Here is a 115343-nt window from a genome sequence, read left to right as displayed (position 1 = left end):
GTACATCGTCAAATATTCATCGCGTTCCCAGTCGTGGACGCATTAGGGGTTTTCTGTCCCTATTAAATATGGAAAATCCCCAAATGTATGCTAAAAATCCAATTTTTTTAAAATCTCAGGAAGTTTTAAATAATCATCAATTATTGCATCTGCTTCTATATCAGTCCATTGATTATCTCTTTTCCAAATCCCCTTCATTCCAACGTTTTGAGCAGCTTTCACATCATTTTCTGGATGGTCACCAATAAATACACTTTCTGAAGGTTCTACGTTTAATTTTTCTAATGCATTTATAAAGATTTGAGGATTAGGTTTCTTCATTCCTTCCCATTCAGATACTAATATTACGTCAAAATATTGATCAATGTTCAAAGCTTTAATATTTTCCATTTGGAACTGACCGAACCCATTTGTAATCATGCCTAAAGCGATTTTATTATTTTTCAGCTCCTCCAACATTTCATGAATATGAGGAAATCCTACACAATGATTTTTGAATTCTTTTAAATAATCTTGTAGAAATACTTCGCATGTTACTGAAGATATATTAAATTCATCAATCAGTTGTTGGTATACTTCATACTTCCAAATATATCCACTATTGTCTAATTCAATAAATCTTGAAATATACTGCTCTTTTGAAATATGAGATAGTAACTCAAATAATCTTTCATATTGCTGGTTTATAAAAAGCTCAATCGATTTATCACGATTCAATAAAGTTCCATCTAAATCAAATAATACAGCTTTAAACATTTTAGAATTCCTCCCACAGGACAATATTTACTCAACATTAATATTACCAAAATAATCCACTTTGTAATATAAACATTTCCCAAAGCAGGATTATAGGATATTTTTCTCTTAACATTATAAATTTCAAATGAACTACAAAAAATAATTGTTTTTTAGTTCTAAAAGGAGAGCTACTATTATTAAGTGACATGGAAACAATTTTTAGAAACTATAACAGCAAAACAAACCCATGTGGGCAAAAAAACAAAGAAGTGTCGGAGCCTTACAGCCCCAACACTTCTTTGTTAGTACATCGTCAAATATTCATCGCGTTCCCAGTCGTGGATGCGTGTGCGGTATTTGTTCCATTCAATTTCTTTCGCTGCAGTGAACTTTTCAAAAATATGAATGCCTAGTGCGTCACGAACGGTATGGTCCATTTCTAGTTCTATCAGTGCATATTCTAATGAAGATGGTAAACTATCGATGCCATTCATTTCACGTTCTACACGATTCATTTTATAAATATTTCGGTCCACAGCGTCTGGTGGTGTTAAGCCTTTGCGAATCCCATCGAGCCCAGAGGCTAAAATAACTGCCATTGCTAAGTATGGGTTGGCTGCTGGATCAACAGAACGCAATTCAATACGTGTGGAAAGTCCTCGCGCCGCAGGGATACGAATAAGCGGTGAGCGATTTTGTGCTGACCAAGCTACGTAACATGGCGCCTCATAGCCAGGCACTAAACGTTTGTAGGAATTGACTAATGGATTCGTTACTGCTGTAAAGCCGTGCACATGCTTCATAATCCCTGCCATAAAACTACGTGCCGTTTGACTTAATTGCAATTCTGCATGTTCATCATAGAAGGCATTATTTTCTCCTTCAAATAATGACAGATTAAAGTGCATTCCTGAACCATTCACTCCAAATAAAGGTTTCGGCATAAAAGTTGCATGCAAGCCGTGTTGAGCTGCTACCGTTTTAACAACTAGTTTAAACGTTTGAATGTTATCACATGCTTCAATGGCACTGGCATATTTAAAGTCAATTTCATGCTGACCCGGTGCCACTTCATGATGGGACGCTTCAATTTCAAAACCCATGCCCTCTAGCTCCAGCACAATATCCCGTCGACAGTTTTCACCTAAATCCGTCGGCGCTAAATCGAAATACCCACCGCTATCATTTAATTCCAGTGTTGGATGGCCTTTTTCATCTAGTTTAAATAAGAAAAATTCCGGTTCTGGTCCTAGGTTAAACGAAGTAAAGCCCAATTCTTCCATTTCTTTTAAGACGCGCTTCAAGTTAGAGCGTGGATCGCCCTCAAATGCTGTACCGTCTGGCCGTGCAATATCACATATAAAGCGTGCTACCTTGCCTCTTTCAGCCGTCCACGGGAAGATTACGAATGTATCAAGATCCGGGCGTAAATACATATCGGATTCCTCAATACGAACAAATCCTTCAATTGAGGAACCATCAAACATCACTTTATTGTCTAATGCCTTAGCTAACTGACTAACTGGTATTTCTACATTCTTGATTGAGCCCAATATATCAGTAAATTGTAGGCGAATAAATTTCACATTTTCCTCTTTCACCATGCGGATAATATCATCTCTAGTATGATGTTTCATTCTTCACCACTCCAATTTGTCATTTTTCTTAACATCCGTTTTTTAGAACTGCTTTTAAATTACACTAAAACAACTAGTGAGCGCAATGGGCATGTAAGGTTTTATTACATAGAATTTTTAGAATATTCTTATCTTCTTTTTAGATGTATAGAAGCCTACTTGTTGCCCTTTCATTGTCCACCCTAAATAAAAGGCTAGTGAAATAGTCTATAAGTATCAATGTTTGAGCAAAAAATAAAACTTAAATATTAATTAAAATATATTTTATATAGAACATTAGTCTTGCTTTTTTTATATTTTGCTGGTACATTAAAAGCGAATTTATTTTTATAGAGTTTATTGGATACTTTGAACTATTCAATAAATGGATATTTACCATTGTCTATTAAAGTAATTGTATAATTCGAAAGTACCTTTTATAATTATGACGTTGGTGGATAAAGACCTTTAATTCCATCTAGTTCTATACTCCCTTTAAACGGTCTTAAACTACCAAGTTAAAGCCCAACTTCGCAAGCTCCAAGTAAAAGATTAGTCATCGCCAAAATTTTCTTAACAATGCATGGTCACCAACTAAAATACATAGACTTCCTAGTATTTTTCACTGCTATAGGTGTGACATGTACTACGAGGGTGATAACAGCAATATTTAAAACTATACGTTGCGAGTAAACTCGTTCTCTACTTGTGAATACACACTACCGTTAAATAACGAACTTGTTAAACATTACGGATTGTGATTAAATCGTTAGCTACATAATCTAGCGTTTAGAAGGTTACACAGAGCCTAACAAGGTATATTTATGACGATAATGACAGCTTTTGTATGAAAAGAAACATTTTTTATGCGCTAAAAGCCTTTCCCTTAATGGATTCAGGCACTTCCATTTATTATTTTCTCACTATAATGGCGATGACCTATTTTATTTGCTTACATTTTTTACTGAAATGCTAGCGAAAATGTAATTGTTATTTCAAGTACAAGATAGGTGATTGGTATTGGAATTTACACTGCGAGTTCAAGCGAATATGCAAGCAGTTCATTTTATAGATAAGACAATGGAAAATTATACAACGCTTTATAATGTACCTTTTAGTAGAGAATTACGTTTTGTCTTACACGAATTAGTTATTAATGCAGTTGAAGCAACGGAAAAATCATTACATCCCCTCTCCCACAACACAATTCAAGTGCAAGTAACACACAACGACGAGGAAATTAAGTTAACCGTTATCGATGAAGCACAAGGAATTACCGAAAATAATTTGGAAAAGGCTTTGCAATTTGATCTTAACGAACATAATTATACAGATCGAGGTCGCGGGTTATTTTTTGTCAAACAAATGGTGGATTCTATTTGGTTCAAACATATATCGAAAACAAAATTTTTAGTCGGTGTTTCTAAGAAAATTCATGGATAGGTACATCTGAGATTAGGAGGGACTTTTTATGAAATGGACAATCCGCAAAAAAATCAACTTACTACTCATTACTTGCATTTTACTTATGATTACGGTAATAACGATTGTTGATTATACCGATGCTAAAAATAATCTTTTAGAGGCCTTCAATACGAAACTACTATCGGATATCCAATTAGGTTATGAATATTTAGATGCTAAAATCCCTGGGGATTGGAACATCCAAGACAATGAATTGTATAAAGGGGATGTTAAGATTGTTGGTAACTTTGATATTGTCGACAAACTAGGAGATCTCACAGATGGAAATGCCGTCACGATTTTCCAATTTGATACTCGAGTTAGTACAAATATAGTGGAGAATGGCAACAGACCAATCAATACAAAAGCTCCTAAGGAGATAATCGCTGCCGTGTTAGAGCAAAAAGAGCGCTATACTGGTTCAGCCGATGTGTTGGGAAGTATGTATGAAGTCTCCACCGACCCTATTTTAAACAAACAAGGGGAGGTTATTGGGATGTGGGCAACAGGCATACCGCTAGAGACCTATAACAATACCGCTATGGAAAGCGTTATTAAAAATGTTGTCGTTTTATTAATTGTTTCCATCTTAATGTTTGTCATCATCAGTTGGTTTCTACAACGCCAAATTATTGCGCCCATCAATCAATTAAGCGCCAATGCCAAAGAACTAGCAGATTTAAATTTAAATGTGAAAATATTAAATCCTAAAGGACAAGATGAAATTGCTAATTTAGCACAAGCTTTCAATGCGATGAAGACCCGTATAACCGAAACAATCAACGTTGTCGCCAATAGCGCCAATCAAATCGCTAGTTCTTCGCTAGTTTTAGCAGAATCTTCTCGCCAAACTAGCGAAGCCTCAAACCAAGTGGCATTAACAATGAATGATATTGCAAGCGGCACTAGCACGCAATCCGATCAGGCGGAGCATATTGTGAAAATGATGCAAAAAACGAATGATGAAGTAGCCAATAGCTTACAAAAGGCAGAAGCTACTTTAGAGAGAGCCATTCAATCAACCCACATCGCACGAAAAGGAGAGGATGCGATTAACGAAGCCATAAAACATTTAAACTCTGTCACGCAAACAGTTTCCTACGCTACCGATTCTATTCAAAAACTAGGCAAACGTTCCGAAGAAATCGGCGGTATTATAACTGTTATTACAGGGATTGCGGAACAAACAAATTTATTGGCATTAAACGCCGCTATTGAAGCAGCTCGAGCGGGTGAGCAAGGAAAAGGTTTCGCCGTAGTAGCTTCGGAAGTACGCCAGCTAGCCGAACAATCAAGTTTAGCTTCTGGGCAAATTACGAGTTTAATTAAAGATATACAAGCCGAAACCGCTGTAACCGTTCGGACAATGGAAAGTAATTTACTCGCTGTCGAAGAGCAGGTACACATCATTAGTAAAGGAGGCAATGCTTTACAAGAGATTGTCGAACAAGTTGTGGAAACAGAGCAAGGTGTGAAGGAAATGAAATCAGCATTCACCCATGTCAATGACAATTCATTAGATGTCCAACAAGCTATACATGATATCTCACGTATTATTGAAGATTCTGCAGCAGCGACCGAAGAAATTGCAGCAACTTCCGAAGAACAGCACGCAACCGTTGCGGAAATCTCACAAAACTCAGAGGAATTAGCCGAAATTTCGACTAACTTACAAAACGAAGTAAATAAATTTACAATCTAACTTTAAACATATAAGGAGGCGTAATTTATGAATCAGAAAAATATGATTAATATTGATACTAAGGCTGATTATATTTTAATCGCCTTTACTGGTAAATTAGAATATGGATTGATTGGGGATTTAAAAGAGGAGCTTCACGCGATTAGTTTTGACACAAAACACGGCTATATTATCGATATGCAAAAGGTGACGAATATTGATAGTACTGGTTTTGGTATGATTATCAATTTTGCAAAGAAAGTCACAACGCTTGATAAGAAAATAGCGATTATTGTGACAGATGATTTTATTCGTAAATTATTTGTCATCTCACAATGCGATAAAGTTTTCCCTATTGCCAAAAGTGAACTCCAAGCGAAGCAGTTCATTAAAGAAGAAAAATGGTTAGGCGAACTCGCACTAAGTGAATATTAAATGGTGACAGGCACGCAAACAATTCTGACAATAGTTTTAATAGCGGAGCAACATACATGATTAGAGGAGCAGACATATATTTGTCTGCTCTTTTTTGTCTAAGGCTATAGAGAAATGAGTTAAATGCACACACAGGCAAAAAAAGATAAATTAAATAAACTAGTAGAAAAATGTATTAGGAGGTACAGTCTTTGAATCGTTGTCCAAAAAATTGTTCATGCGAACGTTGCCAATCTAGTTTGCCTGTTATTAAAGCCATCGATATTTGTCACATCACTCCAAACACACAAACGCCAGCAGTATCACCTTCCACATACGGGAACTTTTTTCAAACAAATTTTATCACGCTTGCTAACAATCAAGCTATGCCTTGGAACGGTATGGGGGAAACAGCCGGTATCACTTTAGACCCCGATACAGTGACTATCAGAGTGTCCCAAGGAGGGGCGTACTATATTGATTATCATGTGAATGGAAACTTCTCCCCATTCGGGACAGGTAACGTTACAATCATTACAGCTCTCTTTGTTAATAATGCCGAAGTGAATCCAATCCAAACGAGATACGGAGCATTAAATACAGAAGTCGATAGATATGAATGCGTACCAATTACTGGAGGAACAATTGTATTTATCCCAGATAATGGAACAATTCAATTAAGAAATATCGGTCCAGACTTCCGTACTTGCGATGGTGGAATTGTACTCGCCGCTTCAATAAATTTGATAAAAGTTAGCTCATCTTAATGTCTTGAAGTGCCAAAAACATAGTACCTGTAGTTAAAACACTTGCAAAGAGTGCTTTAATGGCAGGTATTTTTTTCACTACCACTTGGTGCTTAATCGAAAAAAAGATGGTTCCTGTACAATACAAGAACCATCTCTAAGCTGCTTTACAATTATTTTTGTAGAAGCATATTTAATAAAACAACGATAATTACAATTGGGACGACCACTAACATAAGTAGCCGATACGTGTTATAAAACCCTTGCCCCACTTGACTTCCCATTAGCAATTCTTTTTTCACAAAGTCTTTATCTACTACATAGGCAATAAAAGTGGCGATTAACAAATTGCCCAATGGTAGCATTAAATTAGACACTAAATAATCAGTAGCATCAAAGATTGACTTGCCAAATATGGAAACATCCGCTAATAAACTTGACGATAATGCCGATGGAATTGCCGCAACAAAAACAATGACTCCAAGTAATAACGTTAAGATTGAACGCGAAATATGCCATTTTTCAATAAATGCTGCCACGATGATTTCATATAAACTAAACGACGAAGTTAATGTCGCAAATAAAAATAGTAATAAAAACAGGGCTAAAAACACTTCCCCAAAAGGCATTTGACTAAATGCTGTCGGCAGCACCATAAATAATAAGCCAGGCCTAGCTTGTGGTTCCAAATCAAAGGCAAATACAACTGGGAAAATAGCTAGTCCTGCTAATAACGACACAAGTACCGTCAAGATAACAACGGAACCTGCTGAGTTTGGTAAACTAACATCTTTTTTCAAATACGAACTATATGTAACCAAACAAGAGAACCCTACTGCCAAACCAAAGAATGACTGCCCTAGCGCCTCTAGTAACGCTTTACCTGTTATATTAGAAAAATCAGGCCATAAGAAGAATTTCACACCTTCCATTGCCCCATCTAAAGTTAATGCACGAATAACAAGAATGATAAACATCACAAATAATAATGGCATCATCCACTTATTTGCTTTTTCAATACCATTTTGTACACCTAGCGAAATAACAAGTACATTGGTTAGTGTAAATAACGCTAAACCTAGTAATGTAATCCACGGTGTGCTAATAATCTTTCCAAATAAATCGCCTGGATTAACTGAAGAATCAATAACTGCACCTGATACACCAAGGCCGTTGTAAATAAAAATCCATCCTCCTACAACACTGTAAAAGGTTAATAACAGAAAACATCCCAGTACACCCATACGTCCAATCCAAGCCCAAGCTGGTTTCGTTGGCACAATTTTTTTATAGGCAGTGACAGCTTCCGATTGCGTACCCCGCCCTAAAATATACTCGGATAATAACATCGGTAGGCCAATCAATAATGTAAAAAGCACAAAAATTAGGAAAAATGCGCCTCCACCACTTTGCCCTGTGACATAGGGTAACTTCCAAATAGCCCCTAGCCCAATTGCCGCACCCGCTGATGCTAAAATAAACCCTAATTTACTGGACCACTGTCCTTTATTCTCACTCATCTCTTCAATCTCCTCAAAACTAACTAATCTCTTATTAATTGTACATTAAAATAGTAAATTAGACTAGACAGTTCCTAAATTTCCCAGTATGCTATTGGCTCTATATAAAAAACCTCGAACATAAATATGTTCGAGGTGAAATGAATTATTTCGATAAATACATTGTGCGTTGTTGGTTGATCCATTTGCGCATCGTTGTGAATAACAATGCCATAATCGCCGTTAATAACACACCTTTCACGATATTAAATGGTAAAATGCCTGCAACAATCATTGTGTACAATGAATCGCAAACGACTGGCGCCATACCTAAGAAATAAGCTATATGAGGGAATTAGCGTAAAAAGTATAAGTATCAATAGTTTATAAGTAATGAACACTAATTTATTCAATGTTAATATCGATTGTAATGGAGTTATTACTGAATTACAAGTATGTTCTTAACTGCAAGATAATCTCACTACCGAAAAGTTAGGAGTGAAAAGTTAGGAACTTGAAATCCTATTGCTACACTCTGCTCTCAACCAGCTTAGGAAGCATCCATAGATACAATCAAAGAATGAATGAACTTTCACACTCACAGGAGGTTCACAGACGTTCCTACAACTCCATAGATAACTTTGTACTTTACATGATACAATTTAATACTGTTATAAATCTTATGCCGAGAATAATCTCAAATTAAAAAACGAGATAAACACTTAATTATCTCGCTTCTTTGCTTCCATTTGGCTTCATAGGAACGCTATCAAGCCATTCTGTAACCTTGAAATACCCCTCAGACATGCACATTTTGAACACTCTGTTTTGTAGAAGAAAATTTCCTAATAACTAGTCCTATTCGCCATTAAAGAATCTTTCAAGTTCTGCTCTCTTTTCTTCCTCCGTCATATCTTCTATTGGCTTGTATTCTCCATCTACATTATAATCAGCAGGATTGTCGCTAGGACCATTTTCAGGGACATATTCACCGTTTGAATTGTAATCATTCGGATTCGTGGACGGAGCTAAAGGGTCATTTATTAGTTCATCTTCCGTATAAGGTGAACTCGTGTTACCTGTGTCATTTGTATCTTCATATGAATCAATATCACTTGAATCAACATCGCTTGAATCACTGCAAGCCGATAAAACTAGTAATGCAAGCATGGAAAATAAGAGTACCAACCTTTTTCTTTTCAAAATTCACCAATCCTCCAATTTTGTAAATCATAGGGATTATATCATAAATGGTTCTTGTTATACTTACTATCTTTCAAGTATTTTCAGGACAACTGTACTTTCCATAAATTAAAAATATAATGGTTTATTAAAGGTGAGGAACCACATTTTATCAAAAGCAGACAAGTTTCTTAACATAGCATATCCCCCTTGAGTAGTAAGCTCTTTGGTTGACAGTGAAAAGTCTACATCAAATAATCCTGTCTTATTGGTCATAAAAAAATCCTCCATACAATTGAATTGGAAGATAATTTCGGTACAATATTTACGTAATTTTCAAGGTAATAAAAAAGGGATTCTGAATCAGTGACCGAAGACCTAGTTTCTCTCAAATCCAATTGTATCAATGGTTTGCTACTGTTTTTTTAGACGTCCCCAGGAGGGGAAGCCTCTGTTTAGCCAACTTTTTTGGGCTTTAATTATCTGGTCTGTGCTACCTCGTCAATCGAGTGGCAGATAGGGCTTAAAGATGAACTGGCATTTATCGTAAATTATGCTAATAAAAACTGGATGAATTTATTTAATTAACACGTGTGATATTTTTTGTGTAACGAAATGAAACCAAACATTTATGTCCATTACTCATGGTAAGCATTCTTTCTTTAGGAGAAAACTCTATCATGTAATCTATATTTATTAAATAACTATTATGACAACGTCGGAATCTGCTATCTAATTTTTCATAGTCTTTGAGTTTCCCATAAAATTCGTATGTTCCATCTTTGGTATGTAATCTCAGCTTATGAGCCACTGTTGCTGTTTCTAAGTAATAAATATTTGCGTATTTAATATTTTTAATGTTTTCTCCAACCTTTATCTGTAACATATTAACTCTATCACTTTGTTGACCAATAGAAACATATCGTTGGTATGCAGTATTTAAAGCAAGTGTTAGGTTTTCTTGAAAAATTTCTTTATCAGGATCTTTTACAATATAATCCATCGCAGCAATTTTATATTTAAAAGTTAACCTTAGCTTATCAGCAAACATTGTAACAAAAATAATATTTGCTAATGAATCCTTTTCTCTAATTAAGCTTGCCAATTCTAATCCACACATAATGCCTTCTAAATCAATATCTAAAAAGTAACAATCGGCTGGATATTGATTTATATAACTTAATACTTCGGCACCACTTGAAGCACATAAAACAACCTCAGTGCCGGGTAAATGAAAGTTAGCATATTGAACAATCTCATTTAAAATAAATTGCCGTTGTGAAATGTCGTCTTCACATATAATAACTCTCAAAATATCACTTCCTATAGTTTAATTCTAATTCTTGAATAAATATTTGATTCTCAATTCGAGTATTTAATAGAACATTTGGATATTTTTTAATAATTTCAGTAACATTTGCAAGACCATTTCCACGATTATTTCCTTTTTTCGTTGAATAGTTTTTATTGAAAATTTGATTAATGTCTAGAGTATCTTCAAATGAGTTTTCGATTACAAAGAGTATTGATTCATTCGCTGTTTTTAATATAGCAAGATTTATTACTCCGTTCTTAGATTCTTCATTTGCTTCAATTGCGTTATCGATTAATATCCCTAAAATTCTCGAAAAATCAATTATATCGATAGGAATACTACTGATTTTTTGCGGGAGTTCAATATGAAATTTTATATTTTTTTCTAGTATTAATAATAATTTTGTTAAAAGCAGACCCTTTAATTCAATAATAGCTAAGTTACTAATATTCTTCATAAATTGATTTTTTAATAAAGTATCGCTCTCTACTTTTAGGATTTTTTTGTTAAAGTAGGTTTTCAAACCTTCTATATCCCCTTGTGAAATATATCCATCCATAGTCAATAAAATATTCATATAATCATGCTGGAATTTTTGTATATCTTGATTAACAGCTTCTAAAGAAATTAAATATTGATTGTATTGAGACTGTTGCAGTTGCTTATATTTAAGAGCATTCTCTTTTTTTATAATTTTTATTAGAAACATAATTAATGTAGAGATTAGAACTAAATATACAAGCTGTATGGTTAAATTAATTTTAGTCAGCTGCATTTCTTCATATGTTGAAGGAATAAAAATATTTAAGTATAGTACAATGACAGTTACACTGAAAAGCAATACAAAGATTATTTTGGTTATTAAAGGAAAATCAATGATGCTAATATCTTTCTTCAATTTGTGTATAATGAGATTTAATAGGCTGAACAAAGATACATAAATTAAACTAAATAAAATGAGCTGAGAATTAGTCGATTTACTAGATCCTAACATAATTTGTGATAATGACTCAGACAGAATTCCAATAAAAATGATAGTAGTTAAATCAATACATATTTTTAAAAAATTGGATTTAAAGCTTAAAAAAATAAATATAGTTATAAAAAGAAAAGAGATCACTTTCCAAGACTCAACGTATAAAAATGCTGTTGCTGCTAATATCCAAATTAATACAGTTGAACTTATAGTAACCAAATTAAATTTTAAATTCTGTAAGTAATATATAGAACCCGTTATAATAAAAAATTCAATAATTACTAATATTAAGAAATTACTTTCTATTTGAGTATCCTCCAATACTTAATTAAAATTTACTTTCTTTTTTTAAACTTTCTGGTATTTTTACTTCGTGAAAAACTAAGTTACATGCATATGTAGTCGCAGAAGTTGCGAATAAAATAACCAAGTTCGATACCTTATTTAATAATTGTTTTCTAATTTTCATAATTACTTCCTCCAAATATTTTTTGAATTAATACTGATATTGCTAATAAATTTATTGCATACAAAATAAATAATTGATAATCGCCTTTTAAAACGAAAATAATAGTCCATAGAATTGATAATCTAATGAACAATTGTTTTCTTAAATAGTTTCGGTGATTTTGATTAAAAACGGGTCTTTTTGTAGTTCCAACAGGAGCTATTAATAGTAAAAAAAGAGTCGATAATATACCAATTAAAAATATAAAATGGTCAGCATTTATATGGTTGCTATCGATTATGTATAAACCGATTGGCAAAGAAACTATACTTGCAACTAAGCAAATAATGCTACTTTGAAAATGAAAACCAAAAGATACTTGTCGTAATACAATAAATGTAATATGTGTTATTAGTGTGGCCATAAAGCAATTCAAAATGAATGCCACTATATAAATAAACAGTATTTTCCAAATATCATTTACAATTAGTTGTATACCGAATCTAATTTTCTCCTTTTCTATCTCATTGTGGTTTTCCTGAATCAGAGCCTTCGTAATGATATTTTCAAGCTTTAATAAAGCCTCCATATACTCCCCCCTCCTCTTTTTATATTACTAAATTATTTAATAATTTAGTATTGTAAATCTTAAGTGTTACAAAAAGCTTCTTAAATGTATTAAATTGGGTATTAATCGCTGTAATGTTTCTTTTTTGTTTATAAAAAAATAATATTGTTAAAATATTCCACTTACCCTATATTAATTCTTAAATTTTCTTAATAGATTAGCTATAGAATCACTCCATTCATCAGATTTTAAAGGTGAAAATAAGTTAATCAACATATGTAATTATTCGTAAATATATTTGAGTATCAAAATTCCCAGTCATATAAGTGGTTATTCGTTTTTACACTTAGGTGTATACCCGAAATTTGTGATGGTATTCTACCTAAGGTGACTTCCTAAAATGTCACATTCGCTAACTGTTAGACAGATTTGTGACATGATTGCCTGAAATTCGATCGTAACGAGGGAATATGGCCTTCGATTATTGTAATCAATTGAATCGCTTAGAATGTCAATTTAAACATCTTTCACCAGTAAAACGTTGAAAAGTTCGTCAAAAATAATCGAAGCCCATTGTGGAGAAATTCTTGAAAGGGGTAAAGGACTTATCTTTTTTGGAAAAACGTGCTCGCAAAAGCAGCAGATTCAAATTAAATCGTGTACAAGGGTTAAAGGGCTTTTCTATTTGACGATTAGATTGAAATCGATAATCGTCCAGCCGAAAATGCAATTCGCCCAATCGTAATCGGTCGAAGAAAATTGGCTTTCTCTGTAAGTGAAGTTGGTGCGAAAGCCAATGCAATCTGTTTAAGATTACCAGAGACGGTCAAAGCAAATGGCATCAACTCGTCTTTGTCAAAAAACATCCCAGACACATGCACAAAATAGCCAGCTAGCCGAAAAAATTTCGGATAGCTGGCCATTCGTTGTGCCTGCCATAAAGGTGCGCTATTTTATATTTCTGACTTACTCTAGATAAATAAGTAAATTTAATTTAGAATAATAGCTAAATTATTTTTATCAATTTTTCCATTTATATTTATTGGTAATTTATCTAATACAACATAATAGGATGGTACCATAAAGTCTGGTAAAAATTTATATAAATATTCTTTCAAATCTGTAGCAGAAATAGTTTCATTTATTACTATATAAGCAGTTAAATATTTATTTTTATCTTTGTTTTCTCTAGCTATAACACACGCTTCTGTAACATTTGGATGCTCTAGAAGTTTTTCTTCCACTTCACCTGGTTCAGTTCTTCGTCCACAAATTTTTATTTGATTATCAATCCTACCTAAAAACTCAATATTCCCATCTGGTGACCACCTTGCTAAATCTCCAGAAATATACATTTTTTCATTCGGTATGAATGGATTTTTTACAAAGCGCTCACTTGTTAAATCAGGGCGATTCAAATATCCGCGGGAAACACCAACACCTGAAATACACACTTCTCCTGGAACTCCAATAGGAACTGGTTTTCGATTTTTATCTAAAATATATACTTTATAGTTAGCGATAGGTTTACCGGTTGGAATGCCACTTTGTATTCTCTCACTTGTTACTTCATAATACGAGATACAAACAGTTGTCTCTGACGGACCATAAGTATTATATATCTTAACTTTATCAATTAAATTGTTTATATATTCTTTTCTTAGTACGTCTCCACCACTAATCATTGTGTGAACCGATTCTACAGGAGGATATTTGTTTAATTCATTCAATAATAAAGGGAATCCGCTAATCATGGTAACTTTATTATTTCTCATTACAATTAAAAGCTTTTCTATAGAGGCTACTTCATCTTTACATGCTATAACCAAAGTTCCGCCAGTTAGTAAAATAGGAAAAATTTCTTCTACAGAAATATCAAATGATACTGTTGATTGCTGCAACATAATATCATTTTCAGTTAATTTAAATTCATCTATAAAACTATGATAGTATCCTACAACATTTCTATGCTCAACAGTAACTCCTTTTGGTTGCCCTGTTGAACCAGAAGTATATAACGTATAGATTAGATTTTCTGCATTATGTAATCTATCTAAATTGTCAGTTGGATATTGATTTAAAGGATAATTATCTAGATATATTTTTTCACAAGGAAATGACAAATCTATATTTAAATGACTATGTGTTAATAGTAAATCAATTTCCGCTTGTTCATACATATAATTAATACGTTGTAATGGGTAAGCTGGATCGACAGGAAGATAAGCTCCACCAGCTTTAAGAATCGCCAATATACCAATAATTAAATCTTCGGATCGATCTACTACTAATCCTACTAATTTTTCTGGTTTAACGCCTTTTTGACGTAGTAAAAAAGCTAATTGATTGGATTTCTTATTAAGTTCATCGTATGTAAAACTTTTATCCTTACAAATTAAAGCTACTTTATTGGGATTTTTTTTAACCTGCATTTCAAAAAAGTCATCGACAGTTTTAGTAATATCATAATTAATCGATTTATTATTAAATTCATACAATACTTGATTTTTTTCTTTTTTTGAAAGAATAGCAATATCCTCTAATTTAGTATGTGAATTTAAGGTAAGTTCAGATACTAAATTAAAAAAATGTTCTTTCAATTTCGATATTGCGTAATTATCAAATAAATTATCGTTGTAGGAAATACTACATTTTAACGAAAAATCTATTTCAAAACACATCTCAATCTCATTTTCTTCTAAATATTCTGACAAAACCACTTTTGATTCACCACTCGAAAATATTGAACCAAATAAACCACTTTTTAAACCCAGTTGATTATAAGAAAAAATTTCTTCTTCTGTTACATTTTTGTATAATTTTATCAATTCTAATTCATTCTCAATTTGTCTAATATATTTTATAGATGTAATATCAAAATCAGTTTTAACACAAAACGGTAGCACTTTACCTTCTGTTGTATTTGTACCAAATACAACATAATCTGTATCATTATAGTTGTGAAGTAATAATCCCCAGGCTGAATATAAAATAGAATTTACATTGACATTATAAGTATCAGCAAATTGTGAAAGTGATTGCATAATTTTTTTATCTAAAAAAAATGTATCGTTGACCAACTTAAATCCATTATTTTTAAAAGTACCTAAAGTTACTTTTGATTTAAGTTCAAAATCTTTTAAAGCAGCACTCCAATAACTTTCCTTTGTATCTAACTCTAATGTGTTCATTTATATCTCTCCTTTTAATCATGGGTTTTGTATCATCATCACTAAAAGATGATGGAGTTGCAGTCGCTTTTGATTTATATATGTTCGTTTTGAATTAGAGTCCGATTTATTGCTGGTTTTTTTATGCTCTTATTTTGAGAATAAACTAAAACGACTAAACTAATTAAAACGAACATTCCTCCAGTAAGTTGTGAAAATTGTAATCGTTCATTTAAAAAAACAAGAGCAAATAAAGTAGTAAATACAGGTTCTACCATGCTAATCATCGAAACGTTAGAAGAACTCAACAATTCCAGCGACTTAAAAAATGTAATTTCAGCAAAAATAGTTGAAAAAATCACAATACTAATAATGTGTATCCATGCTTGGTTATTAAAATTTAAAGAGATATCTTGCTTCACTACACCAATTATGAAAACGCCAAAAGTTGCAAATAGTGCTGTATAGGCACTTATTATTACTGGTGAATTATTAATAGTTACTCTTTTCCCCACAATCATATATATTGCAAAGATCAAAGCTGCAAGAAGGGATAAGACTATTCCATAGACATTCATTTTATCTAATGAAACTCCCAGTAAATAAATCATGCTAATGAAAGTTGCTACTAAAGCTAGTATTGATCCTATACTTAATTTTTCTTTATATAAAAAATAAGAGATGATACAAACTAGTAAAGGAAAACAATATAAGAGCAAGACTGCCATAGATGATGATATATATTTTAATGATTCAAAATGGAAAATAGATAAAAGTGTGAATAGTATACCACCTAGTATAAAAAGATTTTTCACCTCATGTTTACCGATTCTTATATTTGTACCTTTCACAAGGAAGAAAAGGAAAAAGATGATAGAACTTAATCCGAATCTTAAAAAAAGTAAAGTATACACTGTCACACCATATTCATAGGCTTTAACTGTAAAAATTGGCATAATCCCATATCCTATGCTCGAAAGAACTGCATAAATAGCTCCCTTGATAAAATTATTCATAAATCTCCTCCTTTCACTTCACTTACAATAAAATTTAATGACATTTTCACTATATAGTTATTCCCTTTTAAAACAATTACTACCACATTTCATTTAGAATTTATTATATCTAAATTTTGAAAACGGGTTCTTTAAATTTCGTAACAAATCGCATCTTAATTATTCTATTCAAGAATGTAAAAATTTGTATGAAATATCAGTACTGATAAAAAGATTATAGTATAAAAGTAAATTTAAATAGATACATTTCCTAACATATAACGTTTTAGTCTTTAGCGTCGAATTTAAGCGAATATTATAATTAAACAGAAGAAATGTAACACAAAGTTATGACATTAACTTCATATACAAGCGTTGATTTACTATGATGTCTAGAATCTTATGGCATCACACCTTCATACGCTCATTAACAGTTTTCTAGGAGTGTTTTTTGTTTTATTCTTAATTGAAGATTTATCCTTGAAAACCATTGTCCAGATGGAGTTTTTCGTATAAACTTAACCATAATTTTGGTCCTTTATTAGTGGATTTGGACAGGTTACCACCTGATTTTATCCATTATAAAGGACCTTTTTTATACATAATAAAATGATTGAATATTTTTTTTCTTTAAAGTATAGTTAATTTAATGTAACGCTAGTAATATCTTTTAATTTATTTGAGATATAACAAGAAAATTATTGGACGTGAATAAAATATGGAACTAAACATTCAATCACATAATAACGATTGTGAAAATAATTTAATGAATTATTCTCTTTATATACCTCGTTATAGTCAAAAGTTTTGTATGAATGACTGGCCAAAGGGATTACTTATTGAAGAAAGAAGTCATGACTATTGGAGCGATAGATGTTGTGGGTTGGCGTGTTTACGAATGGTTATATCTCATTATAAAATACCTATACCAACCCAATTAGAATTACTTAAAGAAGGTTTAAAAAGAAAGTATTATATTTCGAAGGGATGGTTACACCAAGGTTTAGCCGATTTAGGAGAAATGTATGGGGTGAAGGGTAACCCTATAGTTGTTAAAAGCGGTAAACAACTTGAAAACTTGCTTGTAACAAAGGGCCTAGTAATATGTTCTATAGCTCCAAAGTTCCCTAAAAACGGAAGCAGAGGGGGACATTTGGTAGTAGTATGTAGTCGAATTCATACCTCTAAAGGAAGACTAATTTGTTTTAGAGATCCATCTCTTTGGGGAGAAACAAATAGTATAGTATTTGAAGACAGGTTCTTTAGCAGTTTTAGTGGTAGAGCAATTGTTTTTTCTTTGGATTAATAGAAGATATGATATTTTCATTAGAACTGTACGCCTGTAATCGAATAAAGCATATAACTGACCTGGCACCTCCGAGATGCGAATAAAGTAGTATACTTATTTAAAAGAAATCTCCCACAAAAATCAAAGGTATTGTCGAAATTTGCGGGAGATTGAGCAAATTTATTATCTAAACTTGACTAATTTAAGTAGCAATTCGCTTCAAGTTATTGCGTTGACAATTATCCCAATAACAGCTTCAATACCTAAACCAATGGTAAATATCATACATTTTTTCATTCCCCTCATAATTTTTTTGTTATTTTAACCTAATGACCTCGGATAATAACTTTTACTTCCCTCATACTAAATTCACCTGTAAAAAGTCAATATGGTTTGCTGGTACTTTCTTTCGATATTCTTCCATGTGAGTCGATATTGCATAACCTTTTAATGTATTTCTACTTAAATTTTGTAGTTCTTTTTTGGAAAGTAAATCTGAAATTGCAAATTTAAGCAACAAAAAAACACCTCCTAGACATAACAGTCTAAAAAGGTGTCATTACTTGAACACTATCCTAAATCATACTTTTTTACGCTTATTTCGATAAATACATTGTGCGTTGTTGGTTGATCCATTTGCGCATCGTTGTGAATAACAATGCCATAATCGCCGTTAATAACACACCTTTCACGATATTAAATGGTAAAATGCCTGCAACAATCATTGTGTATAATGAATCGCCATCGACTGGCTCCATACCTAAGAAATAAGTGTACATCGGTAAAAATACTGCGATATTTAACAAGCTCATGCCAACCGCCATCACAATCGTTCCTGTTGCTAATCCTCCAACAAGACCTCCAATCGTTTTAAAACGGTTAAAAATAAATGATACTGGCAAAATAAATAATATGCCTGTTACAAAGTTTGCAATATGACCAACTGGCACTCCTGTTGGCGTACCAGAGAAAATCCAATCTAAAACATTTTTAAATAGCTCTACTAAAATACCTGCTACATCGTGATGGCTGCAAGTAAGGCAGGCATATCACTGAAATCCACTTCCAAAAAGGCTGGGAACGGTGGAATCGGGAAATTAAATAACATTAATAAAAACGAAATACTACTCAGCATACCAATCGTAATAAACGATTGCAGTTTGACATTTTTCTTCATTGAAAACTCTCTCCTCTTTGCTGATTCAATCTTGCAAGAAGAAAGGTTACGACGTAATCGATTGTTTTTCACGAAAAAACCCTTATGCAAATCAGCATAAGGGAGAAAAGGCATGAGTAAATAACGCCATTACTAGCTATTTTTTGTGCATAGCGTGCATTTAAAGACACACTAAAAAAACGTTCGCACATAGCTTAATTCGTAACAACGAATGACGATCGTACCTCCATCTTCTCCCATCCAGACTATACTGTCGGCCTTGGAATTACACCAAGTCAGCCATGCAAAAAAATCTTTGCACAGGTCGCGGGCTGAAGAGCCATCTAGTAAATCATGCGAGCTACTGTAGCTTACTACTACACTAGCGATTTACAACTCTATTACCGCCGGTCGGGATTTTCACCCTGCCCCGAAGATGAATCAATATTATTTTATAAACTAACTATAATGTTTTATCACATAAAAGTAAATACTTCTGCTTAAAATAATCCGATTAAATTTGTATGGTTTAATAAATCAAGCACTTTGTGAGAAATAATGGAGTAGCTTATCCGCGGAACAAAGTCACTTACCCGCGATTTATTATCATTTACCCGCGAATCAAGGTGCTTTACCCGCGGTATTTCCATTAAAAAAAACAGCTATCTACTATCTGATAGCTGTTTTCTATATTATGGCATCATTTGTTTATTGGCACCTACAGGCATGGGTAAAAACTTTGTTAAATCAAAGCCTTCCCAACTTTCCTGGACAATGTTATCTAAACGTATCTTTTTATCAAAGCTTGACGCAGTCAACATCATCGCCTCGATTAATTGTGTTGCCCGTACGGCATCCATTGTCGTTAAATCAAGTGGTGCGTCAAATGTGACCACAACCCCATCTTCTTCTTTTACAGTGTATGTGACATTTTCCGGAACAACTGGCACATAAACATCATCCTTTTTGTCTCGCATCGCCAGTAGAGCCTCTGTCACAGTAGGATACGTTTGATGGAAATCAGGCGATAAATATTCAGTCCCGTTTCCCTCTGTATATAAATAATAATTGTAATGATTATCTTTTGTTAGCGCTATAGGCTCACTCGGCTCTTCTGCTTGCGAAAACTCGTAATCAGAACCATCTGCCTGTTTAATGGCAATGGCTTTATATTCGGACTCGGAAAAAGTATCTTTTAACGAGTTTAAATATTTCGTGACAGAAGCCGAAGCTACATCATAATCATTTTCTTCTGGTAATACGTGCACAAGCGTTTTACCTTCTTCTTTTAACTCACCTTTGTACGGATGATAGTCTGTTAAACCCATTGCTTCTTCATCAATTTGAGGTGCGTATTTTTCATACATTTGTAAAGTTGTTGGCTTCTTCTTACCAAAATCAGCAGTTATTTTTTTGTTCGGAATAATATAGGTCATTGGTATGCTATCAGCCTTACCACCAGGTAATCCAATTCTGAAAACGACTGCATCGACTAAATCATCTTCGTAAACAGATGTCCGCAACGATAGGATACGAGCATGCTCAGCACCAATATTCGCTTTCATTACACTATCTGCATCTGCATTTTCACTTTCTGTGACCGACCGATCCTCCTGCACAGAAGAATAATTTTCGATTGGGGCGTTTGCTTCATCCTTTACGGAAGAATTGTTCGATACATAGATGTACCCTGCTAGTGATAGGACAAAAATTGCAGCAACACTACTTAAAATAGGCCACCTACTCTTGCGTCTTTTTATAGGTTTAGTATTTTCTTGAGCAGGCAATGATTGCGCTTGTTGTTCTTTTGCCTCAGCTACTGGTTGTATCGCCTCTTGAAGATGTATGTTGTCTTGTAAACGTGCATCAGCAAGCAATCTTTTTAACACTTCGTCTTTCGAGCGGTGGTCAGTAAGCTTCGGGGCATTGTTCAACATTTGTTCAAGTTGTTCATCGTCAAATTGTTTATGCGTCATTGCCTTTTCGCCTCCTGTTCCCTAACCTGTTGTAGATGTTGCCTTAAAAACTTAATGGCTCGATGTTGCGTCGTTTTAACCTTTGCCTCTGTCCAATCAAGTATTTGCGCAGTTTCAGTAATCGACAAATCTTGGAAATAGCGCATAATAATAACCATTTTTTGATCCCCTGTACAATTTTCAAGTGCAAACTCTATCTGCTTTAATTCATCACTGGCCTATAGCACATCTTCCGGTGATGGTGTGGTTGAATGTAATTGTTCCGTTTCCCAGTCAAAAAAATCGAGTGAATGTTTTTGGCGCACAGCCTGCTTTCGAAAATGATCAATTGCGACATTTTTAGCAATAGCAAAAAGCCAAGTTTTTTCACTGCTATTCCCTGCAAATTGTTCATAAGATCGCAGCACACGGACATAAACCTCATGTGCAAGGTCCTCAGCAAGTGTGCGATTTTTTACTAGATAAATAAGAAACTGGAACACGTCTTGATGGTATGCATCGTATAGTCGATGGAACACGGAGTCATTCAAAGCACTCCACCCCCGTTCTCATAGTATTTGTCGTCTAACACTCGCACAAGTTACATTTAAATAATATTTTGGTCTTAATTTTGCTATGTGTCTAAACCCGAGCACAAGCCGACGTATAGCCTCTAACAGGTATTGGTATTGTTGCCAACTAGTTCAGCTAGTTCTAACTATACCAATGACCCGTGGAAGCATGAAAGAGCATTGTCAGATGGCACCAGCTACAAGGACTTCTTCATGAACTTATTCGAATGGTAAATAGAAAGTAAAAGTTGTGCCCTCTTTTAACACACTATCGACCATAATATTGCCAGAGTGTGCCTTGACAATATTTCGAGCAATTGCAAGCCCTAAACCCGTTCCGCCTTTAGAACGTGTCCGTGCTTTATCCGCTTTATAAAAACGTTCAAAGACATATGGTAAATCTTCCTGTGGAATCCCATGTCCTGTATCCTGAACAGATATTTTGGCAAAGGTTGGCTCTTGCTCTATCTTGACAATGACAGAACCTTCGTCTGTATGACGCAGTGCATTATCTACTAAATTTGTTAACACTTGTTCGATACGATCCTCATCCATACTGATGCGGGCATCATTATCAAACTCACTATTAAATAAAAGTTGCACGTGTTTTTCTTTTGCCACTTGAGCAAATTTTTGCGTAATACGTTCAAATGTGGAATTAATCGGTACTTCATCTTTGTACAGTGTCATATGTCCTGATTCCATTCGCGCTAAATCCAATAAATCGGTTACTAAACGTCCCATACGCTTCGATTCATCATAAATAATTTTCGTGATTTCATTACGTTCTTCTTGATCTTGAATAAAATCATCATCCATTAATGCCTCAGAATAGCCTTGTAGCATGGAAATCGGTGTACGTAGTTCATGTGATACATTGGCAATAAAATCAGAACGTAGCTTTTCTAAACGATGCTGCTCTGTCATATCACGGATTACAGCAACTGCTCCACGAATTAATTCCCCACTATAGAGCGGGCTAATCGTAAATGTATAATAATTTCCATCCATTTCTATTTCTTCTTCTAACTTATCTTCAAACATTAGTACATGATCGAGCATATGATAGAGTTCAGGTGGAATAGGCTTTGCGCTTTGCGAGCCTTTATTAACAAACCATTTTTGCATTAAACGTTCCGCTGGCGGGTTGCTCAGTAAAATTGTTCGATCACGGTTAAACGTTATAACGGCATCTGTCATGGATGTTAAAATATTGGACAATTGCTCATTTTCTTGATTAATTACTTCTAAGTTATGCTTTAGCTGACGCCCCATTTGATTGAACGCAACAGCTAGCTGGCCGATTTCATCATTTTGCGTTGTCGGCATTTTTGCCTCGAAATTCCCTTTTGCAATTTCAAAAGCTAGCTCACGCATTTTACGTAATGGGGATGTAATACGGGATGATAAGAAAAATGCAAAAAATGTCGTTAACACAAACGCAATAAATGCCGCTAAAAAGACAATTTTGGTCGTCTCTTTCGATGTTTTATGTAACGCATCTGGACTTTGGTAAATAAATACAGCGCCATGCACTTCATTTTCCACATTTAGTGGAAACCCTAGCACGACATAGGATTCCATTTTTCCTTGATCTGTTGAAGATGGCATCATCATTTCCTTTATAATGGGTTCATCTGATTGGAAAATTTCATGGAAGGATTTATTCGCTAAAATTTCATCTTGAATTTCTTTCTTGTTGACGCCTTCTTGCAGCGCAAATGAGACTTCTAAATGATTTATGGCGATAAGTGCATTTGTACCCTCAGGTAAAATATCTGTCAGGAGTTGCGAAGTCGATTCTGCCGTCTCATTGTCATCCACTATACTCGCTATTGTTGCAGCCGTTTGACGCAGCGAAATCTCTGCTTGCTGCATATGATAGTTTTGAAGAAATTCGAGCATTAAAACCGTGAAAACAAATAATACAAATGAAACGAGAAGCAATATGGTTACCCATAGCTTCCCGACAACACTGTTCCATATTCTATTCATTGACAACCTCAAATTTGTAGCCAACGCCCCAAACAGTGACAATCATTTTCGCTGCGTTCTCTGATACACGATTCAGCTTCTCACGTAGACGCTTCACATGGGTATCGACTGTTCGTAGGTCTCCAAAGAAATCATAATGCCAAACCTCTTTTAGTAATTGTTCACGGTCAAATACTTTGTCTGGAGATTTTGCAAGGAAGTACAATAATTCATACTCTTTTGGTGTTAAATTCACTTCGATGCCTTCCGCTGTTACACGGTGCGCATCATGGTCAATCATCAAATGTTGGAATACAACTAAATCTTTTGATGACGATGCATTTGTCGTAGGTGAAAATGCTTGTGAACGACGTAAAATAGCTTTTACGCGTAGAACCACCTCACGAGGACTAAATGGCTTTACAATATAATCATCTGCTCCAAGCTCGAAGCCTTGTACACGGTTTGCTTCCTCGCCTTTTGCAGTTAATAAAATAATTGGCGTTGCAGCTCTTTCGCGAATTTCTGCACATACCTCAAGCCCATCTTTTTCAGGCATCATAATATCTAGTAAAATACAGTGGTACTCTTTTTCTAAAGATTTTTCGATCGCTTCTTCACCATTCTCTGCTTCGTCAACTTGATACCCTTCGCGCTCCAAATACATTTTTAATAAGCGTCGAATACGATCCTCGTCGTCTACTACTAATACTGAAATATTTTCTGACACTTTCACGATCCCTCTCTTCCGATCTTTCTCTACCCTTCTATTGTACATGGTACGCTACGACTTGAAAAGAAAAGAAAGCCCTTTCGCAGCAGCGAAAAGGCTTTTCGTTCCCCTGTTACGCGTAGGAGTGTAAACCTGCAAGAATTAAGTTAACGGCAATAAGGTTAAATAATATAATACCAAAGCCAATTAATGCTAACCAAGCAGATTTTTCACCTTCCCAGCCCTTAGATAAACGTAGATGTAGGAATGCTGCATAGAATAACCATGTAATCAGAGTACATACTTCTTTCGGGTCCCAACCCCAGAAACGACTCCATGCAAGTTGTGCCCAAATCATCGCAAAAATGAGTGCACCTAAAGTAAATACTGGGAAACCAATAATAACAGAACGATAACCGACTTCATCCAGTAATTGTAGATTTACACGTTTAACAAGCGGTTGGAATATCGCGCTTATGCGACGACGTGCAATAAGGCGAATGAATAAGTATAGTAATGAGCCTATTAATAATGACCACACGACCGTTGTTAATTTTTTCGCATTAATCAGTGCAGGCATTTCTACTAATGGAGACATACCATGTTCCTCTACTACCTCATACTCATTCATCCCAAAAATAGGTGGCAAATTATAAGTAATTTGGCGAGACATACCTTCTTTATCGATATACGTGTATTTCGATTCATAATCCATCGCACTAAATGTAGATGACACAATAACAAAGCCAAGCACAACGACTAAGCAGTACATAACTGCTTCAAGCCAGAAACGTTGCTTTGAAGGTTTGTTTAAATCTACAACTTTTAATAAATAAATTAAACCTGCAACTGCACTAATCGCTAAAATCGATTGCCCCATTGCAGCCGTAATAACGTGAATTGTTAACCAATGACTTTGCAATGACGGTACTAATGGACTTACTTCTGTCGGGAACATCGATGCATAGGCAATGATTAATAACGCTACAGGTAACGCCACTAAACCAAGCGCTGTTAGGCGATAAATAAAGTAAATTAAAATAAATGCACCAACAATAAACATCCCGAAAGCAGTCGTAAATTCAAACATATTACTAACAGGTGCGTGACCTGTGTGAACCCAACGTGTAATAAAATAACCAATTTGCGAAAGGAAACCTATAATTGTTACGACAATTGCCATTTTACCCCATTTATCTGTGTTTTTGCCAGAAGCATTGGATTGTTTAATGGCGCCGCCAAATAGTAAAGTAGCTACTAGATAGGCTAAGAATGCAACAAATAATAGATTTCCACTTAAGTCAATCAAACTCATAAGGTGTTGTCACCTTCCTTTTTAGTATTGCCACGATTTGTGGACTCTTCGCCTTCTTCAGACGGCTCTAACTGATCCTTATATTGCGGTAGACCAGCAAATGCAGTCACGGCATCTAAATCTTTTTTCATGCTGAACATATTTTTATTGACATGAGCAGCCATCAGCACACGGCCATCTGGTTCTACTTGTAACCAAAGTCGACGGTGGTTCCAATATGAACCGATTGCAACGCCGATCATGAAAATAATACCACCAACAAATAAAATTGGGATTGTGCGGTCTTTACGTATTGTAAAACCAGACATATCGCGTGTTTCCACACTTTCAAACTTCATTTTGTACTGGTTTTCACCTAGTGGCTCTAATGTTTGTTTAATCGCAACGAAGCTAGTTTCACCCTCTGGTGTTTCTGGTGTCGTCATTTTAAATAGAAATGCTGGATTATTAGGAACTGACGTCGCTGTTTGCGGTACACCATTTTCAAATCCAGAGAAGTCTGGTGTGTAAACAAGTAATTTAACAGATACACCATTTCCTAAATCGTATTCTTTTTTAGGGTTTGTTAAATCAATTCCTACTTTACCAAGTGATTGCTCCGTTGATTTATTTACTAATTGGAAATTCATTTGCTTCAATTCATTTAAGCGATAATCCATTTGATATAGTGCATAGCCTGCTTCTTTTAAAGGATGATTCACTCGAATTGAATAATCTCTCACCTTTTCTAGATTTTCCGTATCACCAGCAATAGCGTCTTCAGGTTGCTTATATAACGTAATATCCGTTTGGAAGTTTTTCGCAACGACGTTAACACCTTGCTTTAGCTGTTCACCTTGTGGTGTATTATCATGTGTTTCTAAAATAAAGTCTCGATTTTCAATAAAATAACCGTCCATGCCAGTAATTGCACGTGTTTCACCTTCACGTACCCATATCGATTCATCGACATAGAAACCAGGAACTAAACGCAACATTACCCCAGTTAAAAAGATAATGAGGCCTATATGATTTATGTACGGACCGTAACGAGAGAAGCGGCATTTTTCTGCTAACAAAGCACTGCCGTCTCGACGAACAATGTATTTCATCTCAGTCATTTTCTTTTCAACTTTACTAAGCGTCTCTTCAGGACTTGCTGTTACCTGTCCTTCTGCAACAATACGTTGGCGCTTTAAAAACTTTCATGACGCTTAACACGTTGATTTTTCAATGATTTATAAAGTGGTATACCACGGTCAAGACTGGCAACAATAATGGATACCGCAAGCATTCCAACTAAAATTTGGAACCACCAAGAGCTATATAAATCAGACAGCCCTAATGTATAATAGATTTTCCCCACAAAACCATAAACATCCTCGTAATAGGCTCCCTTTTCCATGTCAGAAGCTTTTACGTAAAACTCTTGTGGTAGTAACGTTCCGATTGAAGCTGCTATTAATGTAATAATAATTAATGCTATCCCTACTTTAACACTTGAGAAAAAATTCCAAATTTTGTCGACAATTGATTTGTTGTACGTTTTTGAGCGAATAGCCGTACCATCATACCGCATGTCGACAACTTTATTTTGCTTTTCTTCTTCGGTTAAAGGACGACCGCATTTCTCACAGAGCTTCGTGCCAAACGGATTACTATGTCCACAAGCACAAATAATATTCTCCATCGTCTATTACCCCTCATTTTGGCTTTATTAATTCCATGTAAGAAGCGATTGTCGCCTCCGTCATTTCTCCAGTAGTAATCTTCACTACCTTACCGTCCGGATCAATTAAAACTGTTGCAGGTAAATTTCCAACATTGTAAGCAGTCATTACACTTTTTGTTTTGTCAATTACAACAGGAAATGTCAGGCCTTACTTATCAACAAAATTTTGTACTTCTAAATCCGTTTGTGCAATGTTGACAGCCAATGTCTGTACACCTAAATCCTTGAAAACTTGGTATTGGCTATTCATTGCAGGCATTTCCTTCTCACATGGTTTACACCAAGTTCCCCAGAAATTCAAAAATACCCCCTGTCCTCTATAATCAGACAGTTTGTGTTTCTCGCCATTTAAATCTACTAACGTGAAGTTCGGTGCTTCAGAGCCAACAGCTACTAACTCTACCTTTTCCTTTGTCGCTGTCCCGTATACGGTATACCCAATTGCGATCGCTAAGATGGCTAAAATAATAGTGCGGGTTACGAGACGTTTTTTCTTTTTCTCCAAGTTAATAAACCCCCTACTCAAATACGCCTCGAGGGTATTTGTCGATATTTCACTTCCACTTAAGAAATATCTGTTATCTCTCCCCCGAGACTTACTTTGTTTACGCGCCTGCTGGATAAAATTAAAACAGGTGTACTATTCTCACCTATTATAGCAAAATGATACAAATTCGCTTAGTTATTAATTATGAATGATTTATGAACGTTTTCACACGAGGAAAGTGAAAAACCCACCATACGTATAGCGGTATATACATTTTCCATGTTGTTATTCGTTTAGCCGATTTGCCCAGTTTCAGCTAACACGCGCAGTTGCTTGACTTCATGTTTCGACAATTCACGATATTCTCCTGGTGTTAGACCATATAAATCTAAAAATGCAAAACGTTCACGCTTTAGTTTGACAACCGGTGTACCGATTGCCTCAAACATACGACGTACTTGACGATTTCGCCCTTCATGAATTGTAATTTCACAAATCGCCTTGCCCGCCTGCTCATCAAAGGAAGTCATACTTACTTTTGCTGGTGCTGTTTTGCCATCTTCTAATTGAATACCACGTTGTAGCTTTTTTAAGCCCTCAATTGTTGGTATACCTTTAACACGTGCAATGTATGTTTTGTCAATTTTAAATTTTGGATGCGTTAACATATAGGAAAACTCTCCATCATTTGTCAGTAATAATAATCCAGATGTATCATAATCTAGACGACCAACAGGGAAAATACGTTGCGGAATATGTTTAAATAAATCTGTGACAGTTTTGCGTCCTTTATCATCCGTTACTGCCGAAATTGTTCCACGTGGTTTATATAGTAAGTAGTAAACTTTATCTTCTTTCTCAAGTTTTACACCTTCTACTTCAATTGTATCCGAGTTGGATACCTTCGTTCCAAGTTCACGTACAACAACGCCGTTTACCTTTACTTTACCTTCTACAATCAATTGCTCAGCTTTACGCCTTGAAGCGACACCTGCATATGCAATCACTTTTTGTAATCTTTCCATTGTTTCACCTCTAGTTAAAAATGTAACCTTTTGAAGGTTATTTTTCCCGTCAATCTGTGAAAATTATGTCATACTTTTGTGCAATATAAAAGAGAAACTCATTCCGCACTAGTAATACGATTATTCTAAATAGTGTATTATTTGCTAGTTTCTCATTTAATTGTCTTAGCACTACATAAAATAACCTAGCTATTTTTCGATTTATTTCTAATATAGACCAAACCACCAAATTTTAAAAAAAGGTGCCTGACACCCAAAAAATTCTGAACATTCATATTTGTTTCGGTGTCTGGCACCCTAAAAAAAGCTACCCTTTTAGGTAGCTTTTTTTATTGATATACATTTTCTATGGTAACGCCATTTTTACTTAATTCAAGATTGATAAATGGTTTTGCCTTTACTAACTTAGCTGTTAAAGATTGTTCAATTGTCGAGCCGTCATGCAACGTAAAAATCAACTTATCTGGTTTCGTCACACCATCTTTTTGCACGTTTGTTTGTTCTGCTTTAATGATTTCTTCCCAGCTTGTCAAATCTTCTTGCACACTAAAAAATGCATTCATATGGAGCCCTTTTTCATCCATTATTTGATAATGATTAATACATAAAAATAAAAATAAAAGGACGAGCAACCAAGATGTGCCGACAATCGCCCGTTGTATATTTCTACCCTTTTTTGTTTTTGGGACAATGATTATATTTACCAAAAGAACCGTCGCCATGCCAATTAAAGCAATCATTAATATAATATACGCTTTAAAAGTAGTCTCGAAAAGGTAATAGTCGTTCGGTCGATAAAGTAGCTCTTGAATGGGAAATAGCAAAATAAACGGAGCGATAAAACTTGATAAAAATAAAACAATAATGACTGCTATTTGATTGTGCTTTCGATTCACTTTAGTAGTAGCCATAATTGTCCCTCCTTGCCACCATGCTTTTACAATTCGACTAACATAATTTTACACTAATTACGATAAATATAAAATTCTTTTTTACATCTAGAATATATAGCATAAATAAAAATCAGCGCATCGCTTTTAACGATCCGCTGATTCTACTTTAACGGGTATAGCATAAATTCGCTCTTCCCCTAGAAAAATCGACAATACTGCTTCCTTTCTTTTTCTAGAAATTTGCAGTACTTGCCTTGCAATCTTTTTTTCCTCTTTATTTAATTGCAATTGAATTGGTTGCTCTAATCGGATAGCCAATTTATCATTGACATTATATTTTCCCTTTTTCACAACCGTCTCCATATTATAGTTTTGCCATACTTCATTCGCTAAGCCTCTGTGAACATTCCAATCATCCGATTCATTTAACGTCACAACTATACATGTTTGCCCGTCTTTTTGAAAAGCGGTTGCTAACGTTCGTCCTGCTACCTTTGTAAAACCAGTCTTTCCTGCAAAAGCTGTTCCCGTTGCCGATTTTAATGAGCTTACAGGTTGCTCCGTCTCATCATCTACTTCAACTGCGACACCCGAACCTTCCCGCAATAGACGATGCTTATTTTCCCATAGGATACCGTTTACTGTATTGGCACGATAAAGGACGGTAGATGCAATTTTCTCAAAGGTTTTGTTTTGAAGTGCGATTCTTAGCATTTCAGCTGTATCTCTTGCAGAAGACAAATGCTCGTCGTGATGCAAACCTGACGGGTTCATAAAAACTGTATTGGTAAGTCCCGCAATCACAGCTCTTTCATTCATTAATTTGACAAAGCCTTCTACCGAACCGCCTGCATGCTCTGCTAATGCTGTCGCAGCATCATTACCTGACCGTAACATTAAACCATATAATAACGTTTCAACCGTCACCGTCTCGCCCGCTTGCAAATAAATGGAGGAGCCTTCAGCCATTGCAGCTTTAGGAGAAATAATGACTTCATCTTGAAGATCACTATTTTCAATCGCGACGAGAGCTGTCCAAATTTTTGTTAAGCTCGCAATGGGGAGCCTCGCATCGCTATTAGAACCTGATAATACTCGACCTGTCTCACCGTCAAGCACGACATACCCACTTCCGCCTCTTGCTAAACCATTTTGTGGGATAGTTAAGATTCCCACAGCTATCATGAACACCATTAATCGTCGTAACCGTAGCAACAAGCCACTCCTTATTTTAAGTGATAGATAAGTAGAACTATGAAAATTAAAAGGAAAGCACATAGTACTTTTCTTTTGATTACTTAACGCCATTAAACGTTTCTTGGAATTTAGTCATAAATAAATCTGTTTCTTGTTCTGCTTCACCATTGTCCTCCTCAGGTAATGGAGGCATTTCTTCAATACTATTTAATCCGAAGTAGTTTAAGAACTCCTTCGTTGTGCCATATAAAATCGCACGACCTGTCCCCTCAGAACGTCCTACTTCTTTCACTAGCCCTCTTGAAGCGAGCGTTTGCAGTGGTCGTTCACATTTGACACCACGTAAATCTTCGATGGCTACCCGTGTAATGGGCTGTTTATACGCCACAATGGCCAACACTTCTAAAGAAGCCTGAGACAATGATTGCGCTGTTGGATTTTCTACTAATTTTTGAATCGTATCTGCTAATTGTGGTTTTGTAATTAACTGGTAAACACCTGCGATTTCCTTTATTGTAATTCCTCTAGTATCATCTTCGTCAAATGCTACACGCAGTGCCTCCATTGCGGGCGCAACTACTTCTTCTGCTTCACCAAGTAGCTGTGCTAATTGCTTAATCGTTAAGCCATCATCTCCTACAACAAATAATAAAGCTTCAATTCTACTCTGTAGGATTATTGTCTTCGTCATCATCCCATTCCTCCTTCTGTAATGTGACCGTTAGTTCTTCAAAATTACCATCTTGCTCTACAATGACAATTTGACGTTTCATCAGTTCAAGCAGTGACAGAAACGTTAAAATAAGTGTTGGTTTATCTTCATAAGGAAAAAGCTCGAAAAATGATGCACGTCCACCTGTTAAACGTAAAGAATTCACAACAGAACGCATTTGCTCCTTTACTGAGCGCTCCTGCCTCGTGACAGTTGTTTTCAATGGCTTCTTTAATTTTTTTCGGCGCATCAGCTTCTGGAAGGCGCCAAGCATATCATAAATATTGACGTTCATATCGAATAACGCCATCTGTTCATCAGGTGCTAATTCCGATAAATCTGAAGGTGGTCTTGTAAATACCTGTGCTCTATCTGTTTCAAGCTCTTGTAGATTACTTGCCGCTTCTTTATATTTTTTATACTCTATTAAACGTTGTACCAGTTCTTCACGAGGGTCAGGGCCATCGATTTCGATTTCCGCATCTTCTAGCTCTCCTTCATGTATTGGTAATAGCATTCGGCTCTTAATAGCCAAAAGTGTTGCCGCCATCACTAAATACTCACTCGCCTCATTTAATTCAAGCACCTGCATCGCATGGATATGATCAATATATTGTTGTGTAATTTCAGCCATTGGAATATCATAGATATCAATTTCCAATCTGTGAATTAAATGCAATAATAGATCCAGAGGACCTGAAAAGGCTTCTAACTTTACTTCATAAGACATTATTTTACCACCCTGATATTCAATGTTCTTTTAGTATAGTGGAAAGGAGTTCAAAATGCATCCACAGCACCATACTTTATTTATTGATTACTGTGCCTATTTCAATGGCAATGGGGATTTTTTTGAATGCCATGAAGTGCTTGAGGAATATTGGAAAGACATTGCGCCCGGCAATAAAAAGCATCCTCTTGTTGGCTATGTTCAACTAGCGACAGGATTATATCATTGGCGTCGTGGCAACGCAACTGGTGCTTTCAAAATCTTACATAAAGCACTCACTAATTTTCAAGTCAATAAAGGCCATGTGTTTTTTAACGAAATCGACTACACAAAACTACTATTACAATTAACCGAAACACTTAGCCATATTCAAATGGGCAAGTCCTTTCAAGCTTTTCAATTACCGCTGACACCTACTTTACAAAATTTAGTAACAGCTCGCATACAGCTTTTACCGGAAAGCAACCCTAACTATCTTCTTCATAAACATATGCTACGTGATCGCTCACATATTCTTGCTGAACGACAAGAAAGCAAACAAAGAAAAAGCAGACGTTAACTTTCGTCTGCTTTTTCTTCATTACATTGTATACATTTGCTAACAAATTCACGCGTTTCATCCGTTGCACGCAATTGTTCGTATTGGCCAAGTTCTGCCACTTCTTGTAGCATTTCCTTTGCTACGCCTTCTCCTCTGTAAGAAGGAACTACAGAAACGTGCTGAATTGTTGCTGTGTGATTGTCTGTTACAAGCCCGACGATACCAACGTATTCATCGTTCTTTTTCCATAAGTATAATACCCAATTATCATCATTTTCATAGGATTGGATTGTCTCTGTGAGCTTTTTTATGTCTTTTTCGTTAGGCATAAACGAGAGTAGCCCCATTGCTATTTTCTCGAAAGCTTTTTTATATCGAATTAACATATTTGTCTATTCCCTCTTTTTCTAGCTGTACATAATCTTTGACTATCCTACACGATTTGTACTATTACCGCAAGCCAATTTTCTGTCTTACGAACCAGGGCCGAGAATACCTTGCGACGCTAACACCCAATAGACAACGCCCCACAACAAAATAAATGTCGTCATAGATGCCAATAATACCCATTTGTTTTTCCTCAAATTTATTCACCCTTTTTTAACGTTAGCGGGAGATCATTTTGTACAATATCTTCGTAACTTTCACGTTTAATCGCTAATTGATGCTGTCCATTTTCTACAAATACCACTGCTGGACGTGGTACACGGTTGTAGTTGCTTGCCATCGAGTAGCCATATGCCCCTGTACAGAAGATTGCTAGTACATCACCAGAAGCTGCCTCTTGTAATTTTGCATCGATAATCAATTTATCGCCCGATTCACAAAGTTTTCCAGCTACAGTGTACGTTGCTTCTTTTGGTGCATTGGCTTTACTAGCGATGACTGCCTCGTATTTTGCATCATATAATGCAGGACGAATATTATCACTCATTCCGCCATCAACTGCAATGTAATTACGTACATCTGGTACTGTTTTTTGAGAACCGATAGTATAAAGTGATGTTCCTGCATCACCGACAAGTGAACAGTATGGTTCAATCCAGATTTCTGGCATTGTTAGTCCAAGTACAGTTGCTTTATTTTTCACAACAGTAATCATGTCCTCTACATACACTTGTGGCTCAAGCGGTGCATCTTCTTCTGTATAGCGAATACCGAAGCCCCCACCTAAGTTTAACACAGTACACGTAAAACCGTGAGTCTTGTTCCAATCAGAAATCTTGTCGATTAGTTTTTCACCTGCTAAGCCAAAGCCAGCTGTATCGAAAATTTGAGAGCCAATATGGCAGTGTAAGCCTAAAAGCTGTAAGTATTCGTGTTTAAAAGTTTGCTCAAATGCTTGATCGGCTTGACCGTTGTTTAAGTCAAAGCCAAACTTAGAATCCGCTTGCCCTGTCGTAATAAAATCATGCGTATGTGCCTCAACTCCTGGTGTGACACGTAATAAAATACGCATTTTTTGTTGACGGCGCTCAGCAATTTCTTTTAAAAGTTGAATTTCATAGAAGTTATCTACAACAATACAGCCAATTTTTGAGTCAAAGGCTAGCTCCAATTCTGCAATGCTTTTATTATTACCATGGAAGTGAATACGCTCTGTTGGGAAACCTGCTTTTAATGCTGTAAATAGCTCCCCTCCAGAGACAACATCCAAGGATAGGTTTTCTTCTGCTGCTAATTGATACACCGCTACACATGCAAATGCTTTGGAAGCATACGCTACTTCAGCCTTTACCCCTAGCTTTTTAAATGTATCGATAAAGCCGCGTGCTCGCTTACGAATAAGCGCTGTATCGTACACAAATAATGGCGTACCATATTCTTTTGCAAGCTCTAATGTATCTACTTGTCCTATTGTTAAATGTCCGTCTTCAGAAATCGCTTGTGTTCCATATAAATGCATTTGCATCTCTCCCTTTTCACGTCTCCATTTTGTGACATTTGCGTACCTCGTGGTATGTCAGTCCTTACTCAAACATTTCCATCGAGACATTGTCTTATCTTAGCAGGTATTGGCATGTCACAAGATAAAAACACATAACCATTCACTAGCAAAGATAATTTTTGCAAAAATCACAAAATACTATATGTGAACTTTATCACATGAAAAAAGTGAGTGCAACGGCTCCTATGATCTTTTTCTCTGTTTGGAAGCGACTACATATGGTCTTAGTGCATCCGACGTCATAGGGAAGCGGATAATGACGCGAAGCATCGCAGTTGGGAAAAATGGAACGAGCGGCCATAAATATGGTGCTTGTAGCGGACGTAATGAACATAAATAGGTAAATAATAAAAACAATCCAATAAATAATCCATCTTCTCCCCAAATACCTGTCATAATGAGCAAAACAAATCGGAAGAGCTTAATGGAAATACCTAGCTCGTAAGATGGAATAATAAACGTAAAGATGGCTCCTACCGCTGTATACAATACAACTTCGGATGAGAACACACCAACATCAATGGCGATCTGCCCAATGATTACCCCGGCTACTAAACCCATCGCAGTAGACAATGGTGTCGGGGTATGGATGGCGGCCATCCTTAGAAATTCAATCCCAATATCGGCGATTAGAATTTGCAGTAATATCGGAATATGTGATTTATCCTGACTACCTAAAAAAGATAGCGAATCAGGTAATAATGATTCATTCGTTACAAATAAATACCATAAAGGTAATAATAATAACCCCATAATTGTTCCGAAATAGCGCATAAAACGCACAAAGGTCCCGACAGTAGGTGCTTGTCTATATTCTTCAGCATGCTGCAATAAATGGAACATCGTAACGGGCACTAAAATAACGGAAGGTGAAGTATCCACCATAATCGCTACATGCCCCTCTAGTAAATGAGCAGCGACAATATCAGGACGTTCTGTATAGCGTACAAATGGAACTGGGTGAAACTTTTGCTTAAACAGCCATTCCTCTAGTGATTTATCAGCCATTGTCAAACCATCATGATTAATTTGACCAAGACGCTGTCGCAATTTATCGAGCATTTCCTCATTAGCAATATCCTTCATAAACGCAATTGCGACATCGGTTTGACCGAGCTTGGATATTTTATGTAGCTCGAAGCGTAAATTACTGTTGCGAATGCGTCGACGAACTAAAGCTGTATTTTGTGAAATCCCCTCTGTAAAGCCATCCCTAGAACCGCGAATTACTTTTTCATTATCCGGCTCTTCTGGTGAACGCCCTGGATAATTTCGAAGCTCCGCAATATAGCAGTATCCACTTTTCGTAATAAAGGTTACTTGCCCACTTAAAATAGCAAGCAAATAGGCTTTACGTTCCGTTTCTTCAGAACGACCATGAAAGTTGAAATGTGCTTCAAAATATTCTCGCTCATCATCAATATCAATGTCTTCTTCAGGTAACATATTGGATAGTAATTGCGTCAGGGCTTCCCCATCTACTAGTCCGCTAATATATGCACAAAGAACCGGCAAATCTTTGACAAATAAATGCTTAATACCTACGTCAAATGATTCGCCGTCTCCAAATTGCTCTTTAAGAAAATCTTCGGCTTCTTCTAAGCTGTTAAATAGTTTATTTGTCATGCTGTCACCATTTTCTTAGATGTCTTTTTCTACTCCGTGTTCAACCGTGGCACTCGTCGCCATCCAACTTTTCAACTGCGCTAAAATCTTTTTCTCTAAACGAGATACTTGTACTTGTGAAATGCCCAGACGAGTTGCGATTTCAGTTTGTGTACAATCTGAAAAATAGCGTAAATAAATAATGGATTGTTCCCTCGGATCAAGTCTTGTCAACACTTCTTTTAACGGAATATATTCAAAAGGTTGCTCTGATTTTTCATCCTTCATTTGATCCATTAATGTAATGGAATCCCCTTCACTTTCATACAATTGCTCATGTAAGGAAGCTGGATCCCTTAAAGCATCCGACGCTGTCACAATTTCCTCAGTCGTGACGCCAAGAACCTGCGCTAATTCTTGAATGGTCGGTGGATGCTCATTATTTTTAATAAATTCATCCGTCGCATGGCGGATTTTAAAGTTGAGCTCGCGAATTGAACGGCTCACCTTTACCATGCCGTCATCCCTTAAAAAGCGCTGTATTTCACCGATAATCATCGGGACAGCATAAGTGGAAAATTTCACATCGTACGCTAAATCAAACTTATCTACAGATTTCATAAGGCCTATACAGCCTATTTGAAATAAATCTTCGAGCTCCACGCCCCTTGTTGTAAAGCGTTGGACGATAGACCACACAAGCCTCGTATTCCCCTCAATCATTCGTTTACGAGCTTCATGATCGCCCTGTTGTGAACGCGCAATTAAATCACGCATTTCCTCCTGTGACAAAAGCTTATCGGACGACTGTTCTATCGGCTTCACGATAGCAACCTCACATTACCGCCGTGCGAACCGAATAAAATTTTTTCGTAAACGTTACAGTTGTACCTTCCTGCCACTTGGACATGACAGTCAACTGATCTGAAAAACTGTCCATAATGGTAAAGCCCATACCAGAACGTTCCATTGCACTTTTCGTCGTAAACAAAGGCTCCATCGCTTGACTGACATCCGCGATGCCTACCCCTTTATCCATCACAGACACCGTTACAATATCATCCTCACGCTTTGCGTGAACTGTAACGACCCCTTTTCCATCTTCTTCATAACCGTGAATAATGGCATTGGAAACAGCCTCTGAGACAACGGTTTTAAATTCTGATAGCTCATCAATTGTTGGATCTAATTGTGCAATAAAGCCCGTTATCGCCACACGTGCTAAGGCTTCGTTTTCGCTAATTGCTAAAAAAGTTAATGTCATTTCGTTATCCATTTACAATCCCCCTAACTCGATCAATCGCTTCTTCCTCTGTTGCATCCATCATCCACGGACCTAAGCCTGAAAATTGAAATACTTTTCGCATCGTCGGCGATGGATTTAATAAAATTGTTCGTCCAGCGACTGCTTCTAACTCACGCATTCGACCAAGCACTAGGCCTACACCTGAACTATCCATAAACGATAGTCGCTCAAAATTCCAAATGATGGTCGTTACAGCCCCCTGAAAAATTGCTGTAGAAATTTTAGCCCGAATTTGCTCTACTGCATGATGATCGAGCTCCCCAAATAAACGTATAACTACTGTCTCCCTTGTTACCATTTCTAATTGAAAATGCATGAACATCGCCTCCTCCTCGTGCAATTCCACATTCCATATAACAAATCCTTGCTGTTGACAGAACTAGTGCAAAGTCTCTTGAAATAGTGTCAAATCGACATTCTTATGGCTTTTAGGTTAAGTGCAGTATGGGATAAATCAAAAGGTTTTAAACGTCGTCTACATTTTTTGTCAGTGTGTCATTGTAGATAGCTAATTTATGTAGGTATTCAATACGAGGAGAACGAAAAAAAGTGTTAGATTGACTGCCATCAATCTAACACTTTTTCGCTTCGGCGGTGCTTTCCGCGGGCACACTCATAAGCCGCAACCCTCGCTAACGCGCAGGTTTGTCGCGTCTTACATTTTGTGCTCTCTACAGAGCACCGCCTCCGTATAAACTAGCGTTTTCTGCTAATTTATACTTATGCCATTAAATAGGCTTGCTGTACTTTAGTGATTGTTTCTTCGTTAATTTCACTGTTTGAATACAGATAGGCAATGGTTTCATCCGCACTGACACGGTCACCTTTTTTGGCAACTAGCTGGATGCCTGCATCATAATCAAGCGAAGATTCCTTCGTTAAGCGACCAGCGCCAAGACTAACACTTGCTTCACCAATCATTAATGCATTAATGGACGCAACAACACCCTCTGTCGCTGCTTTTACAGCCACCTTATGTGCTGTGTCATTTTGCACAATATCCGCTAGATCGCCGCCCTGTGCTACGATAAATTCCTCAAACTTCGCAGCTGCTGAGCCATCTTCCAACACTTTTTTGACAGCTGCTACCGCTGTTATTTCATCTACTCCAGCCGCAATCTGATACATTAGAGAAGAAATAATAATGCACTCTTCTAATAAGTCTGCGTGCGTTTCTTCTAAGCGACCTTTTAGCAAGGCATACGCCTCTACTACCTCAAGTTTATTACCGATCATTTTCCCTAAAGGATTATCCATATCGCTAATATGAGCGACAACTTTACAGTATAATTTTTCACCAATTGCTGTCATCGCTTCAGCCAATTTCTTCGCTTCTTCTTCCGTTTTCATAAAGGCACCAGAACCACATTTCACATCTAGCACAATACCATCTGCACCACTTGCAATTTTTTTACTCATAATCGATGCAGCAATTAACGGAATAGAGTCGACAGTACCTGTCACATCTCGCAATGCATAAAGTTTTTTGTCGGCAGGTACAAGATTGCCTGTCTGACCAGCAACCGCAATTTTATGTTTATTGACATTATCAATGAATTCTTGTGACGATAATTCTGTTTTAAAGCCACGGATTGATTCTAATTTATCGATTGTGCCACCTGTAATACCTAAGCCTTTACCACTAAACTTCGCCACTGGAATACCTAGAGAAGCAATAATTGGTGTGACGATTAACGTGACTTTATCACCGACACCGCCTGTAGAATGTTTATCAATTTTAAAACCTTCGATTGAAGTTAAATCAATTACATCACCTGATTCAATCATTGCCTTCGTTAAATAAAACGTTTCTTCGTCAGTCATACCAAGTAAGCGAATAGCCATTAGCAATGCGCTCGCCTGATAATCCGGAATAGGACCTGTTGTATAGCCTTCAACAAAGTATTGAATTTCAGCTTGTGTCAGTTCTTTGCCTTGTTTTTTCTTTTCAAAAAGCTGCACCATATTCATAGACAATTCCTCCTTATTTTAAATCATTTAAGAAACTCTTACCGAATGGTGGTGCTTCTACTTTGAAGTTTTCAGCGACAGTTGCTGCAATATCTGCAAAAGTCTCACGAAGAGCAAGCTCGCTTCCACCTTTAAAACGTGGTGAATAGACAATTAGTGGCACGTATTCACGTGTATGGTCTGTGCCAGGGAATGTCGGATCATTACCATGGTCAGCCGTAATCATAAGTAAATCATCTTCTGACATTGCCTGTAAAATTTCAGGAAGACGCGCATCAAATTCTTGTAATGCGTTACCGTAGCCAAGTGGATCACGACGATGCCCAAAATTGGCATCAAAATCTACTAAATTTAAGAAGCTAATCCCATGGAAATCTTGTTTTGCGACTTTAGCGAATTGATCCATACCGTCCATATTATTTTTTGTACGAACTGCTTCAGTAACCCCTTCACCATTGAAAATATCAGAAATTTTACCAATGGCAATTACATCAAGACCAGCATCTTTCAAAGCATTCATCGTTGTACGTCCAAAAGGCTTTAACGCATAGTCATGACGATTTGGCGTGCGTGTAAAGTTACCTGGCGTCCCGATAAATGGACGTGCAATCACGCGTCCTACTAAATATTCTGGCTGTAATGTCAACTCACGGGCAATCTCACAAATTTTATAAAGTTCGTCCAGTGGAATGATTTCTTCATGCGCAGCAATTTGTAACACAGGATCAGCCGATGTGTAGACAATAATAGCCCCTGTCTCCATATGTTCTTGTCCAAAGTCTTCAATCACCTGTGTACCACTTGCAGGTTTATTACATAGTACTTTGCGTCCTGTACGTTGTTCAAGCTCGGCAATCAGTTCAGCAGGGAAACCTTCAGGGTATACTTTAAATGGTTTATCAATATTAAGACCCATTATTTCCCAATGCCCTGTCATTGTGTCTTTCCCGACAGATGCCTCTTGCATTTTACCGTAGTATGCTTGCGGTGTATTTGTTGCTTGCAGTCCTTGCAGTGGTTCGATATTCGCTAAGCCAAACGACTCCATCACGGGCATTGTAAGCCCATTCATTTTTTCAGCGATGTGACCTAAAGTATGTGCGCCTGCATCGCCGAATTTAGCTGCGTCTGGTGCTTCACCAATCCCAACTGAATCCATTACAACGACATGGATTTTTTTAAATGCTTTATTCATAATTATTGCCTCCTAATCTCACGATTCCATTTTACCAAAAACAAGCGAAAGGATAAAGGTCAGACATCCGACTAAGTAATTTATTTTCCTTAAACAAGAAAAAAGCTCTATCTGTCACTTATTTTTTATTAGGCACGCGGATGGTACTGCTTGTAGACTTCTGAAAGTCTCGTTTTACTAATATGCGTATAAATTTGAGTTGTGGAAATATCTGCATGCCCTAGCATCTCCTGCACTGCACGTAAGTCAGCTCCATTTTCCACTAAATGAGTAGCGAATGAATGACGTAACGTATGTGGTGTAAGCTCATGTTGGATGCCCGCCTTTAATGCGTGCTCCTTCATTAATTTCCAACAACCTTGCCTTGTTAAACGTTTCCCTCGTTGATTAATAAAAAAGGCATCTGTTTTTGGGTATTTCCCCTGTAATGTACCTCGTGCACCATCTAAATAAACACTCAATGCAGAAAGGGCACTTTTACCAAGCGGAATAATGCGCTCCTTGCCTCCTTTTCCAAATACACGTACAAAGCCCATCGTTAGATGAATATCAGCCAAATCGAGTGCAATCAGCTCACTTATACGCATGCCAGAACCATATAAAAGCTCTAGCATTGCTACATCTCGAACACCTTGTGGCTTGCTGCGATTCGGTACTGCCAGCAATGCTTCGATTTCTTCAATCGATAGAATATTTGGAAGTTTTTGTTCAATCGTTGGCATTTCTAAATGCACTGTAGGATCTGTTTCTGTGCGCTTTTCTCGAAGTAAAAATTGGTGGAAGCTACGAATGGATGAGATATGACGTGCAACAGTACGGCTCGTCTTTCCTTGCATGCGCAGTTGCTCTAAATGGCGCAAAATTGTTGTGCGTTCAATAGTGCGAAAATCAGCCATTCCCTCAGCTTCTTGCAAAAAATGGACATAGTTTTCTAAGTCTCGGCGATAGGATGCTAATGTATTAACGGATAATTGCCGCTCTACCTGGATAAAATGGATATAATCCTCTATTGCATATTGAAATTCATTCATCACAACGCCCCCTCACTGTCAATTATTCTCTATTTTAGCACGCCTATAAAAAAAGTGCGAAAAGCCCACACTAGAGCTGAGTCGTAATTTGCTTAGGCTTTTCCTCCCTTTACTAGAATAATAGAGCATCACATCATGCATAAAAAAACAAAAAACTGCCTGATGCAATCTATACGCAAGATTTCATCAGACAGTTTCTCGTTATTGTTCTTCATTTGTGTCGTCGTTTTTATCATGACAACGCCAGCAAATACCGTGGAAAGTTAGTCGGTGATCTTTTATAATAAAGTTCCAACGTTTCTCAACAACGGCTTCCACATCTTCAAGTAAATCTTCTTGAATTTCATCTACAGCACCGCACTCGATACAAACGAGATGATGATGGAAATGCGCAGCTCCCTCTTGGCGTAAATCGTAGCGTGATACGCCATCACCAAAGTTGATTTTGTCGACGATTTTAAGCTCTGTTAGTAATTCTAACGTTCTATAAACAGTAGCCAGACCTATTTCTGGTGCCTTATCTTTTACTAAAAGATAGACATCCTCTGCACTTAAGTGGTCCTCTTCATGCTCTAGCAAAACAGCAACTGTTGCTTCTCGCTGCGGCGTCAGCTTATAACTAGCACTATGCAACTGTTTTTTTATACGATCAATTCGGCTTTCCATGTGACGCCCCCCTAAACTTATTTCATTATACCAAAGGAGTAAATCCTATTACAAGATAGTGAATAGATTTCAAATAAGCTTTTAATGTTTTTAGCTGTTGCTTCATATGAACGTATTTTATGCATCATTTGAGTACATACGTTATAACGATAAACTCAGCAACTATTATGATGAAAAAAGCGATAAAATTCAACAAAATTGTCCGTCCATTCGTCTTTTTCCCGATTTTTCGCTTCGACCAAGCAGGTACTAGTAAATTACATAGGACTAGCAACAATATACAATAGATAAGCTGAAATGGAAACCACCAAATCGTATATAGCCAAAATGCTTCAAGTTTTTGTAGTAAAAATACAGAGCTAAAGCCAAAAAACGTTGCGCGTATTGCTACTGTAACACGTACTAACACTTTTAAGACACTATGTGTTGCAAGTAACAGTACAATACCGATTGAAGCGGCTACAGGTAACACTAAACGAACAATAGATTGCCTGTCCACATCTGCTAAACGAGGTTCTATAAACAAAATAAAAGGCTCTGCATTCGCCCCTCCAATAATATGAAAGCAGATGACGCCACAAACGAAGCTCACTGCAACAATTGATGCGTGATAAAATATAGAAACCGTACGAGACATAAGCATGCTCCTTTTCTATCAAGGTTTGTACAGCTTATGCTCGTCCGCTTCTATTATGCTAAACTTTATTTTTCTTGTTGCAATGCCAACCACAGCACAGCAAACGCTGTTTTCGCATCATAGATACGCCCATCAGCAACCATTGCTTGTGCCTCTTCCAACGAAACTTCTAGTAATTTGACAAATTCATCTTCGTCTAGTTCTGCACTATTTTCAATGTGATATAAATCTGTCGCCACAAATAGATGTATGATTTCATCCGCAAAACCTGGTGAAGTGGCAAAGGCTTGTAAATACTTGAATTGATGTGCACCATAGCCTGTCTCTTCTTCCAATTCACGACGTGCAGTATGAATTGGCTCCTCACCGCTTTCAAGTTTACCTGCTGGAATTTCTACAATGGAACGTTCGAGCGCTTTACGATATTGCTCCACCATTACGAGCTTGCCTTCGTTGGTAATGGCAATGATTGCTACCGCTCCAGGGTGTTTAATAATTTCACGCTTAGCAGACTTCCCGTTTGGTAATGTGACATCATCAACCTGTAAGTTCACGATTTTGCCCTTATAGATAGGTGTCGTCTGTGTCGTTATTTCTTCAAACTTTTTCATTGCCCATAACCTCGCTTGTTCTTCAGATATGTTCATTGTACCATTACAAGTAGAGAAATCGAAGGAGGTATGATGCTGTTGAAATAAATCTATACAAATGTATAAAAATATAGTTATTTTTTATAGGGATTATAAGAGATAACTTTTGAAGTATGACGCAATAGGGAAATTTGCAAAAAAATTCGGCAAAACAGTTCAAAAGGGAGTTACTTGAGGATGATACTAGCAAAGAAAGTTAGATTATACCCAAGCAAATCACAAGAACAAAAATTATGGCAATCAGTAGGAACAGCAAGATTTGTTTACAATTGGACACTTGCAAAACAAGAAGAAAATTATAAAAATGGTGGGCAGTTTATATCTGATGGTGTTCTTAGAAAAGAATTAACTCAATTAAAGAAAAAAGAATTATCTTGGTTAAAAGAAGTATCTAACAATGTAGCAAAGCAGGCAGTCAAAGATGCCTGTAATGCTTACAGGAGATTTTTCAAAGGCTTAACCAATAAACCAACATTCAAAAGCAAAAGAAAAAGCAAGAAGTCATTCTACAACGACAATGTAAAGTTAAAAGTCAAAGATGGAAATTTGGTACTCATTGAAAAAGTTGGTTGGATAAAAACAAATGAGCCATTACCTATTGGTGTTAAATACAATAATCCAAGAGTCAGTTATGACAATAAGTATTGGTATCTATCAATAGGAATCGAACAAGAAACCAGTCAAGAAGAATTAACAGATGTTTCTTTAGGGATAGATATTGGTATAAAAGCATTAGCGGTCTGTTCAAATGGTGCAGTATATAAAAATATCAATAAAACTAATGTCGTTAAAAAGACTGAGAAATGCCTTCGTAGGTTGCAACGACAAGTTTCTCGTAAATATGAAATGAATAAGGAGGGAAACCGTTTTGTCAAAACAAGCAACGTTATAAAAATCGAAAAGAGGATACAACTCCTGCATAGAAGATTATCAAATATCAGAAAGAACCATCTTCATCAAAGTACAAATGATATGGTGAAAACCAAGCCATATCGAATTGTAATGGAGACTTTGAACATCAAAGGGATGATGAAGAACAGACATTTATCGAAAGCTATGGCGAAGCAATGTTTGTATGAGTTCAAAAGACAAATTCAATATAAATGTGAAAAGTATGGAATTGATTTTTTAGAAGCTGATAAATGGTATCCATCTTCAAAAATGTGTTCAAGTTGTGGAAACATAAAAAAGGACCTGAAGTTGTCTGACCGAACATACGAATGTGTATGCGGTCATAAAATGGATAGGGATTTAAACGCAGCTATCAATCTAGCACATTTTCAATTAGCAAAATAACACGTAAACGTTATGGCTAATATGTAGGAATCGTTGCATCCGAATTGACGCTTGTGGAGTGTTACATCAAACGAAAGTAGCTTTTTGCAAAATCGGACACGTAGAAGCAAGAATAAAACAAGATTTATAGATTTTTATAAATTTTTGGCAACGGGCATTCGCATGAAAAAAAGACAACTTGGCTCAAGTCATTTATTTATTTCAGAGATTAGTTTAGGAGGTATGTCTCTTTCGACAGATAAACATAAGGCAGCAGCCATACTTGATATGGCGTTAGATGCGGGCATTAACTACATTGATACGGCTGATTTATATGATTTAGGTGCCAATGAAGAAATTATCGGTACAGTTTTGGGTAAACGTCGACAAGACCTGATTATCGCAACGAAAGTGGGGAATCGTTGGACAGAAGGGGTGGACGGCTGGCAGTGGGATGCCTCCCCTACATATATTAAAGAAGCTGTTCATAAAAGCCTAAAAAGACTCGGTACAGATTACATTGATGTCTATCAACTACATGGTGGCACAATAGAGGATGACTGGGACGGTATTATCGACACATTTGACAACTTAAAAAAAGACGGTGTCATTCGAGAATACGGCATATCCTCAATTCGACCAACTGTACTGAAACGTTTTTTACCTGCTAGCTCGGCAAAAAGTGTCATGATGCAATATAGTGCGTTAGATCGTCGCCCAGAAGAATGGTTAGATTTTATAGCTAGTGAGGGGGCTTCGGTCGTAACACGCGGCACCATCGCAAAAGGATTATTAACAAATAATTGGAAAGAACGTTTGCAACAGGTCAATGGCTATCAAACATACACTGTAGATGAATTAACAACAACATTAACAAACTTAGCCAAACACTATGAAGATTTACATGCATTAGGGCTAGCCTTTAATTTGAAGGAACCCACTATAGCTTCAACGGTGATTGGTGCTAGTTCGCAGGAGCAACTCGCCCAAACACTTACTGCGTATGAAAAAACAAATGCAATTACTAATTTTGAAGTAGCGAACGCTCTGACTAAAGCAGACCAATACGTTGACCACCGATGAAAAAATGGTTCGTTTTACTTTTATTTTTAATCATTCTTGCAATATCCTCTAGCATGACTTATGAACAACAGTCGATTATTCCTGAACTAGAGGAACTATTAGCGCATAAGCCTTTTGAAAAACAACTGTCCGTTTTAAAAATTCCCTATTGGGATACAGTCGTTTCTATAGAAGAGCGAGGCTACTTTAAATTTGTAGAATTTCTAATTCGAAAATTTACGCATTTTGTAGGATTTGGTTGTATTGCACTGGGGATTTATTTTGCGTTAAGTAAACGTCGATTCGCTGCGCGTATAGCCATTGCCATTACGGCCATCATTGCCACGCTAGATGAATTTCGACAAAGCTTTACACCTGGACGTACCATGAGCGGACAAGATGTCCTAGTAGATACAGCAGGCGCTATTGTATTTATTAGCATTGCCGTAGTCGTAAAGAAACTACGGTCGCTTAGAAAATAAAATTTTGTTTTTATCAACAATTTCCTAAGAGTTTGTGGCGATTCTCTCGTGGATAGTGGCGTCAAAGCATTCTAAATCAAAATTAACAAAAAAACAGTGAATCTCATTCCAAGAGATTCACTGTTTCTATCAAACTTAAAATTTCGAGCCTTTGTCACCGTATTCGTTCAATAATTCTTCGAACGTTTTGTTTTTCTCACGTTGCTTACGCTCAAAAGCTAACTGTGCTTGACGCTCTTCCTCTGCCGCTTGCTCTTTCGCTGACAAATCTTGTTTCGCAGCTTTTAACTTCGCTAACACATCGCCAGCAAGCTGATCTGCTAATGTAACAGCCTCCTGCTTTGGTAAACTAGCAGAAATACCAGCGTCAACACGTTGCTGTTGTTTTCGTTTTTTTCCCATTACTTTCACCTTCTTACTAACTTTAAGGGCGTTGAACAACTGTTGCTACGCCTTGTCCCCCACCGATGCATAATGTAGCAAGGCCTGTTTTTGCATCACGTTTTTCCATCTCATGTAACAGTGTCACTAAAATTCGTGCCCCACTTGCTCCAATTGGATGACCAAGGGCAATTGCTCCCCCATTTACATTTAGTTTATCATGATTAAAGCCTAGTTCGCGATCGACAGCAATCGATTGTGCTGCAAATGCTTCATTTGCTTCAATTAAATCTATATCTACTAGCGAAACATCCGCCTTCGCTAATGCTTTCTTCACCGCTGTGACCGGCTCAGTTCCCATAATCAATGGATCTACACCTGCGCTCGCATTGGCTGAAATAAGCGCCATTGGCTGAATACCTAACTCGATAGCCTTCGCTTTTGACATAACAACCACCGCTGCTGCTCCATCGTTAATACCCGAAGCGTTCGCTGCAGTCACAGAGCCATCTTTTTTAAATGCTGGACGCAACTTGGATAATGATTCCGCCGTAACCCCTGCACGTGGAAATTCATCTTGGTCAAAAATAATCGACTCGCCTTTACGTTGTGGTATTGCTACAGCTACAATTTCATTATTAAATTTTCCCGCTGCAATCGCCGCTTCTGCACGTTGCTGTGATCGCGCAGCAAAAGCATCTTGCTCCTCACGTGAAATTTCATACGCATCACATAAATTTTCGGCAGTAATCCCCATATGATAGTCATTAAATGCACACCATAAGCCATCATGAATCATCGTATCCACAACTTTTTGATCGCCCATGCGGAAGCCTTCACGTGCATTTTTTAATACATAAGGCGCTTGGCTCATATTTTCGAAACCGCCTGCCACGATGATATCTGCATCGCCAGCAATAATTGCTTGTGTTGCTAAATGCACTGCTTTTAAACCTGAGCCACATACTTTATTAATTGTTAAAGCTGGCACTGTGTTCGGAAGTCCTGCAGCAATCGATGCTTGTCGAGCTGGATTTTGTCCAAGACCTGCCGATAAAACATTCCCCATAATGACTTCATCAACTTGTTCACCTGCTACACCAGCACGTGCTAATGCTTCTTTAATAACGATACTTCCAAGAGTTGTTGCTGGTACATCTTTTAATGTTCCTCGGAATGAACCGATTGCCGTACGCACGGCACTAACAATCACTACCTCGTTTGTCATAACCATTCTCCCCTTTTCCCCGTTCAAAAATCAACACTGCATGCATATGCTACTAGCAGATATGTATATTTTAACAAATGTTTAGACGATTTTCGATAACAGAAATAATCGCAGTTTTTCAAAAGTTGTTGTAAAATGTTGTCGTGTTTTAAACAAACGTAGTTGGGAACATTACAAATAAGAAATGTGCATTGGCTTACGATCAGTTAAGTACAATGCCTAGACATGAAAAGAAATAGGGTGTGGAGGTGTAGAAGATGAAAAAGAAAGTGCTTTTATTTTCAGGTATTACAACGACGCTTGCTGCTGCAGCAACGGGGCTGTTCGGCTTTGCGCTTTCCAATAAATTAATGTACATTCAAAAAAAAGATCCCGAATTTATTCGTGAACGTGAGACAACTGCCAAACGCTTTGACGAAGCTTGGTACAATAAAAATTTTAAATGTGAATTAAATATTGACTCTCCCAATGGTTATTCCATTCACGGCATTATGTTTCAACCATTACAAACAAACAATACAATGATTATTTGTCACGGTGTTACAGAAAATAAAATTAACTCGGTCAAATATGCTCGTCTTTTTGAACGGTTAGGATACAATTCTGTTATTTTTGACCATCGAAGACATGGCGATTCCGGTGGCAAAACGACTAGCTATGGCTATTATGAAAAAAATGATTTAGATGCTGTTGTAAAAACAGTGAAAGCGATGATTGGTGAAAATGCCTTGCTCGGCATCCATGGGGAGTCAATGGGTGCTGCAACCATGCTGTTGTACGCAGGAACGGTTGAAGATGGCGCTGATTTTTATATTGCAGATTGTGCCTTTTCGGATTTCTCAATGCTGCTTAAGCAAATCGCCAAGACCGAATTTAAATATGGCTCCATTATTCCGATTCGTTTCGCAGATTTCTTTATCCGGTTACGCGATGGCTATTCATTTAAGAGTGTAACGCCTTCTGAAGCTGTGACCCATATTGAAAAACCGATACTCTTTATTCACAGTATTCCTGATACATTTATACCTGCTTCAATGTCACTCGATTTATACAATAAAAAAAATGGACCAAAGAAATTGAAGCTTTTTGAAAAAGGGGCGCATGCTCAATCCTTTAATGAAAATATGGCTGAATATGAAGATCTCATACATGACTTTTTAGAAAGTTTTATTTATGAAAAAATCAATCATGATGCTTCATCATCCAATGTGATTCCTTTTCACTTTCGATAAGTGAAAAAACCTTGCAAGCTTTGACAACTTGCAAGGTTTTTTATTATTCTGCAAAAACAATATGCCATTCGTCTCGCTTCGCTAAAAATTCTTTTGCCAGCGCCTGTGCGCCTTCAAGACTATGACTTGCAGCCCAGCCACATTGCACTTCGTTGCATGCTGGAACAGCCGTTGCCTTCGTTACATCTGTAAAAGTTTTTTCTAAAATCGTCAGCAATTCATCATAATCATTATGATTAATCAACGATACATAAAACCCTGTTTGACAACCCATTGGACTAAAGTCAACGATGTAATCTGAATAATTGCGGATAATATCTGCAGATAAATGCTCCAAAGAATGGAGTGCTGGCATTTCCATATGCTCTTTGTTAGGCTGTTTTAAGCGAATGTCGTACTTATAAACTTCATCGCCATTTTTCCCCACTTTTACACCCGCTAAACGAACATAAGGGGCTTTCACTTTCGTATGATCTAAATCAAAACTCTCGACATTTGTTTTTTCGCGTTCCATTGCTAACAGCTCCTTTTCTGACAATACTAACTATTATACCTAGTTTTCTATGAAATGTGTAAATTTTTGAAATAGAATGATAATTTAGGTGCGAATTTACTAAAAAAGAAGACAAAACGCCCATTTCGTTTTGTCTTCCCGCTGAAATTTATTTTTGCTGGTGTATTGCGGCTTCTACAATGGAAATTCAAAGTCTTGAACACGGCTCGGTATGTTTAAAAGCAATGTAATCACAACACTCATTGAGATTAGTATTAACACTGACTTCCATTGTAATTTAAAATCGTTCTTTTTCAGTAATAACATTTGATTAATAAAGTGAAAGAACGAAACAAACAGCAACACAACAACAAACTGTAAGAAAAAATTCATTGTTGTCACCACCCTTTACATGTACAGAGTTCTCGCTAATGTTTAAGTAATATTTTTATCGTCAGTTACTTTGGTTTATGCAGCTACCAAGGCAAGTTGACGTTTCAAGCAGGCAAGTCACCAGTTTCTTCTATTTTCTTATTTTTCTATAAATCTCAAAAATCTGTTGTTCCATATATTTTCGTAAAAATCTATTGTCTCTCTTGCTGTCATAAAAGGATTATTTACCGTAGAAGTAGCATGATGAACCATCAAGTTTTCGTATCCTAATCCATGGGCAAATTTAATCGTTGCATCCATGCAGTATTCTGTTTGAGCGCCGCAAAATTCTATGCGTTGCACTGCTAATTGCTCTAAAATCGTTTGTAAGTTTGTTTTGTAAAAGGAATTGGCATATTCTTTTCTGACCAAATAATCTTGTTCATGTACATTTAGCTCGGCATGAATTGCCCAATTTTCCTCTTCAGGTACTAGTTCTTCGTCACAATGTTGAACAAAAATAATTGGTTTTTGGTGTTCTCGATATAGTGCAATTCGATTATTTACTTTAGTGAGTAAATTTTGTAAAGCAAATAAATGCTCTCCACTGAAACATACACCATTTTGTAAATCTATTACGATTAAAACATCTGCATTAGCCTTCATCATTTTCCCCTTCTTTCAGAAACAACCAACCATTTTATGTTAGATTAACAATAATTATAAATTTAATAATGGAGGAATTCACTTAAAATAGATTAAATCTAGATTTATCAGCGACGAACTCTGCTAATTTAACTAAGTCACTTCCTTTTTTAAAAAAACGAAAAAAGCAACCGGTTACCTAAACCAGTTGCTCCTTAAAAATTCCAATTATTTTTGGAATTTGTTCATTTGCGTCATCATTTGGCGTACTTGCTTTTCAGACGGCGTACGACCCATTTGTGCCATCATCATTCGAATCATTTGTTCGTTAATTGGTGGGTTCTCTTTTAAATATTTCATCATAGCTTGACGTGCAAAGTAGAAACCAAGTGCTGCACCAGCTGCTAATGCGATAATTACAATAATAATCCAGCCCCATGTAGGCATACAACCAACCTCCTCCACTACAATATACCGAGAAAAAAACTCTCCACGCTCCATTATACACCAAATACTAGCGTGTTACTATATATTATAGTGAAAAATCCTAGTGCATTGTATACTTCATCGGCTTTAGCCAACCACACTCATTATCTTGTTTATTAAAGGCAATAAAACGCTCACTCATCTTGGCTAGCATTTGAAATAAGTCCAAATCAAGCATGCGCGAGCCTTCGCAATAGACACAAATTTTACGATCTACTAGATAAATCGCCATTTTTCCTTTTATCGGATGTTCTAAAAATAAAGCATTACGCGCTCTTTCTAAATGTGCATATTTGGAGTCTAGCTGTGCTTCTAACATGATGGCAATGTCATCGAAGCGAACAGTTTCACATATATACGCGAGTTCTTTTAAGGATTTCTCATTGGCATCTTCACAGCCTTGCATCATCTCTAATAACTTACGCTCTCTGCCGAAAATAAACGTTAAATGCTCTTCTTTTATTTTATATATGGAATAGGTTCTCACCAGAAATCCCCCTTCGCTCAGTTTCTTTAACGTAAGTATAGCGGATTGTCTCTAGTTAATTTGTCAAACGAAGGAGGCAACCATCTTCTATTTTTGTCGAAAACCTTCTACTTTCAGCTTAAAAAATAACTGCTCCGCCTCAAGACCTAGAGGAAAATCCATTTCCAGTCCGTTTTAGATGTTCTCGTAAGCAGGTAACATAAAGGTACAAACGAAAGGAGCTAAAACATATGAAAAAATTTCTTTTATTAACTGGAGGTATTATTGCAGCATGTGTCGCACTTGCCTTAATCGGACCAATTACTGGCCTAGTATTTTCAGTTGCATTCGTTGCACTAGGCATGCACTTCTATATTGGTAGTAAATCGACATTTGCAAAAATTATTTGGTTTACAGTTGGTTTAATCGGTGTACTATCGGCTATCTCTAATATTCCAGCAATGATTGGTCTTGCAGCAATCGCCATTATTTATGTGATTTATAAAAAATGGAATGGCGAAAAAGTAAATATTCCAACAATTGAAGCGAAAGAAGAAGATCCGTTTACAAACTTTGAAAAAGAATGGTCAAACTTAACAAAATAAAAGGAGCGAACTAAAAATGAACTTATTACAACGTTTTAGATACACAATTGAGGCAGACTTACATCAATTATTTGATAAAAAGGAACAAAAAAATCCTATTGCGATGTTAAATCAATACATTCGCGAGGCTGAAAAACAAACTGAGCAAACGGGTACATTATTAGAGCGCCAGGGCAAACTAAAAGAAAAAATGGAACTGGAGCTTAAACAAAATGCTGATTTACTAGCAAAACGTGAAGCACAACTTCAATTAGCACTTGCGAGTGGCGAGCAAGATTTAATTGATTTTGCTTCCGACGAAGTAGCAGCCTATACAGCTCGTAACCATACATTACAGACAAGTATCGAAGTGAACACGCGTGAATATTTTGAACTTGAACGCAAATTTGAAACAATGAAGCACAAAATTAAAGATATGAAAGTTCGTCAATTACAGCTAATGGGCAAAGAAAATGTGACGCGCGCTCACCATCAAATGGACGGCATGATTGCAAACAACAATAAAACGAATTTCGAAGATTTAGAATCCTATATCGAAAAACTTGCCCACCGTATTGACAAAGATCACGAGGTAACAACTTTCGAAGCACGCCTAGCAGCGCTTGAAAAAAATTCAACTGAAGCTGTTTCACCACTACTCATTGAAAAGAAATAACATGTTATAATAGAAAGAAATGCGCCACTAAAAGCGGCGCATTATTTCTTGTTGTAAAATATTACATAGTAGAAAGAAAGGTGACCCTTTTGCAAAACTTCACAACTAATAAACTCACATTTTGGGTACTATGCTTCTTTTTACTCGTATTTGTAGAGCTTACTATTTTCAATAACGGCGGTGCTTTTTGTTTATTAATCGGTGCTGTCCTGCTCTATTTAAGCTTTTCAAAAAACAAGCGATTTTTAAAATGGACAGGAATTTTCTTTATTGCAATTGCTCTCTTTACGATGTGGAGTTTGCGACTATTTATCGTCATACTGCTCTTATACATGCTCTATCAATACTTACAACGAGAAAACGAACCGAAAATCGTCACATTGGAATTTGATAAGTTACCGGCAACTAAAAACGAACTATTCGGTACAATACCTGCGCCTGAAGATGCTTACAAATGGCAAGATGTACAAATTCAACGACTCGCTGGTGACATTACAATCGATACAACGCAAACAGTTTTACCTGCTGGCCTAAGTCTCGTTACGATTCGACAAGGCATTGGTAAAGTACAGATTTATGTCCCTTATGAAATTCCTTTTCGCTTACACTACACAACGCTATTCGGAGACTTTACATGTTTGCAAGGACATCCACAGCGGCTTTTGAATGAAAGTATCGTGTTCTCAGATGGCAACCCTGAGGATGCAAAACGTACCCTCGTCATTCACGTCGCTACATGGCTAGGAGATTTGGAGGTGCTACGTAAATGATTGCCTTTCTTTCTAGAGCTTTCTCTATATTTTTCATATTGATTGGCGCGGCATTCGGTCTCCTTTTTGCGATTTGGGGTGAACCAAATGAAAAAGTATGGGAACCTTTGTGGCAACAAGACTATGATAATATTCCATTAGGTGGCATAATTTTAATCAGTCTCTTTGCGCTTAGTTTCTTTATTGCAAGCTGGATTAGCATGACTGCACGCGCGCGTGAGGCGCAAGCAACTCGCTTTGTAAAAGAATTAATCGAGCCGGATTTTGTTTTACCTAAAAAACATGCACTACCGAAGCCACTGAAAAAAGCACTTGTTCAAACGAGCGAATTGATTGATACACAGCGAAAAAGCTTACAGCGCCTTTCCAATGAACGAGCAGAAGCCAATGATAAAGTGATTCAAGAGCGCATTATTGCCGAACGTCAACGACTTGCACGTGAGCTCCATGACTCGGTTTCACAACAATTATTTGCCGCTTCAATGTTACTTTCTGCCTTAACGGAAAGCGATGAAAATGCCAAAAGTTTAAAGCAAGTAGAAAAAATTGTACAGCAGGCCTAGCTAGAAATGCGCGCATTATTATTGCATTTACGCCCTGTTGCACTGCACAATAAAACCCTCGCCCAAGGCTTAGAGGAATTGATTATTGAACTACAACAAAAAGTATATTTTCATATAGAATATGAACTAGAAGAAATAGCTTTAACAAAGGCTGAGGAAGATCACCTGTTCCGTATTGCTCAAGAAGCATTATCCAATACATTGCGCCATTCTAAAGCAACAGAAGTTGAACTACTTCTTGTTGCCCGAGACAATCTTGCTATTTTACGCATTCAAGATAATGGTCTTGGCTTTGATGTAGAGGCTGATAAATCGACTTCCTACGGTTTACAAAATATCGCTGAGCGAGCCGTGGAAATTGGTTGTAGGTATAAAATTGTTTCGGTGCCTGGAGAAGGTACAATAGTGGAGGTAAAAGTTCCGCTACAGAAGGAGGTTGTTGAAGTTGATTCAAGTATTAATAGTGGATGACCACGAGATGGTACGAATTGGCGTATCTGCCTACCTGTCAGCACAGCCTGATATTACTGTTGTGGGGGAAGCTGAAAATGGCGTCGAAGCTGTTGAACGTGCGCTCGCCCTTCGTCCTGATATTATTTTAATGGACAATGTCATGCCTGTGATGACCGGAGCTGAAGCAACTGTTAAAATACTTGAAGCTTGGCCAGAAGCGAAAATTATGATGGTCACAAGCTTTTTAGATGACGATAAAGTGTATCCCGCTTTAGAGGCTGGTGCGATTAGCTATATATTAAAAACATCCAATGCTAAGCAAATTGCCGATGCCATTCGTAAAACAATGGGCGGAGAAACTGTTTTGGAGCCAGAAGTCACATCTAAAATGATGCACCGTATGCGCTATGGAACAAATACACCCCTTTATGAGCAATTAACTGAACGTGAAATGGAAGTTCTTTTGTTAATGGCAAAAGGCAAGGCAAACCAAGAAATTGCGGATGACTTATACATCGCCTTAAAAACAGTGAAAACCCACGTCAGCAATATTTTAGCCAAACTAGACGTTCAAGATCGAACACAAGCTGTCGTCTACGCCTTTCAAAATGGTTTAGCAAAGTAATTTTTATTAATGTCGCTAGGTTTGTGGCGGTTCGCCGAGTTTTAGTGGCGATCGTAACATCGAAAAGATCAAAAAAATACCGCAGCGCTCAATAGGAGCTTGCGGTTTCTTTTTAATTATTTGTTTGTTTTAATCTATCTAATAAATCAAATAAACTCCAATAACCTTTTATTAAATCCTCATTTGTATTTCCATTCAAAGCAACGCCAAAAGTAGTACCTTGATAATAACCGATAAAATAATCTTGAGCTTGATTTTCAAATGTATTTTCGTACGTGTGGTTAGGAATAATAAAAGCTGAAATTGCTTTGTCTGACTGAACAAATACAATAGGTATAGAGGAATTTAAATAAAATTGAGTATATTGTTCGTCGGAAGCTTCTTGTAAATAATCTTTCGTAATCATGATAGCATCAAAAGAATCTTCATTTTTTTTATGTAAATCTTGTAACATTATTTTTTTAAATTTTATATTGTTTTCTTTAATTAACGAAGGTATTTCCCCTACAATCCCAATTTCTATAACTTCATGTTTTTTGACGATATTTACTTCTTCATTTGAACATCCCACTAATAAAAATAAAAAAGCAAAAAAAGAAAAAAAGTATTTTTTAATCATTTAAGCTCACCTTTTACATTTTTTTATGCTTTATGATAAAATTTCTTTTAATAATATTATCATATTGAAAGGATTGAGGATAAGCGGGTAGTAAAAAGTTTGACGGAAATCGAAGTAGATTTGTAACATAGGATATACTTATGTAGTAATAAAAGAGTAATTAAATAAAATTAGAGTAGCGCTTGCTACTTTCAGATTGTCGACAAAAGGTATCAAGCAATTCAACGCGGATGCCTTTTGTATTTTTTTACCTTTTTAAGGACAAGAAATATATTTTTGCCACATTGAATATAGTCTTCGACAATACCCTTTCCGTTAAGTAGCTTACCATGTACAAGTAGCCAGCTTTTTTCATTGTTGTAAAAGTAAACATCGCCCGCAATGGAAATCAACGGTAGTTGTCATCTACATATATTTTTAAAATAAAAAAAGGACTGTAGACAACCTCGAAAATTTCCGAGTTTGTCTACAGTCTGACCGTAACGCTTAATTAGAGCTTACAGTATTTTTTATGGAAGCCAAATCTTATAGTGCTTTAACTTTTGCTACAACGTTTTCTACAGTGAAACCGTATTTTTCCATAACTAACTCACCTGGAGCAGAAGCGCCGAACTTGTCGATTGCAAGAACGTCACCTTCAAAACCAGTATATTTGTGCCAACCGAATGATGCACCCATTTCGATTGCTAGACGTTTTGTAACAGCTTTTGGAAGAACCGATTCTTTATATGCTGCATCTTGTTTTTCAAAGCGATCCATTGAAGGCATTGATACGACTGCAACGTCCATATCTTCAGCTTTTAATGCTTTTTGCGCTTCAATTGCAAGTGAAACTTCAGAACCTGTTGCAATTAAAATAGCATCTGCTACTTCTTTCGATGCAGGTGAAACAGTGTAAGCACCTTTTACTACACCTTCACGAACTGTTTCGATTGACGCGTCAAGCACTGGTAAGTTTTGACGAGATAATACTAATACAGTTGGTGTTTTTTCTGATGATACTGCAAGCTCCCATGCTACTGCTGATTCGTTCGCATCTGCTGGACGAACAACAGAAAGGTTTGGCATTGCACGTAATGAAGCTAAATGCTCGATTGGTTCATGTGTTGGACCATCTTCCCCTACAGCGATTGAGTCATGTGTGAATACATATGTCACAGGAAGACCCATTAATGCAGAAAGACGTACAGCTGGACGTACATAATCAGAGAATACGAAGAATGTTCCGCCAAAGACGTTAACACCGCCGTGAAGAGCCATACCGTTCATTGCTGCGCCCATAGCGAATTCACGGACACCAAACCAAATATTGCGACCTGCATAGTCATCCGCTGAGAAGTCGCCTGCACCCTTCATCGTCGTTTTATTTGAGCCTGCAAGGTCAGCAGAACCACCGAAGAATGATGGTGTTTTCTTCGCAATCGCATTAATTGCATCGCCTGAAGATGAACGTGTTGCTACAGATTTACCTGCTTCATAAACTGGCAATTCTGCTGCGAAATCTTCTGGTAGCTTACCATTCATCGCATCTTCGAATTGAGCTGCTAATTCTGGGAACTCTGCTTTGTAAGCTTCAAATTTTGCATTCCAAGCTGCTTCCGGCTGTGCACCTTGTACTTCAGCTGCTGCATTGAATGTATCATATACTTCAGCAGGAATTTGGAATGGCTCATGTGCCCACTCATACGCTGCTTTAGTTAATACAACCTCATCAGTGCCTAGTGGCGCACCGTGAGAATCTGCTTTACCTGATTTGTTTGGAGAACCGAATCCGATGACAGTTTTCACTTCAATCAGCGTTGGCTTGCCAGTTGATTTTTTTGCTTCTTCGATTGCTTGGTTAACAGCTTCTGTATCTGTACCGTCAGCCACTTTTAAATAGTTCCAGCCATATGACTCAAAACGTTTTTGTACGTTTTCTGAGAATGATTTTTCTAAATCACCATCTAATGAAATATCATTTGAATCGTATAACACGATTAATTTTTCAAGTTTTAAATGTCCAGCTAATGAAATCGCTTCAGCCGCAACACCTTCCATTAAGTCGCCGTCGCCACAAAGCGCAAATGTATAGTGATCGACAATTTCATGTCCTGGTTTATTATAAGTCGCTGCTAAATGACGCTCTGCCATTGCCATACCAACTGTCATCGCAATCCCTTGTCCAAGTGGACCTGTTGTTGCCTCTACCCCAACCGTATGGTCGTATTCTGGATGTCCTGGAGTTAATGAATCCCATTGACGGAAGTTTTGAATTTCTTCCATTGGTAGGCCTTAACCGCCAAGGTGAAGTAGGCTATATAAAAGCATAGAGCCATGACCTGCTGAAAGTACGAAACGATCGCGGTTATACCATTTTGGATTTGCCGGATTATGGCGAAGTTGTTTTGTCCAAAGCGTATAAGCCATTGGCGCTGCCCCCATTGGTAAGCCTGGGTGACCTGAATTTGCTTTTTCAATTGCATCAATTGACAATGTTCGGATAGCATTAATCGCTAGTTGGTCCGCATGTTGAGTCATTATGTTGTGACATCCTTTCTCGTCCTATATATTGTTCTACTACAGTTTAGTCAACATTGTCCTAGAAAACAATGCTTTTGTTATACTATTTGAGATTTATGACATACTTTATCATCATTCTGTAACTTAGACATAGCAATGATAGAAATAACGACAAAATTACTGCCTATTTTGGAGGAAGGTTTAACAAATAAAAAAAGAAACCTTCTTCAGTGATGGCAAGGATTTTGCTAGAAATCTATAGTGAAATGTCCACGCGAAATGTGTTTGCTTACATCCTGCATGAAATGTGTCATATTAATTTAGAAATTTATTTTTTTTCGCTTGTTTTACCTTCTCAGGCGTTACGTCATTACCTTCTTGATCGACAACTTTAACATTTTCAATTGTATTGCGCATCGTTGCTCTAAATGTATCTAAATATTCTTTGCGAAGGGATGTACGCTCTTTCGCTTCTTCTTCCGTTAAACTGCCCGCTTTAGCTTTTGCTGCTAATTCATTGATTCGATTAATTTTTTCTTTGGATAACATCGTTACACACCTTTCAATACCTTGATGACTTCAGTATGCAAAGTATAGCATGCTTTCCCTTAAAATGCAGTTATACCAACCCTTAATCACACAGCTTAGCCACAATTTACATGACTTCCAAATGTTAGTAGTGTATAACTATTAATAAAGAACACATATTGGGGGAAATAAGGTGAACATTACAACACAGCGATTACATATCCGAAAATTTGAAATACAAGATTGGCAGGCTGTTGTTAACTATATGTCCGATCAAACCGTGATGCACTATATGCCAGAAGGCGTTTTAACTGCACAACAAGTGCAAAAATTTATATCAGATAATCGTGATGAAGCAAAGCATTTCGCCATTGTTTTACAGGAGCAGTCACAGGTTATCGGTCATCTCGTATTCCATCCTTACTTTGGCGAACATACATATGAAATTGGATGGGTGTTAAATCCTGCGTATTATCGTAAAGGCTATGCGTCGGAGGCAGCACAAGCACTATTAGATTACGGCTTCACGAAAATGAAGCTTCATCGAATCATCGCCACATGTCAGCCCGAAAATATCGCTTCTTATCGCGTTATGGAAAAAATCGGCATGCGTCGTGAAGGATTTTTCAAAAAATGTATACCACATGGTGACGATTGGTGGGATGAGTACTATTACGCTATTTTGCAGGAAGAATGGCAAAGTTGAGCTCTCTACTACACTTCAAGACTGTTAGTAGAATAAAAAAAGACTAGCAGTGCAAATTATTTGCCTGCTAATCTTTCTTGATGTTCTTGATAGCGCCTATGTACGGTTGCCTTACTAACTTCGAAGCCAAGACCTCTAAGTGTCATGGCTATTTCTTCAAAAGTAAAGCCCCGATTTCGCAACTTCACAATTTCTTCTACCGGTACTTCCTTGCGCTCCTGACCATTTGGATTGCCACGATTGGACAAGTTATTTTCTGGACGATAGCCATTTTCTACTGCCCGACGCATACCGCGGCGAATTTTCGCATTATGAATTTTACGCTGATACTCCTCTACAATCGCTAATATTTCAAGCAACATCGTGTCCATCTCATTTAATTGGACAGGCCCCGCATCTCGCATCGAAAAAACATCTGTATCTGTTTTTTGCAATAAATGGAGTACAGCCATTCGCGCATTCCCACGCCCTAAACGTGTTTCATCTTGCACAAATAATGCTTGAATTTCTTTTTCTTTAATAAAATCGAGCATCTCCAGTAAACCTTCGCGTTCCACATCATAACCACTATGTTTGTCCTGAAAAACCTGTATCACTTCATAGTTTTGTTCCTTGGCATAACGCAGCAATTCTTCTTGTTGTCGTTCTAATGAAGAACTTTGGGTCTCTTTTTCCGTACTAACCCGGCAGTACAGTACAGCCGTTCGTTTTTTATTCATCATTTTCCACTTCTCGCAATTTCAATAGAATTGGTGGGCATCTTATTGTCACCCACTACGGGTATAACGAGTGATTTCCCTGCAACAATATTAACGCTATGTAATTCGTTCTCGGCTTTCACAAGGTTAATCCAGTCATCCGTACCCATTTTACCACGGTATTGTTCGGCTAACGACCATAAGCTATCGCCATGCTCTATATGAATTTCAGTGTAGGTAATGTCTCCAGGATCAGTTATAAAAAGATAGCCTGCAAATAAGAAAATTACGCCCAATAAAATTGAAATATGTGTATTTTTTTTAAACCAATTCATGCATCATATCCCCTTTTTAGAATGTTTGTTCGGAATGTATGTTCTTATAATAAAGCGAACAAACGTTTTTGTCAAACACTTTTCGAACCTATGTTTGCATAAGTGTTCGCATTCTGCTATACTATCTAGTAAGAAGAATGATATAAAAAAAAGAGGTGAGCAATCATGAAAAAAGTTTCGAAAAGACAAGAAGACATACTAGCGTTTATCAAAGAAGAAGTACGCGCAAAGGGCTATCCACCATCTGTACGTGAGATTGGTGAAGCAGTTGGACTTGCATCAAGCTCAACAGTTCATGGACATTTAGCTCGTTTAGAGCAAAAAGGCTTTATTCGACGAGATCCTACTAAACCGCGTGCAATTGAAATTTTAGAGCCTGAGGATTCGATTCAAAAGCAAAGTGTTATCCATGTACCACTTGTAGGGAAGGTTACTGCTGGATCTCCAATTACAGCGATTGAAAATATCGATGAATATTTCCCTTTACCGGATATTTACGGGACAAGCGAAGATCAGTTATTTATGCTAGAAATCATGGGTGAATCGATGATTGAGGCAGGAATTTTTGACGGGGACTTAGTCATCGTCAAGCAAAAGGCAACAGCCGATAACGGTGATATCGTCGTAGCCATGACCGAAGAAGATGAAGCAACTGTCAAACGCTTCTTTAAAGAAAAAAATCATTTCCGCTTACAGCCAGAGAACGCTACAATGGAACCGATTATTGTAGACCAAGTTTCGATTTTAGGACAAGTTGTCGGCTTATATCGCCGTGTACATTAATGCATTCTTATACTAATTTTGCGAAAAAATAATGTTCGATTAGGAAAGCCACGAAATGTTGATGGGATAACATTCGTGGCTTTTGCATGTGTGCTCAAACTTACATTTAGGAGCGTTCTATGGCATATATCATTAAGTTCATCAACGTGATAACGATTGTTTAATGTTCTTATGTAGAAAGATGATTCTTTCTATTTCTTCAAAACCATTTTTTTTATAAAATTCTTCGGCAGGTATCCCTCTATCTGTAAGCAGTACAATGTTATTTATTTTGTTATTATCGAGTTCTTTAATTAAATGATTTAACAGCGCTCTTCCAATTCCCTTATTCTGCTGTTGTTGTTTTACGTACATTTCATTAATAAAGAATTCATCTCCGCTCCACCAAACTCTATTGACTCCTAAAATACAGCCTAAAATCTCGTCATTTTCTATTGCTAAAACTCCTAAGAATCCAGGTGTCTGATAAAAATCTAATAAATATTTTTTAGCTTGCGAAAATGTCCATTTATCATTCCAAGGCGCATCATTAAATACTTCAATAAATGTTTCGGTACATTTACTTAAATCCTCTTCCACTAATAATTTATATTCCATTACAACCACCCCTTTATTTAACATATAAATGCAATTATAACATTTATTATTAATCCTTTGTTTCACTGTAATTACCTGAAGAAACTCTGCGTAGCTGCCTTTTGCCTTGAAGTAATTATCAATTTGCATAGTTAGAATTTCTCTTAAACTATACCTCCAATTATGACAATAAAAATACAGCCTTTTCTATGTGAAAGACTGTATTTAAAGGCTAAACTATTAAATTTTCGTTTGGTTTCTTAGCTGTCATCCCTATGCTTCTCTTTTATATAGCATGCTCGCTTTAACGAAAGCTGAAAAAAGTTTTTGTGCAGCAATATCTCCTACAATTGCCTGTTCTTCTGGGTGCCACTGAACTGCTAGACAAAACGGAAACTCTTCATGGACCACCGCTTCGACTAGACCATCACTAGATTTTGCTGCAACGACTAGCTTCTCTGCTAAAACATTTACTGCTTGATGATGAAAGGAATTAACAGCAATTTTTTCTTCTTCAATAATTGTTTTTAACAATGTATGAGGTGTTATGTGAACATAATGCGTTGCGACGCCACGAGCTGCTTGTTGTGCATGTTTTAACAGTTTACTACTATGATATTCACTATCAACATCTTGGTATAATGTTCCACCTAATGCAACATTGAGCATTTGAATACCACGGCAAATACCGAATATCGGCATTTTCCTTGTAAAGGCTGCATTAAGTAAGGCCAGTTCCACCTTGTCTCTCTCCGGGTGTATCTTTCCTAGCCTTGGTAAAGGTTCAGCACCAAATTCAAATGGATGAACATCGTGCCCACCCGATAAAAGTAAACCATCCGTTAACGATAGAATTTGTGCCGCATCTTCCTCTACCCCCAGCGGAATAATAAATGGGATCCCTCCAGCCTCAATAATGCTTTCGCTATAGGCTACATTTAATCTCGATGATAAATCATCTTCCGCAAACGCCGTTATACCTATAATTGGTTTCATCTATCTCCCTCCTTACCATAATCCTACATACCACTGTATTATGACATTTCCATAGAAATACACTATGACCGCTGCTAGTGCGATGGCAGGGCCAAATGGAATCGCTGTTTTTCTACCTTGCTGGCGCACTTGCAGCACAATCATTCCAGCAACCATTCCAATAACGGCTGCTATAAATAATGTCAATAGTGTGTGGATTGTACCTAATACAAAGTAGAGTAAAAAGAATAATTTTATGTCGCCACCACCAATTCCACCACGCGACACAACTGCGATACTATATACTACGCCAAAGCCAACGACAGCACCTACAATACTATCCCACCAAGGCGTCAAAGGCGCTAGCATACGCCCAATCACTAATAATGGCAAAAAGCACAATAGCACTTTATCTGGTATAAGCATATAGGTAATATCCGATACAACCACAATCACCAATAATGAAATCAATAATAATGCCACGATAAATTGTTCACTAAATCCATATTGCCAATATGAAAAGGCAAATAATATCCCGGTCAGCAGCTCGATGAATGGATAAATCCATGCAGTTTTTTGCCCGCAGCTACGACATTTGCCTCCTAAAAATATATAGGACAATACAGGTATTAAATCTATTGCCGTCAATTGCCTCTGACAGGTCGTACAGTGCGATGGTGGTTGGATTATCGACTCCTTCATCGGCACACGTAAACCTACCACATTAAAAAACGAACCAAATACAAGTCCAAATACGAATACAAGTATTGTATAAGCCATTTCCATTTTTCTTACCCCCTAAACTAACATAGTGCTTATACTTGTTGTCCTTTATAATAAGGTTGTGACCTCGACGGTCGTGGTAATAGTAGACTCTACATTCTGCTAATGTTTCTAGTTTGATTTCATTATTGGTGAATGATAATTATAAAATTCTACAGCCGCTATGCGTGTTCCTGTCACCACTTTATTGACAATAATACTTTCAAAGAGCACGTATTTGAGTGGCTTTTTTACGCCAAAACAAATTTACAGTAAAATAAAAGACCATTTACTAGTCACACTAGTAAACAGTCTTTATTTTTATTTCCTCAACAATCTACTCGACAGTAGCATGCCGATGCCACCAATTGAGATGAAAAGTATTGCGCGTATTAATAAATCGAGTGCGGATAAGTCGAAGAATATCAGCTTTATAAAGGCGATGGCTAATATGATAAAGCCGGAAAGTCGCAGTATTCGTAAGTGCCGCACTGCGCCAAGCCAAAGTGATAGGCTTGCCGTGAGAAAGAGCGTAATTGTTGTTAGTGCAATGCTAAGCTTCCAATCTAGTAAGTCGTTATAAGCGAGTTGTGACACAAGACCACATACTGCTAGCATCGCACTTACTACACCTATACTAACAATGGCATCTAAAAATTTCGGCATATAGTCTTGATAGATTCGATAAATACGTCCCTTCATGAGCAAATCCAGGATGATAGCCTTAATCGTAGCAATGAAGGTTAACCGTGTCATAATATTGAGCCATTCAATCCCCTGTATATTAGAAGGAATAACGTTTAACATAATTGTAAATAACAAGAATAATACAGTCAGCACTGGCGTTAATGCCCGCCCTTTAAATGTTACAGGTAGAAACAGTGACCCTACAAACAACAATACAATGCTAATACTCATTAGATGTGGGGTATTACTAGCACTTACAATATAAACACTATCCAGCTTGCCTATATAGGCGATAAAGTAACTAGCTGTAATAACTGCTATTACATCAAGCACATATAAATCTTTCATCCATTTCTCAAAGGCATTTAATGTTTCTTTACGACGTAATGCATACATATAAATAACGAAGAGATATACCCCTGGCATCAATAAAGCGAGATGTTCTATACTAAAAAATGGGGTTGGCTCGTGTATGATAAAGCTCATCATAAGTGCAATGACAAACCCTATTGAACTGACAACCTTCATCATACTTGCTCGTAGTCGTAAGCTCATCATAACGCCTGCAAATAGTATGAATGGAAGAAGTAAATCATCCGCTTTTTCTGGTATATTCATAATCAATAGCGTATTACAAAGTGTAATAAATGCGAGTGTTACGGCACTATCAAATGCCTCCTGCCATTTTTGCTTATAGCCATAACCCGCTATAACTATAAATAACATCCATAAACCGAACAGTAGGAGCTCTTTATAATCAAGTGGACTACTTATCAAGTTCATCATTAGTAAACTAAAGATCCCTAAACTAAATTGCAGTCCAACATAAATATGCTTCCACTTCGATTCAACATTATACAAGCGACACCAACTCGTGTAGAAAATAGCGAGTGTCATGAACAAACCTAAGGCAAACATTCCTTGATTATCATTATTCATAAAGGCGACAATACTAATTGCCAAAATTGAGAAAAAAGTAGCGACATAAAGCGCAATTTTTTGTTTATGTTGAAGAATAACAAATTGCAACATTGTAAATAAGACAATGACAAAGAATAATATAATGTATGCGCTAAAATCCATGTATTCTAGTAAATAAGGTAATAACAATGAGGTAAAACTGACAAATAAAGTAAGTACCTCATTTTTCTTTAGATAGCTGATTGCTATGCCATAGCCAATGAATAGGATGGCAATAAACAATGCTAATGTTAAGCCCAATACATCGTATAGCATAGCACCAGCAGCAGTAGTTAAAATACCTACGATAAATGCCCCCCCATATAAGGAAATGGTTACGGCTGATGACCCTAGCTTTTTACGTTCTGCTACATATGCTATGGTTGCTAATGCGATGGATAATAAATAAGCGAGGATGATTTTTACCTCGTTTGATAAGTAGCCATAATCACTAACTAGTTTTAGCCCCCATAACACACCCAATACTAAAATAACCATAAATACTTTCGGAAGCGCCCACATAATTTGCTCTTCGATTGAACGCCCTTGTTGTACATTTGTTTTTGCTGTTGGTATTGGTGAAGTTGGTGGTGTTGGCTTAGCTTTTGCGATTGGTAAGGCAGATTGGCCAGTGATGGATTTGTTGATGTTTTGTATCGTTGTCTTTTCTTGTGACTGTTGGTGCTTTAACTCATCCATTTCCCGCCGTAACGCTACCATCTCTTTTTCTAGCTTAGCAATTCGCTGCTCCATTTCTAGCGACAATTCATCATCCCCCTTAGCGATTAGAATTTTCTTACATTATATCACATTCACTTTTATTGTAAAATTACACTTTTTATACATATCATGAATTTTATCGAGGTTTTCGATACATTAAGGCACGTTCACTATCACTGGTACCGCTCGTAGTCGGATCGACAACAACCCCCATTAAAACAAGAATCGATAATACTGTATTTAAAATGGACGTTAGTTGCTCACTCATTGCACTTGTTAAATCATAACCAAACAAGGCGCCCACTTGTTGAGCGAGTAGTAACAGCATGGAAAATAGCGCCAATAAAAACGGCTTATGCATGAATCGAATCTTCCAGTTAATTCTCATAATTGCTCACCTCCCCTCTCCTCACCACAGTATATGCACCACGTCACTTGACACATATGCAAAAATATAGCTTTAACGAGGAATAAATGAATGCTTCCTCCCAAATTGTCGTTACACTTTCTATCAACAATAGGCGCTAACGTATCGAAGATTTACATGGATTAATCGATGATTTACACCGACTTATCAGTGCTTACAACCTTTTCTATGAACTAAAAGTTACAACTTCACATACTATAGAAAGGAACGATTTGATAAAGGGGATGTCAAATGTCTTGTAGGGAAAGACCCGATGTGTGGGACGAAGATGGAAGAGATATTGAGCGTTGGGAAAATGACGGTGGTCGAAGTAATTTTACTAGATACTTCTAAGCGGCTATATTACGGTTTCCAAAAACCCTGTAAAAAAGCAGGCTGTCCTCTAAATAACTAGGACAGCCCGCTGAACATTACCATATATCAAGATGGTCAAAAGAAACAATGGAAATCGGTTCTTTCGATAACTGCTTGGAACACAAGGCAACGATATGACAATCATCTAAATCAAACAATTGAAAGCTATACTTTTGTGACAGTTGGTTGCTTTCATACAGTTGTATTGTTTCGGGTTGAATGCAAAACGAAAAAGAATCAAGTGGAATAGTCAATCCTTTTCCCTCAGCCTTTACATAACTTTCTTTCAATGTCCAAAGTTTATAAAAAAACTGTATTTGTTTGTCTTTTGGTTGACTTAAAATATCTTGATACTCACTGCTTGTAAAATAGGCTTTTGCAATGTCCATCTCTATCATTGCTACTTGTTCTATATCTATTCCAATAGGCGTATCACTCACTGCACACACAACCCAGTCACCTGAATGCGCCAAATTAAAATGAATATGATCAAAATTTTGAAGATTTGGCTTACCATATTCATTGATAGTGAAATGAATATGGTCATTTGTCATGCCAAAGTCCCTCTTCAAAGAATGACGCAGAAGAACTTCTGCCAATATAGAGCGCTTTTTATCTTCATCAAAGTGAAATTTACTTACTTTTTCTTTTCTTTCAGCAGATATCCTTAGCTCAAATTGTTGGAAAATATCTTGATACGCTTTTTCTGTTATTTTTATTGCATATTTATATATCATTATTGTGCTCCATATAAATTTTAATACTGCTAGTCTTTGGATTTCACTTTATAGTATAATTTTGCAACAAGAAATACAAAAGCGTAAATTACTTGGCCATTCTCTCTTCATCCTTGTTGCTATAAGTATCGGTACTTTCCACTATCCATTTCATAATGCTTTCTTCTCTTTCCTTAATATTGTCAACCTTCGCATCAAATTTATTCATTTTCTTAGAAGCGACAATTTTTCCATCTACCATAAATAGAACTCTTTCAGTTTTTGCAGCAACTTTTGCATCATGTGTTACCAGCATAACTGTTGTTCCTTTTTTATTGATTTCTGTTAAAAGTGACATAATCTCTGTCGCAGATTTAGAATCTAATGCGCCTGTCGGTTCATCTCCAAATATAATATCTGGATCATTAATTAATGCCCTACATATCGCGACCCTTTGTAACTGGCCCTCTGAAGCTTGATTAATATTATTATTTTCAAGCGCTGCAATTCCAGTCATCTCTAGTAATTTTTTTGCTCTTTTATACACTTTAGTTTTATCTGCATCTTTGGATACAAGCGCAGGGAACATAACATTATCAATTAACGAGAGGTTTTTTAAAAGATTTATATTTTGGAATATAAAACCCATATTATTTAAGCGGATTTTCGCTAGATTTTCTTCTTTTAGTTTGCCAATCTCATTCCCTTTAAAAAGTACATCGCCAGAAGAAATTCGGTCCATACCACTTACATTATATAAAAGTGTTGATTTTCCACTGCCTGATGGGCCCATTACGGCTACAAATTCGCCCTCTTTAATTTCTAGATTTACATCTTTTAAAATATGCAGTTCATTATTTTTTCCTAATTCTACTATTTTGTTAATTCTTGTCGCCTCTAAAATATTATTCATATCTATTCCTCCATTGCATCGTCTTTCTACTTCTTAACCCTTTAAAATAACAGATAAATCATCTTTTACAGTTACTTTACAGCACACAGATATCGTAATACCAACTACTACAATTAATGCTAAAGGACATAGTAGCCAAGTCTGCCATGCAACGTTTACTAACTCTATTTTCGCAGCGCCCATAGAAGACATCCCCATACTTACAAGATACTCTCCTAAGTAATTCGAAACTAGTACACCTAAGAAAATTCCTACTAGTAGTACTAGTAGTGTTCCTGCCATATATTGTTGTTTAATATTATTGGCTGTTAATCCCATACTTCGCATAATAGCGATTTGAGACATATCTTTTGATAATAACATTCTCAGGAATAGGGCTGTAATTAAAACAATAATGATTAATGAAATGGCAATTCCACCGATAACAACCGTACTCATTTGGCTAATAATATTGCCAAGCGTTTGCTGAGTATATTCTTTAATATCATTGACCTGTGCAGAGGCATATTGGCTTTGATAATATTCCATTTTTTCTGGGATATTGACATCTTTAGCCACATCCATGTTCACTATATACCAAAGAATCGCATTTTCATTTAATTCCAGACTTGTTGTTGCTTTTGCCGTTTTCCCGCCATTTGTAATATCTTGATAGATACCACTTACTGTCATCTTCTTCTCTGCTCCAGCAACCTTTACAATTACCGTATCTCCGACTTTTTTATCTAATCCATCTTTAGAAGCATTCGCATAAGATAGAGCAATTTCTCCATCCTCTTTCGGCGCATATCCCTCCAAATAACTTAGTGGAAATACTGAAAAATCACCGGTTTCAATATTTATATAATCCCATGCACCTTCTGCATTTTTAACTTGAAACGAGCCTGTAATATAAGCTGCGTATTTTTCAATATCTGGATCATTTGCTAACTCTTCTTGCAATTTTTTATAATCTTCTGTAATCGTATCTGTTTTTCGAAGGTCAATCCTCATATCAGATTTCCCTACACCCATATAAGTAGAGAATTCCGGTGAATTCATTGTGTTATATACACTTATTGGAAGGATAATAATAAATGTACAGATAACAAATATAACGATAAGTAATCTATATAATTTGAAACGCTTAAATACATCCCTAATCCCCATATAAATATTGGTGCTGAAAAATTTATTTTTTAGCAGGGAGAAGCTGTATTTCTTATTCTTACCGCGTTGCATAATATCTGAACGTAGTGCTTCTACAGCAGAAATCTTATCAATTCGTTTTAGCACTTTCTTGAAGTACAACGTAATGATGAAATAAACAAATAATGGCGCTATAAGAGAAAGTACATATTTCAAGTTACCTGATAAATCAGAAGATATGTAAAGTCTCATATTCCCCGTAAACAGATTAACAACTACAAAGGACAGTAAATATCCAACAATACCTGCAACTACAGATATAGCTCTATACTTATTAAGATATACCTTTTTAATATCTTTCTTAGAGATTCCGATCGCTTTCATTACACCGATTTCTCTTAAATCCTCATCAATCGTTGCTAAGAATGTCAGTCTAATACAAAGCGATGCAATAATAATAAGCAAAATACTAATCAGTATAATAACCATTGCTACAATCGTATCTGACATTGCATTAAAGATTAAGAATATTTTTCCGCCAACTGTAGGTCCATTTGCTGGAAGACCTGCATCAATATATGCTGTCTGAACAGCTTGAGCATCGCCAGTCTCAAGTAGTTTGAATTGAATTAAATATTCGCGTTCGCCTACTTGATTGACCAACATTTCATTATAATCTGATTGATTGATAACAAAACGTTTTGACGAAGTAAGTGAAGAATTCATCTCATAATCTCGGGCATAATCTGAAATGGTAAAGTCCTTTTCATAATCGCCTCTTTTTACCGTAATCGTTTCGCCAACTTTTAAGTCATATTGCTGCATAAAATAAATAGGAACAGCTACAGTCCCTTCTTTTACGTCCAACTTATTGTTGTTTAGATCCAATATATAGTCAAAACTTTTATTTTGAACAACAAATGATATGTCCTGTACAGTACCTGCCATTGTATTGTTGTTTCCAAAATGTATATTATTTCCATCTAAAGTGAGAAGAACCATCGTTTCCTGCATAGCAATATGTTCACGTTGTTCTTCTGTAAATTTATCAATATCGCGCTGATTATAATCTCCTGCATGCATCTGCGTGATATCGGCTGGGTGTGCTCTTTCTTGTAGTTCTGACATTGACTGCGTTAAATTTGCAATGATATTTGTTGCACTAGCTCCTAAGATTACTGCCATCGTTATAAAAATAAATATTGTTGCCGTAACAATTTTCTTTCTGTAACAATCATTCTTTACCATCTTCAGAAACAAAGCTATTCCTCCTTCATCTAACTACACGACTTTACTATTTATTAAATTTTTATTATTAAATTGACTGCTCAGTTGGTATTAGCTCAGTATCTTTTTGTTTTTCCATTTCTCGAATACCTTTAGATTTTGAAACAAATAATGCCGTAATTATTAGTCCTACTCCAGAAAGAATGATTAAAAAACCAATTCCCCTTGTTTCACCAGTACCTATAATTTTTCCAACAGAATTTGCTAGAACGCCTCCTTCGACTAACGCTGGGTTAAATACGTAATCGGCCAGAACACCTGCAATAACGTAAGCAACGACGAAACCTATTTGTGATATTAAAGAAATCAGTCCCCATGCTCTACCTTGCTTCTCATTGTCTATCGATTTTCGTATTAAAACATCAATACATGTCGTTGCAAATGGTAATGAAGCAAAGAATAAAAATCCGGAAATAATAATAACTGGGATACTTGTTGTGGCGCCGAATCCTGCCATCGTTATACCAGATACAATGAAACTAACGACCATTACTTTTACAAAATTTCTTTTGATAATTCCTGTACCGATTAAAATACTGGATACCATCATACCGCATGCTACAACTGTCTGAAGTATTCCGGTTGTTTTCTCACTCGCAAATGATAAAATCATAGGTTTTGATAGTACTTGAATAATTCCCATATAGAACATTAAAACGGAAACCAGTACTATAAGAAGCATAACCCCTTTTGATTCAACAATAATTTGCCAGCCTTCTTTTAAATCTTTGAAAAAGTCTAAATCTTTTTTCTCCAAAGGCTTTACCGAAAGCGATTTTCTTACAAAAAGAATTGTTGAAACTGTTACAGCAAGTGTCAAAATATCAATGATGATAATTAATTCCATACTGTAAAATGCTAAAATTAGACCACCAATAATTGGTGAAATCAAAAATTTAGAAGAGGAAGCAATCCCCACCATACCACTTGCCTTTGCATATTCATCCTCTGATAGTAAATCCGTTAGTGTTGCTTTATACGCTGGATCTAATAATGATGCGAAGGCTGAACTAAATCCTACACAAAGACAGATTTGCCATACTTGAATATTTCCTGTATTCATTAGCACTAATAACAAAACGAGTCCCAACCCTGAGACACAATCACCAATAATCATAAGGAGTCTTCTGTCAAATCGATCTGCAAGAACTCCTGCAGCCGGACTGAATAAAATCATGGGAAGTAGCGCTGCCATTTCAACCATAGCAACATCCAATGCGGATTTCGTAAGTTGCCAAACGTATACGCCAAGACCGAAGGCAGTCATACCAGTACCGATATTAGATATCAGCTCCCCCATCCAGATGACCAAGAACTTTTTAAATCCTGCATCTGTCTTTACGTCATTCATAATTCGAATCCTCCTTCGTTTAAAAATTTACTCCAATATTATTTTACAATTTTATCCGTTAAATAACACATATATATTTGAATTTTTTTTATTTTTTTCCATAATCTAATACCTTTTTATATGTAAAAACAGCTTCAAATATCGGTTTCTCATTTTCAAGTATTATTGTTATGCAAGCAGTCCTCTTTTTATTTCCGTAAAACACGCTCTTTCCGTCTGCGACACTCTGTTTATAAAAGTTGCACCATTCAATTCCCAGATCTAAGAATCCTTAGACCTGGGAAGAACAGTAACTACCTCACTTTAATTTCTAAGTTAAGAAACTGATTGATGAACGTGACAACTTCCTTTTCCATATTATGAATAAACATATGCTCTGCATTTTCAATAGAAGTTACATTTAAATCTTGAACAAGATAATCATCCCACATGATCGCTGAACGAATATTCTCTGATTTATCATTTTCTCCCCATAACAAATGTGTTTCGATATCAATTTTTTTGTATGGCGCTTTTGCTGAGGATTCTAAAATGCCATAATCAGCGCGAAATATTGGAAGCATAATATTCATTAACTCTTTGTCTTTTAATACAGCCTCTGGCATACCACCATAAACCTGTATTTGCTTTATCAAGTCCTCATTACTCAACTTGCTATACTGTTTATTTGCAAAACTGGATGGTGCAACAGATGCAGATAATATTAATGTTTTTGGAAGAATTTTTTCTTGATTTTGAAACATTCTTTCTAACAAAAAATATGAAACTACGCCACCCATGCTATGCCCCAAAAATACGCTTCCTGGGCGAATAATCTTTGATATCTCCTGATAATATAGCGAAATCAGTTCATGAATATCACTAATTAGTTCGAGTTGAGAACCAAAATGTCCAGGAGGATTCGCCACCCATATTTCAACATCCTCCGGCATTGCACGCACAATTTCATTGAATGAGTTGACATAGCCCCCTAGATAAGGAAAACAAATTAACTGCCCCTTACTACCTTCTTTGGATTTGAAAAATGTTTTTAGCTCCATCATGATATTTCTCCTATTTTTCAACTAAAAATTATGCTCCCATCCCAACATAATCGGGTAACACTTGAAGCTTTTGTTCAATATTTCTCTTCTTCGTAATGAAATGCATAATAACAACAGACACTGCAAAAAATGCAATCTGTAATAATTGAACTTGTGCATTAAAATAATATAACTCTAGTCTCGCACCTGATGAAATGAGCCAGAATAATAAAACGTAAAACAGTAGATTTCCGTTTGTCGCATTAAACATATAACTAATAAATATAAGGAATAACATTAATTGAATAACGTACAATGGAAAAATAGCTGCCAATTCAAATGATGTAATTACATAACCTGGTAATACATAGATACCGAATATAAGACCTGTTATTACACCCGCTTTTATATTACTGTTATATTTTTTCTGAAGATACGGCATTAAAAATCCGATCCAGCCAAGTACTCCACCAAGAATTCCTGCTTCTTCAAACAGATTTTTAACTACTTCTATGACCATTTGCTTAAAAGTTAATGTCATCTCTGGTACATCAAAACCAACAGCAATGGAACCGTAATGAATACTACCTACATAAATAAGAAACAAACCGATTATGATTGGAAACCATATCAAATCTTTTTTTCTAGGAATAAACTTAGAAAATAGATTTTTTATCGCCTCAAAGCCCCCCATTAACCAATAAACAAATAAACCTGCAATGGATGGCGAATACAAAGCAATCATAACAATCGGGTTCGTAAAGGACGTTTCACCAAAAAGTTTTGTAAAAAAATCATTGAAAATCATAGATGCTGATGCAAGCCCCCAACATAAGCCAAATGTAATAATTAAATAAATCGTTAAATATTTATTTTTCATTGTGATACCCTCCCTTGTTCGCTTCTTTTTTCTACAATAGTTCTAAATTTTTTCTCATCAATTCCAATAACATCTTCAATTTCAATGTAAAGGTGGTCACTATCATAATTTAATGTTACAGACATACGGGCAAGGCTGTTTTCAGTATTGTTATGACTAAATGCTTGTTTCTCCTCCGCTTTAACAAATCCTTGGAAATTATAGAGGATGAAATTACAGTACTGTTTATCATTGAAATAGTATTTTCTAAGGAGTTGATTTAATTTTGGATAGTCCTTACTAAATCGTTCTTCCCCAAGTAATGCGAGATAATTGATGGAATGATCTTTACAAAGTTGAATGGCCGTTTCAACCGATGTTCTATTTCCTTTTTCACTAATAATCGGTACAATATCTAAAAACTCGCCTACGCTATTATAAAAATCCTTCCCCTGATAACTTCTTGCATACTCCAGCACTGCAAAGGGAATGACTTCTGTATTTGTGTAATCTCTTAAAATATCAGATACAAAATCGAATGCATACCACCAAATATCTAAATGCTTTTTATCTGATAAAGGAATGATAATTTCTATATTATTTCGCAAGGCTGTATTACGCTTTGGTTGTGCCATTACCTTACGATTATTTTCACTCCACTTCACCAAATTAAATTTTTCAATTAGCTCCTTCTCACTAATCCCTAATGGCCCTTCGTTTAGCACATCAACATACTCTTTAAAACTTCGAATAGTATTTTCCATGCTCGTTGTACCTTTTAACCCCTGTTCAATCTGAGTTTTGATAATCTCGGCACTCATACCATCGAATATCAAATGATCGGCACCCCAGATAATGAGATGTCTCGTATCACTTTCTTTTAATACACACATTCGCCACAGTAGTTCATTATTTGAGTAGGTTCTTAAAAGTATTTCTTCACTAAGCTTATTGATGATAGTTGTTTTTACACTCTCGGTATACATAGATATATCTACATATGTAAGATAATTACTCATAATGGTTTCTAATTTGAGTACTTCATACTCACACCATTTCTTTTCGCCATCGGTTTCCACCAATGAACAACGCAGCAACTGATTGTTACTTATTACGTCTGCAATAGTATTCTTTATTCTATTTTTCGAAATTATTCCATCGAAATGGCTTATAAATCCACTATAGTTCGACCCCTTTGACATATGACCTTTCTGAATTGGGGAAAGAGAAAACGCCATTCTCGTATCAGATGCAGTAATAATGTCAGAGAGACCTTCAATACGCGCAATAACATTCTTTACGAGACTAGTAATTTGTTTCGCATTTAATTCTATATCTTTGCTTGTCCTTATCTTATCAATCATAGGCGGCGATACTTCCGCAAGCGGTTCTATGGATGCAGCAATTTTTTCTGCTGTCTGGTACTGGAAAATTTCATTAATTTTGAGGTCCACACCTTTGTTAGACAATGCCTTTACTAAAGCAATGGCTTTAATTGATTGACCACCGAAATGAAAGAAGTTGTCTTTCAATCCAAATTCCTTAACATCCAGTATCATCTGCATTGTTTTCAGAATCGTTTTTTCTAAAGTTGTTCTTGGCTCATCCTGCACTATAACTTTTTGAGAATATTGTTCTGCGTTTACAAGCGCTTTTCGATCAACTTTTCCACTAAAGTTGAGAGGAAATTCTTTTAAGACCACAAATTTAGATGGAATCATATATTCAGGTAATCTATTATTTAAATGATTGCGCACATACTCTCCATCATATTTTTCTATATGATGATTTTCATTCACCGTATAGTAAGCCGTCATATATAGCGTGTCTAGATGATCCCTTTCGGCAGTAACAATGACATTTTTTATTCCATCGATATTTTTTATATGTCGCTCAACTTCACCAAGCTCGACTCTGAATCCTCTTAGTTTTATCTGAAAATCTTTGCGACCTAAAAATACAAGTTGGCCTCTGCTGTTCCACATCACTTTATCACCAGTACAGTACACTCTTTTACCGCCTACTGCATCAAGGGTAATAAATTTTTCATTTGTAAGGTCTTCTCTATTTAGATACCCTACTCCTACCCCATCTCCACCTAAACATAATTCACCTGCAACGTTCATCGGTACCAACTGTTTCTTTTCGTCCACAACATAAACTGTTGTATTCGATATTGGAATACCAATAGGAATAATGGAAACATCCTCTATATCATCTATCGGGTAATATGTTGCAAATACTGCCGATTCGCTTGGACCATAGGCATTAATAAGCTTCCCCTTGCCAATTTGATTTACTGTTTGTTGCGCATGTGTGAGCGAAATCTGCTCTCCCGCTACAATGATTTTACGTACATTCTTCAAAAATTCGACTTTTCCGTCAACTAACATATGGAATAAAGCGGTTGAAATACAAAAAACACTAATTTCTTTCTTCTCTATAAATTCCGCTAGCAAAGGAATATCAAGGGAGGTCTCTCTTGGAATAATGACAAGATTAGCACCATTCAGTAAAGCGCCATAAATATCAAATACAGAACAATCAAATACATAATTAGATATCTGCATAATGCGGTCATTTTCGTTAATATCAATATAGTTCGTATTCTTCACGACACGCACGACATTTTTATGCTTAATTAATGTTCCTTTCGGTTTACCTGTAGAACCGGACGTATAGATAACATAAATCAGATCATCACTATTGAAATATTGCGATGTATAGGTGGATTCTATGCCCATATCTTGTTCTCGATTGAGTGTATTTTCATCTTTATCGATTAGGAATTTTTCAATATTTACACTTATTTTTTCTTCCAAAGAATAATCTGTAACGATTACTTTGCTGTGACAATCCTCTAGAATATAATCAATTCTCTCTTGAGGAAATTTAGGATCAATCGGCACATAGACAGCGCCAAGTTTCATAATGCCCAACATACTGACAATTTGCATATAACCGCGGTCTAAAAGTATGGCCACCTTATCTTGGTATCCAACATTTCTATCTTTAAGTTTTTCAGCTAACTGATTTGCCATATTATTTAACTGTTTGTAAGAAATTTTATCTTCCAACCATTCAATAGCAATAGCATTTGGCGTATCTCTAGCATAGTCTTCAAAAATAGTTAACACTGTTTTATGTGCTGGATAATCCGTAGTCGTTTGATTTACTGTTTCAATAAGCCAGTTCCGCTCTTCCACAGTCATCATATCAATATCTTTAAGCTTTACGTTTACATCCTTGAGCATTTGCGAAATGATATAAATGAGTCGCTCGCCCATGACACGAATCGTATCTTCTTTATACAATGCTTTTGAATAGTCAATATCCATATAAAATTGCTGATTCTTTTCTTCTAATGTAAAACTAATATCAAATTTCACATTAATTTCGTTATTTTCATATGGTGTTAAGGAAAGTCCTTCAATATTGACCTCATCCGTACCAATATTTATATAATTAAACAAAATATCAAATAACGGATTTCTAGATACACTCTTTGGTATACCAAGTTCCTCCACTAGCAATTCAAACTGACAATCTTGATTATCATAAGATTTGACTAGCTTATTTTTTGTATACTGAAGAAATTCTTCTAGTGGTATATCTTCATCGAGCTCACTTTTAATAGCCAAAGTATTAACAAACATACCGACAATCGATTCTAATTTTGCATGGTTTCTGCCTGAAATAACTGTACCAATGACAATATCTTTTTGGTTTGTATATTTCCAGAGCATGATATTAAGGGCTGCCATAATAAACATGTATGGTGTGATTCCATGCTTCTTAGTGAAAGCAAGAATTCCTTGATTTATATCACGTTCAAAAGAATAGTGAATTTTACCGCCTTCATAGCTTATAAACTCTGGTCTGTCATAATCGGTATACAAATCTAGTACTGGAACACCTTCTTTAAATTCATTTTTCCAATAGTCCAGTTGCTTTTGCACTTTTCCGCTGTTGTAAAAATCGTTTTGCCATTTAGCAAAATCTTTATATTGAATCTCTAAATCTGGAAGCTCCTCACCCTGATACATACAGCCGATTTCTTTTAGCAGGATATCTAAAGAACTCTGGTCCGAAATAATATGATGCATATCCAGAACCATGACATGTTCTTCCTCATTTAAGCTAATAAAAGTTACGCGCAATAATGGTGCTTTTTCAAGGTTAAATGGCTTTAAATTTGCTGTTATTGCTTCTTCTAACCGCTCTTTTTCAGACGTTTGAAACTTTACTTTGAAATCAACATTGTCTTCAATAATTTGAACTATTTCACCATCGACCATGTCGAACCGAGTTTTGAATGCCTCATGTCTTTCGACCACTTTAGAAAAGCATTGTTGGATTTTAGTATGCTCTAATCTTCCTTTGACATGATAGACGGCTGCAAAATTATACGGGATTGCATCCTCCACCAATTCGTTCATTATGTACATTCTCTTTTGTGCAGAGGATGCTTCATAATATTTCTGAACGCCCAGCTTTTCAATTACATCTACTGATTTTTGATCTAAATGCGCATCTATATATTGTTCCATTTTGCCAAATGTTGAATGAATAAATACGTCAGACACTGGAAACTCAATTTTTAATGTTTCCTTGATTTTCGAAGAAAGCATAATTGCATTCAGTGAATCTCCACCCATTTCAAAGAAATCACTCGTTTTCTGAATATCTGTTACACCAATTACTTCTTCCCAAAGCTTCCTTAATACAACAGCAGGGTCGAGTTGCTCCATTTCAACTTTTTCTATAGTAGAATGTATTGAATTATTACTTGGTAAAGGATTTATGGAATTCACTACGTCACTATCATATTCTTTTTTATCGAAGACATATGTTGGTAGTGCAACTCTTTTTAACGAAGAAGTAGTAGCAGCACTGATCATATCCCAATCAATTTTCAGCCCTCTACACCATAGGTCCCCGATAAGGCGGTAAACATTATTGATAAAGCTATCACTCGAATTTTCTATCAGATTCAAGACATTTTCAGCTTCAACATTTGTCATACATCGTTTTGTAATCGAATTTTCTAAATCACTACTGCCAAGTTTTATGACAAGTGCATCTTCAATATGTTGTTTAGCTTTTATACCAGGCTTTTTTATTAACGGAATTTGTTTTTTTCTTAAATCATATTTTTCATAAATGGCTTCATACGTAGCAAGTTGTCCATATGTTTGAATTATGCTAATTGCATCCCTCAAGGTCACTGCACCTGCGCAAACCATAGATACAAGTTCAGCAATCCCTTCCCCAACTAATGCGGATGGTTGAACGCCAAGCTCCCTTAGCATCTGGACACATGCATATCCACCTAGCAATGCTCTATAACACTTGACCTCATTATCATCATTTTCAATGTTTCTTACTTTTTCTGCAGTTTGCTGTGGTAACATTTTTAATAGCTGCTCTACTGTACGTTCATAACCTTTTAATAGGGGATAGAGACCTTCTACCGTCCCGCTTTTTCTCCATAAAATATTAACATCTTGTACACCAGGTAATATTAATACAAGGTTTCGTTTCCTTTTCCCATTGTTACTGCAGACATGGAAAGTACTACTTTCCATGTCTTTTCTGCTCGTAACAAACACTTTTCTATGTTCTAATGCTCTTCTCCCTTTTTGAAGGGTCCAGGAGGCATCTGCTAAATCAATTTGATGGAGTTCCTTTAAATAACTCATCACTTGCGCAGAGGTATTATTCAAAGCCTCCCAACTCTTTGCAGAGAAAGGTAAAATGTATGAAATATTGTCTCTTTGCATGTTGTTCCATACCTCCTTACTTTGGCGCTTCTTCTAAAACAATATGTGCATTCGTTCCACCGATGCCAAAAGAGCTGACTGCTGCTTTTAGTTTCCCATGAGTTGTTTCTAGCTTCTTCGCCTCAGTATTGAAATAAAATGGACTGTTGTTAAGATCTAGTTTTTCATTAGGCTGATTAAAATTAATCAATGGTGGTACTACTTTTTTATCAAGCACTAAAACTGTTTTTATAAATCCTGCCACTCCTGCTGCTGCATCAAGATGACCGATGTTTGCTTTTACCGCTCCAATAGCACAGTAATTTTTTTTATTCGTTCCCCACGCCTGTTTTAAAGCTTCTATTTCAATTGGATCTCCTAAAGAAGTTCCCGTGCCATGTGCTTCTACAAAACTAATCTCCTCTGGTTTAATACCAGCGTTGCCTAATGCAGATTTAATGACATCTGTTTGGCTTTTAATACTTGGTGCCGTATAGCCAATTTTATCAATACCATCATTGTTAACTGCAGAGCCTTTAATGACTGCATATATATGATCGTTGTCTTTTAAAGCTTTTTTCAAAGGTTTTAACAATACGACGCCGCATCCGTTCCCAGAAACCGTACCTGATGAATCATCAGAGAAAGGTCGACAATGGACATCTTTTGAAAAGATCATACCTTCATGCCATAGATAGCCTTCTTTTCGAGGATAGGAAATACTTACTCCACCTGCGATTGCCATATCCGCCTCTCCATTTATAACAATCTGTGCTGCTTGATGGATTGCAACAAGAGACGTAGAACATGCCGTCTGAATGTTCATATTAGGACCTTTTAGATTCAACTTGTAGGCAATTCTAGTTGTCAGAAAATCCTTCTCATTGTATGTGATTGCTTCGAATGCATCGATGATATCATTCTGGTTGTTCCCAAACTTTGACATCCATAACAGATTGGAACCACTTCCAGCGTACATAGCAATTTTTCCGTCATAGTCGAATGAATTGTATCCCGCATTTTCCAATAGTTCATACGTACATTGATGTAATAAACGTATTTGAGGGTCCATCATGCTCGCTTCTTTATCCGAATAGTCAAATAGTTTTGCGTCAAAATATTCTACATCCTTTAAGAAGCCTTTTGCCCTTACATAGTTCTCTTTCTCAAATACTTCTTTAGGAATGCCACTTTGTAAAAGATCGTCATCATTAAAGAAATGAATACTCTCCTTGCCATTGACAATATTCTGCCAGAATGAATGAATGTTTTCTGCGTCTGGGAATCGACATGCCATTCCGATTACAGCTACATCATCATTACGAATTCCCTCGGTATTCACCGCTTCAGTTGAATCCTCGAAGGCTTCATCAAATCCGTCGTCATCAAAATAATCTTGATCAAATGATGGTTCCTCGGCAGTCGTCTCGTTTTGGCTACCATTCTTACCACTTTCCTGTGATAATTCTTGAACTAAACCATCTATGGTCGGATATTCAAAAAGCTTCATTACTGGAATCGTTAGCCCTAACTCACTATTAATCTTGTTATTGACCATCATTAATGTTAATGAAGTCCCTCCTACATCAAAGAAGTTATCATAGACACCAATATGGTCTTTTTGTAAAATCTCTTTCCAAATTTTCAGTATTTCACTTTCAAGTACTGATTTTGGTGGCATATTAACCTCAAGTACTTTCTTTTCCTCTAAGGTTGCTAATGCATTTTTGTTAATCTTTCCATTTGGAAGAACAGGCATGTTATCTAATTGCATATATTCAGTAGGTACCATATAATTTGGCAATTTTGACTGTAACCAGTTCTTTAGCCATAGTGAATCTTTTCTTGCTGCACTAGGCGCATCATCCTTTAGGCAATAATATAATGTCAAATTTTTGTTATAATCTGCATCTTCATTTGCCTTTACTACAACTATGTTGACATTTGAATGTTCTAAAGCAGCTTTTTCAATTTCACCAAGCTCAATTCGATACCCTCTGATTTTAATCTGATTATCTAATCTACCAGAAATTTCTGTTTCACCATTAGCATGCATTCTCCCTCTATCACCCGTTTTGTAAACTTTAATACCAGGTAAATCTTCTACTAAAGTGAACTTTTTATCTGTTTCTAGCTTATCGTTGTAATAGCCCCTTGCAAGGCCTTCTCCTGCAATACATATTTCTCCATAAACACCATACGGTTGTAACTGTTGTTCTTCATTCAAAATAAAAATTTGTGTATTGGCAATTGGCTTACCGATACTTATATAATCTGAATGTGTAAGATCTTTTGTAGTTGACCATATAGTAGTTTCAGATGGTCCATACATATTATAGATACTTGCTAGAGATTTTGACCTTATATCTTGAAGTAGTTGAATTGGGAAATTCTCTCCACCACTTAAAATACATGTCAACTGTGATAATGCCGGTGCAAACGCAGGATTATCGACAAATGTTTTAATTCTAGATACCGTACTTAAAATATGCGTAACCCCATATTTTATAATTTTTTGTGCAGCTAATGTTGAATCTAGCTGTTCGATTTCATCTGCCATGTATATAGAATGACCTGTGCACATTGGTACAATGGATTCAAATGCAAAAATGTCAAATGATAATGTCGTTAAGCAAATGACTCTATCCTCTTCATTTCTAAAAATCCTTCTATTGACAATATCGTATATAAAATTAATGACAGAGGCATGATTGACCATAACGCCTTTTGGTTTTCCTGTTGATCCAGAAGTAAATATCGTATAGGCTAGTGAATTTACGGTGCAGGTAACTTCAGGATTTTTAATATTCTGTTCGTTTGCTTCTAATGCCCTACAGTCTATAGAGACACCGTTATAATCGACTGTTCCTACATGATCTCTATCTACTAACAATGCCTTTGGTTTGCTTAATTGCATCATATGGTCAATTCGCTCTTTTGGATAATTATGATCAATCGGAACATAGGCAGCCCCTGCTTTTAAAATGCCAAGCATACCAGCTAACATATTTTCATTCCTTGTTGTCATAAGTCCAACTAAATCTTCGTGTGCGACATGTAAGGATAGTAACTTGTGGGCAATTATATTGGCTTTTTTATTCAATTCTCGGTATGTCCAGACTGTACCATCTGAAGTAATCAATGCTGTTTTATCTGGATGTTTATCGACATTTCTTTCAAACATTTTGTGAAGTGTTACTTGTTCTGCTATATCAAGCTTGGTCTCTTCTAATTGTCTTAAGATGTTGTCTTTATCTATAGAAGAAACTACATTCATTTTGCCAATTAGCGTTTCGCTATCCTTTAAGATACTTTCAAGAATTGTCTTGTAATTACTTTGCATTCTCTCCATCGTATCCTCGTTAAATAGATCAGTTGAAAAGTCAATAAAACAGTCAATTTCTTTATTCTTGCTCTGTTGTTGACATGTTAGAACTAAATCATAAGCAGAAGTTTGCGTATCAAATTGGAATGGACTAATTTTTATGCCATCAATATTCAAATCGTGAGTCTCCATGTTTTGGAAATCAAAACAAACATCAAACAGTGCGTTGCGGTTTAGTGTCCGCTTAATATCCAGTTGCTCAATCAAATCATCGAATTGATATTCTTGATTTTTTAATGCTTGAATGGTATTTTCTTTCACTTCATGGAAGAAATCGATAAACTTTTTCTTTGCCATTGGCTTGTTTCTTATCGCAAGCATATTAACAAACATACCCATGATATCCTTGACTTCATCTGTTGTACGTCCTGCTACTGGTGAACCAATCACGATGTCTTCCTGTCCAGAATATCTTTGAAGCAATACATACCAAGCACTTAGTAACGTCATATACATCGTGGCACTATTTTTTTGTGCAAACTTTTCCAATCTCTCCGCCATTTCACTTTCAATAGAAAAATGAATTCTTTTTCCTGCGAAAGTTTTGATTGCAGGTCTTTCCTTATCAATCGGAAGCTCCAATACAGGAATCCCATCTTTAAACATCTCAGTCCAATATTTTTTAGATTCTTGTATTTTTTCAGATGCTAGATACTGATTTTGCCATTCTGCAAAATCTTTATAGTGCACAGTTAATGGTGGCAACGAAGAAACATATAAATCATTAAAATCTTTTGTTAAAATTTCAACAGATGTTCCGTCTGCAATAATATGGTGTACATCGAATAGTAGTATGGATTTTACATCTGAAACTGTCACTAATTTCAGTCTACATAAAGGCGCTTTCGATAAATCAAAAGGTCTTATGAAGTCGTCAATTAAATCTTTTATTTGATCATCATTGTCTATCAATTGTTCTGTAAAAGTTAATTCCATATCTACATGGTCTTCAATCAGCTGGACAACTTTATTATCTTTAATGTCAAAGGATGTTCTTAATATTTCATGTCGCATCAATAGTTTTTCAGCAACTTCTCGCACCTTTTCCTCACTTAATTTTCCTTCTATTATTGTGGCTGAAGGAAGATTATAGGCGGTACTTGTTTTATCCAGCAAATGCAAACTATACATACGCTTTTGCGCTGAAGAAGTATTATAATAAGCAGCTTTTTTTAATGGGACTATTTTATTTTTATTTACAGAATGTCCATTCAAACTAGCGATATAGGTATTCATTTTCTTTGGTGTCGTATGTTTAAATATTTCAGTAACAGCTATTTTTATACCTGTTTTACTCTCTATCACATTAGAAAGGCTTACCGCTTTTAATGAATCTCCGCCTAATTCAAAGAAATCCTGATTTTCTGTGATATTTTCAAATCCTAGTACGGATTTATAAGATTCAATAATGCATTCCTCTAAAGAATCCTTGCTTTCAATTGTTGCCGTAACTTGCTCTGAAGCTTCGAGTACTTTTTGTATTTCCGGATTACTTCTCAATGTATTTCCTTCTTGAGCTATTGTAATTGTAATAGGGTATCGTTTTTTCTCGAAATGATAGACTGGTAGCGACACTCTATTGCGGACGTTACTGCCCATAAATTTCTGCCAATTTAGTTTTACTCCAGCACTCCAAGCAAGTCCAAGTTTTGCATAAACATATTCCAAATCATGTTCTTTTTCTATTGCGTGCCGTAAAATATTTAGGAATATTTGCCCTTCTTTTCTCTCTTTATGCTGTAATGCAAAGGTACATAAAGATCTTCCTCCACCTATCTCGATAAAGGCTGCATGCTCATCTTGTAAGATTAATGCTAGGTTTTTATCAAATTGTACTGGGTTTATAATATGTTCTGCCCAATATGTTGGCGTGCACATTTCATTTTCCTTCACCCATTCACCAGTGACATTTGAAACAATCGGAATGGATGGATTGTTAAATTGAAATGCTTTGAGATATTCGCTGAACTCCGTTGCGGCATCCTGCATCATATAGGTATGGAATGCATGTGAGGTTTTAAGTATTGTCGCACCAATGCCTTTTTCTGACATTATTTTCTCAAATGCCTCTATTTTTTCTTTCGTTCCACCTACGACACAACGATCCGAAGTATTATTTAATGCTAACGATACGCCATCAATTAGCATTTCTTTCACTTCGTCTACACCTTTCATTACAGCAAGCATGACACCTGACTTCTGCTTCTGCATAATATCTCCACGGGCTCTGACAATTTTTACGGCATCAGCAAGACTCCATACGCCTGCAACTGCTGCGGCTGTTACTTCACCAATACTGTGTCCGATAAACGCCTTTGGCATTATCCCTACATCTATCAGTATTTTGGCAAGTGAAAATTCCGTAACAAACAATGCAAATTGACTATATTTTGTCTGATTAACGAGAGAGGAATCTGCATTGCCATAGATAATATCAAAGAATTCATGTTGTTCTTCTTCATTGAGATAGCCGAATATTTCATCAACATACTGACGGTAACGTTTACCTATAAAGCTGTCTGTTGCGTAATATAACTCTCTTCCGATTCCTTGATATTGGCTGCCCTGTCCTGAAAACATAAAGTAAACATTCTTACCTTCGTCAGCTTTTTTACATTCACTGTCAAGAATATCTTCTATAAATTCATCGACATTTATATCCTTTCCAAGATGCTCATTCACTACAATAGCTTTTCTATATTTGAAATGCTTTCTGCCCGCCATCAATGTCCAAGCAGCATCGGAACGGTTTATACTTTGATCTGACGCAACATACTTTAGCGTTGATTTTATATTTTCAATTAATGCATTTTTTGTTTTTGCTGAAAACAGGAACAGATTTGTTTTTTCTTCCTTACTGCTGTTTTTTACAGTTGGTGCTTCCTCCAATACCATATGTGCATTCGTTCCACCAACACCAAATGAATTAATGCCAGCTCTAAGAGGGAGATTGTTGTTATTTTGCCATTCCATACCATTACTTTGTACAATAAATGGTGTCTCATCAAAATTAATCTTTGGATTAGGATTTTTATAATTTACTGTCCCAGGTATAAATCGATTCTTTAAGCTTAATGCAACTTTTATCAATCCTGTTACACCTGCTGCCGTATCAGTATGGCCGATATTGCCTTTTACAGAACCTAATAAACTGTATCTCTTTTTATCTGTGGCAAATGCTTTTGTTAACGATTCAACCTCAATCGGATCGCCTAATATAGTACCTGTCCCATGTGCTTCAATATAGCCGACCGTTTCGGGATCGATTTCTGCTCGTTTATAAGCTTCCCTTATTACCTCCGCCTGCCCATCTACACTTGGCGCAGTAAAACCTGCCTTTTGACTGCCATCATTATTAATAGCAGAGCCTTTAATAACTGCATAAATATGATCTCCCGCTTCCAGTGCCTCATCTAGTCTCTTTAATACAACAATTCCCATTCCATTTGAAAATATTGTACCGCTAGCTTCTGCATCAAATGGACGACAGTGCCCATCAGATGAAAACATCATCCCATCTTGATACATATAACCACCATCATTTGGAAGTTCAACAGTAACACCGCCAGCAATAGCTATATCACATTCTCCTAACATGAGAGATTGACATGCTAGATGTGTCGTAACGAGGGTCGTTGAGCATCCAGTAAGTGATGAGAACACAGGCCTTTTAATATTAAATTTGTAAGCTAACCTTGTTGCAAGAAAATGATTCGTACTCATTGTAAATGCTTGATACATATCACTGTAATTGTCATTATTGCCCAATGCTTCGTTATACCATTGGAAATCATCTGAACCACCGATGAAGATGCCCATCTTATCTTCTGTCGATTCTGGATAATATCCCGCATCCTCCAAGGCCTCCCATGTTCCTTTGTACAAAAGCCTTAACTGCGGCGACATAAGATTTACTTCGCTCGGTGTATATTCGAAAAATTCTGAATCGAAGTATTCAATGTCATCTACACGACCTTTAGCCTTTACATAATTCCTGTTGTGAATCGTTTCTTCACTAATGCCAAGGTTGCGAAGTTCTTCATCATTATAAAAATGAATACTCTCTTTTTCATGTTTCAAGTTATGCCAAAAATCCTTAATATTATCGGCACCTGGAACGTCAATTGCCATTCCAATAATGGCAATATCAGAATAGACTGATTTTTTCTTTCTCTTGAAAAAATTCTTTCTGTCCTGAATTTCTACCTTTTCGTTTTTCATCATTTGCTCAGATAATAGACGTATCGTTGGGAATTGATATAAAACAGTAATAGAAAATTCCATATCAAGTACTTGCTTTAATCTGCTATGTACTAGAATCGCAGCCATGGAATGCCCACCAATTTCAAAGAAATTATCTTCTATTCCTACATGATCAATTTCTAATACCTCTTTCCAAATACGAGCAATAATTGTCTCTAATTCAGATTCTGGTACTTGATTAATTGTCGTAGTGTGATGATTATAGGTAGTATCTGCAATAAGTATTTTCCGGTCTATTTTCCCACTACTATTAATCGGCATTTTCTCCATATGAACAAAGAATGCTGGAATCATATAGTCAGGTACATAATGACTTAAAAATGCTCTTAACTCAGCTACAGGCACTTGTTGTGGAGCAACATAATAAGCACATAGTACAGGTAAATGGTTGGAAGATTGCTTCGTAACTACTACAGCTTCTAAAATGCCATCAAACTGAACCATTGCATTTTCAATTTCTCCCAGTTCAATCCGTAATCCGCTAATTTTAACTTGGTGATCCATTCTCCCCATAAATTCGATATTGCCGTCAGGAAGCCATCTCGCCAAATCACCTGTTTTATACATCTTCTTAAACCAAACGGGATCTTTTCTTTCATCATAGAATGGATTTTCACAAAATTTTTCATTTGTAAGTTCTTCTTTATTGAGATAACCTCGGGCCTATCCTACTCCACTTAAACATAACTCACCAGGTACACCTACCACCTGAAGTTGATTATTTTCGTCAATAACATACCATCGAATTTCATTTAACGGATGTCCAATCGATACATTCGAAACACGCTCGCATTTTTGAATAGAATGGTGTGAAGCCCACATTGTACATTCTGTCGGACCATAAACATTTTCCAGATTTACAGCTAGTTTCATGTCAAAAAATTTATCAATTATATCAGCAGTTAATGCCTCTCCTCCAACAAAAATCCATCGTAAGGAGTGTAACTTTTCTTTATTATTTTTTTCATTCAACAGTTCTAAAAATACCTTGAGCATGTTTGGTACAAAGTTTATATGGGTTACATGATAGCGATCTATAAATTCTAAGATAAGTTCTGGATTTTTCTCGCCATCATGTTCTAAAATACACAGAGCACCTTTTCCCATAAACCAGCCATACAGTTCCGTTCCCGAAATATCGAATGAAAAAGGCGTTTTATATAGATAAACATCGCCTTCTTGAACAGGGAAACGTCTTTCCAAATCCATAATTGTATTGACTACACTATGGTTTTCAATCATTACCCCTTTTGGCTCCCCAGTCGAACCTGAAGTATACTCAATGTAGGCCTAGTCAAAAGGATTTAATACAATATCAAGATTGCTATCATCCCCGCTGTATGTTTCATTATCATCAACAAAAATAATTTGTTTATCCTGACAAAAATCATATTGCAAGTCTTTCGATGTAATTAAAATATTGATATCGGCATCGTTAAAAATATAATTTTTTCGATTTTCAGGATAATAATTTTCGATTGGTACATAAGCACAGCCAGCTTTCAAAATTCCTAATATAGTAAGAACCATTTCTTTAGAACGTTTTAACTGTACGCCAATTACTTCATTGTCTTTTTTCTTGTGTTGCAATATTTTTCTTGCTATCTGATTCGCTTTTTTATTGACTTCTTCATAGCTCATGCTGCCATTATCAAAAAGAAGTGCTGTATGTTCTCTATACGTGCGAACTCGCTCATGGAAAATATCTATAATGTGCATTGGTTTATAATCGAAGAATGCACTTTGATTGAAAGTATTCAAAATATGCACTTTTTCATCTTCCAAAAATAAGTCGATATTTTTCACTAGTACATCCGTATGCGCTGTTACAGTTTCTAACAGTTTAATAAAACGTCTTCCTAGCATTTCGATCATTTCTTCTGCATAGATATCAGACTTGTACTGAATCTTAATCATGTCACCATCAGGCATTTCAGCAAGAATTACCATCATATTTCCAGGGAACATCGTATTGTCCATTTCAAATGTGTCACATTCTACGCCTTCCCATGTCGGTTTACTATATTTGTCATAGACGAAGGTAATATCGAAGATTGACTGAATCCCTGTATAGATACTAGATTCCGTTTCACGGGCAATTAAATTGTTGGGATATCCGATATTTTTATATGCTCCAATCATTTCCTCATACATTGCCTCAATAACATCTTTAAATGGTTTATGATTGTCGATTGTTACACTTAATGGCAATGTATAAATAAAGCATCCTATCGTTTCTTCAAAGTCGAATCCCGGTCTATTTGTGAATGGACTGGAAACTACTACATTCTTTTCATTGCAGCATTTTCCCATCAATGCACTAAATGCCGCTAAACAGAAAATAAACGGTGTCACTTCTTCTTTTTGAGATGCTTTCTTTATACTGTTCATTAAATCCTTAGAAATTCGATAAGACTTCTCTTTCCCTATCCCGTTATGATGAGCATTCGAGAAGTCCTTTGGAAAGTTCAAAGCATTTGCATCTTTTACTTTTTCTCGCCAATATTCCTTTTGTTTTTCATAGCTGCCATTCGCCAGTTTTTTATTTTCGCTTTCAACAAAATTTAAAAATCCGCAGTCTTCTTTTAATTCAATTACTTCACCATTTAGCGAATTGGAATAATAGGTAAATAGTTTTTTGATAAAAATATCAAGTGACACTCCGTCAGCAATAATATGATGAAGATTCAGTACTAGAATAAATAAATTATTATCCTCTTTAATTAAGGACACTCTAAAAAGTGGTGCCTTTGATAAATTAAACTCATAGCCAACCTCTTCGTTAACTATTTCATCTATTCTCTTATTATGATGTTCCTTGGAAACATCATAATAATGAACAGCAGCATCTACTTCTTCATTAATTACCATGGACAGACTGCCATCTAGTAATTCAATATGATTGCGCAGTGCTGCTTGTTCATTCACCAACATTTGTAATGCCTTTTCGAACTTTACAATATCTATTTCATTCTTTATTTTTATTGCCGCTGAGATATTATAATTATTTTTTTCTCCTGTTTGGCATTCAAAATAGATTCCCTTTTGGATCTCTGATAATTCAATCTTTTTTTTCAGCATTTACACAGCACTCCTAAAATGGATTTTTATGTTTTTAGCCAATTACCCATATTCCACCAATAACAATAGATAATACGGTTATAAAGGTCTGATATGCAATATCCATTATGATATTTGCAATGCTGTCCGCGTCTGCCTTTTTATTCATTTTCATAACATTCCAGTGTGACCAAAGACCACTAATTCCATATATATACATAGCTACGATTGTTCCTAACCAGAACCCATCTCTAAACCAAATACACATAACGCCCATAACACCTAGACCCAATTGTGAAAACCCGTATTTTATCTGGAACAGCCCACCTGGTAAACCGACCATTTTGGCATTTTGTTTTGCAAAAATCATATTACTTAATAATCCTGTAATACCTAAAAGTCCAAATGTTACTACGAACTGATGAAGTAAAATTACCGAGCAGATCAATTGAGGGTCAGACGGAAATCCCTTCATATATAAGTCGATAACAGCTGTAACAATTCCTAATCCCCATAACACTAAAAAGAACATATTTTTATCTCCTATTTATATAAATCTATTTTCTGTCCAATCTTGTTTATTGATTAAAAAAATTGGCTTCTTTCATTTCATATACAGTTTTCTTGACAGCCTCTATAACGTATTCTATATCTTCTTTGGAATGCTCTGTAGATAAGAAACAATTACGTCCTTCCCAAATATAGATACCTTTTTCTAACAAACCATAGTAGAATATTTCTTTTTCTAAATTTACGGTAAATCTAAATAATGAACCAAACTGATTGATACGAATATCTACGTGTTCACGTTCAAAGAATTGATTTAATTCGTTGACAAATTCAGTAGTTTTTAGATTCAATGTTTCATAAATAGTGTGCTTATTTTCCTTTATATATTCGAGCACTGCATTCGTAGCTGCCATCGCCATCGGATGATGACAGAAAGTACCTGCAACAAATGTTCTTTTGTCTTCATTAGGAGGAACAGAGTTGTCTCCGAAGTTCCACATGCCACCATCTATACTATCTAAATATTTTTTCTTACCCGCTAAAACACCTATTGGCATTCCGCCACCAATAACTTTTCCATACGTTACAATGTCAGCTTCCACACCAAAGTATTCTTGTGCTCCACCACTAGCAATTCGGAAACCTGTAATAATTTCATCAAAAATTAAGGCAACGTTATTGTCTTGTGTCACTTGTCTTAATTTCAACAGGAAATCCTTCGGTTGAATATCTGGTCTTCGGCTTTGGATTGGTTCCGTTATAACGGCCGCAATCGTATCACAATGTTGTTCGATATATTGCAAAGAAGATTCGGAGTTAAAATCCAACATCACAACGTCTTGCACTGCACTATCAGTAATTCCCGGTACTAATGAAGTAGTTGTATGGTTTGAATCATCTAAATAATTCGGCATTCCTAAAAATCCATCGTAAGTTCCATGAAAAGCTCCTGTAAAACAGACGATTTTCTTTTTACCTGTAACAGCTCTTGCTACTCTAACTGCAAACATATTTGCTTCTGTTCCAGAATTACAGAAAAATACTCTGTCTACTCCCGCTAACTCGGAAATATTTTGGGCTACTCGTCCAGTAAGCCTGCCCATTGGACCAACAGGCATTCCTTTTTCAAGTTCATTTCTCAATGCTTTTCTAACAAATTCTGGGCTATGTCCAAACATTAAGACCCCAAAGCCCATCGTCAGATCAATCATTGTATTGCCATCAATATCTATTATCTTAGAACCTTGGCCTTCTTCCGCAATAATTTGATAGAGCATTTCTTTATATAAAGGTCTAAAGCCCGCAGAGTTTCGATTACTCGCATATATATTTCTATATTGTTGGGTTCTATCCTTTGAATTTTTAGTAAAAATATTAATGCGTTGTTCTATATTTTTAATGTATTTTAATTGAAGTTCATCCACTTCATCTTCTTTGTTAAAATCTAGCTTTTTATAAGGCTTGTAATAATCATCGGATTTTGTCGGGGCTATTGCCGAACTGACTTCCTTTTGCAAACCCTTTGTTTTCTGGCCATTATTTTGTGCTTTCGTTGTACTAGCTATTACTTTTAAAATCTCATTTTGTTTTGTCATAACATCATATTGGTTGTTAAATACTTGCACCATCATATCCATATCTAATTTTCCTACACTATGATAAGTGACTTCGTTTGTAGAGTTGTTAAGTTCTTCAGGTAGCGCATCAATAACATCCATTACTTCTTCATACGTTTCCTCTTGTTGTTCAGCCTCCACAATGCCATTTTCTGCAATGTAATCTGCAATTAGTTGTAACGTATTTAAAGTTGTAAAAAATACATCTAAAGGAATTTCTACCTTGTACTTTGCATGGATTTGCTTGGCAAGTGTTAGGAGAAGGATTGAATCAAGACCATAGGAAATTAATCTCTTCTTTTCATCTATTTCTTCTTTTTCCATGGCGGATATAATATGAACAATTTCTTTTAATTCTTCTATTACGATCATCGTTTTTGTTTCATCTAGAACTAGATTCTTCATTTTTTTACTCCTTTCTTGCTGTTTATTTAAAAATATTTTCAAGAAGCTGTTTCTGTAACATTAGTTGCTCATTTTGTTTTTCCAATAACTGTTCCAAATTCACATAGCTTGTATCTGCTACCGAAGTTGCTTTGTTTTTCCACAAGGTCTTTCTCTCAAAAGGATAGTTAGGTAAAATAATTTTCTTTTTATTGTAATTTTTATAGAAGCTATTCCAATTAATTTTCATCCCATTAAGATATAAAGATTTCAAAGATTCCAACAACTGCTTATAATCGCCTATTCCTTTTCTAAGTGATGGAACAAAAATGGCATTGTCATTTTGCAAACATTAGTATGCTAAGCCACATAAAGTTGCATTACCACCAATTTCAATAAATGTGGAAACGCCTAATTTATCTACTTCCTGCATCGCTTTCATAAAATGAACCGTTTTTTCAAGATGTTCTGTCCAATACCCTTTATTTTCAAATGTACCGACGTCCTCTAGCTTTCCTGTTACACTTGAAATAATTGATTTTGGCGTTTTATTGCAAACAACATGCGCTAAACTTTCCCCATATATTTCTTTATATTCTTCCATTGCAGTTGAATGATAAGGATATGGAATATTTAAATCGGTAACAAAAGCTCTGACCTTTTTATGTAATTGATTAATTACCATATCAACTTCTTCACTTAGACCAGATACTGTAATATTTTTAGGTGCATTAACAGCAGCTATTGATACATTTTTACATCCGCTTTCCAATATTGCTTCCTTCATCGTCAATTCATCTACTAACACGCCCACCATTTTGCCATTCGGTGTCACACTAACCATAAGTCTACTTCGCATCGCAATCATGTTCGTAGCATCTTCAAAACTTAGCATGCCGACATAACATGCTGCGGCATACTCGCCAACACTATGCCCAATCACATAATCTGCTTTTATATTGAATGAATCCCAGATTTTCGTTAAAGCGTATTCCAACGAGAATATAATTGGTTGCGAATAAAGCGCATTTGTTAATAGTTCTTCGTTTGCTCCAAACAAAGTGTCTTTGATAGAAATGCCTAGGAGCTCCTTAAATCGATCATCACAAAGATCGAAGGTTTCTCTATACGCTTGCGAATTTTCATAAAATTCTCTTGCTGCATCTTTGTAGATGGAGCCTTGTCCTGTAAATAAAAATGCAATTTTTTTCTTTTTACTTTCTGCTTGTCCAATGTAGTATTCCAGTGAATCTTCATTTTTGAGCACATGATCTATTTCTTCAATAATTTGCTCTTTATTGTTACCAACTATTGCGAACCTGTATTCATGTTTATCTCTTGTAATATTTGTTGAATAGGCAATATCACTAAGTTGTTCTGTGGAAACGCTAAGATAATCTCTTATTTGAGAAATTGCTTTTACTAACACATTTTTGTTCTTTGTTGAAATCGTTAGCATACTTTCAGGTAGATTACTTTTTTCAGTTTGTGGTGTATTTTCTTCGTGCTCTGCTTCTTCTAGTATTAAATGAGCTAATGTTCCACTAATGCCATACGCACTAATACCCGCTCGTCTTTTTTTTCCATTACTTTCCCATTCCGAGAGCTTATCAACTACTTGAATTTTATCCCAATCAATATTGGGGTTTGGATTTTTAAAATGGATACTTGGCAAAAGCTGTTTATGTTTTAAGGAAAGTAATACCTTGATCATACTTGCCATCCCGGATGCCGCCTCTAGATGACCAATATTAGACTTTACAGAACCAACCTTTATGGGTGCTTTTCTGTTTTTAAATACCTCACAAATTGCCTGTGCTTCAATAAAGTCACCAAGAGAAGTTCCTGTCCCATGAGCTTCAATATAATCAATATCGTCTACATCTAGCCCTGTCCTTTTCAACGTTTCTGCAATCACTCTTTGCTCTGCCAGCCCATTTGGTGCAAAGAAGCCATTGGATTTACCATCTTGTCCGACATATATCCCTTTTACTAATGCCTCTATACTGTTGTTATCTCTTTTAGCATCACTTAATCTTTTTAATATGATAATTCCACAGCCTTCGCCTCGGCCAAATCCATCAGCGGATGCATCAAAAGTTTTACAACGTCCATCTGGTGATAAACCACTGTTTTGAGATAGTCCCACATAGGGCTCTGGATTTAGCAGCAGATTTATCCCTCCAACAATGGCTACATCACATTGACCACTTTTTAGGCTGTCTACTGCCATGTTCATCGCCGTTAATGACGATGAACATGCAGTACTTAAACTTACTGCTGGTCCTTTAAAATCATAAAAATAAGATATTCTACCTGCAGCAGAATGAGAGGATGCTCCAACAAGTGAATATAAACCAATATCTTTTATATCCCCTGACATCATTTCTCTGTTTACATAGTCAACTGCGTCGATTCCTATAAATACGCCTGTTTTACTGCCCTTCATCTCTTCGATATTCAGACCAGCATTCTCCATTGCCTCCCAGCTCACTTCCAATAAAAGTTTTTGCTGGGGATCGACAGATACTGCCTCTAGTGCAGAAATTTCAAAATGCACATTATCAAATGTCTTAATATCTTGATCTATAAAGGAACCATAACGCGTATACATTTTTCCCTTATCTTGCCTATCTTCGCTGAAAAACGCTTCAACAGGGAATCTTTCAGGTTTGATATTAGTAACAGCATCATATCCTTGTGATAATTTGTCCCAGAATAAACTGCTGTTATTTGCACCGCCTGGAAATCTACAATTATAGCCAATTATTGCAATTTCATTTTCCTCTTTTGATTTTTTCAATTCTAAATCTAGTTCTTTGATTTTTTTAGCAGCCTTTAATAAAGTATCTTTATATTTATTTTCAATGTCATTGTTCATATATAACACCTCTGACTATATCGTTAACTTATCAATTTCAGATAATAAGTCATCTATGTTTTCGGATTGTTCTTCTAATTCACCCATATTTTCATTTTCAAGAATTAGAACTTCACTTAATAAATAATCAGAAAGTTTTACGATGGTTGGATAATTGAAAAATACAGAGACATTGACATCGATACCTAGCAATTTATTAATCGCTGTTCGCATAGAGAATATCATTAAAGAATCTGCACCTTGTTCTTGGAATGCTTTATCTATGGATAGTACTTGGTTATGATCAAAGCCCATAATTTTCCCGCAAATACTTTGCAGTTTTTCAATTAGGATTTCATTTTGGCCTTCACCTGATAAACTCATAATCGTTTCCAAGAAATTGTCCTTTTCATCTTGAACTATATCCACATGTAGGTCCTTTTCAGACACTAATTTGGATAGGAATTCTGTCTTGCCTGCTGCAGTTTCCAAAGATTTTACTAGGGTATTCCATTCTATATCGGCAATTAGCAGATTCTCATATGGTTGATCCATAAAATCATTAATAATGCTTTGTCCCTAGTATTTTGAAAAAGTTTTCATACCCATTCTTGCCATCGTACTCGATATCGCATCATTATCTGCTGCCATCCCACTTTCATTCCATGGTCCCCAGCAGAAAGTATAACCAGGGAGTTTATTCATGTTCATATATGTTGCAAATGAATTCATAAAATGATTGGCAGCAGCGTAGTTGCCTTGTCCCATATTTCCAATAACACTAGTGATGGAGGAAAGCATCATGAAGAAATCCAATGTTTCCTTGTCAATTGCATTGAAAACATTAAGCGTTCCAACAACTTTTGGATTCATAACCTTTTCAAAATCCTCCCAATTGAGGTCAATCAACATCTTATCGTTTAACACACCTGCTGCATGAACGACGCCTCTAATAGGAGGCATCGTAAATTGAATGTCATCCAGCGCTTTTATCAAACTTTCATCATTACATACATCCGCATGGACAATCTTTACTTGCACTGCTTTGTCTATCAATTTTTGAATCGCTACTTTGGCATGTTCACTTGGTTCGCGTCTGCTTATTAAAATAAGGTTTTTAGCACCTGCATTTACAAGTTGTTCAGCATAAGCAAGACCCAATGCTCCTGTTCCACCTGTAATTAAATAAGAAGCTTCTTCTTTTAATACAATTTTCTTATTTTTTTCTAACCCTTTTTTCAAATAATCCGCATGAGCAATTAATCTTCCTACATAACGTTCGTTTTCTCTGAAGCAAACTTCCTGTACACTATCCCCTAATACTTCATGGATAAAATCACTATTTTCATAGAAAGTTATTTCATCCGTATCAATGATGCCACCAAAAATTTCAGGATATTCTATACTCATTACTTTTGCTAATCCCCAGACCATTGATCCTGATAAATTTAGTTTTTTCTCATGACGAAGCTTTTGCACATCTTTGGTCACGATTTTAATTTTGCTACCTTGTGTGTAACCCTCTTCATTCATAACTTGAACCAAATAGTGTAATGCTTTAATTGCTCTATAATTCACCTTATTATTCGTTAGATTCGGAACACTATCCTTAGTAGTACAATAAATAATATTTAAGTTTTTCTTCCCGCTGTCTTTGCATACATCTGCAAGAAGCTTCGTCCACTCTTCTTTATTGTCCTGATTGATCGTATAATCATGGGTATTTTTCTTTAGGAATTCATCTCCATGTAGTACACATATTGTGTTTAAATGGTGTTTCTCCATATTTTCTTTTAAACTTGCTGCCGCAATTGCCTCATCTGCAATCAGAAGGTACTGTTTATTGACTGGCAACTCCTCTAATTTTCTAATGGCATCTGTTTGCACCCAGTCTGTATGGTAATACAATTTGTTTGCACTACTCATTTCTTGTAATAAACTTTCGCTTTCTGTAATTTTAGCCATGAGGTTATCTATTTTCATTAATACTTCGCCTTTTTCGTTATATACAATAACGTCCGCATACGTAATATCATTTTTTACAGTTGATTTTGAATAACACCATAACTGATCGGATTCTCGATAGTTAAACGTCAATTTCTCTAAATAGTATGGAATAACTGTTTTATTGCCATCTTCATTGACATTTGTACGTTCTTTTAATTTTTCTAAAACTAAGGCAATACCTGTTTGGAATATGGAGTCAATTGTTCCTGGGTAGAGTACATAATCTTTAAAGTATGGAATGGTTTTTAAAGGCTCTACCACACAGACACATTCATCTTCTCCGTAGCTAATACGCTTAATCCGTTGGAAACCTTCTCCTAATTCAAAACCAGATTTACTCATAAAATAGTAGATACTATTTTCAATATTTTCTTCATAGGACAGGCGTTTATAATCATCCATATTTGCTGTCATTTCTGAAAACTCATATTCATCTTGCATACATACATTGCCTTTAGCATGCATTAGCCATTTATCATATTTAGAGTTAAAATCTCTACTGACAATATTAAATTTGTAATCATTGTCTTCTTTTTCTAAACAAATTTGCACCTGTTTTTCTTCATCATCTGTTGCAGCTAATGGCACCCTGAAATCTACTTTACTTAACACGCAACTTTTAGCATTTCCAATTTCTTTCACAGCCGAAAGTATCATGGCCATATGGGCTGCTGCTGGAGAAATTGCTGTTTTGAAAATAACATGTTCTCTCATAAAGTAAGGTTCCAATGCAGTAAATTTCCTTTGGAATACTACAGCGTCACTCATAGATGGAAGATCAATTCTTTGTCCTAGAATATTGTGATAATCTTCAGCATTGATACTCTCTGATGCTCTATCGTATTTCAAATCCATCCAATATTTGTTCTTCTCATATGGATAGTTAGGAAGTTTTACTTTGTTCCAATTCGTTTTACCAGCGAACGTAATATTGCTCCAATCCACATCTACACCCGTTACATAAAGCAATGCAATTTCATTTGCCAGTTGTACTTTATCTTCCTTCTTCATGTTTAAAGTAGATGCAATGACTCTTTCATCTTCAAAAATTAATTTACAAAGTGCTGCCAACACTCTATTACTTCCTACTTCTAGCAATAAATAGTTTTCTTTTTTATCAATGCTTGTAACCGCTCCAAAGAAGTCAACTTTTTCTCTAATATGACTAGTCCAATAGTCGCCATCAAGAATTTGACCTTCTTCTAATTCTTTGGCGTAGAGCGACGAAACAAATTTTACCTTAGATTCTTTATAATCCAATTCTTTTGCTATTAAATGGAAGTCATCTAATATTGGCTCCATTAGCATAGAGTGAAAAGCATGAGATACCTTTAATTCTTGTACACGCATGCCTTCCATCTTTGCCTTCTCAACCACTTTTTCTATATCTTCCGCCATTCCAGAAATTACACAAGTTTCTTCAGCATTGTGTGCCGCAATACATACCGTCTCTTGGAATCCAGTAAGAAGTTTTTGTACTTTCGCTTTATCTGCAAAAACAGTTGCCATCTTGCCTTTTCCAGGTGCAGCATCCATCAGTCTTCCTCTTATTGAAACTAGTTTAATAGCATCTTCCAGTGTCATAATCCCTGCTACAACTGCTGCTGGATATTCACCAATGCTATGTCCCATCACTACCTCTGGTTTAACACCATAGCTCTCCCACAGTTTGTATAAAGCATATTCCACCGCAAAGATTAATGGTTGCGCATAAACCGTTTTTTCAATCACTTGTTCGTCTGCATTTTCCCCATATATTAAATCGGCAATGGATTTTAATAAATACGGTTTAAACAATCGATCACAAGTGTCAAATGCCTGTTTAAAGACAGCATTAGAATCATAGAGTAGTTTCCCCATATTGAGATACTGTGAGCCTTGTCCAGTAAACATAAAGACAACTTTTCTATCTTTTTGCATCAACTGGTGCTTATCTATATTTTCAAAGACCCCTTCTGCATACCCATCTTTTAGATAGCTCTCTAGTCTCTCAGCAATCATTTTTCTGTTACTGCCACATACAGCAAATCGGTATTCTAAATCCGCTCTTCCTAGATTGGCTGTATAAATAATATCTTCTAATTCATTGTCCGAACTATTTGCTATCAATTTATAGTACTGTTCAATTAGTTCATTTAATGATTTCTTGCTTTTTGCTGAAATTTTAAGTATATAATCTATGCCATCTTGGATGTTTGTTTCGTTTTTACCGAAATCCTCATTTTTGTATTCTTCGATAATCGCATGGGCATTTGACCCACCAAATCCAAAGCCATTAATAGCTGCAGCTCTTAAGCCATCCTCTTTTTTCCACGATGCATGTTCGCTTATCACTTCTACATTTGCACCTTCCCAGTCAATAAACGGATTCGGTGTATGGAAGTGAAGATTTGCAGGAATCATATTATGCTTCATGGATAATAAAACTTTAATTATTGATGCTACCCCTGCAGCAGCCTCCAAATGACCAATATTAGATTTTACAGAACCTATCTTTAATAGATTATTTTTACTTCTGTTCTTTCCGTAAGTTGCACCAACTGCATGAACTTCGATTGGATCTCCAAGTTTTGTGCCTGTTCCATGCATTTCTACAAAATCAACATCATGAGGATCCATACTGGCATGCATCAAAGTTTTTTCAATCAATTTTTCTTGCGCTTCCCCATTTGGTGCAGTTAGGCCTTTACTCTTACCATCTTGATTAATTCCAGTTCCTCTGATAATGCCTAGAATTTCATCTTGATCTTTAATAGCGTCAGATAATTTTTTCAGTATAAGGACGCCACCGCCTTCTCCACGCCCATAACCATTTGCCGCTTCATCAAATGCTTTACTATGCCCATCTACTGATGTCGCTTGCAGTTTCGAAAAACCGATATTAGTCGTTGGAGATTCCATTAAGTTAACGCCAGCTACAATTTGCATATCGGCTTCTCCAGCCTGCATTGCGGTACAGGCTAAATGCAACGCCGAAAGCGTGGACGAGCATGCGGTATCAACTGTAATACATGGTCCTTCAAATCCAAACGTATAAGATACCCTTCCACATGCAGTACTCATACAGCTTCCTGTCAGAGCATATGCACCAATAGTTGATAATTCTCCTGAATATAATTGCGCTAGATTGTATTCATTATTAGACATGCCTACATATACGCCGGTGTTCGATCCGTTGTATTTAGTAATATCCATATTTGCATTTTCAAAAGCTTCCCATGTGAGCTCTAATAGCATTCTTTGTTGGGGATCAAGGGCAGCTGCTTCTTTTGGAGATATATTGAAAAACCCTGCATCAAATTCATCAATATTGATATTTAAAAAACCACCCTTTTTGCAATACATTTTTCCCGGAACGGTTTTATCTTCATCATAATACTTTTCAATTTCCCATCTATTTTCAGGAACATCACATACGCCATCTACTCCATTTACAAGCAAATTCCAGTACTCATCAATACTATTAGCACCACCTGGAAAGCGACAACTCATTCCAACGATTGCTATTTTATCTTGCATATGCTGCTCTTCGTTCATGTTCCCTAGACTCCTTTGCTTCTCTTCTAAATTAACAAGTGAATAAATATGTTCAGACAAATCATATATAGTGAAATACTTAAAAATATCAGCGACAAGAATATTTACGTTAAATTCTTTATTTAAATTTTCAATAAACGATGGGATATTAATAGATACAATGCCATATTCAGAAAAAGGAATGTCATGCGCTAATACTTTTACATCGAAACGACTCTCAATATATGTCACAATTTTCTTCGCAATAGAATTTCGAGAGTATCTCGTTTTTTCGGTATTAACCATTTGGCTTTTCTTACTATAATTCAAGTTATTTAGTATTGTTTCATATGTGCCAGCATTATATTTTTCAGTTAACCCACGTCGAAATGCTTTGCCACTGTTTGTTTTAGGAATATCTTCAACGGGTACTACCTCACTAATAGTCAGTCCCATTTTTTCAAAAACCATTGAAATAATGTCGTTTTTAAAGTCCTTAAATTCTTCTATATCCTTGTTATTTTCAAAGTCCATTTGTGTTTTTATAAAAACAATCACTTTCTCATTGTCATTTTCCTGCTTTGTTCCATTGCATACTGCACACTGTTGGTGCTTTGTATTATGCAAATGGTTATTTATTAGTTCTTCAATCTGTGCGCACGAGACTTTTTTCCCGTTGGCTACAACAAGTTCTTTTTCTCTTCCAATAATGATAAGATTGTTATCTTGAATAAATCCTATATCCCCTGTACATAACCATTTCTCTTCAAAAAATACTTTATCGGTCGCTTCTGAATCTTGATAATAACCTGCTGTAATACAAGGACCACTTGCACAAATTTGTCCTAAATGCCCTTCTGGGAGCTCTTGGAAGTTATCATCGCGGATACTAAGTTGTACAGTTTCCAAAGGCGTACCCATTTCAAGAAATACATTATCTGCTGTTTCGCCATCCGCTAATTCCCTACACTGCACTTTGTCACCAATCACAAGCTTATCGTTTGTAATTTCGAATGTTCTAGCATGCTTTCCTAATCTATTTGCGGTTAACATAATTGTCGCTTCAGTCAATCCATATAGCGGATAAACCTTATCTATAGAAAACCCATAAGCATTTACTTCGTTACAGAATTCTTTGTATAATGCTTGACTAACCGACTCCCCACCTAAAAACATGCTATCTACACAGGACAAATCCCATTTAAAGTTTTTCTCCGAATTCATATAAACATTATTAAAATGCTTCAATGCGAATGGCAGTGAACCAATTCTAGTTGCGCGATATTCATTAATGGTTTCCGCCCAAATTAACGGCTGATTCATGTACAATTTAGTAGAAAGCAGGCATTGATCTGCGCCCGCCATTAATGGTACAAGGTGGAATATGACTAAACCATAACAATGTGTTAATGGTGTCCATGATAAAAACTTATCATTTTCATCTATTGCATAATGTTTAACAAAGCCATATACGTTAGCAGCCACATTGGATTTGCTAATCATTACCCCTTTTGGCGTGCCCGTTGTTCCAGAAGAATATAAAATATATAGGATATCTTCTGGTGAAGTTTGATACTCTACATTCAGATTATTCGGACACTTTAAAATCTCAGTATAGAAGTCTTGAATGCATAGCACTTTCCCTTTGTCCTTATCCTGTTCACTATCACTGACGATAATTGGATGAACCGACTTTTCCAATACATGTGTTAAAAGACTATCGACATTACTATTTTTACTTGCATCAATCGGAACAGCGATATAGCCTCCTATTGCACACGCCCAAAATGAATATAAAAAGAGCTCTAGATTTTCACACCGAATAATGACTTCTGCATTTCTGCTAACACCTTGCTTTTTAAATATTTCAGAAACATAAAAACTTCTATTCCATAGTTCTCTGTATGAAATAAATTTTTTATCCTCTTTTGAAAGGACAATTGTAATTCCTTTATCTGTTTTACTAAGTTTTTTTAGTGCTCCTAATATATCATCTGTTTTTTTCATTCCATTCCCTCCCCTATCAAACCTTCTAAAAGCTTTTTATGTCTTATAAAACGCTAAGTACATCTCTTGTACCTATCCCTCAGCCATTTTTTCTAATTCAGCCAGTACTGCCTCCACATCATCTACGATAGCGTAATCCGCATATTCGAATATGGGTGCATTTTTATCTTTATTGATGGCAACGATTATTTCAGCATTTTTAACGCCAATCATATGTTGGCTAGCGCCCGATACACCGAATCCTACATAAATAGGTGAAGCCAGCATTTTCCCAGACTGACCAATCATTCTCTCTTTTTCAATATATCCCGCTTCAACGACTGCTCGGGTTCCAACTATTCCAACATGTAGTTTATTTGCAATTTGGCAAATTTTTTCAAAAGTATCTTGATTTTTAACTCCTCTACCAATACAAAAAACTTTATTTAAATTGTTCATCTCTTTCTTGTCGAACTTTTCTATTCGCTCTAGAACACCCCATGAATTGGACAACTTCTCCATATCATCATCGTATGTAACTTCCTCTATCATTCCACTACATTGCCCAGCCTTCATTTGTTTTGCAAAGATGTCTTTTTTCACAGTTGCGATGATAAATTCGCCATTAGAACAATTGTTTTTGGCAATTGTCACACTATTAAAGGCAGTTCTCAAAAAAGACAGTTCGTTATTTTCATCAAATTGAATATCAGTACAACCTGCTATAAGCCCGACCTCAAATCTGGCAGATAATATCGATGCCGTTATTTTTCCATTGCTAGATTCCGGAACCAATATGACTTTTGGGATGCGTGTCTTTATCATATTTGAGATTATATTTGTAAAATATGTCATATCAAATGGCTCGTTTTGTCTACAGATCACTATATTGTCTGCTCCATATTGAAAGAACTTATCAAGTTGCTCACTATCCTTATGTCCAACACATAATACTGTTACCTTATAGTTGCATTGATTACTGAGACTACTAGCTTTTGTGATGACCTGTAATATATTTCCATCGTCGTGTTCTTGAAAATCACATATGATAACAATTTCTTTTTCCATTCAACGTTCATCCTTCATGCAGGTTATCGTTTACTATTGTGTGCCTTATCTGTTACTAAGTTATAGATTAAAGCCGCTTTTTCTTGTGCCGTTTCTTCTATAAATAGCTTTTTCTGTTTTGCTTCTTTTTGAACATGCCATTCTTTCACCTTTACACTAGCAAAACCACACTTTTCTACATCAACAGCTAAATCAGTAGCATTCCATACAAGGATCTCTTTTTTTCTTGCTTTTTTTAATGCTAGCAAATTGATTAAAGGCTGCGTAACTACATAATCGTAAAAAGAAATAACAGCGGGTGGTTTCAATCTCCCAATAATTGTTTCAGTGTCTTTTACTTGTTTTAGCTGAATTGCTGATGCCTCATTCCCTAAAATCTCAGCTATATCAGTTAAACAATAATAATTAAGACGTTCTCCTATGCCATATACTGCTTGTCCAACTTCTCCATCACTACTTCGTCTTCCACATGCTACAAAATCCACATCTTCTATTTTTTTGATTGCCTGTACTAAAATGTATGAAGTAGCGACTGTATCCGAACCTTCGAATAGCTCATCATTTAATAGAATGGCTTTATCTGCTCCTAAAGCAATAGCCTTTTGAAGCAATCCTTTTGTACTGTGATTACCCATACAAAGACAGATAATTGTGCAATCAATCGATTTTTTTAATTCTATAAATTGTTGTAATGCATATAAGTCATATGGATTTATAATAAAGTCCTCTGTTCGTAATTCATTTGGAAACATCTCTTCAGCTTTGATTGGTTTTAAACATACTACAACTTTCATGAGCACTCCTTATCACATATATCTTGCATTGGCCATATTATAAATTGTATTTTTTTGCATTTCATTTGTGCCTGAATAAATACTGCTTGCCAGGGCATCCCTTAGCTCTCGTTCCATTTCATACTCTTTTGTATATCCATATGCACCAAAAATTTGCATTGCATCTCTACACGTTTTTATGTAATTTTCACTTACAAAAAGTTTAAAAATAGAAGTTTCAAGGTAAGCAGATTTTTTTTGATCTTTTAACCATGCGATTTTATATAACATTAATTTCGCCATTTCTATATTTACTTCCATTTCGGCAATTTTATGAGATACTGCCTGATTTGAACCTATTGGCTTTCCAAACTGTTTTCTTCCATTTGCCTGTTTGATGCATTGTTCCATAACTCGTTGCATCACACCAATATGTGGCGCAAATTCAAAACATCTTTCCCATTCTAGCGCGCCTGTGAGAATATTATTACCATAGTTAAATTTCCCTAATATATTATTCTTTGGCACTTTTACATTATCTAAAATAAGTTCACTCGTCGGACATGCATTCAAGCCCATCTTTTCGATATCATTCCCTGTCGTAACACCTTCAAAATTGCGCTCAACAACAAAAGCAGTGATTTTCTTATCTGGAACTTCCTCCGTAACAGCGAAAACAATAAAAATATCAGCGATAGGACCATTGGAAATAAACATCTTTGTACCATTAAGTACATAACAATCATCTTCTTCCTTTACATTTGCAACCATCGCAAATGCATCAGATCCTGCTTCAGGCTCTGTAATAGCAATTGCCCCAATTTGTTTCCCTTCAACCATCTGTGGTAAATACTTTTCTTTCAATTCATCTGAACCATATAAATTGATTAAATTTTGACATACCCATATATGATTATTAATCACAAAAATAAATCCATTATTTTTACATGCATATCCAAGACTTTCAAAGACCATTGCCGCAGTCTCGTAGCTTTCCCCAAGACCTCCGTATTTTTCATCTACAGTTATCCCTAATAATCCAAATTCACTAACCTTTTTCCACATATCCATGGAGAATTCTTCGTAAAATTCACGTTCATTAAGATTTTCTCTTGCGAAATCAATGATTTCCTGACTGTATTGTTTCTGCTCTTTCTTTACTGAAAAATCCATCAACGTTCTCCCCTTCATAAACAAACGTTACATAGTCTGGTATAATTCGCTCGTATGACATATCTGCTTCAAATATTACGACATCACCGTCTTTACCTAACTCTTTAAAGCCGTTAAATTTGTATGTAATGTACATAATTCTATTTTTATCTGTTGGAATAAATTGTGCTCGTAAAGTTTTATTATTTTTTATCGATTCATTAATAAGAAAATTCATGAAAATATTACCAATACCTTTGGACATTACTCTGCATGACATAAGAAGTAGCTTCAAATCCCAAACGTCAGCCTTCTTTTCTACAAGCGCCAAGCCTATTTTTCCGTAAGTACCATATTTATCATCAAGCTGTGCAACATACACTTCATAATCATCTGCTTCAAGAAAGTTCTTTAATTCATCATAAGAATAAATGTAACCTGTGGAATTTAACTGGTGTGTTCTGACTGTAAGCTCTTCAGCTCTCTGAAGATCGTCTTCCTTAGCTTTGTCAATTTTGAAAGTCATATTAAGCGTGGATAAAAATTCTTCTTTCGTACCACTATACGCTAGCTCTTCTTTATTTCTTTGAATATCACTGTGGTACATTTTCCTTCTATTTTTCGAATCATTTGTTATAAATTTTGGCATCATTCTTTCCATATCTAGGATTTTGTCAATATCATTTGCGTCAATACATAAAATTTCTGGATAACTGAATAACACTTCTTCTCGTTCAAATTCTTGGTCATCTACAAAACTCAAAGTATCTATACCAATATTGATGTCTTTTGCAATTTGAGCAACAGCTTCTGACTTACTGTTCCAGCTAATTTGAGGATAAATAAAATAGTCCCACAAACCAAATTCTTCAAGTTTTTCTTTGGCCATATCATAGTTGTTTTTACTGCTTATTGATTGCAAAATTCCTCTTCTATCTAGTTCCTTTATTACTTCAACTACATTTTCTTTTAAAGTTAAATTGTCATTCTCTATTAAAATTCCATCCCATAATGTATGATCTAGATCCCAGACAACACATTTTATTTTCTCCCCACTCATACTGTTTCCTCCATTGCTAACTTCTTTTCAACTAAGGCAACAATTGAATTGATATCTTTAAAATTGTCCAAATCTAATTCCATATTATCGATGGAAATATCAAATTCAGTTTCAATAAAATTAACTAGATTCATTGCAAATAAAGAATTAACTAATCCTTTTTCAAAAATATTGTCTGTGTCATTGATCTCCGTAATTTTTATAAACTTTGATAAAAACCCTTTAATTTTCTCTTTTGTATTCATTATTATCACCTTTCTTTTAGTAAGAATAAAAACCTTTTCCGCTTTTTCTTCCAGTTGAACCTGCATATACCATTTGTTTTAAAAGGGGACAGGCTCTAAATTTTGGATCTTCATAATGGGTATATAATACTTTTAATGAATCTAATACCGTATCAACACCGATTAAATCAGCTGTTTCCAGCGGACCCATTTTATGACCAAAAGCATTTTTAAAAATGTTGTCAATTTGCTCTGCAGTTGCCACTCCCTCATACACTAGGGCTGCAGCCTCATTCATAAATAAATGAGATAATCGATTAGATACAAATCCCGCGCTGTCCTTAATTACTTCAATTTCCATTCCTGCTTTATTTAATAACTCACGAACATGCTGAACGGTCTCTTCAGATGTTTTCCATCCCTGTATAACTTCAGCAAAATTTTTCATAGGAACTGGATTCATAAAATGTACACCTATCACTTTTTCAGCTCTATCGGTATATGAACCAATAAGCGTAATCGGAATGCATGAAGTATTCACCATGTAAATACATTTTTGTTTACAAACCTTCTCTAAATTTCTATAAACGATTTCTTTCGTTTTAATATTTTCATCTACATTTTCAATAATAAAATCCATATCTGCAAAATCTTCATAACCTGATGTAATGTCGATATTGGCAACAATTTTTTCAGCATCTATCGTTTTATTAAACATACCTGCTATTTTTAAATTCTTTTTTATCTCTTCCCGTGCAGTTTCAAGAACATTTGAAGAAATATCATATAAAACAACATTATGACCATATTGTGCAAACCTTTGGGCTACACCTTTCCCCATTACACCGGCTCCAATTACACCAATTTTCATGTTAACCTCCAATAGCTTTGAACTTTTTTTATAGTTTTGTAGTAAAATTTATTAATGTCGATATACAAACTACCCCAGTAACATCTCTTGTCTCTCGTTATTTAAATTCTACCAATACATTTACCGTACTTTATAGGGCGGGTTTCCGATTAAAATAATGCGGAAAACCACACTTGACATTAAAAAATAAATATTTACACTAGTTGATAGCAAAGTAAAAAAAACGACAAAACACTTTACCAGTGTTTTGTCGTTATTAGATGTGTATTAATATTACAAAAAATTGTTGCTTTATTAGTAAAAAACGCATAATTCATGAACTTCAGTCGAATCTTTATACCTAATTAAAATGATATTTATCAGTTTCTAAAGTAGTTAATTCATTCCATTTAACGGCTGCCTCTGCTCGTGATTCAACACCAAGCTTAGAAAAAATTGTGGTTAATACTTTCTCTATTGTCCGTTGGCTTAAATGAATTTCCAGTGCAATAGCCTTATTCGTATAGCCATCTCTGACAAAATCTAAAATTTGTCGTTCTCTCTCTGTCAAGTTTATAGATTCTTTAGCTCCAACATTATGTACACACAGCTTTTTAAGAAGCGAAAGTGAAATAATAACTTTCCCTTCAAGTGCATATTGAATTGTATCAATCAATTGTTTTCTACTTTCCGTTTTACTAATAAATCCTGATATCCCCTTGTTTAATAATTCGGGTAAATATTTCTCGATATTATAACCTGTATAAATAATCGTGATTGCTTCAGGATGAATTTTGAGTAACTTTTGAATAAATTGCAGTCCATCCATACCTGCTAAATTAAAATCAATTAAGTAAATATCATAAAATGATTCGGATAAGTGCTGTAATGCAATACAGGGATCTGTAAACACCACTGCTTGACAGTCTAGTTCAGCTTGCAATATGGCCCGTGTGCCTTCACCAATAGCAATATGATCATCCAATACCATTATTTTCAAAATCCTCACCTATTTTCATAGATAGTTTAATGTTTGTCCCTTGCGGCTGATTTGAGCTTATTAAAAATGTCCCCTGATAATACTTGATACGCTCCTTCATCCCCATTAGTCCTATACTTTTCATACAGTCTTGTTGAATATTTTCATCAATATCAATACCAATTCCATCATCCCAATAGTCAATAAAAACTTTTTGTGCTTTGGATGTTAATGAAATATGGACAGACTGTGCTTGTGAATGTTTATTTGCATTGGAGAGCAACTCTTGAATAATACGATAAATTGTAGTGGATTGCTGCAATGATAAACCTTCAATCCTTTGAATATCCACTTTAATCAAGAAGTTAAAACGAATTTTACATTTCTGTATTAACTCCTCTAACGAGCGGTGGAGACCAAGCCTATCGATTAAAGGCGGATATAAATTTTCACAAATTTCTCTTGTATTATCCACAATATCCAGTACTTCTTCACGCAAATGCATAAAAGCCTCTTTGTCATCTTTTTCTTTTGTTGCAGCTTCTTCCATATTACGACTCATATGAATCAAATCTTGTAAAATCGTATCATGTATCTCTGTAGATAACCGTAAACGTTCTTTCTCTGAAGACAAAATCCATAGCCTATTATACCATCGTGGTGCATGCAATTTGTCTAACTTCGTCAGTTGTGCCATAAGTTCATCCAACTTAAGTGAATTATCGATAATGCTTTGAACATAATACAAAAAGAGTTCAAGCATTTTTAAAGATTCGGACGGTATTTTACGAAATTTTGTGTCTGTGATTGCCAACAACTTAGAGTCTACTGTTTCATAGAGTACCAATATGTATTTCGTGTCATGTTTATAAATTAAATTAGGACAAATAGCACGACATTTATGTTCTTCTATATAACCAAGAGATTGTGTTAACTGGTCTTCTATAATCTCAATATCATTCAGCATTAACATTAGATTAAGCTCTTGTTTAATATATTCCATAAGTTTGTCGAAGTTAGTAGCATAATGTGCTGATGATTTAATGAAGCGATAAAAATTGGAAAAATTGTAGTTCTTTAAAGTACTTAAATAGCGAGCATTCCGTACTTCCATACTTTCCTTGTATGACAACAGTAAGATGGAGGAAATAAACGTAATCAAAAAATAAAGACTGTATATGTAAAACGAGCGTACTTCCTCAAGAGATAGTAAAATAAATGAAAGTACCAGACTAAAAGGAATCGCCAATTGTAAATGTGAAAACATGCGATCAAGCGCATATTGTAAGTTAACAAAATTCCCCGCCATTTCTAAGTAAATCAGACAAATAGGGACCACTAACAAAAATAACGCCGTCACATCTGCAGGTAGAAATGGATGCACATTAAAAATTGTTGGAATGCCATAACATAATGCGAACGGTCCGATTCCTAAAAAAAAGATGCAGAATAATGGCTTGGCATAGTATTTAGTATTGCTTTTAGCTGCGACAATAATATTAATCGCTAGTAAGCAGGATAAAATTAAATAGACTGATAGTTCAAATATAATTTGTACTTTAAGAAGATCTTCAATAAAAATACGCGCTATATTTATCACTACAATCATTATACCAATAACAAAAAAAGCATTACGCAACTTTTTTTGAAAAGCATCACTCATTGTTCTTAAAAAATAATTACAGTAGAAAATACAATTCACAATGCTAAGGAAAATCGCTAATGAATTAATAACAATACTAATGAAATCTCCTCGTCCTGCTGCACCTGCACTTATATACGCTAATGCTGTAAACTGTAAATGAAAAATCAAATACTGTTTGTTTTTAGTAAGTATTTGTTTAAATAAAAAAAGACAAAAAGCAGTTGTGATTAAGGTATATAATAACGGCATTATTAATTGCTTTATTAATTGTGCGTTTATATTCTTATTTGAGACGATTAACTTTTCCACTTTTCCTTCATGCCAAATTGTTATGCTATGCGCTTGTGTAATTAGAAAAGGGGATGAAGTATTGGCTGTCAGCTTCATCCCATCTAATTCTAAAACTTTCGTATAGGGCACTATATTTTGAGATGCTGCCCAACTTTCCTCTTCAATCTGTTGAATATACCAACTTTGATCTTGTGATTGAACCAGTGTAATCCCAATTATAGGCCCGCTAACGACAACGGATAAACAATACAATTGTATGAAAAAAGTGAGAAAAAGCGAAATTAAGATTTTAGCTTTTCCTTGTTCCATCTGTTTACGGACGCCAATACATTAAATATGAATCCTTTAATGTTTTCTTTTCACCGTGTTCAAAGGATTCTAAAATTAAACTTTGCTCTAACTCATTTACATTTAAAAGTGAAACTCTTTTTTCTTTTAAAAGATCTAAAATATTGCGATTTTTATGAATATATTGAACGATTTCTAACATATCCTTCACCTCTTAAATATATTTTTTAAATAATGATACATCATGAGTTGGATAAATTTCTTTTAGTAATTCAAGTGCAAGATTACGGTATTTAGACTGTAATAGATGCATGTATATAGATAATCCTGAAGCTTCGATTTGCTGTGGCGTAATGCAAATATTCATTGTTGAATCGCCGTGCTGACTATAATACAAGCGTAATTCATCAAATGCTGAATCTTCATATTGTAATAGATACAATATTGGCAGTGTTCTTTTTTTGTCTTGTAAATCTCTTTGTAAGTTTAATAAGTCGCCATAATCATTATTTAACTGAGCAACCATTGCAATATAGTGTGCACTCATTACAAGCTTTGCCGTATACTTTCCAGTTGCTAATACTTCTCCGAGCAATGAAGAAAGTGCTATTAACGAGCCAGATTTCTTTTTAACAACAGCTTCATACATCTCTTCAGATGTAATCTCGTTTATTAGGTCATGATGCTGACCATCAACTGCTTGAAGTAAGTAATGGCAAAATAAACGGGTAACCTCACTTTTATAAGGTATTTCCACCTTTTGTAGCTCCAACATAACGATACTAACGAAAGCTGTCGAAGCATTAAGCAATACATTCCCCTCTATCCCCCATTTTGATTCATCACCGTCTTCGATATCATCAACAATATCTGTAAAAAGAATCCAAAGTTCTAAAAGATTAAAAACTTCTTGGATAGATTTCGTTAATATACCGCCATTCAATTGAAAATGTAATTTACTTAAATCACTAAAATCACCACCTTCATGTTGATCTAACAAGTAGGTTAAACAACGGCTAAACTCATCCGATAGTTGATAATTACTGACAATTCGCCTTAATGATTGTTTTATTTCTTCCATCATTCACCTTACCAATTATTTATTTTAATTGCGATTTGGCTTTGAGCTACTTCTAACAATCAAAATGAATAGTTAACAATGCAGATATTCTTGGTGTTTGACTTCGGGTATTTCAAGTAAATATTACTTCCACCTTCAAATAACAAAGAAGTTGTGCTTCCTAGAATGAACAAAAGGCAGCGCACATATTGCTAAGAATTCATTACATTAAACATACTTAATTTTGACTGTTATGTATCACCACTTTCAAACGGCATCAGAGGCATAAATAATAAAGGTGATTTCGCTCTTTTGCATGAATGGAAAAGCCCATCTATTTACAATCTGTTGAAGAGCTAATCAATTAAATTTGTCATCTACGACTCATGACAGTTATCCTTTTTTCCAATCATTAACTATTATACCTAAAATACTAAAATTGTAAATATATTCATAAATATTAATACCTATTAACAATATAATGCATTAATTTACATAATTCCGCAACTATAGTTTCATAAATTTTATTAGTACAAATATAGCAAGAAAGAATTTAAGTAACTCACTATAAATGCTGTATTTCACAAAGGATACGCTCTATTGCAGGTAAAAATAAATTAAAAGGAATGTTACACAGTGTAAAGAAGTTTTCAATAGGTGACTTGCATTATTGTTTCTATATGAGGGACAGCCTCAAAATCAGCTATAAACATCAAGACGAGAAAGGCAAAATCGCCGGATTTTTTCAGTTTTGGGAAGAAGCTATTCTGGAGACTATAAATACAAGCATTAAAATATTAGTAGAAGATACATTTCAAAGAGGAGGAAATCATAAGGAAATACTATAAATCTAAGCACAATTCAGTTAGAAAGGCATCAAGAGTGGATTCCACTCCTTGATGCCTTTTGTCCATACTCTGAGCATGTTACCATGCTTTCTACCATACAAAGTTAGATTTAGTAAGCGCGGGCAAACCAAACTGTATGTTGTGCTTCTTTCCCACAATGAATGCAAGTATGCTTTGTAACTGGTGGGTTAAATGGTATATTACGAGTTGTAAATTTTGTTTCTTCTTTTACCTTTTCTTCACACGCATCATCTCCACACCAACCTGCTAAAATCCAACCTGGGATTGTTTCATTTTGTTCAGATTGAGCTAAATGCTGTTTTAACTGTTCCATTGAATCGATATGGGTATGCGAGTTGTTTGCACGGAAAGCTTTTGCTTTTTCAAATAGTCGCGTTTGCATCGTTTCAAGTTCTGTTTCTATGCTTTCAACAATTGTGTCTAAAGAAACAGTTACTTTTTCTTCTTCATCACGGGCTTTCATTAAGCTTTGCTGATTTTCTAAATCACGTGGCCCCAATTCAATACGCACAGGTACACCTTTTAGCTCCCATTCATTAAACTTATAACCAGGTGATTGGTCTGAATCATCAAGACGCACACGAATGCCCTTTGCTTTTAACGTTGCAAAAATTTCATCTAATTTCTCGATAATCTTAGTGTTCTTTTTCCACGGACCAACCGGGATTAACACAACTTGCGTTGGAGCGATTCTTGGCGGTAAAACAAGACCTTGTTCATCACCATGCACCATAATAACAGAACCGATTAAACGGGTAGACGTACCCCATGATGTTGTATGCACATGGACATGTTTATTTTCTTTATTTAAATATTTGATATCAAAAGCTTCGGCAAATTTCGTACCTAAATAATGAGATGTCCCTGCTTGTACGGCCTTGCCATCCTTCATCATCGCTTCAATCGAAAATGTATCAACTGCTCCAGCAAAACGTTCTGATGGCG

The 115343-nt window shown here is 35.8% G+C and carries 92 protein-coding genes, 8 pseudogenes and 1 riboswitch (1 of these 101 cut by a window edge); of the genes and pseudogenes, 18 read left to right on the top strand and 82 right to left on the bottom strand.

Annotation, left to right across the window (positions count from 1 at the left end; all coding sequences use genetic code 11):
- Window positions 1-90: 90 nt before the first annotated feature.
- Window positions 91-756 carry an HAD family hydrolase gene (locus LO754_RS06120; RefSeq protein ID WP_231785791.1) on the bottom strand — a complete coding sequence of 222 codons (666 nt, stop codon included), beginning with the start codon at window positions 754-756 and terminating at the stop codon, window positions 91-93.
- Between the two features lie 284 nt (window positions 757-1040).
- On the bottom strand, window positions 1041-2375 hold the full coding sequence (locus LO754_RS06115) for a glutamine synthetase family protein (RefSeq protein WP_231785790.1): 1335 nt from the start codon (window positions 2373-2375) through the stop codon (window positions 1041-1043).
- 999 nt (window positions 2376-3374) lie between these two features.
- Here LO754_RS06115 and LO754_RS06110 point away from each other — a divergent pair.
- From LO754_RS06110 to LO754_RS06095, 4 genes are all read left to right on the top strand, one after another.
- A complete protein-coding gene (locus LO754_RS06110) occupies window positions 3375-3797 on the top strand; it encodes an ATP-binding protein (protein WP_024361471.1) in 423 nt (140 codons plus the stop codon).
- A gap of 28 nt (window positions 3798-3825) precedes the next feature.
- Complete coding sequence (locus LO754_RS06105; RefSeq protein WP_231785789.1) at window positions 3826-5520, top strand: methyl-accepting chemotaxis protein; 1695 nt, start codon at window positions 3826-3828, stop codon at window positions 5518-5520.
- A 27-nt stretch (window positions 5521-5547) separates the two neighbouring features.
- Window positions 5548-5934: an STAS domain-containing protein gene (locus LO754_RS06100; RefSeq protein WP_231785788.1), complete on the top strand. Its 387-nt coding sequence runs from the start codon at window positions 5548-5550 to the stop codon at window positions 5932-5934.
- 191 nt (window positions 5935-6125) lie between these two features.
- Entirely contained in the window at window positions 6126-6680 is a 555-nt protein-coding gene (locus tag LO754_RS06095; protein WP_229388937.1) for a hypothetical protein, read from the top strand.
- 152 nt (window positions 6681-6832) lie between these two features.
- Here the strand turns inward: LO754_RS06095 and LO754_RS06090 are convergent, their stop codons facing one another.
- The 8 genes from LO754_RS06090 to LO754_RS06055 all read right to left on the bottom strand — a co-directional run bounded on the left by LO754_RS06090 (window position 6833) and on the right by LO754_RS06055 (window position 12668).
- A complete protein-coding gene (locus LO754_RS06090; RefSeq protein ID WP_231785787.1) occupies window positions 6833-8179 on the bottom strand; it encodes a sodium-dependent transporter in 1347 nt (448 codons plus the stop codon).
- Between the two features lie 145 nt (window positions 8180-8324).
- Complete coding sequence (locus LO754_RS06085; RefSeq protein ID WP_229388933.1) at window positions 8325-8486, bottom strand: hypothetical protein; 162 nt, start codon at window positions 8484-8486, stop codon at window positions 8325-8327.
- 530 nt (window positions 8487-9016) lie between these two features.
- Window positions 9017-9361, bottom strand: a complete 345-nt coding sequence (locus LO754_RS06080; RefSeq protein WP_229388931.1) for a synembryn — start codon at window positions 9359-9361, stop codon at window positions 9017-9019.
- 108 nt (window positions 9362-9469) lie between these two features.
- Window positions 9470-9616 (bottom strand): hypothetical protein, encoded by a 147-nt coding sequence (locus tag LO754_RS06075; RefSeq protein WP_231785786.1) that lies wholly within the window; start codon window positions 9614-9616, stop codon window positions 9470-9472.
- Window positions 9617-9920: 304 nt separating this feature from the next.
- Entirely contained in the window at window positions 9921-10652 is a 732-nt protein-coding gene (locus LO754_RS06070; protein WP_024361477.1) for a LytR/AlgR family response regulator transcription factor, read from the bottom strand.
- 4 nt (window positions 10653-10656) lie between these two features.
- Window positions 10657-11850: a GHKL domain-containing protein gene (locus LO754_RS06065; protein WP_231785785.1), complete on the bottom strand. Its 1194-nt coding sequence runs from the start codon at window positions 11848-11850 to the stop codon at window positions 10657-10659.
- A gap of 109 nt (window positions 11851-11959) precedes the next feature.
- Window positions 11960-12100 (bottom strand): cyclic lactone autoinducer peptide, encoded by a 141-nt coding sequence (locus tag LO754_RS06060; RefSeq protein ID WP_080653286.1) that lies wholly within the window; start codon window positions 12098-12100, stop codon window positions 11960-11962.
- Window positions 12090-12668, bottom strand: coding sequence for an accessory gene regulator ArgB-like protein (locus tag LO754_RS06055; protein WP_108029609.1), 579 nt, complete (start codon window positions 12666-12668; stop codon window positions 12090-12092). Before LO754_RS06055 ends, LO754_RS06060 begins: the two co-directional genes overlap by 11 nt.
- A gap of 461 nt (window positions 12669-13129) precedes the next feature.
- Between LO754_RS06055 and LO754_RS23855 the strand changes: the two are divergent.
- Window positions 13130-13535 (top strand): annotated as a pseudogene (locus tag LO754_RS23855) (IS66 family transposase); the annotation flags it as partial.
- A gap of 101 nt (window positions 13536-13636) precedes the next feature.
- On the opposite strand, the gene LO754_RS06045 reads toward LO754_RS23855, so the two are convergent.
- Window positions 13637-15838, bottom strand: coding sequence for an amino acid adenylation domain-containing protein (locus LO754_RS06045; RefSeq protein ID WP_231785784.1), 2202 nt, complete (start codon window positions 15836-15838; stop codon window positions 13637-13639).
- A 74-nt stretch (window positions 15839-15912) separates the two neighbouring features.
- Window positions 15913-16833 carry a DMT family transporter gene (locus tag LO754_RS06040; protein ID WP_024361482.1) on the bottom strand — a complete coding sequence of 307 codons (921 nt, stop codon included), beginning with the start codon at window positions 16831-16833 and terminating at the stop codon, window positions 15913-15915.
- 697 nt (window positions 16834-17530) lie between these two features.
- Here LO754_RS06040 and LO754_RS06035 point away from each other — a divergent pair.
- Window positions 17531-18118, top strand: coding sequence for a C39 family peptidase (locus LO754_RS06035; protein ID WP_231785783.1), 588 nt, complete (start codon window positions 17531-17533; stop codon window positions 18116-18118).
- Between the two features lie 340 nt (window positions 18119-18458).
- Here LO754_RS06035 and LO754_RS06030 read toward each other — a convergent pair whose 3' ends face one another.
- From LO754_RS06030 to LO754_RS05965, 14 genes and pseudogenes are all read right to left on the bottom strand, one after another.
- Window positions 18459-18620, bottom strand: a complete 162-nt coding sequence (locus tag LO754_RS06030; protein WP_167492671.1) for a hypothetical protein — start codon at window positions 18618-18620, stop codon at window positions 18459-18461.
- A 76-nt stretch (window positions 18621-18696) separates the two neighbouring features.
- A pseudogene (locus LO754_RS06025) lies at window positions 18697-19277 on the bottom strand (ECF transporter S component).
- A gap of 224 nt (window positions 19278-19501) precedes the next feature.
- A riboswitch (FMN riboswitch) is annotated at window positions 19502-19698 on the bottom strand.
- A gap of 250 nt (window positions 19699-19948) precedes the next feature.
- Entirely contained in the window at window positions 19949-21232 is a 1284-nt protein-coding gene (locus LO754_RS06020; RefSeq protein WP_231785782.1) for an RNA polymerase subunit sigma, read from the bottom strand.
- Window positions 21229-21762, bottom strand: a pseudogene (gene sigX / locus LO754_RS06015) (RNA polymerase sigma factor SigX). The gene LO754_RS06020 and the pseudogene sigX overlap by 4 nt, the downstream one beginning before the upstream one ends.
- A gap of 240 nt (window positions 21763-22002) precedes the next feature.
- On the bottom strand, window positions 22003-23778 hold the full coding sequence (locus LO754_RS06010) for an ATP-binding protein (protein ID WP_024361487.1): 1776 nt from the start codon (window positions 23776-23778) through the stop codon (window positions 22003-22005).
- On the bottom strand, window positions 23771-24487 hold the full coding sequence (locus LO754_RS06005) for a response regulator transcription factor (protein WP_024361488.1): 717 nt from the start codon (window positions 24485-24487) through the stop codon (window positions 23771-23773). Before LO754_RS06005 ends, LO754_RS06010 begins: the two co-directional genes overlap by 8 nt.
- Before the next feature lie 115 nt (window positions 24488-24602).
- Window positions 24603-25784, bottom strand: coding sequence for a c-type cytochrome biogenesis protein CcsB (gene ccsB, locus LO754_RS06000; RefSeq protein ID WP_305068881.1), 1182 nt, complete (start codon window positions 25782-25784; stop codon window positions 24603-24605).
- A pseudogene (gene resB, locus LO754_RS05995) lies at window positions 25781-27453 on the bottom strand (cytochrome c biogenesis protein ResB). The gene ccsB and the pseudogene resB overlap by 4 nt, the downstream one beginning before the upstream one ends.
- Window positions 27454-27466: 13 nt before the next feature.
- Window positions 27467-28000 (bottom strand): annotated as a pseudogene (gene resA, locus LO754_RS05990) (thiol-disulfide oxidoreductase ResA).
- A gap of 275 nt (window positions 28001-28275) precedes the next feature.
- Window positions 28276-29007, bottom strand: a complete 732-nt coding sequence (locus LO754_RS05985; RefSeq protein ID WP_025218907.1) for a pseudouridine synthase — start codon at window positions 29005-29007, stop codon at window positions 28276-28278.
- A 329-nt stretch (window positions 29008-29336) separates the two neighbouring features.
- The gene (locus LO754_RS05980; RefSeq protein WP_025218906.1) at window positions 29337-29918 is read right to left on the bottom strand and encodes a hypothetical protein; all 582 of its coding nucleotides are present in this window, start codon (window positions 29916-29918) and stop codon (window positions 29337-29339) included.
- Window positions 29919-30044: 126 nt separating this feature from the next.
- Window positions 30045-31115, bottom strand: a complete 1071-nt coding sequence (locus LO754_RS05975; protein ID WP_024361494.1) for a D-alanyl-D-alanine carboxypeptidase family protein — start codon at window positions 31113-31115, stop codon at window positions 30045-30047.
- A 79-nt stretch (window positions 31116-31194) separates the two neighbouring features.
- Entirely contained in the window at window positions 31195-31788 is a 594-nt protein-coding gene (gene scpB, locus LO754_RS05970; RefSeq protein WP_024361495.1) for an SMC-Scp complex subunit ScpB, read from the bottom strand.
- Window positions 31760-32539 (bottom strand): segregation/condensation protein A, encoded by a 780-nt coding sequence (locus tag LO754_RS05965; protein ID WP_024361496.1) that lies wholly within the window; start codon window positions 32537-32539, stop codon window positions 31760-31762. Before LO754_RS05965 ends, scpB begins: the two co-directional genes overlap by 29 nt.
- A 55-nt stretch (window positions 32540-32594) precedes the next feature.
- Between LO754_RS05965 and LO754_RS05960 the strand changes: the two genes are divergently transcribed.
- Complete coding sequence (locus LO754_RS05960; RefSeq protein ID WP_024361497.1) at window positions 32595-33098, top strand: DUF309 domain-containing protein; 504 nt, start codon at window positions 32595-32597, stop codon at window positions 33096-33098.
- On the opposite strand, the gene LO754_RS05955 is transcribed toward LO754_RS05960, so the two are convergent.
- The 12 genes from LO754_RS05955 to LO754_RS05900 all read right to left on the bottom strand — a co-directional run bounded on the left by LO754_RS05955 (window position 33095) and on the right by LO754_RS05900 (window position 44050).
- A complete protein-coding gene (locus LO754_RS05955) occupies window positions 33095-33466 on the bottom strand; it encodes a GNAT family N-acetyltransferase (protein WP_024361498.1) in 372 nt (123 codons plus the stop codon). The two genes, LO754_RS05960 and LO754_RS05955, sit on opposite strands and share 4 nt — an antisense overlap.
- Window positions 33467-33666: 200 nt before the next feature.
- A complete protein-coding gene (lysA, locus tag LO754_RS05950) occupies window positions 33667-34986 on the bottom strand; it encodes a diaminopimelate decarboxylase (protein WP_231785781.1) in 1320 nt (439 codons plus the stop codon).
- 225 nt (window positions 34987-35211) lie between these two features.
- The gene (locus LO754_RS05945; protein WP_024361500.1) at window positions 35212-36654 is read right to left on the bottom strand and encodes a spore germination protein; all 1443 of its coding nucleotides are present in this window, start codon (window positions 36652-36654) and stop codon (window positions 35212-35214) included.
- A gap of 15 nt (window positions 36655-36669) precedes the next feature.
- Window positions 36670-37458, bottom strand: coding sequence for an RNA polymerase sporulation sigma factor SigF (gene sigF / locus LO754_RS05940; RefSeq protein ID WP_024361501.1), 789 nt, complete (start codon window positions 37456-37458; stop codon window positions 36670-36672).
- A 10-nt stretch (window positions 37459-37468) separates the two neighbouring features.
- Entirely contained in the window at window positions 37469-37909 is a 441-nt protein-coding gene (gene spoIIAB / locus LO754_RS05935) for an anti-sigma F factor (RefSeq protein ID WP_024361502.1), read from the bottom strand.
- Window positions 37902-38255 (bottom strand): anti-sigma F factor antagonist, encoded by a 354-nt coding sequence (gene spoIIAA / locus LO754_RS05930; protein WP_024361503.1) that lies wholly within the window; start codon window positions 38253-38255, stop codon window positions 37902-37904. The genes spoIIAB and spoIIAA overlap by 8 nt, the downstream gene beginning before the upstream one ends.
- 404 nt (window positions 38256-38659) lie before the next feature.
- A complete protein-coding gene (locus LO754_RS05925; RefSeq protein ID WP_231785780.1) occupies window positions 38660-39910 on the bottom strand; it encodes a thymidine phosphorylase in 1251 nt (416 codons plus the stop codon).
- A gap of 13 nt (window positions 39911-39923) precedes the next feature.
- Entirely contained in the window at window positions 39924-41105 is a 1182-nt protein-coding gene (gene deoB / locus LO754_RS05920) for a phosphopentomutase (protein WP_024361505.1), read from the bottom strand.
- A gap of 128 nt (window positions 41106-41233) precedes the next feature.
- Window positions 41234-42136, bottom strand: coding sequence for a site-specific tyrosine recombinase XerD (gene xerD / locus LO754_RS05915; RefSeq protein WP_024361506.1), 903 nt, complete (start codon window positions 42134-42136; stop codon window positions 41234-41236).
- A gap of 201 nt (window positions 42137-42337) precedes the next feature.
- On the bottom strand, window positions 42338-42802 hold the full coding sequence (fur, locus tag LO754_RS05910) for a ferric iron uptake transcriptional regulator (protein ID WP_024361507.1): 465 nt from the start codon (window positions 42800-42802) through the stop codon (window positions 42338-42340).
- A gap of 124 nt (window positions 42803-42926) precedes the next feature.
- Window positions 42927-43439, bottom strand: coding sequence for a hypothetical protein (locus tag LO754_RS05905; protein WP_024361508.1), 513 nt, complete (start codon window positions 43437-43439; stop codon window positions 42927-42929).
- A gap of 65 nt (window positions 43440-43504) precedes the next feature.
- Window positions 43505-44050: an NUDIX hydrolase gene (locus LO754_RS05900; RefSeq protein WP_231785779.1), complete on the bottom strand. Its 546-nt coding sequence runs from the start codon at window positions 44048-44050 to the stop codon at window positions 43505-43507.
- Between the two features lie 216 nt (window positions 44051-44266).
- On the opposite strand from LO754_RS05900, the gene LO754_RS05895 reads away from it, so the two are divergent.
- The 3 genes from LO754_RS05895 (at window position 44267) to LO754_RS05885 (ending at window position 46908) form a co-directional block, all read left to right on the top strand.
- A complete protein-coding gene (locus LO754_RS05895) occupies window positions 44267-45385 on the top strand; it encodes an RNA-guided endonuclease InsQ/TnpB family protein (protein WP_108029602.1) in 1119 nt (372 codons plus the stop codon).
- A gap of 162 nt (window positions 45386-45547) precedes the next feature.
- Entirely contained in the window at window positions 45548-46447 is a 900-nt protein-coding gene (locus tag LO754_RS05890) for an aldo/keto reductase (protein WP_231785778.1), read from the top strand.
- Window positions 46444-46908 carry a VanZ family protein gene (locus LO754_RS05885; protein WP_108029601.1) on the top strand — a complete coding sequence of 155 codons (465 nt, stop codon included), beginning with the start codon at window positions 46444-46446 and terminating at the stop codon, window positions 46906-46908. The genes LO754_RS05890 and LO754_RS05885 overlap by 4 nt, the downstream gene beginning before the upstream one ends.
- 135 nt (window positions 46909-47043) lie before the next feature.
- On the opposite strand, the gene LO754_RS05880 is transcribed toward LO754_RS05885, so the two are convergent.
- Window positions 47044-47310, bottom strand: coding sequence for a YqkE family protein (locus tag LO754_RS05880; protein ID WP_024361512.1), 267 nt, complete (start codon window positions 47308-47310; stop codon window positions 47044-47046).
- 22 nt (window positions 47311-47332) lie between these two features.
- Complete coding sequence (locus tag LO754_RS05875) at window positions 47333-48517, bottom strand: acetyl-CoA C-acetyltransferase (protein ID WP_231785777.1); 1185 nt, start codon at window positions 48515-48517, stop codon at window positions 47333-47335.
- Between the two features lie 257 nt (window positions 48518-48774).
- Between LO754_RS05875 and LO754_RS05870 the strand changes: the two genes are divergently transcribed.
- A complete protein-coding gene (locus LO754_RS05870) occupies window positions 48775-49749 on the top strand; it encodes an alpha/beta hydrolase (RefSeq protein WP_024361514.1) in 975 nt (324 codons plus the stop codon).
- A gap of 43 nt (window positions 49750-49792) precedes the next feature.
- Here LO754_RS05870 and LO754_RS05865 read toward each other — a convergent pair whose 3' ends face one another.
- The 5 genes from LO754_RS05865 to sirA all read right to left on the bottom strand — a co-directional run bounded on the left by LO754_RS05865 (window position 49793) and on the right by sirA (window position 52232).
- Window positions 49793-50263 (bottom strand): S-ribosylhomocysteine lyase, encoded by a 471-nt coding sequence (locus LO754_RS05865; RefSeq protein WP_231785776.1) that lies wholly within the window; start codon window positions 50261-50263, stop codon window positions 49793-49795.
- 174 nt (window positions 50264-50437) lie between these two features.
- On the bottom strand, window positions 50438-50635 hold the full coding sequence (locus LO754_RS05860) for a hypothetical protein (RefSeq protein WP_108029599.1): 198 nt from the start codon (window positions 50633-50635) through the stop codon (window positions 50438-50440).
- A gap of 138 nt (window positions 50636-50773) precedes the next feature.
- A complete protein-coding gene (locus LO754_RS05855) occupies window positions 50774-51280 on the bottom strand; it encodes a cysteine hydrolase family protein (RefSeq protein WP_231786286.1) in 507 nt (168 codons plus the stop codon).
- Window positions 51281-51487: 207 nt separating this feature from the next.
- On the bottom strand, window positions 51488-51706 hold the full coding sequence (locus LO754_RS05850) for a YneF family protein (RefSeq protein ID WP_024361518.1): 219 nt from the start codon (window positions 51704-51706) through the stop codon (window positions 51488-51490).
- A gap of 100 nt (window positions 51707-51806) precedes the next feature.
- Entirely contained in the window at window positions 51807-52232 is a 426-nt protein-coding gene (gene sirA / locus LO754_RS05845; RefSeq protein WP_024361519.1) for a sporulation inhibitor of replication protein SirA, read from the bottom strand.
- A 230-nt stretch (window positions 52233-52462) separates the two neighbouring features.
- On the opposite strand from sirA, the gene LO754_RS05840 reads away from it, so the two are divergent.
- From LO754_RS05840 to LO754_RS05820, 5 genes and pseudogenes are all read left to right on the top strand, one after another.
- Window positions 52463-52816 carry a lmo0954 family membrane protein gene (locus LO754_RS05840; RefSeq protein ID WP_024361520.1) on the top strand — a complete coding sequence of 118 codons (354 nt, stop codon included), beginning with the start codon at window positions 52463-52465 and terminating at the stop codon, window positions 52814-52816.
- A gap of 16 nt (window positions 52817-52832) precedes the next feature.
- The gene (locus LO754_RS05835; protein ID WP_024361521.1) at window positions 52833-53471 is read left to right on the top strand and encodes a PspA/IM30 family protein; all 639 of its coding nucleotides are present in this window, start codon (window positions 52833-52835) and stop codon (window positions 53469-53471) included.
- Window positions 53472-53560: 89 nt separating this feature from the next.
- Window positions 53561-54241, top strand: a complete 681-nt coding sequence (gene liaF / locus LO754_RS05830) for a cell wall-active antibiotics response protein LiaF (protein WP_231785775.1) — start codon at window positions 53561-53563, stop codon at window positions 54239-54241.
- Window positions 54238-55275 (top strand): annotated as a pseudogene (locus LO754_RS05825) (sensor histidine kinase). Before liaF ends, LO754_RS05825 begins: the two are co-directional and overlap by 4 nt.
- Window positions 55250-55882 carry a response regulator transcription factor gene (locus LO754_RS05820; protein WP_024361524.1) on the top strand — a complete coding sequence of 211 codons (633 nt, stop codon included), beginning with the start codon at window positions 55250-55252 and terminating at the stop codon, window positions 55880-55882. The pseudogene LO754_RS05825 and the gene LO754_RS05820 overlap by 26 nt, the downstream one beginning before the upstream one ends.
- Window positions 55883-55994: 112 nt before the next feature.
- On the opposite strand, the gene LO754_RS05815 is transcribed toward LO754_RS05820, so the two are convergent.
- The 3 genes and pseudogenes from LO754_RS05815 to LO754_RS05805 all read right to left on the bottom strand — a co-directional run bounded on the left by LO754_RS05815 (window position 55995) and on the right by LO754_RS05805 (window position 59552).
- On the bottom strand, window positions 55995-56501 hold the full coding sequence (locus LO754_RS05815) for a hypothetical protein (RefSeq protein WP_025218884.1): 507 nt from the start codon (window positions 56499-56501) through the stop codon (window positions 55995-55997).
- Between the two features lie 525 nt (window positions 56502-57026).
- Window positions 57027-59021: pseudogene (tkt, locus tag LO754_RS05810) on the bottom strand (transketolase).
- Between the two features lie 297 nt (window positions 59022-59318).
- Window positions 59319-59552 (bottom strand): DUF896 domain-containing protein, encoded by a 234-nt coding sequence (locus LO754_RS05805; RefSeq protein WP_024361527.1) that lies wholly within the window; start codon window positions 59550-59552, stop codon window positions 59319-59321.
- Window positions 59553-59724: 172 nt separating this feature from the next.
- Here LO754_RS05805 and LO754_RS05800 point away from each other — a divergent pair, with 172 nt between their 5' ends.
- The gene (locus LO754_RS05800; RefSeq protein ID WP_024361528.1) at window positions 59725-60237 is read left to right on the top strand and encodes a GNAT family N-acetyltransferase; all 513 of its coding nucleotides are present in this window, start codon (window positions 59725-59727) and stop codon (window positions 60235-60237) included.
- Between the two features lie 56 nt (window positions 60238-60293).
- Here LO754_RS05800 and LO754_RS05795 read toward each other — a convergent pair whose 3' ends face one another.
- Together LO754_RS05795 and yneA are read right to left on the bottom strand one after the other, a co-directional pair.
- On the bottom strand, window positions 60294-60956 hold the full coding sequence (locus tag LO754_RS05795; RefSeq protein WP_024361529.1) for a YneB family resolvase-like protein: 663 nt from the start codon (window positions 60954-60956) through the stop codon (window positions 60294-60296).
- The gene (gene yneA / locus LO754_RS05790) at window positions 60956-61270 is read right to left on the bottom strand and encodes a cell division suppressor protein YneA (RefSeq protein WP_024361530.1); all 315 of its coding nucleotides are present in this window, start codon (window positions 61268-61270) and stop codon (window positions 60956-60958) included. The genes LO754_RS05795 and yneA overlap by 1 nt, the downstream gene beginning before the upstream one ends.
- A gap of 165 nt (window positions 61271-61435) precedes the next feature.
- Between yneA and lexA the strand changes: the two genes are divergently transcribed.
- Window positions 61436-62053 carry a transcriptional repressor LexA gene (gene lexA / locus LO754_RS05785; RefSeq protein ID WP_024361531.1) on the top strand — a complete coding sequence of 206 codons (618 nt, stop codon included), beginning with the start codon at window positions 61436-61438 and terminating at the stop codon, window positions 62051-62053.
- 141 nt (window positions 62054-62194) lie between these two features.
- Here lexA and LO754_RS05780 read toward each other — a convergent pair whose 3' ends face one another.
- The 32 genes and pseudogenes from LO754_RS05780 to proS form a co-directional block, all read right to left on the bottom strand.
- Window positions 62195-62650: a GNAT family N-acetyltransferase gene (locus LO754_RS05780; RefSeq protein WP_107894564.1), complete on the bottom strand. Its 456-nt coding sequence runs from the start codon at window positions 62648-62650 to the stop codon at window positions 62195-62197.
- A 252-nt stretch (window positions 62651-62902) separates the two neighbouring features.
- A complete protein-coding gene (locus LO754_RS05775; protein ID WP_024361533.1) occupies window positions 62903-63625 on the bottom strand; it encodes a gamma-glutamyl-gamma-aminobutyrate hydrolase family protein in 723 nt (240 codons plus the stop codon).
- Between the two features lie 12 nt (window positions 63626-63637).
- The gene (locus tag LO754_RS05770) at window positions 63638-64390 is read right to left on the bottom strand and encodes an A24 family peptidase (RefSeq protein ID WP_231785774.1); all 753 of its coding nucleotides are present in this window, start codon (window positions 64388-64390) and stop codon (window positions 63638-63640) included.
- A 297-nt stretch (window positions 64391-64687) separates the two neighbouring features.
- Entirely contained in the window at window positions 64688-66778 is a 2091-nt protein-coding gene (locus tag LO754_RS05765; RefSeq protein WP_231785773.1) for a DUF2339 domain-containing protein, read from the bottom strand.
- 91 nt (window positions 66779-66869) lie between these two features.
- Entirely contained in the window at window positions 66870-67121 is a 252-nt protein-coding gene (locus tag LO754_RS05760; RefSeq protein WP_024361536.1) for a phage holin, read from the bottom strand.
- Window positions 67122-67570: 449 nt separating this feature from the next.
- Complete coding sequence (locus LO754_RS05755) at window positions 67571-68251, bottom strand: 4'-phosphopantetheinyl transferase superfamily protein (RefSeq protein WP_231785772.1); 681 nt, start codon at window positions 68249-68251, stop codon at window positions 67571-67573.
- 88 nt (window positions 68252-68339) lie between these two features.
- Window positions 68340-69143: an ABC transporter ATP-binding protein gene (locus LO754_RS05750; RefSeq protein WP_231785771.1), complete on the bottom strand. Its 804-nt coding sequence runs from the start codon at window positions 69141-69143 to the stop codon at window positions 68340-68342.
- 33 nt (window positions 69144-69176) lie between these two features.
- Window positions 69177-71531, bottom strand: a complete 2355-nt coding sequence (locus LO754_RS05745; RefSeq protein WP_231785770.1) for an FtsX-like permease family protein — start codon at window positions 71529-71531, stop codon at window positions 69177-69179.
- 55 nt (window positions 71532-71586) lie between these two features.
- Entirely contained in the window at window positions 71587-72909 is a 1323-nt protein-coding gene (locus LO754_RS05740; protein ID WP_024361540.1) for an MFS transporter, read from the bottom strand.
- A 293-nt stretch (window positions 72910-73202) separates the two neighbouring features.
- The gene (locus LO754_RS05735) at window positions 73203-73952 is read right to left on the bottom strand and encodes a thioesterase II family protein (protein ID WP_231785769.1); all 750 of its coding nucleotides are present in this window, start codon (window positions 73950-73952) and stop codon (window positions 73203-73205) included.
- 28 nt (window positions 73953-73980) lie between these two features.
- On the bottom strand, window positions 73981-74811 hold the full coding sequence (locus LO754_RS05730) for a hypothetical protein (protein WP_231785768.1): 831 nt from the start codon (window positions 74809-74811) through the stop codon (window positions 73981-73983).
- Window positions 74808-80573 (bottom strand): non-ribosomal peptide synthetase, encoded by a 5766-nt coding sequence (locus LO754_RS05725; protein WP_231785767.1) that lies wholly within the window; start codon window positions 80571-80573, stop codon window positions 74808-74810. The genes LO754_RS05730 and LO754_RS05725 overlap by 4 nt, the downstream gene beginning before the upstream one ends.
- 16 nt (window positions 80574-80589) lie before the next feature.
- Window positions 80590-88767 (bottom strand): amino acid adenylation domain-containing protein, encoded by an 8178-nt coding sequence (locus tag LO754_RS05715; RefSeq protein WP_435892053.1) that lies wholly within the window; start codon window positions 88765-88767, stop codon window positions 80590-80592.
- Window positions 88768-88863: 96 nt separating this feature from the next.
- Entirely contained in the window at window positions 88864-89484 is a 621-nt protein-coding gene (locus tag LO754_RS23680; protein ID WP_435892062.1) for an AMP-binding protein, read from the bottom strand.
- Between the two features lie 6 nt (window positions 89485-89490).
- Entirely contained in the window at window positions 89491-91281 is a 1791-nt protein-coding gene (locus LO754_RS05710) for a condensation domain-containing protein (RefSeq protein ID WP_231785766.1), read from the bottom strand.
- Between the two features lie 34 nt (window positions 91282-91315).
- The gene (locus LO754_RS05705; RefSeq protein ID WP_231785765.1) at window positions 91316-91792 is read right to left on the bottom strand and encodes a DUF6790 family protein; all 477 of its coding nucleotides are present in this window, start codon (window positions 91790-91792) and stop codon (window positions 91316-91318) included.
- A gap of 46 nt (window positions 91793-91838) precedes the next feature.
- Window positions 91839-93791, bottom strand: a complete 1953-nt coding sequence (locus tag LO754_RS05700; RefSeq protein WP_231785764.1) for an aminotransferase class III-fold pyridoxal phosphate-dependent enzyme — start codon at window positions 93789-93791, stop codon at window positions 91839-91841.
- 22 nt (window positions 93792-93813) lie between these two features.
- A complete protein-coding gene (locus LO754_RS05695) occupies window positions 93814-94119 on the bottom strand; it encodes a hypothetical protein (RefSeq protein ID WP_231785763.1) in 306 nt (101 codons plus the stop codon).
- Window positions 94120-94122: 3 nt separating this feature from the next.
- Window positions 94123-96651, bottom strand: a complete 2529-nt coding sequence (locus tag LO754_RS05690) for a type I polyketide synthase (protein WP_231785762.1) — start codon at window positions 96649-96651, stop codon at window positions 94123-94125.
- A gap of 15 nt (window positions 96652-96666) precedes the next feature.
- Window positions 96667-97059, bottom strand: a complete 393-nt coding sequence (locus tag LO754_RS05685) for an acyl carrier protein (protein ID WP_231785761.1) — start codon at window positions 97057-97059, stop codon at window positions 96667-96669.
- 150 nt (window positions 97060-97209) lie between these two features.
- Window positions 97210-104160 (bottom strand): type I polyketide synthase, encoded by a 6951-nt coding sequence (locus LO754_RS05680; RefSeq protein ID WP_231785760.1) that lies wholly within the window; start codon window positions 104158-104160, stop codon window positions 97210-97212.
- A 72-nt stretch (window positions 104161-104232) separates the two neighbouring features.
- Entirely contained in the window at window positions 104233-105207 is a 975-nt protein-coding gene (locus tag LO754_RS05675) for an electron transfer flavoprotein subunit alpha/FixB family protein (protein ID WP_231785759.1), read from the bottom strand.
- Between the two features lie 23 nt (window positions 105208-105230).
- The gene (locus tag LO754_RS05670) at window positions 105231-106001 is read right to left on the bottom strand and encodes an electron transfer flavoprotein subunit beta/FixA family protein (RefSeq protein WP_231785758.1); all 771 of its coding nucleotides are present in this window, start codon (window positions 105999-106001) and stop codon (window positions 105231-105233) included.
- A gap of 12 nt (window positions 106002-106013) precedes the next feature.
- Entirely contained in the window at window positions 106014-107153 is a 1140-nt protein-coding gene (locus LO754_RS05665) for an acyl-CoA dehydrogenase family protein (RefSeq protein WP_025218866.1), read from the bottom strand.
- Entirely contained in the window at window positions 107101-108192 is a 1092-nt protein-coding gene (locus LO754_RS05660; RefSeq protein ID WP_024361552.1) for an HAD-IIIC family phosphatase, read from the bottom strand. Before LO754_RS05660 ends, LO754_RS05665 begins: the two co-directional genes overlap by 53 nt.
- Window positions 108189-108437 (bottom strand): acyl carrier protein, encoded by a 249-nt coding sequence (locus LO754_RS05655; RefSeq protein WP_025218865.1) that lies wholly within the window; start codon window positions 108435-108437, stop codon window positions 108189-108191. The genes LO754_RS05660 and LO754_RS05655 overlap by 4 nt, the downstream gene beginning before the upstream one ends.
- A gap of 16 nt (window positions 108438-108453) precedes the next feature.
- Complete coding sequence (locus LO754_RS05650; RefSeq protein ID WP_024361554.1) at window positions 108454-109287, bottom strand: 3-hydroxyacyl-CoA dehydrogenase family protein; 834 nt, start codon at window positions 109285-109287, stop codon at window positions 108454-108456.
- Window positions 109288-109627: 340 nt separating this feature from the next.
- A complete protein-coding gene (locus tag LO754_RS05645; RefSeq protein ID WP_051147706.1) occupies window positions 109628-110257 on the bottom strand; it encodes a response regulator in 630 nt (209 codons plus the stop codon).
- On the bottom strand, window positions 110244-112490 hold the full coding sequence (locus LO754_RS05640) for a sensor histidine kinase (protein WP_024361556.1): 2247 nt from the start codon (window positions 112488-112490) through the stop codon (window positions 110244-110246). The genes LO754_RS05645 and LO754_RS05640 overlap by 14 nt, the downstream gene beginning before the upstream one ends.
- 4 nt (window positions 112491-112494) lie before the next feature.
- On the bottom strand, window positions 112495-112671 hold the full coding sequence (gene comX / locus LO754_RS05635) for a competence pheromone ComX (protein ID WP_105928920.1): 177 nt from the start codon (window positions 112669-112671) through the stop codon (window positions 112495-112497).
- Between the two features lie 12 nt (window positions 112672-112683).
- Window positions 112684-113553: a class 1 isoprenoid biosynthesis enzyme gene (locus tag LO754_RS05630; protein ID WP_231785757.1), complete on the bottom strand. Its 870-nt coding sequence runs from the start codon at window positions 113551-113553 to the stop codon at window positions 112684-112686.
- 933 nt (window positions 113554-114486) lie between these two features.
- A pseudogene (gene proS / locus LO754_RS05625) lies at window positions 114487-115343 on the bottom strand (proline--tRNA ligase) (it continues 580 nt past the right edge of the window).

Source organism: Lysinibacillus sp. GJ-1, from assembly GCF_021166035.1.
GTDB classification, from domain to species: Bacteria; Bacillota; Bacilli; order Bacillales_A; family Planococcaceae; genus Lysinibacillus; species Lysinibacillus sphaericus.
This window is presented reverse-complemented; position numbering and strand designations above follow the sequence as displayed.

Coding starts and splice junctions, on each gene's coding strand:
- ccsB (WP_305068881.1), bottom strand. CDS start 25,784: ATGAGTTTGATTGACTTAAGTGGAAATCTATTATTTGTTGCATTCTTA.
- LO754_RS06020 (WP_231785782.1), bottom strand. CDS start 21,232: ATGACGCATAAACAATTTGACGATGAACAACTTGAACAAATGTTGAAC.
- LO754_RS05815 (WP_025218884.1), bottom strand. CDS start 56,501: ATGATTAAAAAATACTTTTTTTCTTTTTTTGCTTTTTTATTTTTATTA.
- LO754_RS05670 (WP_231785758.1), bottom strand. CDS start 106,001: ATGAAAGTTGTAGTATGTTTAAAACCAATCAAAGCTGAAGAGATGTTT.
- yneA (WP_024361530.1), bottom strand. CDS start 61,270: ATGAATTGGTTTAAAAAAAATACACATATTTCAATTTTATTGGGCGTA.
- LO754_RS05795 (WP_024361529.1), bottom strand. CDS start 60,956: ATGAATAAAAAACGAACGGCTGTACTGTACTGCCGGGTTAGTACGGAA.
- lexA (WP_024361531.1), top strand. CDS start 61,436: ATGAAAAAAGTTTCGAAAAGACAAGAAGACATACTAGCGTTTATCAAA.
- deoB (WP_024361505.1), bottom strand. CDS start 41,105: ATGAATAAAGCATTTAAAAAAATCCATGTCGTTGTAATGGATTCAGTT.
- LO754_RS05870 (WP_024361514.1), top strand. CDS start 48,775: ATGAAAAAGAAAGTGCTTTTATTTTCAGGTATTACAACGACGCTTGCT.
- LO754_RS06035 (WP_231785783.1), top strand. CDS start 17,531: ATGGAACTAAACATTCAATCACATAATAACGATTGTGAAAATAATTTA.
- LO754_RS06120 (WP_231785791.1), bottom strand. CDS start 756: ATGTTTAAAGCTGTATTATTTGATTTAGATGGAACTTTATTGAATCGT.
- xerD (WP_024361506.1), bottom strand. CDS start 42,136: ATGAATGAATTTCAATATGCAATAGAGGATTATATCCATTTTATCCAG.
- spoIIAA (WP_024361503.1), bottom strand. CDS start 38,255: ATGCATTTTCAATTAGAAATGGTAACAAGGGAGACAGTAGTTATACGT.
- LO754_RS05755 (WP_231785772.1), bottom strand. CDS start 68,251: ATGATATATAAATATGCAATAAAAATAACAGAAAAAGCGTATCAAGAT.
- LO754_RS05965 (WP_024361496.1), bottom strand. CDS start 32,539: ATGTCTTATGAAGTAAAGTTAGAAGCCTTTTCAGGTCCTCTGGATCTA.
- LO754_RS05860 (WP_108029599.1), bottom strand. CDS start 50,635: ATGAATTTTTTCTTACAGTTTGTTGTTGTGTTGCTGTTTGTTTCGTTC.
- LO754_RS05750 (WP_231785771.1), bottom strand. CDS start 69,143: ATGAATAATATTTTAGAGGCGACAAGAATTAACAAAATAGTAGAATTA.
- LO754_RS05735 (WP_231785769.1), bottom strand. CDS start 73,952: ATGATGGAGCTAAAAACATTTTTCAAATCCAAAGAAGGTAGTAAGGGG.
- LO754_RS05705 (WP_231785765.1), bottom strand. CDS start 91,792: ATGTTCTTTTTAGTGTTATGGGGATTAGGAATTGTTACAGCTGTTATC.
- LO754_RS06055 (WP_108029609.1), bottom strand. CDS start 12,668: ATGGAGGCTTTATTAAAGCTTGAAAATATCATTACGAAGGCTCTGATT.
- LO754_RS05875 (WP_231785777.1), bottom strand. CDS start 48,517: ATGACAAACGAGGTAGTGATTGTTAGTGCCGTGCGTACGGCAATCGGT.
- LO754_RS05715 (WP_435892053.1), bottom strand. CDS start 88,767: ATGTATAAAACAGGTGATTTGGCGAGATGGCTTCCTGACGGCAATATC.
- scpB (WP_024361495.1), bottom strand. CDS start 31,788: ATGACGAAGACAATAATCCTACAGAGTAGAATTGAAGCTTTATTATTT.
- fur (WP_024361507.1), bottom strand. CDS start 42,802: ATGGAAAGCCGAATTGATCGTATAAAAAAACAGTTGCATAGTGCTAGT.
- LO754_RS05645 (WP_051147706.1), bottom strand. CDS start 110,257: ATGGTATTGGATGATCATATTGCTATTGGTGAAGGCACACGGGCCATA.
- LO754_RS05890 (WP_231785778.1), top strand. CDS start 45,548: ATGAAAAAAAGACAACTTGGCTCAAGTCATTTATTTATTTCAGAGATT.
- LO754_RS06090 (WP_231785787.1), bottom strand. CDS start 8,179: ATGAGTGAGAATAAAGGACAGTGGTCCAGTAAATTAGGGTTTATTTTA.
- LO754_RS05680 (WP_231785760.1), bottom strand. CDS start 104,160: ATGAAAAAAACAGATGATATATTAGGAGCACTAAAAAAACTTAGTAAA.
- LO754_RS06010 (WP_024361487.1), bottom strand. CDS start 23,778: ATGAATAGAATATGGAACAGTGTTGTCGGGAAGCTATGGGTAACCATA.
- LO754_RS05850 (WP_024361518.1), bottom strand. CDS start 51,706: ATGCCTACATGGGGCTGGATTATTATTGTAATTATCGCATTAGCAGCT.
- LO754_RS05905 (WP_024361508.1), bottom strand. CDS start 43,439: ATGTCTCGTACGGTTTCTATATTTTATCACGCATCAATTGTTGCAGTG.
- LO754_RS06115 (WP_231785790.1), bottom strand. CDS start 2,375: ATGAAACATCATACTAGAGATGATATTATCCGCATGGTGAAAGAGGAA.
- LO754_RS05865 (WP_231785776.1), bottom strand. CDS start 50,263: ATGGAACGCGAAAAAACAAATGTCGAGAGTTTTGATTTAGATCATACG.
- LO754_RS05925 (WP_231785780.1), bottom strand. CDS start 39,910: ATGAATATGGTGCAGCTTTTTGAAAAGAAAAAACAAGGCAAAGAACTG.
- LO754_RS06040 (WP_024361482.1), bottom strand. CDS start 16,833: ATGAATAATTTTATCAAGGGAGCTATTTATGCAGTTCTTTCGAGCATA.
- LO754_RS05630 (WP_231785757.1), bottom strand. CDS start 113,553: ATGATGGAAGAAATAAAACAATCATTAAGGCGAATTGTCAGTAATTAT.
- LO754_RS05805 (WP_024361527.1), bottom strand. CDS start 59,552: ATGTTATCCAAAGAAAAAATTAATCGAATCAATGAATTAGCAGCAAAA.
- LO754_RS06100 (WP_231785788.1), top strand. CDS start 5,548: ATGAATCAGAAAAATATGATTAATATTGATACTAAGGCTGATTATATT.
- LO754_RS05760 (WP_024361536.1), bottom strand. CDS start 67,121: ATGAGAATTAACTGGAAGATTCGATTCATGCATAAGCCGTTTTTATTG.
- LO754_RS05775 (WP_024361533.1), bottom strand. CDS start 63,625: ATGAAACCAATTATAGGTATAACGGCGTTTGCGGAAGATGATTTATCA.
- LO754_RS05725 (WP_231785767.1), bottom strand. CDS start 80,573: ATGCAAAGAGACAATATTTCATACATTTTACCTTTCTCTGCAAAGAGT.
- LO754_RS05770 (WP_231785774.1), bottom strand. CDS start 64,390: ATGGAAATGGCTTATACAATACTTGTATTCGTATTTGGACTTGTATTT.
- LO754_RS06045 (WP_231785784.1), bottom strand. CDS start 15,838: ATGAACACATTAGAGTTAGATACAAAGGAAAGTTATTGGAGTGCTGCT.
- LO754_RS05895 (WP_108029602.1), top strand. CDS start 44,267: ATGATACTAGCAAAGAAAGTTAGATTATACCCAAGCAAATCACAAGAA.
- LO754_RS05985 (WP_025218907.1), bottom strand. CDS start 29,007: ATGGAAAGATTACAAAAAGTGATTGCATATGCAGGTGTCGCTTCAAGG.
- LO754_RS06085 (WP_229388933.1), bottom strand. CDS start 8,486: ATGGCGCCAGTCGTTTGCGATTCATTGTACACAATGATTGTTGCAGGC.
- LO754_RS05980 (WP_025218906.1), bottom strand. CDS start 29,918: ATGGCTACTACTAAAGTGAATCGAAAGCACAATCAAATAGCAGTCATT.
- LO754_RS05660 (WP_024361552.1), bottom strand. CDS start 108,192: ATGAGTGGGGAGAAAATAAAATGTGTTGTCTGGGATCTAGATCATACA.
- LO754_RS05780 (WP_107894564.1), bottom strand. CDS start 62,650: ATGGAATATAAATTATTAGTGGAAGAGGATTTAAGTAAATGTACCGAA.
- LO754_RS06075 (WP_231785786.1), bottom strand. CDS start 9,616: ATGACCAATAAGACAGGATTATTTGATGTAGACTTTTCACTGTCAACC.
- LO754_RS05840 (WP_024361520.1), top strand. CDS start 52,463: ATGAAAAAATTTCTTTTATTAACTGGAGGTATTATTGCAGCATGTGTC.
- LO754_RS05880 (WP_024361512.1), bottom strand. CDS start 47,310: ATGGGAAAAAAACGAAAACAACAGCAACGTGTTGACGCTGGTATTTCT.
- spoIIAB (WP_024361502.1), bottom strand. CDS start 37,909: ATGGATAACGAAATGACATTAACTTTTTTAGCAATTAGCGAAAACGAA.
- lysA (WP_231785781.1), bottom strand. CDS start 34,986: ATGCATTTATATGGAACACAAGCGATTTCTGAAGACGGACATTTAACA.
- LO754_RS05690 (WP_231785762.1), bottom strand. CDS start 96,651: ATGAACAATGACATTGAAAATAAATATAAAGATACTTTATTAAAGGCT.
- LO754_RS05900 (WP_231785779.1), bottom strand. CDS start 44,050: ATGAAAAAGTTTGAAGAAATAACGACACAGACGACACCTATCTATAAG.
- LO754_RS05700 (WP_231785764.1), bottom strand. CDS start 93,791: ATGAAGAATCTAGTTCTAGATGAAACAAAAACGATGATCGTAATAGAA.
- LO754_RS05945 (WP_024361500.1), bottom strand. CDS start 36,654: ATGACAAATAAACTATTTAACAGCTTAGAAGAAGCCGAAGATTTTCTT.
- LO754_RS05740 (WP_024361540.1), bottom strand. CDS start 72,909: ATGAATGACGTAAAGACAGATGCAGGATTTAAAAAGTTCTTGGTCATC.
- LO754_RS06060 (WP_080653286.1), bottom strand. CDS start 12,100: ATGAAAATTAGAAAACAATTATTAAATAAGGTATCGAACTTGGTTATT.
- LO754_RS06105 (WP_231785789.1), top strand. CDS start 3,826: ATGAAATGGACAATCCGCAAAAAAATCAACTTACTACTCATTACTTGC.
- LO754_RS05835 (WP_024361521.1), top strand. CDS start 52,833: ATGAACTTATTACAACGTTTTAGATACACAATTGAGGCAGACTTACAT.
- LO754_RS05650 (WP_024361554.1), bottom strand. CDS start 109,287: ATGAAAATTGGTGTAATTGGAGCCGGTGTAATGGGGAAAGGTGTAGCC.
- LO754_RS05640 (WP_024361556.1), bottom strand. CDS start 112,490: ATGGAACAAGGAAAAGCTAAAATCTTAATTTCGCTTTTTCTCACTTTT.
- LO754_RS05675 (WP_231785759.1), bottom strand. CDS start 105,207: ATGGAAAAAGAAATTGTTATCATATGTGATTTTCAAGAACACGACGAT.
- LO754_RS05955 (WP_024361498.1), bottom strand. CDS start 33,466: ATGTTAATTCGATATAAAAAAGCTTTCGAGAAAATAGCAATGGGGCTA.
- LO754_RS05655 (WP_025218865.1), bottom strand. CDS start 108,437: ATGAATACAAAAGAGAAAATTAAAGGGTTTTTATCAAAGTTTATAAAA.
- LO754_RS05730 (WP_231785768.1), bottom strand. CDS start 74,811: ATGAAAAATAAATATTTAACGATTTATTTAATTATTACATTTGGCTTA.
- LO754_RS05710 (WP_231785766.1), bottom strand. CDS start 91,281: ATGCTGAAAAAAAAGATTGAATTATCAGAGATCCAAAAGGGAATCTAT.
- comX (WP_105928920.1), bottom strand. CDS start 112,671: ATGTTAGAAATCGTTCAATATATTCATAAAAATCGCAATATTTTAGAT.
- LO754_RS05885 (WP_108029601.1), top strand. CDS start 46,444: ATGAAAAAATGGTTCGTTTTACTTTTATTTTTAATCATTCTTGCAATA.
- LO754_RS05960 (WP_024361497.1), top strand. CDS start 32,595: ATGCATCCACAGCACCATACTTTATTTATTGATTACTGTGCCTATTTC.
- LO754_RS05855 (WP_231786286.1), bottom strand. CDS start 51,280: ATGAAGGCTAATGCAGATGTTTTAATCGTAATAGATTTACAAAATGGT.
- LO754_RS05665 (WP_025218866.1), bottom strand. CDS start 107,153: ATGGATTTTTCAGTAAAGAAAGAGCAGAAACAATACAGTCAGGAAATC.